At 45.5% G+C, this 115,343-nt stretch carries 107 protein-coding genes, 1 pseudogene, 1 riboswitch and 1 other annotated feature (2 of these 110 only partly in view); of the genes and pseudogenes, 54 read left to right on the top strand and 54 right to left on the bottom strand.

Going from position 1 to position 115,343, the window contains the following annotated elements; translation table 11 throughout:
• The 3 genes in view from OCU35_RS08370 to OCU35_RS08360 are tightly spaced (at most 22 nt apart) and all read right to left on the bottom strand, a layout consistent with a single transcriptional unit that may run on beyond the window.
• A protein-coding gene (locus tag OCU35_RS08370; protein ID WP_065599191.1) for an iron chelate uptake ABC transporter family permease subunit crosses the window boundary here: on the bottom strand, positions 1 to 123 show its start. Its footprint begins 828 nt before the window's first position; the window shows 123 of its 951 coding nt (coding positions 1-123); it begins with the start codon at positions 121 to 123; the stop codon falls past the left edge of the window.
• Complete coding sequence (locus OCU35_RS08365; RefSeq protein WP_065599190.1) at positions 116 to 1,072, bottom strand: ABC transporter permease; 957 nt, start codon at positions 1,070 to 1,072, stop codon at positions 116 to 118. The genes OCU35_RS08370 and OCU35_RS08365 overlap by 8 nt, the downstream gene beginning before the upstream one ends.
• A gap of 22 nt (positions 1,073 to 1,094) precedes the next feature.
• Positions 1,095 to 2,015, bottom strand: coding sequence for a siderophore ABC transporter substrate-binding protein (locus tag OCU35_RS08360; RefSeq protein WP_206170408.1), 921 nt, complete (start codon positions 2,013 to 2,015; stop codon positions 1,095 to 1,097).
• A 105-nt stretch (positions 2,016 to 2,120) separates the two neighbouring features.
• On the opposite strand from OCU35_RS08360, the gene OCU35_RS08355 reads away from it, so the two are divergent.
• Positions 2,121 to 3,059, top strand: coding sequence for a LysR family transcriptional regulator (locus tag OCU35_RS08355; RefSeq protein WP_261825151.1), 939 nt, complete (start codon positions 2,121 to 2,123; stop codon positions 3,057 to 3,059).
• A 146-nt stretch (positions 3,060 to 3,205) separates the two neighbouring features.
• Entirely contained in the window at positions 3,206 to 5,179 is a 1,974-nt protein-coding gene (locus OCU35_RS08350) for a TonB-dependent receptor domain-containing protein (RefSeq protein WP_017029713.1), read from the top strand.
• 81 nt (positions 5,180 to 5,260) lie between these two features.
• Here the strand turns inward: OCU35_RS08350 and OCU35_RS08345 are convergent, their stop codons facing one another.
• From OCU35_RS08345 to OCU35_RS08330, 4 genes are all read right to left on the bottom strand, one after another.
• The gene (locus OCU35_RS08345; RefSeq protein ID WP_102328665.1) at positions 5,261 to 6,313 is read right to left on the bottom strand and encodes a DUF2955 domain-containing protein; all 1,053 of its coding nucleotides are present in this window, start codon (positions 6,311 to 6,313) and stop codon (positions 5,261 to 5,263) included.
• Entirely contained in the window at positions 6,303 to 7,478 is a 1,176-nt protein-coding gene (locus OCU35_RS08340) for an HlyD family secretion protein (protein WP_261825150.1), read from the bottom strand. Before OCU35_RS08340 ends, OCU35_RS08345 begins: the two co-directional genes overlap by 11 nt.
• A gap of 103 nt (positions 7,479 to 7,581) precedes the next feature.
• Positions 7,582 to 8,730: a DUF481 domain-containing protein gene (locus OCU35_RS08335; RefSeq protein WP_261825149.1), complete on the bottom strand. Its 1,149-nt coding sequence runs from the start codon at positions 8,728 to 8,730 to the stop codon at positions 7,582 to 7,584.
• Between the two features lie 97 nt (positions 8,731 to 8,827).
• Positions 8,828 to 9,097, bottom strand: a complete 270-nt coding sequence (locus OCU35_RS08330) for a hypothetical protein (protein ID WP_102472156.1) — start codon at positions 9,095 to 9,097, stop codon at positions 8,828 to 8,830.
• Between the two features lie 220 nt (positions 9,098 to 9,317).
• On the opposite strand from OCU35_RS08330, the gene OCU35_RS08325 reads away from it, so the two are divergent.
• Positions 9,318 to 9,734: a CBS domain-containing protein gene (locus tag OCU35_RS08325; RefSeq protein WP_017029718.1), complete on the top strand. Its 417-nt coding sequence runs from the start codon at positions 9,318 to 9,320 to the stop codon at positions 9,732 to 9,734.
• Between the two features lie 225 nt (positions 9,735 to 9,959).
• Positions 9,960 to 10,730, top strand: a complete 771-nt coding sequence (udp, locus tag OCU35_RS08320) for a uridine phosphorylase (protein WP_017029719.1) — start codon at positions 9,960 to 9,962, stop codon at positions 10,728 to 10,730.
• A 74-nt stretch (positions 10,731 to 10,804) separates the two neighbouring features.
• Here the strand turns inward: udp and OCU35_RS08315 are convergent, their stop codons facing one another.
• Positions 10,805 to 11,965: a Card1-like endonuclease domain-containing protein gene (locus tag OCU35_RS08315; protein ID WP_017029720.1), complete on the bottom strand. Its 1,161-nt coding sequence runs from the start codon at positions 11,963 to 11,965 to the stop codon at positions 10,805 to 10,807.
• 224 nt (positions 11,966 to 12,189) lie between these two features.
• Here OCU35_RS08315 and hinT point away from each other — a divergent pair, with 224 nt between their 5' ends.
• From hinT to OCU35_RS08285, 6 genes are all read left to right on the top strand, one after another.
• Entirely contained in the window at positions 12,190 to 12,540 is a 351-nt protein-coding gene (gene hinT, locus OCU35_RS08310) for a purine nucleoside phosphoramidase (protein ID WP_017029721.1), read from the top strand.
• A gap of 8 nt (positions 12,541 to 12,548) precedes the next feature.
• Positions 12,549 to 13,943: a COG3014 family protein gene (locus OCU35_RS08305; protein ID WP_026012924.1), complete on the top strand. Its 1,395-nt coding sequence runs from the start codon at positions 12,549 to 12,551 to the stop codon at positions 13,941 to 13,943.
• Complete coding sequence (locus tag OCU35_RS08300; RefSeq protein WP_017029723.1) at positions 13,943 to 14,332, top strand: YcfL family protein; 390 nt, start codon at positions 13,943 to 13,945, stop codon at positions 14,330 to 14,332. The genes OCU35_RS08305 and OCU35_RS08300 overlap by 1 nt, the downstream gene beginning before the upstream one ends.
• 9 nt (positions 14,333 to 14,341) lie before the next feature.
• On the top strand, positions 14,342 to 14,932 hold the full coding sequence (lpoB, locus tag OCU35_RS08295) for a penicillin-binding protein activator LpoB (protein WP_017029724.1): 591 nt from the start codon (positions 14,342 to 14,344) through the stop codon (positions 14,930 to 14,932).
• 235 nt (positions 14,933 to 15,167) lie between these two features.
• The gene (gene ycfP / locus OCU35_RS08290; protein ID WP_017029725.1) at positions 15,168 to 15,707 is read left to right on the top strand and encodes an alpha/beta hydrolase YcfP; all 540 of its coding nucleotides are present in this window, start codon (positions 15,168 to 15,170) and stop codon (positions 15,705 to 15,707) included.
• A 377-nt stretch (positions 15,708 to 16,084) separates the two neighbouring features.
• Entirely contained in the window at positions 16,085 to 17,374 is a 1,290-nt protein-coding gene (locus tag OCU35_RS08285; RefSeq protein WP_017029726.1) for an NAD(P)/FAD-dependent oxidoreductase, read from the top strand.
• 97 nt (positions 17,375 to 17,471) lie between these two features.
• On the opposite strand, the gene OCU35_RS08280 is transcribed toward OCU35_RS08285, so the two are convergent.
• Together OCU35_RS08280 and mfd are read right to left on the bottom strand one after the other, a co-directional pair.
• Complete coding sequence (locus OCU35_RS08280; RefSeq protein WP_102322718.1) at positions 17,472 to 18,281, bottom strand: peptidoglycan binding protein CsiV; 810 nt, start codon at positions 18,279 to 18,281, stop codon at positions 17,472 to 17,474.
• A 431-nt stretch (positions 18,282 to 18,712) separates the two neighbouring features.
• On the bottom strand, positions 18,713 to 22,168 hold the full coding sequence (mfd, locus tag OCU35_RS08275; protein ID WP_017030893.1) for a transcription-repair coupling factor: 3,456 nt from the start codon (positions 22,166 to 22,168) through the stop codon (positions 18,713 to 18,715).
• 227 nt (positions 22,169 to 22,395) lie between these two features.
• On the opposite strand from mfd, the gene lolC reads away from it, so the two are divergent.
• The 3 genes from lolC to lolE are packed head-to-tail and all read left to right on the top strand — an operon-like array spanning position 22,396 to position 25,533.
• Complete coding sequence (gene lolC, locus OCU35_RS08270; protein ID WP_026012923.1) at positions 22,396 to 23,604, top strand: lipoprotein-releasing ABC transporter permease subunit LolC; 1,209 nt, start codon at positions 22,396 to 22,398, stop codon at positions 23,602 to 23,604.
• A complete protein-coding gene (gene lolD, locus OCU35_RS08265) occupies positions 23,597 to 24,292 on the top strand; it encodes a lipoprotein-releasing ABC transporter ATP-binding protein LolD (RefSeq protein ID WP_017029731.1) in 696 nt (231 codons plus the stop codon). Before lolC ends, lolD begins: the two co-directional genes overlap by 8 nt.
• The gene (lolE, locus tag OCU35_RS08260) at positions 24,289 to 25,533 is read left to right on the top strand and encodes a lipoprotein-releasing ABC transporter permease subunit LolE (RefSeq protein WP_017030890.1); all 1,245 of its coding nucleotides are present in this window, start codon (positions 24,289 to 24,291) and stop codon (positions 25,531 to 25,533) included. The genes lolD and lolE overlap by 4 nt, the downstream gene beginning before the upstream one ends.
• Before the next feature lie 103 nt (positions 25,534 to 25,636).
• Here the strand turns inward: lolE and OCU35_RS08255 are convergent, their stop codons facing one another.
• A complete protein-coding gene (locus OCU35_RS08255; RefSeq protein WP_017243895.1) occupies positions 25,637 to 26,182 on the bottom strand; it encodes a DUF2062 domain-containing protein in 546 nt (181 codons plus the stop codon).
• A gap of 8 nt (positions 26,183 to 26,190) precedes the next feature.
• On the opposite strand from OCU35_RS08255, the gene OCU35_RS08250 reads away from it, so the two are divergent.
• From OCU35_RS08250 to kdsB, 5 genes are read left to right on the top strand one after another with little or no spacing between them, the layout of a single operon-like run.
• Positions 26,191 to 28,488, top strand: coding sequence for a DNA internalization-related competence protein ComEC/Rec2 (locus tag OCU35_RS08250; RefSeq protein WP_261825148.1), 2,298 nt, complete (start codon positions 26,191 to 26,193; stop codon positions 28,486 to 28,488).
• 32 nt (positions 28,489 to 28,520) lie between these two features.
• Positions 28,521 to 30,269, top strand: a complete 1,749-nt coding sequence (msbA, locus tag OCU35_RS08245; protein WP_017030886.1) for a lipid A ABC transporter ATP-binding protein/permease MsbA — start codon at positions 28,521 to 28,523, stop codon at positions 30,267 to 30,269.
• A 3-nt stretch (positions 30,270 to 30,272) separates the two neighbouring features.
• Positions 30,273 to 31,271 (top strand): tetraacyldisaccharide 4'-kinase, encoded by a 999-nt coding sequence (lpxK, locus tag OCU35_RS08240; RefSeq protein ID WP_261825147.1) that lies wholly within the window; start codon positions 30,273 to 30,275, stop codon positions 31,269 to 31,271.
• On the top strand, positions 31,261 to 31,440 hold the full coding sequence (locus tag OCU35_RS08235; RefSeq protein ID WP_017029737.1) for a Trm112 family protein: 180 nt from the start codon (positions 31,261 to 31,263) through the stop codon (positions 31,438 to 31,440). Before lpxK ends, OCU35_RS08235 begins: the two co-directional genes overlap by 11 nt.
• Before the next feature lies 1 nt (position 31,441).
• Positions 31,442 to 32,188, top strand: coding sequence for a 3-deoxy-manno-octulosonate cytidylyltransferase (gene kdsB, locus OCU35_RS08230; RefSeq protein WP_102329396.1), 747 nt, complete (start codon positions 31,442 to 31,444; stop codon positions 32,186 to 32,188).
• Positions 32,189 to 32,338: 150 nt separating this feature from the next.
• On the opposite strand, the gene OCU35_RS08225 is transcribed toward kdsB, so the two are convergent.
• The 3 genes from OCU35_RS08225 to OCU35_RS08215 all read right to left on the bottom strand — a co-directional run bounded on the left by OCU35_RS08225 (position 32,339) and on the right by OCU35_RS08215 (position 37,282).
• On the bottom strand, positions 32,339 to 33,865 hold the full coding sequence (locus OCU35_RS08225; RefSeq protein WP_017030376.1) for a SpoVR family protein: 1,527 nt from the start codon (positions 33,863 to 33,865) through the stop codon (positions 32,339 to 32,341).
• Positions 33,866 to 33,888: 23 nt separating this feature from the next.
• Complete coding sequence (locus OCU35_RS08220; protein ID WP_017030375.1) at positions 33,889 to 35,160, bottom strand: YeaH/YhbH family protein; 1,272 nt, start codon at positions 35,158 to 35,160, stop codon at positions 33,889 to 33,891.
• Between the two features lie 187 nt (positions 35,161 to 35,347).
• Positions 35,348 to 37,282: a PrkA family serine protein kinase gene (locus OCU35_RS08215; protein WP_261825146.1), complete on the bottom strand. Its 1,935-nt coding sequence runs from the start codon at positions 37,280 to 37,282 to the stop codon at positions 35,348 to 35,350.
• Positions 37,283 to 37,487: 205 nt separating this feature from the next.
• On the opposite strand from OCU35_RS08215, the gene OCU35_RS08210 reads away from it, so the two are divergent.
• Complete coding sequence (locus OCU35_RS08210; protein WP_261825145.1) at positions 37,488 to 38,231, top strand: MipA/OmpV family protein; 744 nt, start codon at positions 37,488 to 37,490, stop codon at positions 38,229 to 38,231.
• A gap of 52 nt (positions 38,232 to 38,283) precedes the next feature.
• Here OCU35_RS08210 and OCU35_RS08205 read toward each other — a convergent pair whose 3' ends face one another.
• The 5 genes from OCU35_RS08205 to OCU35_RS08185 all read right to left on the bottom strand — a co-directional run bounded on the left by OCU35_RS08205 (position 38,284) and on the right by OCU35_RS08185 (position 45,027).
• Positions 38,284 to 38,784: a YfbU family protein gene (locus OCU35_RS08205; RefSeq protein WP_017030372.1), complete on the bottom strand. Its 501-nt coding sequence runs from the start codon at positions 38,782 to 38,784 to the stop codon at positions 38,284 to 38,286.
• 62 nt (positions 38,785 to 38,846) lie between these two features.
• The gene (gene pflA / locus OCU35_RS08200) at positions 38,847 to 39,581 is read right to left on the bottom strand and encodes a pyruvate formate lyase 1-activating protein (protein WP_017030881.1); all 735 of its coding nucleotides are present in this window, start codon (positions 39,579 to 39,581) and stop codon (positions 38,847 to 38,849) included.
• 130 nt (positions 39,582 to 39,711) lie between these two features.
• Positions 39,712 to 40,725, bottom strand: coding sequence for a lipid A deacylase LpxR family protein (locus OCU35_RS08195; protein ID WP_261825144.1), 1,014 nt, complete (start codon positions 40,723 to 40,725; stop codon positions 39,712 to 39,714).
• A 128-nt stretch (positions 40,726 to 40,853) separates the two neighbouring features.
• Positions 40,854 to 43,130, bottom strand: coding sequence for a formate C-acetyltransferase (gene pflB, locus OCU35_RS08190; protein ID WP_065209722.1), 2,277 nt, complete (start codon positions 43,128 to 43,130; stop codon positions 40,854 to 40,856).
• A 355-nt stretch (positions 43,131 to 43,485) separates the two neighbouring features.
• Complete coding sequence (locus OCU35_RS08185) at positions 43,486 to 45,027, bottom strand: DUF3360 family protein (protein WP_017030878.1); 1,542 nt, start codon at positions 45,025 to 45,027, stop codon at positions 43,486 to 43,488.
• 611 nt (positions 45,028 to 45,638) lie between these two features.
• On the opposite strand from OCU35_RS08185, the gene OCU35_RS08180 reads away from it, so the two are divergent.
• From OCU35_RS08180 to OCU35_RS08160, 5 genes are all read left to right on the top strand, one after another.
• Positions 45,639 to 46,409, top strand: a complete 771-nt coding sequence (locus OCU35_RS08180; RefSeq protein ID WP_017030367.1) for an ABC transporter ATP-binding protein — start codon at positions 45,639 to 45,641, stop codon at positions 46,407 to 46,409.
• A 65-nt stretch (positions 46,410 to 46,474) separates the two neighbouring features.
• Positions 46,475 to 47,251: an ABC transporter substrate-binding protein gene (locus OCU35_RS08175; protein ID WP_017030366.1), complete on the top strand. Its 777-nt coding sequence runs from the start codon at positions 46,475 to 46,477 to the stop codon at positions 47,249 to 47,251.
• Between the two features lie 170 nt (positions 47,252 to 47,421).
• Positions 47,422 to 48,162, top strand: coding sequence for an ABC transporter permease (locus OCU35_RS08170; protein ID WP_017030876.1), 741 nt, complete (start codon positions 47,422 to 47,424; stop codon positions 48,160 to 48,162).
• Positions 48,163 to 48,165: 3 nt separating this feature from the next.
• Positions 48,166 to 48,849: an ABC transporter permease gene (locus tag OCU35_RS08165; RefSeq protein ID WP_102555289.1), complete on the top strand. Its 684-nt coding sequence runs from the start codon at positions 48,166 to 48,168 to the stop codon at positions 48,847 to 48,849.
• A 215-nt stretch (positions 48,850 to 49,064) separates the two neighbouring features.
• Positions 49,065 to 49,217, top strand: a complete 153-nt coding sequence (locus tag OCU35_RS08160; RefSeq protein WP_017030874.1) for a hypothetical protein — start codon at positions 49,065 to 49,067, stop codon at positions 49,215 to 49,217.
• A gap of 49 nt (positions 49,218 to 49,266) precedes the next feature.
• Here OCU35_RS08160 and xthA read toward each other — a convergent pair whose 3' ends face one another.
• Genes xthA through dinG form a run of 5 tightly spaced genes read right to left on the bottom strand, consistent with a single transcriptional unit; the run spans position 49,267 to position 53,688 of the window.
• Positions 49,267 to 50,073, bottom strand: coding sequence for an exodeoxyribonuclease III (xthA, locus tag OCU35_RS08155; RefSeq protein WP_261825143.1), 807 nt, complete (start codon positions 50,071 to 50,073; stop codon positions 49,267 to 49,269).
• Positions 50,074 to 50,099: 26 nt separating this feature from the next.
• Positions 50,100 to 50,264 (bottom strand): pleiotropic regulatory protein RsmS, encoded by a 165-nt coding sequence (gene rsmS / locus OCU35_RS08150; RefSeq protein WP_017030361.1) that lies wholly within the window; start codon positions 50,262 to 50,264, stop codon positions 50,100 to 50,102.
• Positions 50,264 to 50,812, bottom strand: a complete 549-nt coding sequence (locus tag OCU35_RS08145; protein ID WP_065598426.1) for a primosomal replication protein — start codon at positions 50,810 to 50,812, stop codon at positions 50,264 to 50,266. The genes rsmS and OCU35_RS08145 overlap by 1 nt, the downstream gene beginning before the upstream one ends.
• Positions 50,813 to 50,821: 9 nt before the next feature.
• The gene (locus OCU35_RS08140) at positions 50,822 to 51,601 is read right to left on the bottom strand and encodes a sulfite exporter TauE/SafE family protein (RefSeq protein WP_026012825.1); all 780 of its coding nucleotides are present in this window, start codon (positions 51,599 to 51,601) and stop codon (positions 50,822 to 50,824) included.
• Positions 51,602 to 51,618: 17 nt separating this feature from the next.
• Positions 51,619 to 53,688 (bottom strand): ATP-dependent DNA helicase DinG, encoded by a 2,070-nt coding sequence (gene dinG / locus OCU35_RS08135; RefSeq protein WP_261825142.1) that lies wholly within the window; start codon positions 53,686 to 53,688, stop codon positions 51,619 to 51,621.
• A 534-nt stretch (positions 53,689 to 54,222) separates the two neighbouring features.
• Here dinG and OCU35_RS08130 point away from each other — a divergent pair.
• Both OCU35_RS08130 and glgA read left to right on the top strand, forming a co-directional pair.
• Complete coding sequence (locus tag OCU35_RS08130) at positions 54,223 to 55,248, top strand: porin (protein ID WP_261825141.1); 1,026 nt, start codon at positions 54,223 to 54,225, stop codon at positions 55,246 to 55,248.
• Positions 55,249 to 55,568: 320 nt separating this feature from the next.
• Positions 55,569 to 57,017: a glycogen synthase GlgA gene (glgA, locus tag OCU35_RS08125; protein WP_102430486.1), complete on the top strand. Its 1,449-nt coding sequence runs from the start codon at positions 55,569 to 55,571 to the stop codon at positions 57,015 to 57,017.
• Positions 57,018 to 57,463: 446 nt separating this feature from the next.
• Here glgA and purB read toward each other — a convergent pair whose 3' ends face one another.
• The 3 genes from purB to mnmA form a co-directional block, all read right to left on the bottom strand.
• Positions 57,464 to 58,834, bottom strand: coding sequence for an adenylosuccinate lyase (gene purB, locus OCU35_RS08120; RefSeq protein ID WP_017030866.1), 1,371 nt, complete (start codon positions 58,832 to 58,834; stop codon positions 57,464 to 57,466).
• Between the two features lie 141 nt (positions 58,835 to 58,975).
• Positions 58,976 to 59,593 (bottom strand): high frequency lysogenization protein HflD, encoded by a 618-nt coding sequence (gene hflD / locus OCU35_RS08115; protein WP_102360223.1) that lies wholly within the window; start codon positions 59,591 to 59,593, stop codon positions 58,976 to 58,978.
• A 17-nt stretch (positions 59,594 to 59,610) separates the two neighbouring features.
• Positions 59,611 to 60,741 (bottom strand): tRNA 2-thiouridine(34) synthase MnmA, encoded by a 1,131-nt coding sequence (gene mnmA, locus OCU35_RS08110; protein WP_065209726.1) that lies wholly within the window; start codon positions 60,739 to 60,741, stop codon positions 59,611 to 59,613.
• Between the two features lie 165 nt (positions 60,742 to 60,906).
• Here mnmA and OCU35_RS08105 point away from each other — a divergent pair, with 165 nt between their 5' ends.
• On the top strand, positions 60,907 to 61,170 hold the full coding sequence (locus OCU35_RS08105) for a hypothetical protein (protein ID WP_017030351.1): 264 nt from the start codon (positions 60,907 to 60,909) through the stop codon (positions 61,168 to 61,170).
• A gap of 45 nt (positions 61,171 to 61,215) precedes the next feature.
• Here the strand turns inward: OCU35_RS08105 and OCU35_RS08100 are convergent, their stop codons facing one another.
• A complete protein-coding gene (locus OCU35_RS08100) occupies positions 61,216 to 61,905 on the bottom strand; it encodes a pseudouridine synthase (protein ID WP_261825140.1) in 690 nt (229 codons plus the stop codon).
• 304 nt (positions 61,906 to 62,209) lie between these two features.
• Between OCU35_RS08100 and OCU35_RS08095 the strand changes: the two genes are divergently transcribed.
• Positions 62,210 to 64,438 (top strand): NADP-dependent isocitrate dehydrogenase, encoded by a 2,229-nt coding sequence (locus OCU35_RS08095; RefSeq protein ID WP_065209728.1) that lies wholly within the window; start codon positions 62,210 to 62,212, stop codon positions 64,436 to 64,438.
• 73 nt (positions 64,439 to 64,511) lie between these two features.
• On the opposite strand, the gene OCU35_RS08090 is transcribed toward OCU35_RS08095, so the two are convergent.
• Positions 64,512 to 65,936: a basic amino acid/polyamine antiporter gene (locus OCU35_RS08090; RefSeq protein ID WP_261825139.1), complete on the bottom strand. Its 1,425-nt coding sequence runs from the start codon at positions 65,934 to 65,936 to the stop codon at positions 64,512 to 64,514.
• A 306-nt stretch (positions 65,937 to 66,242) separates the two neighbouring features.
• Between OCU35_RS08090 and OCU35_RS08085 the strand changes: the two genes are divergently transcribed.
• Both OCU35_RS08085 and OCU35_RS08080 read left to right on the top strand, forming a co-directional pair.
• Positions 66,243 to 66,533 carry a putative quinol monooxygenase gene (locus OCU35_RS08085; RefSeq protein WP_017030347.1) on the top strand — a complete coding sequence of 97 codons (291 nt, stop codon included), beginning with the start codon at positions 66,243 to 66,245 and terminating at the stop codon, positions 66,531 to 66,533.
• 93 nt (positions 66,534 to 66,626) lie between these two features.
• Positions 66,627 to 67,409, top strand: a complete 783-nt coding sequence (locus OCU35_RS08080) for an esterase/lipase family protein (protein WP_017030346.1) — start codon at positions 66,627 to 66,629, stop codon at positions 67,407 to 67,409.
• 115 nt (positions 67,410 to 67,524) lie between these two features.
• Here the strand turns inward: OCU35_RS08080 and OCU35_RS08075 are convergent, their stop codons facing one another.
• Positions 67,525 to 68,181 (bottom strand): NAD(P)H-dependent oxidoreductase, encoded by a 657-nt coding sequence (locus OCU35_RS08075; protein ID WP_017030858.1) that lies wholly within the window; start codon positions 68,179 to 68,181, stop codon positions 67,525 to 67,527.
• 305 nt (positions 68,182 to 68,486) lie between these two features.
• Here OCU35_RS08075 and OCU35_RS08070 point away from each other — a divergent pair, with 305 nt between their 5' ends.
• Positions 68,487 to 68,717 (top strand): glutaredoxin family protein, encoded by a 231-nt coding sequence (locus tag OCU35_RS08070; RefSeq protein ID WP_017030344.1) that lies wholly within the window; start codon positions 68,487 to 68,489, stop codon positions 68,715 to 68,717.
• A 58-nt stretch (positions 68,718 to 68,775) separates the two neighbouring features.
• On the opposite strand, the gene cspD is transcribed toward OCU35_RS08070, so the two are convergent.
• Positions 68,776 to 68,997 carry a cold shock domain-containing protein CspD gene (cspD, locus tag OCU35_RS08065; protein ID WP_017030343.1) on the bottom strand — a complete coding sequence of 74 codons (222 nt, stop codon included), beginning with the start codon at positions 68,995 to 68,997 and terminating at the stop codon, positions 68,776 to 68,778.
• 443 nt (positions 68,998 to 69,440) lie between these two features.
• Here cspD and clpS point away from each other — a divergent pair, with 443 nt between their 5' ends.
• Together clpS and clpA are read left to right on the top strand one after the other, a co-directional pair.
• Entirely contained in the window at positions 69,441 to 69,761 is a 321-nt protein-coding gene (gene clpS / locus OCU35_RS08060) for an ATP-dependent Clp protease adapter ClpS (RefSeq protein ID WP_017030856.1), read from the top strand.
• A gap of 57 nt (positions 69,762 to 69,818) precedes the next feature.
• The gene (clpA, locus tag OCU35_RS08055) at positions 69,819 to 72,083 is read left to right on the top strand and encodes an ATP-dependent Clp protease ATP-binding subunit ClpA (protein WP_017030341.1); all 2,265 of its coding nucleotides are present in this window, start codon (positions 69,819 to 69,821) and stop codon (positions 72,081 to 72,083) included.
• A 152-nt stretch (positions 72,084 to 72,235) separates the two neighbouring features.
• On the opposite strand, the gene infA is transcribed toward clpA, so the two are convergent.
• From infA to aat, 3 genes are all read right to left on the bottom strand, one after another.
• A complete protein-coding gene (gene infA / locus OCU35_RS08050) occupies positions 72,236 to 72,454 on the bottom strand; it encodes a translation initiation factor IF-1 (protein WP_001040192.1) in 219 nt (72 codons plus the stop codon).
• Positions 72,455 to 72,525: 71 nt separating this feature from the next.
• Entirely contained in the window at positions 72,526 to 73,224 is a 699-nt protein-coding gene (locus OCU35_RS08045) for an arginyltransferase (RefSeq protein ID WP_102550326.1), read from the bottom strand.
• 43 nt (positions 73,225 to 73,267) lie between these two features.
• Entirely contained in the window at positions 73,268 to 73,975 is a 708-nt protein-coding gene (gene aat, locus OCU35_RS08040) for a leucyl/phenylalanyl-tRNA--protein transferase (protein ID WP_261825138.1), read from the bottom strand.
• 6 nt (positions 73,976 to 73,981) lie between these two features.
• Between aat and OCU35_RS08035 the strand changes: the two genes are divergently transcribed.
• Together OCU35_RS08035 and aroA are read left to right on the top strand one after the other, a co-directional pair.
• The gene (locus OCU35_RS08035) at positions 73,982 to 74,437 is read left to right on the top strand and encodes an outer membrane lipoprotein (RefSeq protein ID WP_102329406.1); all 456 of its coding nucleotides are present in this window, start codon (positions 73,982 to 73,984) and stop codon (positions 74,435 to 74,437) included.
• A 119-nt stretch (positions 74,438 to 74,556) separates the two neighbouring features.
• The gene (gene aroA, locus OCU35_RS08030; RefSeq protein ID WP_102360226.1) at positions 74,557 to 75,840 is read left to right on the top strand and encodes a 3-phosphoshikimate 1-carboxyvinyltransferase; all 1,284 of its coding nucleotides are present in this window, start codon (positions 74,557 to 74,559) and stop codon (positions 75,838 to 75,840) included.
• 83 nt (positions 75,841 to 75,923) lie between these two features.
• Here the strand turns inward: aroA and OCU35_RS08025 are convergent, their stop codons facing one another.
• On the bottom strand, positions 75,924 to 76,727 hold the full coding sequence (locus OCU35_RS08025) for a glucosaminidase domain-containing protein (protein ID WP_102481024.1): 804 nt from the start codon (positions 76,725 to 76,727) through the stop codon (positions 75,924 to 75,926).
• A gap of 172 nt (positions 76,728 to 76,899) precedes the next feature.
• Positions 76,900 to 77,145 (bottom strand): YciN family protein, encoded by a 246-nt coding sequence (locus OCU35_RS08020; RefSeq protein WP_017030335.1) that lies wholly within the window; start codon positions 77,143 to 77,145, stop codon positions 76,900 to 76,902.
• Between the two features lie 245 nt (positions 77,146 to 77,390).
• Here OCU35_RS08020 and topA point away from each other — a divergent pair, with 245 nt between their 5' ends.
• Positions 77,391 to 80,024 (top strand): type I DNA topoisomerase, encoded by a 2,634-nt coding sequence (topA, locus tag OCU35_RS08015; RefSeq protein ID WP_065209733.1) that lies wholly within the window; start codon positions 77,391 to 77,393, stop codon positions 80,022 to 80,024.
• A gap of 181 nt (positions 80,025 to 80,205) precedes the next feature.
• Positions 80,206 to 81,510 carry an inosine/guanosine kinase gene (locus OCU35_RS08010; protein WP_065209734.1) on the top strand — a complete coding sequence of 435 codons (1,305 nt, stop codon included), beginning with the start codon at positions 80,206 to 80,208 and terminating at the stop codon, positions 81,508 to 81,510.
• Positions 81,511 to 81,807: 297 nt separating this feature from the next.
• On the opposite strand, the gene OCU35_RS08005 is transcribed toward OCU35_RS08010, so the two are convergent.
• Positions 81,808 to 82,230 carry an H-NS family histone-like protein gene (locus OCU35_RS08005; protein ID WP_017030332.1) on the bottom strand — a complete coding sequence of 141 codons (423 nt, stop codon included), beginning with the start codon at positions 82,228 to 82,230 and terminating at the stop codon, positions 81,808 to 81,810.
• A 457-nt stretch (positions 82,231 to 82,687) separates the two neighbouring features.
• Positions 82,688 to 82,872, top strand: a riboswitch (Lysine riboswitch).
• A 90-nt stretch (positions 82,873 to 82,962) separates the two neighbouring features.
• Between OCU35_RS08005 and OCU35_RS08000 the strand changes: the two genes are divergently transcribed.
• From OCU35_RS08000 to hisIE, 9 genes are all read left to right on the top strand, one after another.
• Positions 82,963 to 84,558, top strand: coding sequence for a Na+/H+ antiporter NhaC family protein (locus OCU35_RS08000; RefSeq protein ID WP_026026298.1), 1,596 nt, complete (start codon positions 82,963 to 82,965; stop codon positions 84,556 to 84,558).
• Between the two features lie 216 nt (positions 84,559 to 84,774).
• Positions 84,775 to 84,902 (top strand) — a sequence feature (His leader region).
• Positions 84,903 to 84,947: 45 nt separating this feature from the next.
• Positions 84,948 to 85,844: an ATP phosphoribosyltransferase gene (gene hisG, locus OCU35_RS07995; RefSeq protein WP_102360229.1), complete on the top strand. Its 897-nt coding sequence runs from the start codon at positions 84,948 to 84,950 to the stop codon at positions 85,842 to 85,844.
• Positions 85,845 to 85,847: 3 nt separating this feature from the next.
• Positions 85,848 to 87,143: a histidinol dehydrogenase gene (gene hisD / locus OCU35_RS07990; protein ID WP_065209737.1), complete on the top strand. Its 1,296-nt coding sequence runs from the start codon at positions 85,848 to 85,850 to the stop codon at positions 87,141 to 87,143.
• 12 nt (positions 87,144 to 87,155) lie between these two features.
• The gene (gene hisC / locus OCU35_RS07985) at positions 87,156 to 88,208 is read left to right on the top strand and encodes a histidinol-phosphate transaminase (RefSeq protein WP_065209738.1); all 1,053 of its coding nucleotides are present in this window, start codon (positions 87,156 to 87,158) and stop codon (positions 88,206 to 88,208) included.
• 27 nt (positions 88,209 to 88,235) lie between these two features.
• Positions 88,236 to 89,309: a bifunctional histidinol-phosphatase/imidazoleglycerol-phosphate dehydratase HisB gene (hisB, locus tag OCU35_RS07980; RefSeq protein ID WP_017030327.1), complete on the top strand. Its 1,074-nt coding sequence runs from the start codon at positions 88,236 to 88,238 to the stop codon at positions 89,307 to 89,309.
• A 3-nt stretch (positions 89,310 to 89,312) separates the two neighbouring features.
• A complete protein-coding gene (gene hisH, locus OCU35_RS07975) occupies positions 89,313 to 89,939 on the top strand; it encodes an imidazole glycerol phosphate synthase subunit HisH (RefSeq protein ID WP_026026297.1) in 627 nt (208 codons plus the stop codon).
• Positions 89,940 to 89,971: 32 nt separating this feature from the next.
• The gene (gene hisA, locus OCU35_RS07970) at positions 89,972 to 90,709 is read left to right on the top strand and encodes a 1-(5-phosphoribosyl)-5-[(5-phosphoribosylamino)methylideneamino]imidazole-4-carboxamide isomerase (protein WP_261825137.1); all 738 of its coding nucleotides are present in this window, start codon (positions 89,972 to 89,974) and stop codon (positions 90,707 to 90,709) included.
• Positions 90,710 to 90,746: 37 nt separating this feature from the next.
• Positions 90,747 to 91,520 carry an imidazole glycerol phosphate synthase subunit HisF gene (hisF, locus tag OCU35_RS07965; RefSeq protein ID WP_017030324.1) on the top strand — a complete coding sequence of 258 codons (774 nt, stop codon included), beginning with the start codon at positions 90,747 to 90,749 and terminating at the stop codon, positions 91,518 to 91,520.
• Complete coding sequence (gene hisIE, locus OCU35_RS07960) at positions 91,517 to 92,152, top strand: bifunctional phosphoribosyl-AMP cyclohydrolase/phosphoribosyl-ATP diphosphatase HisIE (protein ID WP_261825136.1); 636 nt, start codon at positions 91,517 to 91,519, stop codon at positions 92,150 to 92,152. The genes hisF and hisIE overlap by 4 nt, the downstream gene beginning before the upstream one ends.
• Positions 92,153 to 92,219: 67 nt before the next feature.
• Here the strand turns inward: hisIE and OCU35_RS07955 are convergent.
• The 6 genes and pseudogenes from OCU35_RS07955 to OCU35_RS07930 form a co-directional block, all read right to left on the bottom strand.
• A pseudogene (locus OCU35_RS07955) lies at positions 92,220 to 93,056 on the bottom strand (IS3 family transposase); the annotation flags it as partial.
• A gap of 2 nt (positions 93,057 to 93,058) precedes the next feature.
• Positions 93,059 to 93,565: a helix-turn-helix domain-containing protein gene (locus tag OCU35_RS07950; protein ID WP_261825135.1), complete on the bottom strand. Its 507-nt coding sequence runs from the start codon at positions 93,563 to 93,565 to the stop codon at positions 93,059 to 93,061.
• 65 nt (positions 93,566 to 93,630) lie between these two features.
• Positions 93,631 to 94,125, bottom strand: a complete 495-nt coding sequence (locus tag OCU35_RS07945) for a YchJ family protein (RefSeq protein WP_102446506.1) — start codon at positions 94,123 to 94,125, stop codon at positions 93,631 to 93,633.
• Positions 94,126 to 94,177: 52 nt separating this feature from the next.
• Positions 94,178 to 94,948, bottom strand: coding sequence for an EAL and HDOD domain-containing protein (locus tag OCU35_RS07940; protein WP_261825134.1), 771 nt, complete (start codon positions 94,946 to 94,948; stop codon positions 94,178 to 94,180).
• A gap of 109 nt (positions 94,949 to 95,057) precedes the next feature.
• Complete coding sequence (lpxH, locus tag OCU35_RS07935) at positions 95,058 to 95,777, bottom strand: UDP-2,3-diacylglucosamine diphosphatase (RefSeq protein WP_261825133.1); 720 nt, start codon at positions 95,775 to 95,777, stop codon at positions 95,058 to 95,060.
• Between the two features lie 63 nt (positions 95,778 to 95,840).
• Positions 95,841 to 96,335 carry a peptidylprolyl isomerase gene (locus OCU35_RS07930; RefSeq protein ID WP_017030838.1) on the bottom strand — a complete coding sequence of 165 codons (495 nt, stop codon included), beginning with the start codon at positions 96,333 to 96,335 and terminating at the stop codon, positions 95,841 to 95,843.
• A 156-nt stretch (positions 96,336 to 96,491) separates the two neighbouring features.
• Between OCU35_RS07930 and cysS the strand changes: the two genes are divergently transcribed.
• The 4 genes from cysS to OCU35_RS07910 all read left to right on the top strand — a co-directional run bounded on the left by cysS (position 96,492) and on the right by OCU35_RS07910 (position 100,672).
• Positions 96,492 to 97,871 (top strand): cysteine--tRNA ligase, encoded by a 1,380-nt coding sequence (cysS, locus tag OCU35_RS07925; RefSeq protein WP_261825132.1) that lies wholly within the window; start codon positions 96,492 to 96,494, stop codon positions 97,869 to 97,871.
• 81 nt (positions 97,872 to 97,952) lie between these two features.
• Complete coding sequence (locus tag OCU35_RS07920; RefSeq protein ID WP_017030836.1) at positions 97,953 to 98,531, top strand: thymidine kinase; 579 nt, start codon at positions 97,953 to 97,955, stop codon at positions 98,529 to 98,531.
• A 279-nt stretch (positions 98,532 to 98,810) separates the two neighbouring features.
• Entirely contained in the window at positions 98,811 to 99,851 is a 1,041-nt protein-coding gene (locus OCU35_RS07915) for an IS110 family RNA-guided transposase (protein WP_261825131.1), read from the top strand.
• Positions 99,852 to 100,003: 152 nt separating this feature from the next.
• Positions 100,004 to 100,672: a transposase gene (locus tag OCU35_RS07910; protein ID WP_261825130.1), complete on the top strand. Its 669-nt coding sequence runs from the start codon at positions 100,004 to 100,006 to the stop codon at positions 100,670 to 100,672.
• 464 nt (positions 100,673 to 101,136) lie between these two features.
• Here the strand turns inward: OCU35_RS07910 and OCU35_RS07905 are convergent, their stop codons facing one another.
• The 4 genes from OCU35_RS07905 to cmoB all read right to left on the bottom strand — a co-directional run bounded on the left by OCU35_RS07905 (position 101,137) and on the right by cmoB (position 105,561).
• On the bottom strand, positions 101,137 to 102,114 hold the full coding sequence (locus OCU35_RS07905) for an alpha-L-glutamate ligase-like protein (protein ID WP_026012684.1): 978 nt from the start codon (positions 102,112 to 102,114) through the stop codon (positions 101,137 to 101,139).
• Positions 102,115 to 102,118: 4 nt separating this feature from the next.
• Positions 102,119 to 103,624, bottom strand: a complete 1,506-nt coding sequence (locus OCU35_RS07900; protein ID WP_102376954.1) for an inactive transglutaminase family protein — start codon at positions 103,622 to 103,624, stop codon at positions 102,119 to 102,121.
• Between the two features lie 32 nt (positions 103,625 to 103,656).
• Positions 103,657 to 104,409, bottom strand: a complete 753-nt coding sequence (locus OCU35_RS07895) for an ATP-dependent zinc protease family protein (protein WP_261825129.1) — start codon at positions 104,407 to 104,409, stop codon at positions 103,657 to 103,659.
• A 177-nt stretch (positions 104,410 to 104,586) separates the two neighbouring features.
• The gene (gene cmoB, locus OCU35_RS07890) at positions 104,587 to 105,561 is read right to left on the bottom strand and encodes a tRNA 5-methoxyuridine(34)/uridine 5-oxyacetic acid(34) synthase CmoB (protein ID WP_261825128.1); all 975 of its coding nucleotides are present in this window, start codon (positions 105,559 to 105,561) and stop codon (positions 104,587 to 104,589) included.
• Between the two features lie 338 nt (positions 105,562 to 105,899).
• Here cmoB and OCU35_RS07885 point away from each other — a divergent pair, with 338 nt between their 5' ends.
• Entirely contained in the window at positions 105,900 to 106,805 is a 906-nt protein-coding gene (locus OCU35_RS07885; RefSeq protein WP_017030312.1) for a manganese-dependent inorganic pyrophosphatase, read from the top strand.
• 86 nt (positions 106,806 to 106,891) lie between these two features.
• Here the strand turns inward: OCU35_RS07885 and OCU35_RS07880 are convergent, their stop codons facing one another.
• The 6 genes from OCU35_RS07880 to pspF all read right to left on the bottom strand — a co-directional run bounded on the left by OCU35_RS07880 (position 106,892) and on the right by pspF (position 113,224).
• On the bottom strand, positions 106,892 to 107,680 hold the full coding sequence (locus OCU35_RS07880) for a peptide ABC transporter ATP-binding protein (RefSeq protein WP_017030311.1): 789 nt from the start codon (positions 107,678 to 107,680) through the stop codon (positions 106,892 to 106,894).
• The gene (locus OCU35_RS07875) at positions 107,677 to 108,678 is read right to left on the bottom strand and encodes a peptide ABC transporter ATP-binding protein (protein ID WP_017030310.1); all 1,002 of its coding nucleotides are present in this window, start codon (positions 108,676 to 108,678) and stop codon (positions 107,677 to 107,679) included. Before OCU35_RS07875 ends, OCU35_RS07880 begins: the two co-directional genes overlap by 4 nt.
• A complete protein-coding gene (locus OCU35_RS07870; protein ID WP_017030309.1) occupies positions 108,678 to 109,565 on the bottom strand; it encodes an ABC transporter permease subunit in 888 nt (295 codons plus the stop codon). Before OCU35_RS07870 ends, OCU35_RS07875 begins: the two co-directional genes overlap by 1 nt.
• On the bottom strand, positions 109,552 to 110,514 hold the full coding sequence (locus OCU35_RS07865; RefSeq protein ID WP_017242859.1) for an ABC transporter permease: 963 nt from the start codon (positions 110,512 to 110,514) through the stop codon (positions 109,552 to 109,554). Before OCU35_RS07865 ends, OCU35_RS07870 begins: the two co-directional genes overlap by 14 nt.
• The gene (locus tag OCU35_RS07860) at positions 110,514 to 112,145 is read right to left on the bottom strand and encodes an ABC transporter substrate-binding protein (protein WP_102446501.1); all 1,632 of its coding nucleotides are present in this window, start codon (positions 112,143 to 112,145) and stop codon (positions 110,514 to 110,516) included. The genes OCU35_RS07865 and OCU35_RS07860 overlap by 1 nt, the downstream gene beginning before the upstream one ends.
• 89 nt (positions 112,146 to 112,234) lie before the next feature.
• Positions 112,235 to 113,224 (bottom strand): phage shock protein operon transcriptional activator, encoded by a 990-nt coding sequence (gene pspF / locus OCU35_RS07855; RefSeq protein ID WP_261825127.1) that lies wholly within the window; start codon positions 113,222 to 113,224, stop codon positions 112,235 to 112,237.
• Between the two features lie 276 nt (positions 113,225 to 113,500).
• Here pspF and pspA point away from each other — a divergent pair, with 276 nt between their 5' ends.
• From pspA to pspC, 3 genes are read left to right on the top strand one after another with little or no spacing between them, the layout of a single operon-like run.
• Positions 113,501 to 114,166 (top strand): phage shock protein PspA, encoded by a 666-nt coding sequence (gene pspA, locus OCU35_RS07850; protein ID WP_017030305.1) that lies wholly within the window; start codon positions 113,501 to 113,503, stop codon positions 114,164 to 114,166.
• A gap of 9 nt (positions 114,167 to 114,175) precedes the next feature.
• Positions 114,176 to 114,406, top strand: a complete 231-nt coding sequence (pspB, locus tag OCU35_RS07845; RefSeq protein ID WP_017030826.1) for an envelope stress response membrane protein PspB — start codon at positions 114,176 to 114,178, stop codon at positions 114,404 to 114,406.
• Positions 114,403 to 114,786 carry an envelope stress response membrane protein PspC gene (pspC, locus tag OCU35_RS07840; protein WP_017030303.1) on the top strand — a complete coding sequence of 128 codons (384 nt, stop codon included), beginning with the start codon at positions 114,403 to 114,405 and terminating at the stop codon, positions 114,784 to 114,786. Before pspB ends, pspC begins: the two co-directional genes overlap by 4 nt.
• A 69-nt stretch (positions 114,787 to 114,855) precedes the next feature.
• Here pspC and OCU35_RS07835 read toward each other — a convergent pair whose 3' ends face one another.
• Positions 114,856 to 115,343: the 3' portion of a hypothetical protein gene (locus OCU35_RS07835; protein WP_017030824.1), read on the bottom strand. 187 nt of this gene lie beyond the right edge of the window; the window shows 488 of its 675 coding nt (coding positions 188-675); its start codon lies off the right edge, out of view; the stop codon is at positions 114,856 to 114,858.

Here is a 115,343-nt window from a genome sequence, read left to right as displayed (position 1 = left end):
CTTAGGTATGCGGCGTGACAGGAAGAATTGATAGTTATCCACTGTCAGTCCTTTGCCAAGAAAGTAACCAATAAACAGTAAAGAGAAGCCTAGGATGAGGGCAAGTTTGGTCGAATCACGCATTGCTCTTATCCTTCAATATCAGGTGGATGAAGACCACACCGCCCAAGATGCTGATCACCATGGAAATAGGGATTTCATAAGGGAATAAGATCACTCGCCCTAACACATCGCAGGCCAGCACTAGCATGATCCCGGTATACGCTGTCCATGGTAGGTTCTTGCGCATATTATCGCCAACAAACATAGACACCAGGTTGGGAACAATCAGTCCAAGGAAGGGGATGACGCCCACAATCATGACTACTGATGAAGAGAGTACGGCCACCAACAGCACGCCGATAAAGACGATTTTTTGATAGTTCAGACCAATGTTTTTCGCAAAGCTTTCGCCAATACTGGTCGCGCTAAATTGACTGGCAAACCCATACGCGAGCAGGGATGCAGGTATGGCTAAGTAGAGAAACTCGTAGTTGCCCTGCAGTACAGAGGCAAAATTCGCCACTGTCCAAGACGACATGCTCTGCACTAGGTCATATTTATAAGCAACAAATGTGGTCAGCGCCGAGATGATGTTGCCGTACATGATGCCGATAAGAGGCACTAGCATGGCATTCTTGAATTTCAGACTCTGCAAGAAGCGGACGAAGACTAGAGTACCGATTACTGAGAAGGTGAAAATAAGCGCAAGGTGCGCCCAGCCGCTGATATCGGAGAAAACCACCAGGCTCAATACATAACCCAATAGTGCACAGTCTATGGTGCCGGTGGTTGAGGGAGCGGCAAAGCGGTTTTGCACGATTTGCTGCATGATGAGACCGGCAATACTTAGGCCTGCCCCTGCAAGGCAAATAGCAATGAGACGTGGAAGTCGGCTCTCAAATAGGATGTGCCAAGCGTGACTGTCTCCCTCAATCAGAGCAGACAAATTCATGCTGGCAACGCCAATAAACAAAGAGGCTGACCCTAATACAATGAAGGCCAGCGCAGACAGATAGTGATGTACTTTCATCTGATTAGTCGTTTAGAACCTACTACAGAACAGATTCAACATCATCAATCATGATGTGTGTTGCTTTATATCCGCCAGCACTTAGGTACCAAGCTGCTGGGTCCATAAAGACCATCTTTTCATGCTTATAGGCAGGAGTGCTATGCACTAGGGCATTATCAAATAGGGCTTGCGCACGGCCGTTACTGGTGCCAATAGCTTGTTCTCTATCGAGAATAATCATTGCGTCAGGTTTCGCTTGAGCAATGTATTCAAAGGAGATGAGATTTCCGTGAGGACCTGTCGGTTTGGTCGATGGCGCGCTTGCTGATTTAAAGCCAAAGTCTTCAAATATGATTGAGAAGCGACTCTGCTCACCATACATGGCCAGATTGTTGCCATTGTTCATCACAGCCAAAGTACGAAGGTTTTCTTTGCTTGCTAGGATATGAACGTTTTGCATTCTTTCATCGGTATTCTTGATAAGCGACTCAGCGATGTCTTGCTTATCAAAAATGTCACCCAAAACACGCCAATGGTGCTGAGTAGTCTTCCAATAGTCTTTGTTATCGATCTGGAACAGGTAGGTCGGTGCAATCTGGCTTAGTTCTTTATACATTGCCGCCTGACGACCTTCGGCAATGATGATGTCCGGCTTAAGCATGTAGATGCTCTCAAAGTTTGGCTCTTTCAGAGAGCCAACCGTTTCATATTCGTTCCCTGCATATTGAGAGATAAAGTGTGGAAGCAGAGGCTTTACAACACCAACAGGCTTAACGCCTAATTCATCCAGAATATCTAGGCTACCATGGCCCAAAACCACCACACGCTTTGGTGTTTGATTAATTTCGATAGTTCCCATTGTGTGGGTGATTTCTTTAGCTTGAATCGCTTGTGGTAAAAGGACTGAGCAAAGAACGGATAAGGAGGTCACTAGATGCTTTATGGTTTTATTTTTTAACATAGTGCTAATATCACAACCTGTTTAATTACAAATGAGAATTAATTTCAATTGACATAAGTTATCAAATGCATAAAATCCGTCAAATATATATTTGGAATAATCACTATGCGCATATTGAATACCGGCCAGTTAGATCTGAACCTGCTGGTGGTACTAAAGCAACTCCTTGAAGAGAAACATGTTTCCAACACGGCACTGTCCTTGGGAATGAGTCAGCCAGCAGTAAGCCGCGCTCTACATAAACTGCGAGTCGTGTTTAACGATGAACTTCTTATTCGTTCAGGTGAAGGCTATCAGATTACTGAGCGAGGCAAGGTGCTGCAATCGGAACTGGATCAGGTACTGCAAGGACTGGAAACCTTGATGCAAGGGGACAGTTTTGATCCCGCCTCTTCAACCAAGACCATCAAGCTATTTGCTCTGGTGCCTCAAGCTACGGCGCTTGTCCCTAAGTTGTTTTCTGAGCTGAGAGAGCGCGCACCCAATATGAATATGGCCGTAGATACCGTACCACAACATCACTTTTCAGGATTAGAAAGTGGTGATGTGCACTTTGTCATGAGTACAGCGCAGCCTGACTATCGCCAGCAAAATCTCTATCGCTTGCCAATCCAAAAACGAGACTTTCGCTTATTGATGAGTGAAACTCATCCTTTGGCCAGTAAAGAAACGTTAGAGGTTGATGATCTATTAACCGCCTCAATGGGGCGCATTTCTTTGTATGGAGATACGCGCTTTAATCTGCAAACTCGATTGAGAGAAAAGGGTTACCTAGGACGAGACGAGCCTCTGAATGTGCCTATTTCTTTAACTAATTTTAACCTTGCTGCCTCTATTGCAGAAAGTAGTGATGTCATCTTCCATCTGCCGACTCCCTACGCTAAGCAAGTTGCCAAGACTGGAAAGCTGATTCTAAAAGAGGTGCCTGAAGATATACGCTCAGACAAAGAGCAGGTCTATGTGTATTGGCACAAACGCTTTCAAAACGATGGTATGTGCACTTGGTTCAGAGAGTTAATCAAAGAAGTGTATAGCGTGAGCTAAAGGGATAGTCTGATTATTGCGCACTATTCATAAGCTGAATACTAACAATTCACCTTATGAATTCGGTTGTGTTTGTTAACTATAGCCACTGTCGAGTATGTTAATGCGAAATATTATCATTACTATTACACAAAACAGTGGTATCCATGTCAACTCGCACCAAAGTCTCTACTGCCATACTCGCCGTTCTTTCTTCTTCGGCTTACGCTAACGAAGCGATTGAAACTGATGAGCAAATGGTTGTTACAGCAACACATACAGAAACATCCGTTATTGAAGCGCCAGCGACCATCTCTGTAATCACAGAAGAAGAGTTGATGGCAGAACCTGGCACAGCCCTTAATGATCTTGTTAAGAATATCGCAGGTGTTGAGAGCCAAGTGGATGGTGGGCGTGCTGGTAGAGAGATGATCTCTATTCGTGGTATGGACTCAAAGTTCACCATGATCCTGATTAATGGTCGAAAAATCAGCTCTTCGAATGCTATTTTCCGTGGGAATGACTTTGACCTATCAACGATTCCAAAAGAAAGCATTCAACGCATCGAAGTGATCCGTGGCCCAATGTCGGCACTGTATGGTTCTGAGGCTCTTGGCGGCGTGATCAACGTGATTACTAAGAAACCGGATAACGAATGGCGTACTCAGTTTAATGCTGACTATGGCTACAGAGACGATGATGATGGCGGTGAGTACTCAACCGGCCTTTACACCTCTGGTGCACTGATTGACGATACCTTATTTATGTCCTTTTCTGTCAGTCAAAGTGCTCGTGATGCTTGGAACCCTTATACAGGGACAGCAACAGGCAGCAACGGTGACTACGACCGCTCTGAGGCTACCGCCCTTGAAGAGCGTGATACGCTGGCAGTGACGGGTGGCCTGTTGTGGTACATCAACCAAGACCATGACCTATCATTTGATTTCACCTATTCTGACGATGACCGCGAGGGCATTATTGAATCAACCTCAGGCTTAACCGAATCAGATCAGCGAGTTAAGCGTGACACCCAAGCAATTACCTACAATGGTGTATGGGATTGGGGTGACAGCTTACTCCGCTATAATCGTGATGCGGTAGTCAGTAAGGATAACTACAACAGCAAGAACACGACTCTAGGCTACTACGATATCGATGAGGTCAATCACTCAGTTGATGGTCACGCGACCACCTACTGGGGCGATCATACGGTGACATCGGGTGCAGACTGGAACTATTCTGAGCTAAACAATCCAGATAGCTTAACCGAAACCGGTACTGCAAGCGTTAACCAATATGCTCTATTTGTGCAGGATCAATGGGCATTTGCTGATGACTATACCTTCACCTATGGTACCCGTGTGGACATGCATGATGACTTTGGCGCACATTGGAGCCCAAGGGCTTACCTAGTGAACAACTTCAGTGACAAGATCACGATTAAGGGTGGTGTGGGCACGGCATTTAATGCACCAACACTGCTACAGTTGTCAGAAGAAAACATCATCAATAGCTGTAAAGGCAGCTGTCAGGTCGTGGGTAACCCAGACTTGGATCCTGAAACCAGTGTCAGCTATGAAGCTTCTGTGGCTTATGTAGAGACCAACTGGCAGATTGAAACAGGCGTATTCCGTAACGAAATCAAGAACCTGATTGATCAAGACCGTGATAATCCAGTAGGCAGCATCAATGGTCAGGATATCTATACCTACAAGAATATTGATGAAGCGGTTATCCAAGGGTTTGAGTTTACGGCAAGCTACGAGATCATCGAATCTGTGAACCTTCGTGGTAACTACACCTTCCTTGATACAGAAGACAAAACCACTAATGAATCCCTAGAAGATCGTCCTGATCATGCAGCGATGGCGCGACTTGGTTGGGCTGTGAATAATGATCTTGATACCTTCGTGCGAGTGAATTACACCGGTGAAACGATTATCTCTAACGACGATAATGTCTCACGCCCTTCCTATGTGACGGCTGATCTAGGTGTGAACTACTCGATTCATCAACAGTTTAGACTGCGTGCAGGCGTGAATAACCTAACGGATGAGCGCTTTGATGAAGTGGAAGTAACTTCTCGCGGTTATGCCATCGACCCAAGAACTTGGTATGTGGGTATGACAGCGGATTTCTAAGCTTTTGCTCTAGTTTCGCTCTCATTAAAAAAGCCAACAACTGTTTTCAGTTGTTGGCTTTTTGCGTTATTGGCTTTGTTTTTAGGCGGTTTTCTTTTTATTGAACACAAAGGCGTCCAACACCCGTAGCGCGACAATAATGTACAGAATCGCTAGCGAGATGAAGAAGATTCGAGAAATCAACGCACTGATAAAGTCGGAGTCTGCTCCCATATTACCGTTGATTAAAACGATGATACAGGTCATCGCTGAGCCGTAATATTTGCCTCTTGGGTTGGATGAGAAGATGTTCATTCCCATAAACAGCGCGATGCCAAACATCAAGATGATGAAGAACTGAAATAGCGGCACTGCCACTAAACCCCAGTAGAACACGAAGGCGATTAAACCACCCAAAATGGTAGAGATAAGAGAGTTTCGCCCTGCTTCTTTACCGGCGCTAAGCTCGGGTTTAAGGGTAAACATTGCCGCAAAAATCATGGTTAGCAGTAAATCGGTGCGAGCAAAGGTGATACAAAATGCCACGATCGGGAAGGCCACTAAGGTGCTTTTTAAAGCAAATTGAGCGGCTACCGGTGAGTAGACATTTTTAAATGGTGCAGGCGAGGGCAGGGTGACCTTATTCGTATCAGGCAAAATAAAATGCAACACAAACACGAACAGCATTGCCGCCCAGGCTGAACCGACAAATCCTAATGAAAACCCAATGGCCAAACCCTCAGACATATAGGTAAGCATAGGTAGGATTAACATCGAGAACATGGTCATTAGAGTGAGCCAGAACGACCCGCCTCGGTTGATATAGTAATAGATGTTGAACAAGGCCAAAAACATTAAGATCAAGAAGATGACAGGGAACTTGATCAATACCACAGAGAAAAATAGGCCAAAACAGAAGCCCTTTACCGTATTCAATAACCCAACACCCAGTTGCTTTGGCGTCATTTGAGGCACAGGCATTGATAACAACAATGTGGCGAAAATAGGGAACAAGAATGCCAATGGCCAGTTGAAGATGTACGCAATCGCAGCAGAGACCGCGACTCCTACTGCAAATCGAAGCTGTCGCACCATGGTTGCATCTTGCAATGCAACCTGGATGCTAAAGCGTGGAGTGTCGCTCTTAGTAGACATAAGAGATCCAGCTCAACAGGCGGATATAGACCTTCGCAATACCATTTAATATAAAGTTATCGCTGGTATAAAACTGTACGTCAGCTTGACCACCTACGCGGCGAAGTCCCTTTGGCAGCTCTTCATCAAAAGAGATCACCACTGGGAAACGTTGCGGATCGCGAAGCCAGCCAGAGCCAGATTTTACAGTAACCAACCCGCCTACAGCATCCGTAGAGCCACTTGCAACAGCAAAGCCGATACTGCGTACTTTTCCTTTGTAGATTTTCCCCGGAGTAATGTCTAAAGAAATGTCCACGGGATCGCCAATCTTCAAATTTGCGAGGTTGTTTTCTTTAAGGTTTGCTTCAATCCAAGAATCGTCGGCATCGATGAAGGTCATTACTGGCGCGCCGGGATTGGCGTAGTAACCCACATCCACCTGCAAGTTAGTGATGCCACCGTTAGTCGGAGCAAGTACGCGGGTTCTACTGAGATCTAATTGTGTCTGTTTGAGTTTCGCTACTGCGGTTCTTACCCTAGGGTTTGCCGCCCCTTCAGGGCCAAGAGACTGTTTGGCTTTATCAAGGTTTGCTTCGGCGCTGCGAACTTGTGCTTTAGCTTGCTTAATTGCAGCTCGCGCTTTATCGCCATCAGATTTGGAGTAAAGCTTGCGCTGCTCTAGCTCGAAGACACGCGCGCTTTGTACATTGACATGTTCTAGGTTAGTTTGAGCCTCAACCAGACCGGCTTGGGCTGTGACTACACTTGCCATCCCTGCGCCAATTTCTTGGCCAGCGATTTCTAACTCAGATTCCGCCAGCTCGACACTGAGCTCATAATCAGCTGGGTCAATACGAAAGAGCTGGGAGCCACGCTCAATGACATCGTCTTGGGCAACATTAACTTCTAGTATCTTGCCTGAAACCTGAGGAATGATAGGGATCACATAGGCTTGAACACGAGCCTCATCAGTCCAAGGAGTATGTCTGTCGGCAAAGAGATACCAAACAAAGATAAGACCAACAACGATAAAGACATTGCGCGTGATTTTCTTCACTGGGTCGTGGGTTTCTTCTGCAGGTGTCTCTGGCGCTTGAGCCGCCTCTTTCTCCACCGTAGGTTGAGCCTCGGCTTCTGGTTGTGTTTTTTCGGCTTCGATTTGATTTTCTTTGTTATCGCTCATTGTTACCTCTGACATCCATTTTCAGGTAAGTATCACGTTATTGAATTGTGAAATATCGTTACATTTTATGTGCTTATCATGCTGTTGTATAGCACTCGCGAGCTTAAAATTCGTATTCGATACCGACGGTGAACACAACATCGGTGGCTTCTGGTTGAATTCCATCTTCATCGGCGATGGGGTCAATGGTGTTGTCGATAACGGTAATCAGCTCCAAGTCAAAGTCGTCGATGAGTTCGATATCAAATCCTGTCTCAATACGTTGGATGAAGCTACCCGATTCTCTATTCACCACCTTACCATCGTAAACAAGGAAGAATTCAATATCAGAGGTGATGTCATATTCAAAATCAAAACCAAAGGCGAGCACAGGAGAGAACACCTTGTCATCCTCACCAGCCTCGACATTCACAAAGCGAGTGTACTGAACGCTTGGGCCGGCATAGACCTCTAAATCCATACCCTTGATGTCGATAACCTCATAGCCGACCGCAACACCCAATGAGGTCTGATGGTCGATGTTTCTAAATTCATCGAGGATGAGGTCGTAGCTGGGCAGGGTGAAATACAGTTTCTTCGAGTAGTAAAGATCGTATTTAGCGGTAAAGCGATGATTGTCTTCTGTGGTTATACTGGTGCCGTTGACTTCCTCGCGAACCTCTTCGTAGACGCCTCTGTAGGTGACGTTAAAGCGCCCAGACGTAATCAGATAACGGACATCACCGGCAATATAATAATCGAAGCTTTCGGTGTTCCCGGATTTAAAGTTTAATCCAGCACTAAGTTCTCCAGTCCATAAGCTTTCACCACTTTTCTCTGATGGTGAAATAGACAGTATGTTCTCTCTTGGATAGGTGACCGAAGGCAGCTCCATGAGATAGACGTTCTCTTCATCAATGACGATATGGCCTTCAATGATGGTGCCATCAAGAAAACGAAGCTGCATGATGTCTTTGGTTCTTAGCTCCTTGATGTCCTTCATCTTTACTTTGTGAACACCCACTTCATCACTATCAAACTCGACTCTTTCGTCGTACATGGCAATGATGTCACCCCCGAGCAGTTCGCCCTTGTGGACGAGTAGCCAATCAAACTTTGTGGGCACAGAGGGTATTTCAATAAACCAAGCAGGAGCAGTCAGTTCCGGCTTTTGGCTAGTTGAGTCTAGCTCTGACTCAGCGAAGCAGGTAAAAGGGAGGGCAATGGCGCAGAAAGCGGCGCTAATTTTCTGTTTGTGAGACGTCATTGTCATAATGAAACCAAATCCTTGTGTTCCATTAAAATTAGACCATTTCTCGTTAAAAAACAGTGAGTTTGTGAAATAGCTTTAAGCAATTATGCGAGGGCGGTTATTTTACTCTCATTAGTTGGTGCTCAGCATGTGAAAACTTAAAAACACGAACTTGTGATGGCTTCATTTTCTCAACAGATTCAAGCATCTCTTGCGTGTAGTCTCTGCGTTTCATCCATTCTAGGTCTTCGTTAAAGTTGTCCTCGCATATGACAAAGGATTCGTCCCTAAAACGGCTTTCTTTAACGTGGACAACCCAAACCCTAGCTTGAAACTCACTGAGTTCTGAAAGCCACTTTTTAGCGGAAGAAAATATTTGGTTGAACATGATATAGAGCCCTAGAAAACAGCGTATAAGAATAACAGATTTCGCTTTTGTAACCACATGGAGATATACGGTACCAAAGTGTCTCTTGTAGCACTCACTTGTCTTCATAGTTTGATGAAAGATAGGGGTTATTGCTGAAATAGGTAAAAACAATTTAGTAAATTCTCAAATTTGGTCGACACTTAACAGGTAGAGTGACGTTGTGTGGAAGGAGTCCAGAATGCAGTCATTAAAAGTTAAAGATTATATGAACCATCAAGCAGTTACATTTACCCCAGGTATGTCATTGTCTGCAGCACTGGAAAAAGTTTTACACTCCGCGCATGTGGGCGGGCCGGTAATTAATGAACAAGAAGAGGTAGTGGGATTCTTATCGGAGCAAGACTTACTCGATAAGTTGATCAAGGTGAGTTATCACTGCCAAGATACGCATATTGTCAGCGACTGTATGTACAAAGACGTGCTTTCAGTCACCCCTGAAACCTCGATCATAGATTTAGCGTCGATGATGCAAGTAGGTAAACCTAAGGTGTACCCAGTGATTGATAATGGAAAACTGGTGGGTATTATTTCACGCAGTGACGTGCTTAAGGCGGTAGGTGCATCTATTGACTTGTGCTTTAAAAACCCAATCTAATCGTTAAAATGTTTTGTGTATTTCAGTTAAGCCTCGATTATTCGAGGCTTTTTTCGTTTTGGAGCGCGAGATTAGGCTTTTGTTATTCTAGAATGTGATAGCAACCGTTTAACCTTGAAACCACTCCAACAAGGTAATTGAAAATCGTGACCATGCTCACAATTGGTCGTGATTATATTGTCTAGAGTAGTCGCTAAATAATGACCACATTAGAAGGGTATTGTGATGACAACTGAACAAAACGTGTTTCACTTGGGTGTAAATAAAACTGATCTGCAGGGCGCAACACTGGCCATTATTCCGGGTGATCCGGACCGTGTGAAGCGTATCGCTGAATGTATGGACAACCCAGTGTTTCTCGCCAGTCATCGGGAATACACTGTCTATCTGGCTGATCTTGCGGGTAAGAAAGTAGTGGTGTGCTCTACGGGTATCGGCGGACCATCCACCTCTATTGCAGTAGAAGAGTTGGCTCAGCTTGGCGTAGATACATTTTTGAGAGTGGGAACAACGGGCGCCATTCAGCCACATGTGAATGTGGGCGATATGATTGTCACCACAGGTTCTGTGCGTCTAGACGGTGCTAGCTTACATTTCGCTCCAATGGAGTTTCCTGCGGTAGCCGATTTCAATATTGCTCTGGCGATGAAGGAAGCGGCACTTAGTGAGAAAGCCACTGTGCATACGGGCGTAACAGCATCGAGTGATACCTTCTACCCAGGTCAAGAACGCTACGACACCTTTAGCGGTCGCGTAGTTAAGCGATTCCAAGGGTCGATGCAAGAATGGCAGGACATGGGGGTGTTAAACTTTGAGATGGAGTCTGCGACCTTACTGACTATGTGTGCAAGTTCAGGACTTCGAGCGGGTTGTGTTGCCGGGGTTATTATCAATCGAACGCAGCAAGAGATCCCTGATCAATCGAAGATGAAAGAGATTGAAGGGCTATCCATTCGCACTGTAGTGGAAGCGGCAAGACGTGTACTTGAGTCTTAATCTGAAGCTTAATTGATTAAAAAAGGCCTGACTTCGGTAGAATATCGAACTCAGGCCTTTTACTTTTTGAGGGATTAGATCAGGTCGGTTCCACCTGCTTTAATTAACCATTCTCGCAAATGGCTTCTCAAATCTTTCAGCTCTTCAGGGCCAATCAAACCCAGCCCTAGATCCATCGCTCGGGTAATGTCGTTATAGCGCAGCGGTCTGAAGCTAACGAGCATTGCTCTCGCTTGTAATCCACCAAGCAGATCACGCAGGGATTCGAGCTTGTAGAGCGTATCGTCACCATCATCACGCATACCCTTGGTCTTACACTCAATGATATGCAGTTTGTTGTTCACAACAGTGGCGACATCCAATTCATTGCGAACCTCTTTTTCGCCAATCTTACGCGTTACTTGAACATTCAAAGAACAGTCTTGGATAGTGGTCAATTCTTGCTGTACAGATTTTACCTGAGTATGCACATAAGACTCTAACCATTCACCGTTAGAGAAGCGTCTTGCTTGCTCGGAACGGAAGGTCAGAACACCGTTACTGTATGCAGCTAGCTCAGAATCCACTAAATCTTGAAGCAGGATATTAAGCTCGCGATAACCTTGCTGCTTTTCAGATAGCGCCACATCAAGCTTTTGCTCTTTGCGACAGGTGGTGGCTAAGAAATTCAGTGTGGCAAGACCGGGGCCAAGCTCCAGAGCGTTACTTGCCCACTTCTCACAGATCTTAAGCAGCGTATCGTCAATCTGGATAGCATCATTAGGATCTGGGAACTCAGATTGAGCACCGAAGATAGTTAGGTAATCAGCAATAGTAATATGGTCTTGTACCTGTGCGTCTTGCAGACCATCAGGGTACAACCAACTTAGGCTGTCGGTGTTGGGCTCAACCACAAAAATAGGCCATCTGTAGCTGCGCACGACTTCATAGACTGAGAGTAAACGGTGGCGAAGTCCGCAGCTTGCGTTAAGTTTGATTTCTTCACCCGTGAGCTTTAAGCGCTCAGCCAACAGGGTGATCTCTTTTTTAATGATGGCAGTGTTGGAGACGTTGGGGATTTCAAAAAACTCACTCTTAATGCCGCGCATACCAAGTACAATGCTCAGTTTATCGAACATAGGTTTTTGAGAGGAATCGCCTATAAAGATCGTATGACGACTTGAGGCTCTATCATCGAGTAAAGGGGTGACCAGTCTGATCGGGTCTTTGTCGATAATACCAATTTGAATTGGCATAAGGGGTCCTTCTTTTAATTGTTATAAGATTCGTCGGAACGAATGCAACCGACATCTTATCTCTATAGATAGCGAGGATGTCTAAAAATTACAATTGCTTACACTAATCTTAGTTTCCAATTTTGAAAAGGTACTCCTTTATTATTTTACGCCTTAGGAAGTTTGCTTTTATCTAGGTAATGATACAATCTTGATAAAACTAAGGAACGGGCTAGAGAAATACCATGGCTGAAGAAACTATTTTTAGTAAAATCATACGTCAAGAGATACAAACCGAGCTGACATACCAAGACGACTTGGTTACCGCTTTTCGCGATATTAATCCGCGAGCGCCTTCGCACATTTTGATTGTGCCAAATCATGTTATCCCAACCGTAAACGACGCGACTGAAGAAGACGAACGTGCATTAGGCCGTATGTTTACTGTTGCAGCCAAAATCGCAAAAGAAGAAGGTATTGCAGAAGATGGCTATCGCCTTATTGTGAACTGCAACTCTTTTGGCGGCCAAGAGGTTTATCATATCCATATGCACCTTGTCGGTGGCAAGCCATTAGGACCAATGTTGGTTAGTTAATGCAGCCAGTGAATAAATCGATACGATTTTGTTTGATTGTAATGAGCAGCGCAGTGATTACTGCCTGCTCTTCTCTTTCTGCCGGTAACTTGTTCAGTCACTACACCGCTCAAAACAAATCAGTTCATCAAGCACTGCAAGCCGGTGACTATGTAACGGCGCAGGAAAAGCTTCCTGATTATCGTGCTGGCGACATTCTGGATAATATGGAAAAAGGGCGCGTTAATTTCTTAGCCTCCACGTATCCTGCCAGTAAAGCATCTTTTGAGTTAAGTGATAGAGCGGTACGTGAATGGCAAGATCAAGCACTGATTTCTGTTAGCGATACGGCAACGAGTGTTGGCGCCTTGGCGGTCAATGACAATATCACCAATTATGAGCCAGCCGACTATGAACTGGGCTTTTTGCACTTATATCTGGGGTTAAATTACATCCAGATTAACAGTCTTGAAGGGGCGTTGGTCGAGATGCGCCGTGCCAATCAAGTGCAAGAGCGTGCGAAGCAGCAAAGAGAGTCTGATCTTAAGTCAGCGGAAGCTGATTTGAAGAAAAGTGGCTTGAGCCCGAACTTGGGGAGCGTATTGTCTCGTTATCCAGATGCGGGTGATAAGCTAAAAGCGGTTCAAAATGGCTATTTGTTGTATCTGTCAGCGTTGCTTTATGAGACGCAAGGCGACCCTAACAGTGCCTATGTCGACTATCGCCGTGCGCTCGCCGTAGCGCCTGATAACAGACAAGTTATAGACGGAGCGCTTAGAGTGGCAACCCTATTGGGTATGCGACAAGACTTAGAGCTTCTCACTAAACAATATGGCCCTTATCAACCCTTACCTAAAGGCGAGGGACGCGTGATCATCCTCGATGAGCGAGGGGTGGTTAAGGCGATGGATGATTGGCGAATCACGATTCCTGTTAGAGATAGTCGTGGCGATGTTGGTTTCTATTCGGTTGCTTTGCCGTATTACAATAATAATGCAGGTCAACGATTTGGTGCGTTACAGCTGGACGGTAAAGGGCTTGTTGGCGACGAATTGGTCGATGTTAATCTCATGGCCAGCAATCAGCTAACAGAGCAGATGCCAAAGATTTTAGTGCGTCAGGTATTACGCACAGTAACAAAAGACCGGTTGCGTAAAGAGACCGCAAGCGGTAATGATGTGGGCAACGCTTTGTTCAACGTTTTTAATACCCTAACCGAACAGCCAGACACTCGCAGTTGGCAATCGCTGCCTGCAGAGGTGTACAGTTCAGGTGCTACACTAGAAGTAGGAACGCACCAGTTAACTGTGGCAGGGAAGAGCCATGAGTTTTCTGTACGAGAAGGTGAGACTACCTTAGTATGGCTATCAAGACAGGGTAGTAACGTGACAATATGGCACAAACAATTGGGAGCGATACAATAATGAAAAAACTGGCGCTACTGTTCGTGGCTCTTGTAGCATTGGCAGGCTGTTCTCAAAACACCGCAGGCTTGAGAGTGGATGGAAAGAGTCAAAAGGTACTCTTTGGCGATAACGTCTTGGGCAGTCGCCTTGTCGTTGATGATATTGCGACGGTAGAAAAAGAAGACCGCACTAGAGGCATAGTGACGGTGAGCAGCACTTATAAGGCTGATTTACGTATCCAATATCGCTTTTATTGGTATGACGACAATGGGCTAGAAGTAAATACCAAGCCTTCTGCTTGGAGACAAGATGTAGTGAGAGGTTTCGAAACTCGAACCTTCTCTGAAGTTTCAATCCATCCGGAAGGGACTCAGTTTAGAGTGCAAATCCGAGAGTCGGACAACTAAGGAAATAAGATGAAAAAAAGTGTAGTTGCGTTATTAGGCCTAGCTGTCATTCTTGGTGGCTGTTCAAACAAGGTAAACTATGGTGACGCGCAAGCTGTAGAAACCACTACGGTTGATTTTGGGTCTACGGATCTGCAAAAGATTGCAGGTGAAATGGTAGATAGCATGCTCAACTCAGGTTCAGTAGCAGCGATTACTAAAGATCAGCGTCCGATTGTGTTTGTAGAGCGTATTAAAAACAAAACCAGTGAACACATTGATACCGAATCTATTACCGATTCTGTCAGCACTAAAATGCTGAACTCGGGTAAGTTCCGCTTCGTGGATATGGACCGTGTTGAGTCTGTGCGTAAGCAGCTTAACTTCCAGAACAATGATGAGCTTGTCGATCAAAGCAGCGCCATACAATTCGGTAAGATGGTGGGTGCGCAGTACATGCTGTACGGCAACCTATCAAGTATTGTAAAAGATGCGGGTAGTGACAAAGATGTGTACTACAAGATGACGATGCGTTTGATGGATCTAGAAACCGGCTTGATAGAGTGGGCTGACGAAACTGAGATTCGTAAACAACAGTCTAAGAGCTTGTTCGGACTGTAATTTAGTCAAAACGTTAGAGGCCAGCAATTTGCTGGCCTTTTTTATTTTTCACGGCTCGGTTTGTGGTTATCAATAATTTCTTCAATACTTGATGTGGCTCAAGAAATGACGGCAACAATTTCTCTTCGATAACTTCTTATTGGCTGAATACGTGTTAGATTTAAATGAGTAGTGACTATTTTCGGCAGACATAATTTCTCAACCACTGGCTGTCAGCATTTACAAGGAAGGCTCCATGATTATCTATCTTCACGGCTTTGATTCAACTAGCCCAGGTAACCACGAGAAGGTACTGCAACTTCAGTTTATCGACGAAGACGTACGTTTTATCAACTACAGTACGTTGCATCCTAAGCATGATATGGCGCACCTTCTAAAAGAAGTACACAAAGCCATTGAGTCATCAAAGGATAAGAATCCGATTATCTGCGGTGTAGGCTTAGGTGGGTATTGGTCAGAGCGTCTTGGCTTCTTGTGCGGTATTAAGCAGGTGATATTTAATCCTAATTTGCATCCTGAGCGCACCATGCAAGGCCGAATTGACCGCCCAGAAGAATACGATGATATTGCGACTAAGTGTGTAGAGCAGTATCGAATCAAAAACAAAGAGCGCTGCATGGTGATACTGTCGAAGCATGATGAGATTCATGACAACACAGTGACGGCTGATGCGCTGGAAGATTACTACCAGATTATTTGGGATGAGCATGAGACACACAAGTTCAAGAAGATCTCTCAGCATCTGCAAACCATTAAAGCATTTAAGAATGCGTAGAGGTAAAAGCCTAGCAAGCCAATGATATTCGAGGACGACGATTATCAATTGCATGAACATATTAAAAAGGCCTGCTTATGCAGGTCTTTTTTTATCCAGTTCGTGTGTAATTCACGCTCTTTCGAGCAAGATAATCTCAATTTCATTACAGTAATTGGGGTTATTTGCAGATTGTTGGTTGCTCACTTAGTCGATTTGGATATAATGCGATTAAAAATAAATTGATTTAGATCAAAAAAAATTGAGAGGCGAGAATAGAATCGCCCCATAAAACTTAACGTGAACAACAGTGTCTACTGATACTCAATCAAATTCTCACAGGTGCGCATAAGCGGGCCTGAAATCAAAAATTATCATTTGTATCAAGGAGTGTTGAAATGACACGAATCATTATTGTAGGCGGCGGCGCTGGTGGATTAGAACTAGCGACCAAAATGGGTCACAAGTTTAGACGCAACGACAGCACCAGCGTGACCTTAGTGGATCGCAAAGCGAGCCACCTTTGGAAGCCGCTTCTGCACGAAGTAGCAACAGGCTCGCTGGACGCAGGCGTGGATGCTTTAAGTTACCGTGCTCATGCCAAAAACCATGGCTTTGACTTCCAGATGGGAAGCCTTTGCGACATCGATCGCGAACGTAAGGTGATCATTCTTGAAGAACTAAAAGATGCCAATGGCGAACTATTGATCCCTAAACGTGAAATTGAGTACGACTATCTTGTCATGGCGATTGGCTCAACCTCAAACGACTTTAATACTCCGGGCGTGCGTGACAACTGTATCTTCCTAGACAGCCCTGAGCAGGCGCACCGTTTCCGTGAAGAGATGAACAATCAGTTCCTTAAGCTTCACGCACAATCAGGACAAGGACAGGTTGATATTGCCATCGTTGGCGCAGGTGCTACCGGCGTTGAGCTTTCAGCTGAGCTGCACAACGCGGTGAAAGAGCTGCGTAACTATGGCTTCGGCGATCTGGATTCAAGTAAGCTAAACGTAAGCCTTGTAGAAGCGGGTGAGCGTATCTTGCCTGCTCTACCTCCACGTATCTCTCAATCGGCTCACCAAGAGCTGACTAAGCTCGGTGTGAACGTTCGTACGGCCACTATGGTGACACTGGCTGATGAATCTGGCCTGACAACCAAAGATGGCGAGAAGATCCCGGCACAGATCATGGTATGGGCTGCTGGTATCAAGGCACCTGACTTTATTAAAGATATCGCAGGCCTAGAAACGAACCGTATTAACCAGCTAGTCGTTAAAGATACGCTGCAAACGACTCGCGATGATAATATCTTCGTTATTGGCGACCTTGCGCAGTGCACGCAAAAAGACGGCAAGTTTGTGCCACCTCGTGCGCAGGCGGCTCACCAGATGTCTAGCCATGCATTCCGCAATATCTTAGCAATGATGAACAACAAGGCGCTTTCGGCTTACGAATACAAAGACCATGGTTCATTGGTATCACTGAGTCGCTTCTCTACCGTAGGTAGCTTGATGGGTAACCTAACCAAGGGTTCTATGATGGTTGAGGGTCGCATTGCTCGCGTAGTGTATATCTCTCTGTATCGTATGCACCAAGTGGCGCTGCACGGCATGTTTAAGACAGGCTTGATGATGTTAGTTGGGCGCATTAACCGAGCGCTACGTCCAAACCTGAAGTTGCACTAATCTTTAGTTAACGCACAAATGCAAAAAAGGGGAGTTGGCTAAGCCAACTCCCCTTTTTTAATCAGCTAGGCTGACCAGTTATTTAGTACGATTGGTATCAATCTTCAACTCTTCGTACCTGAATAATCATGCCCATAAGAGGGTGATCTAGGTAGTGCGTTTCGCTACTGCGCATACGACGCTTTTGTTCCATACGGTAGCTCTTCAAGAACTGCTCTTCCACTTTTTCAGGAGAGACTTCCTGTAGATTACCCGCCTGCACATTGCTGTTTTCGGCTTCGGTATCTGCTAACACAGCAAAGTTTTCGCTGTCCTTAAGCTCATCCGGTGCTTTCTCAGTAAAGGTAACGCTGCGAACACCCGGTTCGCGAAGATCTAATTCTGTTTCTACAAATAGGTAGTGCTGAACATAAACCTGAATCGCGCCGTCTAGTTCATACAGAGGCTGAGCAATGGTTTTCTCTTGGATATCATCGCCCATACCCGCGTCACTGCTTTGAGAGCCAATCTTTGAGCCATCAGCGTTAAAGGTTTTAGAGTAGTCTTTACCTGCCTGGATATGGAACTTAGGCGCGCTTGCTCGACCTTGATCCCCTTGACGCCATGCAGTGTGGAGTAACACCTCAAAGCCTGCGTGTTCTTTCAGCACGTCACGCTCTTTAATCAGCTTGTAGTTATCGTAAGAAAGCATCTGTGCTCCCTTCTTTTTACGATAAGCGTGATTGTTGAACGGTTCTACCCCTTCCATGTTGATCTGAGTTAGCTCATTTGGCCATGATTCAGGGGTTTTTTCAGGGTCGATCGAACGCTTGAATATCAGGACTTCAATGTCAAATTCTCTCTGTTGTGCTTGTGCGAGTGTAGGAATCAGCAGCAGCATCATCAATAGAGGAATAATTTTTTTCATTCTGGCTCCATGGCTTGTCAAAAGGCCGTTTATCTTTATGAATACTATGAGATTATTCTTATCTTCATTTTAGGGCCTGCTGACCTTTTGCGATTAAATTTTGCTCGACCAGAAGGCATTTAATCAAGGCGAGTGGCTTGCCGCCTAGTCATCTAGGCAAAAGTCGCTCAACGATGAGTAAATGCCTTCTGGTCGAGCCCTTCGGGTAGCGTTTGTTGGGCATTTCTACGGTGTTAGTCACTTTTCATGTGGAACCACCACACCTAAAAGCGACTGCCTTGTATAAATACCCAACAACTCGCTACAAAATTAACCTCAAAAGGTCAGCAGGCCCTAAGTTCAATTGTGAGTAAAGTCGTCACGAAAGGGAAGTTTACCCTAGTTTTAGGCAGTATAGCAGATCTCATTTTATTGCTATGACTGCCAAGTCTTTACGCCACTCTATTTTGTGCAAAATCTTCGATTAATTGCTTAACGTAAGAGACGCGATCTCTGCGGTCGACCAAGCTTTGCATAAATTTAATCTTAGTCGGCCCGTCCATAGCAAATTTGTTAGGTTGTGATTGCAATAGCTTAACCAAATACATCGGGTTTATGTCAGCGTCCGGATAGAACTCGATGTAGCCCCCTTTCTCGTGAGCTTCGACTTTGTCTACCTTAATGGCCGCCGCTGCAAGTTTTATCTCAGAGACTTGTAGCAGGTTCTTCGTGGCATCTGGAAGTGGGCCGAAGCGGTCTATGAGTTCGACCTTCATCTCGGTAAGTTGGTTATCGTTAGCCACGCTGGCAATACGTTTATAAAGCGACAGGCGAGTATTTATATCTGGGATATAGTCATCCGGTAATAATGCGGGCAATCGCAGTTCTACCTCGGTTTGCTCACGCAGTAGGTCGTCCAGTGATGGCTCTTTACCTTCTTTCAATGCTTCAACCGCTTGCTCTAGCATCTCCATATACAAGGTGAAGCCAATAGAGTGGATCTGGCCACTTTGCTCATCACCCAACAATTCGCCAGCGCCACGTATTTCAAGGTCGTGCGTAGCAAGGGTGAAGCCTGCGCCCAAGTCCTCAAGAGAGGCAATGGCCTCAAGACGCTTGGCTGCATCCTTAGTGACGGCTTTAGGATGCGGGGTAAGCAAGTAAGCATAGGCTTGGTGGTGCGAGCGACCCACACGTCCGCGTAATTGGTGAAGCTGGGCTAAACCTAGATTGTCTGCACGATTCATGATGATGGTATTGGCCGTTGGTACATCAATACCGGTTTCAATGATGGTGGTACACACCAATAGGTTAAAGCGCTGGTGGTAGAAATCGTTCATTACCGATTCCAGTTCGCGCTCTCGCATCTGACCGTGTGCGGTAGTAATGCGGGCCTCGGGTATTAGCTTTTCAAGGTCTTGCGCTACCTTATGGATGGTGTCCACTTGATTGTGCAAGAAATACACTTGTCCACCGCGCATGATCTCACGCAAAACGGCTTCGCGAACTATGGCGTCGTCACTTTGACGAACAAAGGTTTTGATTGCTAAGCGGCGAGCTGGTGGTGTGGCGATGATAGAGAGGTCGCGCATGCCACTCATTGCCATATTCAGCGTTCGCGGTATTGGGGTCGCGGTCAGCGTTAGGATATCCACATCAGCACGCATCGCCTTCATCTTCTCTTTTTGTCTTACGCCAAATCTGTGCTCTTCATCGACAATTAACAAACCAAGATCGGCAAATTTGATGTCATCTTGCAAGAGTTTGTGAGTGCCAACAATAATATCCACCTTACCTTCAGCTACATCAGCCAGAATTTGTTTCTGCTCTTTGGCACTCTTGAATCGGGATAATACCTCTACACGAACCGGCAGGTTGGCAAAGCGGTCTCGAAAGTTTTCAAAATGCTGCTGAGCGAGCAGGGTAGTTGGCACAAGTACCGCCACTTGCTTGGCATTATCTGTGGACACGAACGCGGCGCGCATGGCGACTTCCGTTTTACCAAAGCCAACATCACCACACACCAATCTGTCCATGGCTTTGGCTTGGCACATATCTGAGAGAACGGCGTTGATAGCTTGAGCTTGGTCATCGGTTTCTTCAAATGGGAAACCCGCCTTAAATTGGGCGTATTGCTCTCTATCTAACTGAAACTTATAGCCCGGTTTAAGTTCACGCTTGGCGTACACATCCAGAAGTTCAGCAGCCACATCGCGCACTCGCTCTGCCGCTTTACGGCGAGCCTTACCCCATGATTCACTGCCAAGTTTGTGCAGTGGCGCGGTATCTTCTGCGCCACCAGAGTAACGGCTAATGAGATTGAGTGAAGAAACCGGAACGTACAGCTTGGATTCGTTCAGGTACTCAAGAGTCACGTATTCGGTTTTGATGCCGCCAGCCTCTAGGGTTTGCAGACCAAGATAGCGACCAATACCATGGTCTAAATGCACAACTGGCTGGCCGGGTTTAAGCTCGGCTAGGTGGCGGATAACCGTATCGCTATTGACCGCTCGTTTATCTTTTTTGCGCCTTTGAATCACGCGATCGCCAAGTAAATCACTCTCACAAATCAGCGCAAAATCAGGGCCTTCATGAATGAAGCCATGCTCTGAGGCGCCAAGGACGAGAGTGAACTTATCATTACCAGAAAGGGCATCTTCAAGACTAGGCACCGCTTTTGGCGCAATCTTGACAGGGCTTAGTAGCTCTAACAAAGCCTCGCGACGGCCTTCAGACTCAACAGAAAAAACTATCTTGCCGGTATAGCCTTCGCTGAACTGACGCAGAGCCGACATTGGCTCTTTGGTTTGCGGAGCTGCGGCAAGCGCCGGTAGCGGCTCTATGTCCAGGTTGAAGCGACCTGCTTTGGTATCAGTGCTCTCTTTATTGAGCTTAACCTGTGGCCATTGCTTAATAGCGGCAAATAGCTCGTCCTTCTTCATCCAAAGCTCTGTGGGTTCCAGCAGTGGACGCAGCGGATCTACACGTCGCTGATCAAAACGATAATCAACATCGGTAAGGAATGTATCTATTGCCGGTTCTATTTCACCTACAGAGAGCAGTAAGGTGTTTTGTGGCAGATAGTCGAACAGGGTTTCTGTGTTCTCAAAAAACAGCGGTTGCCAGTACTCAATCCCTGCGGGCCAAGTGCCCTTTGACACTTGCATATAAACCGACTCGGGCTCGCGTCTTGCATCGAACTTTTGTCTCCAACGAATACGGAAGTCTTCAATGGCCTCTTCATTGGTGGGAAATTCATGGGCAGGTAACAGTCTAATCTCATCGATATCGGCAATAGAGCGCTGATTCTCAGGATCAAAGGTGCGAATGGTGTCGATCTCGTCGTCGAAAAAGTCAACGCGATACGGGTCAGAGCTTCCCATAGGGAACAGGTCTAAGATAGAACCACGACTGGCGTATTCACCGGGACCAAATACTTGGTCAACGTTTCGATAGCCTGACTTTTCAAGTTGCATCCTGAGCTTATCTAGAGAGAAGAGGTCGCCCGCTTTCACCATCAAGGTGTGCTGTAGGAGAAACTCTCTTGGAGACTGCCTCTGCAATAGAGTGCTAATGGGAACAATGATGATGCCATGGTCAAGGGTCGGCAGTTGGTACAGGGTAGAAATGCGGTCGGAAATAATATCTTGGTGAGGAGAAAAACTGTCATAGGGCAGTGTTTCCCAATCCGGGAACAAGGAAACAGGCACAGAGCTAAATTGCTCCAATTCCATCTGCAACTTTAGTGCTGTCTGCGGGTCACTCACGATTAACAGCGTTGGTCCTTGGTGTTGTTTGTTCAACTGAGCTACAGCGATAGCTAATGACGCACCTTGTAGGTTGCCTAGCTGTTTTCTATCGCCAGCGGTGGACGCAATCGGTAGAGCAAAAAGCGAGTGGTTATCCATAAGAGTGTGAGTTTCCAAGATAAATTGATCAGCATGTAATGTATCTGATTATCGTAAACCCAGACGGGTTTATCTATCAATAAGTGGTCAAAACTGGCGGATAGTTGATGTGATTGCTCAATTATTGGCTTTTTGTGGAAGTTTCCAAATAAAAACAGGGGCAAACACTACTCGAAAAGGCGATTAGTGGTTACATTAAGGGCATTGTACTCATTTTTCGGTTGGTTATGTTTCGACCCGTTTCGCTTTATATTGGCCTGCGTTATCTTAGAGGACGTTCGGGAGACCGATTTAGTCGATTTGTTTCCTACATGTCTACCGCAGGCATCACCATAGGTGTGTTGTCTCTCGTCACCGTAATGTCTGTGATGAACGGTTTTGAAAGCCAGCTTAAGGGACGTATTCTTGGAGTACTGCCTCAAGCTATCGTGGGTGATGTGTCCGGAAAAACCCCACTGACCGAACAGCCCCCGCAATTTATTACCTCTCTTCCTCATGTTATCGAAAGCGTTCCGATTGTATCGAGTGAAGCGGTATTACAAAGCCCCGCACAGCTTACTGCCGGTCAATTGATCGGTATTGAGGGAGATGCAGATGAGCCTTTGCGTCAATTTATGCTGTCGGGAAGTGTGGACTCTTTGCAGCAAGGAAAATACCGAATCATCATAGGTCATACCCTGGCGCGTAAGCTAAAGGTAAATCAAGGCGATAAAGTGCGCCTTATGGTTACCAGTGCCAGTCAATATTCTCCCCTTGGGCGCATTCCTAGCCAGAGAAACTTTACCGTATCGGGCATATTTAACACAGGCTCCGATGTGGACGCTCAGCTTATGGTGACCAATATTGAAGATGCCGGTCGCTTATTACGAATGAATAAAGAGCAGGTTTCGGGTTGGAGGCTCTATCTTGATGATCCCTTTGCCGTAAGCACTCTCGCAGCAATGCCACTGGAAGAGGGCTGGGCTTGGCAAGATTGGCGCGCACAACGGGGCGAGCTATTTCAGGCGGTTAAGATGGAGAAAAACATGATGGGCCTTATGCTGGGTCTTATCGTGGGTGTGGCAGCATTTAACATTATCTCTGCGCTGATTATGGTGGTTATGGAGAAGCAATCTGAAGTGGCCATTCTAAAAACACAAGGAATGACCAAGCAACAAGTGATGGCCTTGTTTGTGGTGCAGGGCGCAAGCAGTGGCGTGGTTGGCGCTGTGTTTGGTGGCTTGCTCGGCGTTCTGCTGTCAAATAATTTGAATTTAATACTGCAAGCCATGGGGGCATCCCTTTATGCTTATGGTGGACAACTGCCTGTGTTAATTGAGTACGGTCAAGTACTCCTAGTGGTTGGATTAGCTGTGTGTTTGAGCATAGTGGCAACCCTTTACCCTTCCTACCGAGCTGCATCCGTTAAACCCGCTGAGGCGTTAAGATATGAGTAATTTACTAGAGTGTCAGAACCTAAAGAAAACCTACACCGAGGGCAGCGTTGATACGCAAGTGCTTAGAGGAGTGAGCTTTACGGTGGGACACGGCGAGCTGGTCTCAATTATCGGAAGCTCAGGCTCGGGCAAGAGTACCCTACTGCATATATTGGGCGCATTGGATGATGCGACGGTGGGAGACGTGCAATTTAACGGGCAAGATTTAGGCGCACTCTCAAGTAACCAGCAAGCGAAACTGCGCAACCAACACTTAGGCTTTGTGTATCAATTCCATCATCTATTAGCAGATTTCTCTGCGGTAGAAAACGTGGCAATGCCTCTGTTGATTGGCGGTGAAAAGCCAGCTAAAGCTAAGCAAGCGGCGAGGGAATTGCTAACTCGCGTTGGTTTAGAGCATCGTTTGGAGCATCGTCCGTCAGAACTGTCTGGCGGAGAGCGTCAGCGTGTGGCTATCGCGAGAGCTTTGGTGAATAAACCCTCTTTGGTGTTAGCCGATGAGCCTACAGGTAACCTAGACCACACTACTGCTCTAGGTATCTATGACTTGATGCGAGAGCTGAACCAGAAATCAGGCACAGCCTTTTTAGTGGTGACTCATGATGGTGAACTGGCCTCTAAGATGGACAGACAAATGCATATGCAAGACGGCCTTTTGGTTCAAGTTGAAGAAGAGGTTGCCCAGTGATCAACTCTTTATCACTGTTTATTGGTGGGCGCTTCAGTCGGGCCAAGCAGCGGAACAAGATGGTGTCCTTTATTTCCCTTTCATCCACCTTGGGGATCATGGTGGGGGTTGCGGTGATCATTATCGGCCTATCTGCGATGAACGGCTTTGAAAGAGAGCTAGAGAATAGAGTGTTATCGGTTGTTCCCCATGGCGACTTTTCCGCGGTGAACAAACCAATTCAAGATTGGCCTCAGCTGGTAGAACATATCAACAAGCAACCGCAGGCGGTCGCTGCTGCGCCTTTTGTGAAGTTCACTGCATTGGCGGAGCGTGGTACACATCTTAAAGCAATCCAAGTGAAGGGCGTAAATGCGGCACTGGAAAGTGAAGTATCTAGCCTATCTCAGTTTGTGCAGGGGGATGCTTGGCAAAACTTTGCTCCGGGATCAAATCAGGTGGTGTTGGGCAAAGGCGTTGCTGATCAGCTAGGCGTTGACGTCGGTGATGGCATTTCTCTCATGATCCCTGTGGCATCGAAAAACGGTCGAACACAAGCACCAAAACGTGTTCGCCTAAAAGTCAGTGGCATTTTCTCGCTCGGCGGACAACTGGATCATGCCTTAGCGATGGTTCCACTTGAAGATGCTCAGTCTTATCTTGGCCTTGGTGATACCGTGAGTGGTATTTCAGTGAAGACGACCAGCGTATTTGATGCTCCAGACTTGATGAGAACGCTAGGCAGTAGCCTGCCAGTTTATGTGTATATCAATAGCTGGAAGCAAGAGTTTGGCTACATTCATCGAGATATTCAGATGGTTCGCACCATCATGTATTTGGTTATGGTATTGGTCATTGGGGTTGCTTGCTTCAACATCGTTTCTACCTTGATGATGGCTGTGAAAGATCGCTCTGCGGAAGTGGCTATCTTGCGCACTATGGGGGCTCAAGACTCTTTGATTAAGGCTATTTTCATGTGGCAAGGCGTGTTGTCAGGGGTTATGGGGGCGGTAGCAGGGAGTGTGCTCGGGTTACTGGTGGCGCTAAACCTGACTACACTGATCCAACTGGTTGAGAAGATCATTGGGCACAAGTTCTTATCGGGTGACGTGTATTTTGTAAACTTCCTGCCGTCCGAAGTTAACCCAATGGATGTGTTGATTGTCTCCGGGACAGCAATTCTTTTGAGCTTGGTAGCGACTTGGTTCCCAGCAAGTAAGGCAAGCAAATTGAACCCCGCGACGGTGCTGAGCGCCAAATAGCACTCTTACCAATTGGTATGAATAAAGAATTAAAAAAGCGTTGCTCAGTGAGCAACGCTTTTTTTGTGTCTAGGATTTTTGTGCTGGGGCTTTGTTGTGAGAGTTAGTTTGTGTCTTTCTTGGCAAAAGGGTTTAGCTTGAGTTTCAGTTTTCGCTTTTGCCAGCTGCGCACCACGGAATATCGCCATAGCGCACGAATACCGAAGTAGCCCATTGCAGAGAAGATGACCGCACAGATGGCACAGCCAAGCAGGAACGGTGGTCCGATAGTGGACATCTGAGAGACTAAGTAGTCCCAAGATAATTCAAAATGAAACGCCTGTGCAGGCAGGTGCATTACCCAAGCACCAAGCTTATAGGCCAGATAGAACATAATTGGCATGGTGACAGGGTTACTGATCCATACCAAGGCTACCGAGAGCGGCAGGTTGACGCCAAACATGATTGCAAGCCCTGCTGCCATAATCATTTGGCTAGGAAGGGGAACAAAACACATGAAAAGGCCGACAGCAAAGGCTCCTGATGCGGAGCGTCGATTCAAAACCCACAAGTTTGGGTTGTAGAGAACATTTCCAAATATTCTAAGCGCTTTTTGACGTTTAATCAGTTCATGGTCCGGCATGAAGCGTTGAATAAATTTTCTAGGCATGAGGGAATATGGCTCTCTTACTAGGTAACTGGAATCTTATTTCATTCTCAGCGACGATTGTCGCAGCAATGTATTGGCACACTCTTCCTGATTTGAGGTGGCTTGTTCCGATACTTGCCATAGTGTTGCTCTGTTGCCGATTTAAAGTACTAAGGATAGCACTCGGGGTCTCGTTGGCATCAGTGGTTAGTCTAGTACAGAGTCATGTTTTTGTAAGAGACGTCAACACCTTATTCGATTGCGCTGAGAATATTACCATAAATGTTGAGTTGCACAGCACATTTAGATCAAATCTTTATTTTTCAAATTCGGTAGTTAACCTAGATCAAATTCATGGTTGTGATGCCAACTATTCTGGCTTGCTGTTGCTTAAAGTCCCCTTAGATTTGGCGCAAAATATAGAACTAGGGGAGACGTGGCGTGTAGAGGCTGAGATAAAGCCCATTTACGGCCTGCTCAATGAAGCAGGCTTTGATGCTGAGCGCTTTTATTTTGGGCAGCGAGTTATAGCTCAAGCTAGGGTGCATAAATTACTTCAGCGGATTGAGAAGGCAGACCTAAGAGGCCGCTGGTATAACGAGGTTTACCTGCAAACGGCGCAATTGGAATCTCGACCATTAATCTTAGCTCTGCTGTTTGGGGAACGCTCTCTTATTGAGAATCAGCAATGGAGTCACCTAAAACGAACCGGAATTGCCCACTTGATTGCAATTTCTGGATTACACATAGGGCTCGCCTATATGGTGGGCTGGTGGATAGGGCATATCTTACGCATTGTTATCCCCACTTGGCTTTGGCTACCTGTTTTGTCTGCTGTGGGCATGGCAACCTTTTATGCGTCGCTTGCTGGGTTTAGCTTACCCACCCAACGCGCCTTGGTGATGTGCCTCATTGCCGCTACAGCCCTGTTTCTTGGGATTCGACTAAGTCGCTGGCGAATATTGTGGCTGACCCTGGCAATAGTGCTAACCCTGTCACCCATGTCAGCGGTAACTTCCAGTCTTTGGCTCAGCGTTGGAGCCGTCATTATTATTTTTCTGGCTATTGGGCCAAATCAAAGCTGTGTCGAAAAGCAAAACCCCGAACCGCGAGTTGGCAAAGCAGAAAAGAAACAGAGCAAGATATACATCAAGAAACTGTACACCTGGTTTCGAATTCAGCTCTATCTCAGTTTAGGACTAGCGCCCATATCGGCTTGGTTGTTGGGCGGGGTTGCTTGGCTCTCTATCTTGTTCAATGCCATCGCTATTCCTCTGGTTTCACTGTTTGTGGTTCCGCTATTGCTTGCCGGTATCTTGTTAAATCCCGTATTTGAGTCATTAGGTTTTGGCTTGTTTCAATTGTCCGATATGGGTTTGAGTCTGCTGACAGACCTAATTTCGAAGACACAGGCCTATTCGAACCTATGGTTTCAAGCCTCACAGATGCAAATTTTGGGGTTAGTCTTGTTATTCGCTCTCATCTGCGTAAGAAAGCGCTGGCTGGTCTTCATGCTATGTATTGGTGGAACATGTGTTGCGATGGTTGGGTTAGAAAACAATGATACGAAATGGCGCCTTGATGTACTGGATGTCGGTCATGGTTTAGCCGTGCTGATAGAGTCAGATGAGCGCACCATTCTCTATGATACGGGAGCGGGGTGGGATGAGGGCAGCATAGCGCAGATGGTCGTAGAGCCGATAATTGTGCAGCGCGGTACTGGCATTGATGCTCTTTTTATTAGCCATTGGGACAATGACCATCAAGGTGGCATGAACTACCTTATTGCGCGCTTTTTACCTAGGTATGTTTTTACTCCGCAACAAGACATCAAGACACTACCTTGCATGCAAGGGCAGTTCTGGTGGTGGCAAGGATTGCAGTTTGAAATAGTTTGGCCTCCGAAGACAGTATCTAGAGCCTATAACCCTCACTCGTGCGTCATGCGGATCTCTGATGGAACTCATTCGGTGTTATTGACCGGAGATATTGATGCAATTTCAGAGTATCAATTGGTTGATGCCGTTGCTCAATCTGACGTGATTATCGTGCCTCATCACGGCAGCAGTACCTCTTCAACTCAGGTATTGGTCGATAAAGTTGATGCAAATATCGCCATAGCCTCCACGTCGAAGCAGGGACGTTGGTCGCTTCCCAACAAAAATGTGGTGGATAGATATCGCCAATCTGGGTCTCGATGGCTGAATACGGGTACCGATGGGCAGGTATCTGTACGTTTTTTGAGTGATGAGGTGAAGGTTATGACTCTGCGCAACCCACAAACTGCTGCTTGGTATAGGCAGATTTTGCGGAAGGGAGTAGAATAACTATTAACTGAATAAAAAATAAAGCAATTCTTATGACACAACTTGAAGATGAGTCTACGTGGAAAACCTTTAAACGACTGTGGAAATACATTCGTTTATACAAACTAGGACTCTTCGTTGCAGCGTTCGCCCTGATTATCAATGCGGCTGCAGATACCTACATGATTTCCCTATTAAAGCCACTGCTTGATGAAGGCTTTGGCGATGTAGAATCCAATTTCCTTAAAATCTTACCTATGATCATCCTAGGTATGATTGTGGTGCGTGGTCTCTCCGGATTCGTATCCACCTATTGCTTGAGTTGGGTGTCAGGCAATGTGGTTATGTTGATGCGACGCGCTATCTTTAACCACTTTATGCACATGCCTGTTCCCTTCTTTGATAGAGAGTCTACCGGTGGTTTGCTGTCTCGCATTACCTACGACAGTGAGCAGGTTGCGGCCGCCACCAGTAAAGCCTTAGTTAACCTAGTGAGAGAGGGCGCAAGCATTATCGGCTTGCTTACCTTAATGTTCTGGAACAGCTGGCAGCTTTCTCTAGTACTTCTTGTTGTAGCGCCCGTTGTTGCCTTCGCTATTCGCGTAGTTTCAAAGCGCTTTCGTAAGATCAGTAAGAACATGCAAACGGCAATGGGACAAGTAACGTCTTCCGCCGAGCAGATGCTTAAAGGCCATAAAGTGGTTTTGAGCTATGGTGGTCAAGAAGTTGAAAGTGGTCGCTTTGATCAAGTTAGTAATAAAATGCGCCAACAAACGATGAAAATGGTGACAGCGCAAGCTGCTGCAAACCCCATCGTTCAGTTGATTGCTTCCTTTGCTCTTGTGACAGTGCTGTATTTGGCAAGTTTTGAGCAAGTGAGAGCAGACCTTACTCCGGGTGCATTTACGGTTATCTTCTCTGCTATGTTTGGCATGATGCGACCGCTAAAATCATTGACTAACGTGACCTCTGAGTTCCAGCGCGGTATGGCTGCAGCCCATACCTTGTTCACTTTAATGGATTTAGACACTGAGAAAGATACCGGCGAGAAAGAGATTAAGCGTGCCAAGGGCGTGGTTGAGGTTAAGGATGTGACCTTTACTTATCACGGTAAAGATAGGCCAGCGCTCTCACACATTGATTTTACTATTCCACAAGGTAAGACCGTCGCTCTAGTGGGGCGCTCAGGTTCTGGCAAGAGTACCATTGCCAACTTATTTACTCGTTTTTATGAGGTAGATGGCGGGGAGATTTGCCTTGATGGCGAGAACATTAACGACTACAAGCTGACAAGTTTGCGAGAGCAATTTGGTCTTGTTTCGCAAAATGTTCACCTGTTCAACGATACTATTGCCAACAACATAGCGTATGCCGCTGAGGGTGAATTCACCCGTGAGCAAATAGAGCACGCAGCTAAGTTAGCTCACGCAACTGAATTCACTCAAAATATGCCTGATGGTCTAGATACCATGATAGGTGAAAATGGTGCGAGTTTATCCGGTGGTCAACGTCAAAGGGTTGCTATAGCTCGTGCGCTGCTGCGTGACGCTCCAGTATTGATCCTAGATGAGGCAACCTCCGCGCTTGATACCGAGTCAGAGAGAGCCATTCAGGCCGCACTGGATGAACTACAGAAAGATAAAACAGTACTCGTGATTGCGCACCGTTTGTCCACGATCGAAAATGCAGACGAGATATTGGTGGTGGACGACGGCGAGATTATTGAGCGCGGTACTCATGCTGAATTGATTGCCAAGGGCGAAGCCTATGCGCAGTTGCATAAAATACAGTTCGGTGACTAGTTAGTGATACATCTACTCTGGTTTAGCTCGAGCCCTATGCGATGGTTATTTTGGCCACTTTTGTGGCCTTTAAGTCAGCTTTTTAAGGTGATTAGCCAAGGGCGTAGGCGTGATTATCTGCAAGGAAAGAAGCCTAGCTACCGTGCACCTGTTCCTGTCGTTGTGGTGGGAAACATCACAGCGGGTGGCAACGGCAAAACACCTGTAGTGGTGTGGTTGGTTGAAAGCTTGCAGGCTCAGGGCTTGACTGTCGGTGTGGTTTCCAGAGGGTATGGCGCCAAGGCTCCAAGCTACCCCTTGCTAGTAGGTCAGGATACACCAACCAAACATTGTGGTGATGAGCCAAAGCTTATTGCTCAGCGCACCGGGGCGATTGTGGTAGTTGACCCAGTACGCTCGAATGCGGTTAAGCACCTGCTACAGAATGACGTGGATATTGTGGTTACAGATGATGGACTGCAACACTACGCCCTACAGCGTGATATAGAGTTTATTGTTATCGATGGTAAGCGTCGGTTTGGTAACGAGCACTTGATTCCTCTAGGGCCCCTTAGAGAGAAGATGAGCCGTCTCCAAACGGTGGACTTTCGCATTACCAATGGCGGAGACGCTCAGCCTGACGAAATTGGCATGACGTTGCAACCGTCACTGGCGGTGAATCTTGTAACTGGAGAGAAAAAATCTGTTGATCAGTTGGGAGCACTTACCGCTATAGCCGGTATTGGCCACCCTCCACGGTTCTTTGATACCCTAGAGTCAATGCAGGCCAACGTAATCACGACCAAAGGCTTTGCTGACCATAAGGCGTTGCTAAAGGCGGATATTACGCCGTTAATTGCCGATGGCCATCAGCTAATAATGACAGAAAAAGATGCGGTTAAATGCCGTGACTTTGCAGATGATAATTGGTGGTATCTACCTGTATCAGCACAGATTAGTGATGATAACCGCCATAAAATAATGAATAGAATTCAAGAGGTTTTAAAGGAATATGGATCATAGATTGTTAGAGATCGTTGCATGCCCAGTATGCAAAGGAAAGCTGACTTTTGATAAAGAGAAGCAAGAGCTAGTGTGTAAATTGGATCGTCTTGCTTATCCAATCAAAGAGGGAATTCCTGTACTCCTTGAGCCTGAAGCTCGCTCAATTTCAATGGACGAGGGACGCTAAGATGTCATTTACCGTCATCATTCCTGCTCGATATCAATCAACGCGCTTGCCAGGCAAACCACTGGCGGATATCTGCGGAAAACCAATGATCGAGCACGTGTATCGACAGGCGATTCAGGCCGGTGCTGAACAGGTGATTATTGCCACCGATGACCAGCGTGTCGCGGATGTGGCAGCTGAGTTTGGTGGTACGGTTTGCATGACCTCACCTGACCACGAATCGGGCACTGAGCGCTTAGCGGAAGTCGTGGAAAAAATGGGAATTGCACCGGACCATATTGTGGTGAATGTGCAAGGAGACGAGCCCTTAATTCCACCAGTGGTGATTGCTCAGGTGGCTGATAATCTGGCTGCTTCTACTGCGCCAATGGCGACACTTGGGGTTGCTATTGAGGATGCAGAAGAAGCCTTCAACCCTAATGCGGTGAAGGTGGTGACAGATAACCAAGGCTATGCACTCTACTTTAGCCGTGCAACCATTCCTTGGGACAGGGACCAGTTTGCAGATGATAAATCTCAGCTAAACCAACCCCTAATGCGTCACATTGGTATCTATGCTTATCGCGCTGGCTTTATCAATAAATACATCAATTGGGCACCCTCAGCCCTTGAAAAGATAGAAAGCTTAGAGCAGTTACGAGTGCTTTGGTACGGAGAAAAGATCCATGTCGCTCTAGCCAAACAAACTCCACCACCGGGTGTCGATACGCCAGAAGACTTAGAAGCAGTAAGAGCGTTGTTAAGTTAGGTTGAGTCAGTTGGATATAAAAAAGGAAACAGCAAGCTGTTTCCTTTTTTTGTTTTTAGCGTTGTAATAATTTCTAGGTTCTAGGTTCTAGGTTCTAGGTTCTAGGTTCTAGGTTCTAGGTTCTAGCTATAATCTTGTAGCTTGTAGTTCCTAGATACTCTTCCCATAATCAGTGCGCTTTGGGCAGGAGGCGAGGACGTCTCTGTGACCGGACTCTTTAAGCTCTTCTAGAATGACATCAAAGCCCCACAGTCGATACAGATGCTTGAGAACATCGTCGTAGCTCTTGTCTAGGGGGATGCGTTGATGAGGGATGTGTTGCAAGGTTAAAGAGCGATCACCGCGCACATCGACATTCCATACCTGAATATTGGGCTCCAGGTTGCTTAGGTTGTACTGAGCCGCTAGCTTTTCTCTGATTTCTTTGTAACCCATTTCATCGTGGATGGCATCAATCTCGATATAGTTCTTCCTATCATCGTCTTTGATGGCAAAGAACTTAAATTCGCGGATAAGCTTTGGTGACAAATACTGGCTGATAAAGCTCTCATCCTTGAAGTTCTGCATCGCAAAATGCACCGCTTCTAACCAGTCACTGCCTGCTAAATCCGGGAACCATTCCCTATCTTCGTCGGTGGGTTCTTCACAGATGCGACGGATGTCTTGGAACATGGCAAAGCCCAAGGCATAAGGGTTAATACCACTAAAGTATTGGCTATTGTAGGCTGGCTGGGCAACAACACTGGTATGGCTGTGCAAGAACTCCAACATGAACTTATCGGATACCAACCCTTCGTCATATAGGTGATTGAGAATACTGTAATGCCAGAAGGTCGCCCAACCTTCGTTCATTACTTGGGTTTGCTTCTGCGGATAGAAGTATTGGCTGACCTTACGTACGATGCGCACGATTTCACGCTGCCATGACTCTAACAGGGGCGCGTGCTTCTCAATAAAATACAGGATGTTTTCTTGTGGCTCTGAGGGGAAGCGCTTCTTCTCAATCTCTGCGCTGTCAGCGGACTTTGGAACGGTCCTCCACAGTTCGTTGACCTGTGATTGCAGATACTCCTCGCGCTCTTGCTGCCTTATCGTCTCTTCGGCGATGGAAATCTTCTCAGGGCGCTTATATCTATCAACACCGTAATTCATTAATGCATGACAAGAGTCGAGTAGCTTTTCTACCTCATCAACGCCGTATTTCTCTTCACAGTTACTGATATAGTTTCGAGCAAAAATAAGGTAATCGATGATTGAACTGGCGTCAGTCCAGGTCTTGAACAAGTAGTTGCCCTTGAAAAAAGAGTTGTGACCATAGCTTGCGTGAGCCATAACCAAAGCCTGCATAGTGACAGTGTTTTCTTCCATTAAGTAGGCAATACAGGGATCAGAGTTGATGACGATCTCGTAGGCAAGCCCCATCTGACCATGCTTATAGTTTTGTTCGGTCTGTATGAATTTCTTACCAAACGACCAGTGATGGTAGTTAATCGGCATGCCGATACTGGAATAGGCATCCATCATCTGCTCGGCAGTAATGACCTCAATTTGATTGGGATAGGTATCTAACTTGTAGTGTTTAGCTACACGCTTTATTTGCTGGTGGTACTCTTCCAGCAAATTGAAGGTCCAATCGGGACCGTCAGGCAATGTTTTGGATTTAACTTCTGCTGTCATAGCGCATCCTTACTCGTATTTCCTTAGCTATGTTCCTTCTGGAACAGCTCCCTAAATACAGGGAAGATATCTTCCACCGCTCGGATATTTTTCATGGCAAAATTATCAAACTGGGACTCTAGTTTTTCGTACTCATGCCACAAGGTTTGATGACTTCGACGCGTGATCTCTATGTATGAGTAGTACTGGCAAATGGGCAATAGGGCTTCAGTGAGGAGCTTCTTACACCTTGGAGAGTCATCAGCCCAGTTATCACCATCGGAGGCTTGTGCCGCGTAGATATTCCACTGATTGGTGGGGTAGCGTTCTTTGACAATCTCATCCATCAGTTTCAACGCACTGGAGACAATGGTTCCACCGGTTTCTTGCGAATAGAAAAACTCGTGCTCATCCACCTCTTTAGCTTGAGTATGATGGCGTATAAACACCACTTCTACGTTCTCATAGGTGCGATTAAGGAACATATACAACAGGACATAAAAGCGCTTAGCAATGTCCTTGGTGGCTTGATCCATTGAGCCGGATACATCCATTAAGCAGAACATTACCGCCTGGCTGGATGGAATAGGGCGTTTTTCATAGTTTTTGAAGCGCAGGTCGAAGGTGTCAATAAAGGGCACACGTCTCATTTGAGCGCGGATCTCTTCTATCTCTTCCTTAATGCTTTTCTCTTGCAGTGGTTTTGCTGGCTCGCAACTTTTTAGGGAAGTCAGTTCATCTTCTAACTCACGGAGTTTACGCTTCTTACCTGCAGACATTGCAGTGCGTCGCGCCAGAGATTGTTGTAGCGAGCGAACGACGGCTATGTTGGAAGGAATGCCTGCTGTTTGGTAACCCGCTCGATGAGTTTTCCATTCAGTGATGCGGTTAACTTGGTTTTTCTTAAGGTTTGGAAGCGCGAGATCTTCGAACAGAATGTCTAGATACTCGTCTTTTGATATCTGGAATATAAATTCATCTTGGCCTTCGCCGTCGGGGCTAGCGTCTCCGTCACCAGAGCCCCCTTGACCACCGCCACCTGGAGGGCGTTCTATCTTGTCACCGCGGATAAATTGGTCGTTACCTGGATGAACACGCTCGCGATGCCCACCTTGACCTTGATGAAAGGCAGGTTCAGTAATGTCACTTTTAGGGAGGGTAATATCCTCGCCGTTATCGGTATCCGTAATCGAGCGACGATTTACCGCATCAGAAACGGCTTCTTTAATTTTCTGCTTATGTCGGCGAATAAAGCGCTGTCGGTTAACAGTGCTTTTATTCTTGCCATTGAGCCTTCGGTCAATAAATTGAGCCATGCGCCACCTCAATAAGTCCTACATGGTGATACTCGTATAACCCACTGTTGAGTCGACATTACGAGTCGAGTCATACGCGTATGATCCTTGCGCCACAACCTAAGTTGCATCAATGCCCTCAACTGCTCAGATGCAAGAAAGAGGGCATAGTGTCCAGTGAGTGACAGGGTTAACGTCACTCTGTCTATTAAGAAGACTTACGTACTCGCAAGTACCATTCAGATAGCAAGCGAACTTGCTTCTCTGTGTAGCCTTTTTCCATCATGCGATTAACAAAGTCGTCGTGTTTCTTCTGATCCTCAGTAGAGGTTTTTGCATTAAACGAGATAACAGGGAGTAGCTCTTCCGTATTCGAAAACATTTTCTTCTCGATAACAGTGCGAAGTTTCTCGTAACTTGTCCAAACAGGGTTAGTGCCACCATTGTTGGCGCGAGCCCTTAGAACAAAGTTCACTATTTCGTTTCGGAAGTCTTTCGGGTTACTAATACCCGCTGTTTTCTCAATTTTTTCTAGCTCTCCATTGAGCGATGAGCGGTCAAATAGCTGCCCTGTCTCAGGGTCGCGATACTCTTGGTCTTGAATCCAGAAGTCAGCGTAGGTGACGTAGCGGTCAAAGATGTTTTGTCCATACTCAGAGTAGGACTCTAGGTAAGCCGTTTGGATCTCTTTACCAATAAACTCAACATATCGAGGTACTAAGAAGCCTTTCAAGAACTCAAGATAACGCTCTGCCTGTTCTTGAGGGAACTGCTCTCTTTCCACTTGCTGCTCAATGACATAGAAGAGGTGCACAGGGTTTGCGGCAACCTCAGTCTGGTCAAAGTTAAACACTCGAGACAGGATCTTAAAGGCGAAACGGGTAGAAAGTCCTGCCATCCCCTCATCGACTCCTGCAAAATCTTTGTACTCTTGGTGACTCTTCGCTTTAGGATCCGTGTCTTTTAATGTCTCACCATCATAGACGCGCATTTTACTAAACACAGAAGAGTTCTCTGGATCTTTCAGGCGAGAAAGGATGCTAAATTGTGCCAGCATATCTAGGGTGCTAGGCGCACAAGGCGCATTAGTTAACTCACTGTTTTGCAGGAGTTTCTCGTAGATTTTGACTTCTTCAGAGACTCGCAAGCAGTACGGGACCTTTACGATGTAAACACGGTCAAGGAATGCCTCATTGTTCTTGTTGTTGCGGAATGTGGTCCACTCGGATTCATTGGAGTGAGCCAAAATCATGCCATCAAATGGCAGTGCTGATAGCCCTTCCGTACCGTTAAAGTTGCCTTCCTGAGTTGCGGTTAGCAGTGGATGTAGAACTTTGATAGGTGCCTTGAACATCTCCACAAATTCCATCAAGCCTTGATTGGCTTTACACAGTGCGCCAGAGTAGCTGTAGGCATCTGGGTCATCTTGAGAGAAGTGTTCAAGCTTGCGAATATCGACCTTACCCACAAGAGAAGAGATGTCTTGGTTGTTTTCATCACCGGGTTCGGTTTTCGCCACACCAATTTGGTCTAAAATTGAAGGGCGTAACTTGATGACTTTGAATTTCGATATATCACCACCAAATTCGTGCAGACGTTTTGCTGCCCAAGGTGACATGATGGAACGTAGGTAGCGTTTATCTATGCCATATTCACTACGCAGTATTTCGGCGTCTTCAGGTGGGTCGAATAGGCAGAATGGATGGTCGTTGACTGGGCTGCGTTCCCCATCGGCGGACAACACATAAATAGGTGCTTGTTGCATGAGCGCTTTTAACTTCTCGGCCAGCGATGATTTACCACCACCAACAGGGCCAAGTAGGTACAAAATTTGCTTCTTCTCTTCTAAGCCTTGCGCTGCATGCTTAAGATAAGAGACGATCTGCTCGATGGCATCTTCCATGCCATAAAAGTCTTTAAAGGTCTTATACCTTGCTATGACGCGGTTTGAAAAAATGCGACTTAAGCGAGGATCCAGAGCAGTATCAATCAGTTCCGGTTCGCCAATAGCATGCAAAAGACGCTCAGCAGAGTTTGCATATGCCATTTTGTCTTCACGACACAATGACAAAAACTCCTGAATCGAGAGCTCTTCTTCCTTTGCAGCTTCGTATCTGTGCTGAAAATGTTCAAAAATACTCATAACAAAAATCCCCTTTAAAATGTTACAAGACCCAAGCCAATCGTTACGCTTATCCCAACTTTAATCCTAGACATGAAAAAACAGATTTGCTTGAAATATAATAACTTTTTCATTATTTAGCACTAAACCGACTATCAAAATGCGTGTATTATAAGACCTGCAAATAAGCAACAAAATTACAACATTGACGCAAAAGGATTTGCCTTTGAAATGGATTGGTTTTTCGGCAGCGCTTCTCGCTTTGTCATCTAGCCCTGTAGTAGCAGGGTGGTCTTTGGGTGTTGGTGCCTCATATTCGCCTGCGGTTTATAAGGATACGCCCTCTAATCAGGTTGTGATTCCTGTTATCGGATATGAAGGAGAGCACCTTTATCTGCGCGGTTTTACCGCTGGATATCGAGTTTGGGAACGCCGTTCCCCGCACAATCTCATCTTTCGTCTAGCCTATGACCCTAGAACCCTGCAACCTTCTGACTCCGATGACCCCATCATTCGCCAAGTGGATAAGCGAAAGAGTACTGGGCTAGGGGGTATCAGTTATCAGTATGCCAACCGCTCTATCGGTCAGATACAGCTCACCATTGCTGGCGACATTGCCGGTGTCCATGATGGGTTATACGCAGAAACGGTGTACAGTGTGCCAATTCGCACCAAGCGCTGGATACTGACTCCGTCTATCGGTTACTCGTTGAATTCATCAAAGCTGAACAATCACCTGTACGGTGTTTCTCAAGAAGAGGCAGACAGAATTATCGGATTGGACGAGTTCTCTCCAGATGGAGATGGACAGTTCTTTTTGGGCTTACGAGGATTATTTAAGTTTACTGAGCATATCGTTGGAACAGCAGGGGTGCGCTATACCAATCTTGAAGGGGACTTAGAAGACAGTCCATTGTTGGAAAATACAGATTCGTTTTCTGCAAATATAGGGTTGGTTTACGCCTTTTAGAATCTGACAGCTGACAGCTTTGAGCTATCAGCTATCAGCTATCAGCTAATTACTATGCGTTAAAGATCTGAGTGATCTCAGTAGCACATAGGTGGTATTGACGTGGGCAGTTGCGCCACGTTGTCAGCATGCGGCGGTACTTGTCTAGCATCGGCATTTGGCTGTTGAAGTGGTGATCCGCTTTGTCGAACTGAGGGTAAAGGCCCTCTGATTCAGTTAGGAAGCGCACGTAGTTTACGATGCTTGCTTCAGTTGCGATATCAAACCCTAGGAACATAAGGCGACGCTTGTCCACGTTCGCTTGCTCTGCAGTAGCCAGCATGTTGAACGACTCTTGCATCGCGTGGTACATCTCCATGATGTCGATGACTTCACGACATTCGCTCTCGCTGATTGCCCCAAAGTCTTTGTCTAGCTCACGCATTTGCAGACCGTAGCCACGCTCAACGATTTTTTGTAGACGCTCGTACTTGTCTTTGTTTTCTGGAGAAAGCTTAGACATTAGGTAGTATTGGTTCGAAAGGATCAAACGCTGTGCGTTGGTCATTTCCATAGATAGGTTTCCTTAATGAGATCTAAATGTACGTTAGTGCCACTAATTGGCTAAGTACAAAGTTAGTATTTAACGTTGTCGTTGTATTGACTAAGAATACCGACAATCTTGTCCATTGTTTCTTTCGATGGTGGCTCTGTACCCTCTAGAGGGTAATCGTAACCGAGCGCTTCCCATTTGTGCGCACCGAGCTTGTGGTAGGGTAGTAGCTCTACCTTCTCGATGTTATCCATGTCTTTAATAAATTCGCCAAGCATGTGTGCTGATTCGTCATCATCAGTGTAGCCAGGAACGATTACGTAACGAATCCACGTTGTTTGGCCAATTTTGTGTAAGTAGCGAGCGAAATCTAGAGTACGTTTATTGGATACACCGATAAAATCTTGGTGGATTTCATCTTTCATGTGCTTGAGATCCAGCATAACAAGATCAGTCGCTTCTAACACTTCATCGACTACATCAGTATGCTTGCGGATATAGCCATTGGTATCTAAGCAGGTATGGATGCCTTCAGCTTGCGCTCTGCGGAAAAAGTCACGAACAAACTCAGGTTGAAGCATTGCCTCACCACCTGAACAGGTGACACCGCCGCCAGACGCATTCATAAAGTGGCGATATGAGGTTGCCTCTTTGACCAGTTCATCGACGGTAATTTCTTTACCGTCATGCGTGTCCCATGTATCGCGATTGTGGCAATACATGCAACGCATCAAGCAGCCTTGCAAGAATACGATAAAGCGAATGCCCGGGCCGTCAACAGTACCACAAGACTCAAATGAGTGAATTCTGCCTTTCATAGATTTTCTCTATTCTGATCATTTTGCGAATGTGATAAGTGTATTACAAACAGGGATCATTACCTAGACCAGAGGCCAGATAAAGCCGTGAATATTCATAGATTTTTACGTATTACATTCAAGGCTTAATCTAGAACAAGTAGAACAAGGCAAGTGAACCGTTGGTGTGCACGCCTTTATCATCTTCTTGATAGTCTCGACTTTTACTCGAGATGGACAAACTGGCTCCCCAGCCTCGATAAAAACCGGCTAAACCGACGCTGGCAGTACCTTGTAAATGCTCTACTTCGCTGGCGGTAATACCGTCATCGGGACGGTCGCCATCGATAGTAATGTCGTTGAAGCGCACTCGTCCTTCGACACCAGCAAACATGTACCAACCGGTTTTATTTCGCACGATCAAGCCTGGGTCTATAGTGGATTCATTGCTCACTTTAGCACTACCAAAGCTCTGATTTAGGCCCGTGCCCCAGCGCCACATTACACCGCCTGCTACCTCACTGCGATAGTTACCACCCAACAATCGACTAGGTACGCTAATCTCATGGGTAGTATTGCCACTCGGTTCGGATTGATACAGTTTATCGGTTCTGTGATAGCCAAGGTTTAACACCAATTGATTATCAATTTGGTTGTCCCAGCCTTGAGGATCCTCGGACTTAATGATGCTATGAACAAACTTCTGAGTCTCTTCAGCGTAGGCGTTTGGGCCTACGGTACCGAACATTAGGCTATAGGCACTCACACTTGAAGGCGAGATAGAGTAGAGCGTGGATGAAACGTAAAGGAGACCGGCATAAGGGCGTTCGTCTGGGATCGGATTGGGATCCTCAATATCTTCAGGGGTCCACATTTTCTGCCCAAGCTCGATGCTGTATTTGTGCTTTGTGGTACCCGTAGGATCGAATTTAAAGTGAGAGCCAGGAAGAGAGTCAAAAAAACTGTTGGGCTCAATACTAAATTCGCTGGAATAAACTAAGAATAACCCGTTAGAGTAATCTTTATCTGTGGTGACGATACTGTCGTTGTCTATACCGATATAGAAAGAACTATCGGAGGGCTCGGGCTCGGCAAAAGCGAAGCCTGGCGCACATGCAAAGGAGCACGCTAGTAACAAACGCGCGTTGGTTGAAAAGTGGGACATACTACTCCGTGTTTGATCTAAACATCCTGTCTCGTGGCTATGAAGCTTATTACAATTTTAGGTAATAAAAAACCCCGCCTAGGCGGGGTTTTCGTTATATCTTGCGACTCAGTCTAAAGTTTTAAAACTTATAGAGACTCAGTGAAAGTACGAGCAATAACGTCTTTCTGCTGTTCTGCAGTTAGAGAGTTGAAACGCACAGCGTAACCCGATACACGGATAGTTAGCTGAGGGTACTTCTCTGGGTTCTTAACAGCGTCTTCTAGAGTTTCGCGGTTTAGAACGTTAACGTTAAGGTGTTGACCACCTTCAATGTCAGACTCATGGTGGAAGTAACCATCCATTAGACCAGCAAGGTTAGCGCGTTGGCTGCTTTCTTCTTTACCTAGTGCGTTAGGTACGATAGAGAAAGTGTAAGAGATACCGTCTTGAGCATCAGCAAATGGTAGTTTACCTACTGAAGTTAGAGACGCTACCGCACCTTTTTCATCGCGACCGTGCATTGGGTTAGCACCAGGAGCGAAAGGAGCACCTGCTTGACGACCGTCTGGCGTGTTACCAGTCTTCTTGCCGTAAACCACGTTTGAAGTGATTGTTAGGATAGACTGAGTAGGACGAGCATTACGGTAAGTCTTAAGCTTACGGATCTTGTTCATGAATACAGAAACAATTTCACAAGCGATATCATCTACGCGAGCGTCGTTGTTACCGAATTTCGGATAGTCGCCTTCGATGTTGAAGTCGATAGCGATGCCATCTTCGTCACGAACTGGGCTTACTTTAGCGTACTTAATAGCAGCTAGTGAGTCAGCAGCAACAGATAGACCAGCAATACCACAAGCCATTGTACGAGCAACGTCACGGTCATGAAGAGCCATAAGAGCTGCTTCGTAGCTGTACTTGTCGTGTGAGTAGTGGATTGCGTTTAGTGCAGTCACGTATTGGGTAGCTAGCCAATCCATGAAGTGATCCATCTTGTCCCAAACGTCAGCGTAATCTAGCACTTCGTCAGTGATCTTAGGCATCTTAGGACCCACTTGGATCTTAAGTTTCTCATCCACACCACCGTTGATAACGTAAAGTAGTGTTTTAGCAAGGTTTGCACGAGCACCAAAGAACTGCATTTGCTTACCAACAATCATTGGAGATACACAACAAGCGATTGCGTAGTCGTCAGATTCTAGGTCAGGACGCATTAGGTCATCGTTTTCGTACTGGATAGAAGAAGTATCGATAGATACCTTCGCACAGAAACGCTTAAAGCCGTCAGGTAGTTGCTCAGACCAAAGAACAGTGATGTTCGGCTCTGGGCTTGGACCCATAGTGTATAGGCTGTTTAGGAAACGGAAGTTAGAACGAGTAACTAGCGTACGTCCGTCAAGACCCATACCACCCATTGATTCTGTTGCCCAGATTGGGTCACCAGAGAACAACTCATCGTATTCTGGAGTACGTAGGAAACGAACCATACGTAGCTTCATTACGAAGTGGTCGATCATTTCTTGAGCTTCTACTTCAGTGATTTTGCCAGCAGCAATGTCACGCTCGATGAAGATATCAAGGAAAGATGAAGTACGACCAAGAGACATAGCCGCGCCGTTTTGAGATTTAACCGCTGCTAGGTAACCGAAGTAAGTCCACTGGATAGCTTCTTGAGCAGTTTGAGCTGGCTCAGAGATATCACAGCCGTACTTAGCTGCCATTTCTTTCATTTGACCAAGTGCACGGTACTGCTCTTGCAGTTCTTCACGCAGTTGCATAGTCAATTGTAGGTCTTCACCGCCTTCCAGTTTCTCTTGAGTAGAGTGGAACTGTGCAGCTTTGTTCTTCATTAGGAAGTCAATTCCGTAAAGAGCAACGCGACGGTAATCACCGATGATACGACCACGGCCGTATGCATCTGGAAGACCAGTTAGAACACCAGACTTACGACATTTTAGGATGTCAGGAGTGTAAACATCGAAAACACCAGCGTTGTGAGTTTTACGGTATTCAGAGTAGATTTTGTTAACTTCTGGATCCAGTTCACGATCGTATGCCTTGCACGAACCCGCAACCATACGGATACCACCGTTAGGGATAAGAGCGCGCTTAAGTGGAGCTTCAGTTTGAAGACCAACGATAGTTTCAAGATCTTTGTTGATGTAACCAGCGTCGTGAGACGTGATGGTAGAGATAACAGAAGTATCGAAATCTACAGGAGCGTGGGTGCTGTTCTCTTGCTTGATGCCTTCCATAACTTTAGCCCAAAGCGCGTCAGTCGCTTCAGTACCTTCAGTTACTAGGAAAGACTCATCGCCTTCATATGGCGTGTAGTTCTTTTGAATGAAGTCACGAACGTTTACGTCGTTTTGCCAGTCACCTGCCGCAAAACCTTCCCAAGCTTTAGCAAATTGCTCTGCCATGATGTACCTACCTTATTAGTAGCAAAAACACGTGCCGTCCCACTACTCAAAATTGAGCAGCTAAGTGTCGCAAGCGACACAGCACACTTAAGATTAATAACAATATGGATAAGTTTAGTATCAACCTAATACTTATTCATATTGGTACGAACCAATCAACAAACAAGTCAATCTTCAAAAATAATTATAAGTTTTAAACTAAATTAATAAAAGCATTTTTTTGCAATCTTTGAACTCAGTTTCACTTAGTTGACATTACTCAAAAGTATTACAGATTTTTAGACGACTTTTGCCCAGTAATCAAACTCTAATTTGCAACAAAGGGTAGTGCGTTAGCACTACCCTTGAATATGCATTACAGGAACGCTTTCAAACCGTACTGTGATTCAAGCATACCTACAGCTAGCATTGCTACTAGACATACTACGAATACACCCACAGGGATAATGATTTTATCTGCGAACGATAGACGTGAAGAACGCTCTTTGTCACCGATGAGACCGTTGTTGTCCAAGAACATAGTCAGAGCCCATGCAAGAACTGGGTTAGTCACTACAGCCGCAAAGATACAGATACCTGCTGCTTGTGAGTCTTTAGTTTCTCTAACCATCTGCATACCCGCTTCTAGAAGCGGTAGGAATACACCTACAAGCAGTGCAATACGCATCACTGGAGGCCATACAGCAACATCCATTGGGAAACCAAGGATAGCAACGACAATACACATTGCGCCTAACAAGATTGCGCCGCCTGGAATAGGACGCTTAGCAATTGCAGCTGGGATCATGTACGTGCCCCAAGATGACGTGATGTTACCACCACCTACTGCAGTACCGACAATCTGACGAACCGAACACATGGTCATAGTGTCATCTACGTCCATCAATACTTTTTCAGTCTTTTTAGGGTAGTTCAATTCTTGGAAGATACGGTGACCTAGGAAGTCAGGTGACCACATTGCTACTGCAAGAATTGCAAACGGCAGAGATGCTACAAAGTGAGAAACATTTGGAAGACCCAGTTGCCAACCTTGTTCTGTGCTGCCCCACCAATAAACAGGGTTCAGGTTAGGAATACCCATTTGCGTTTCAAACGTAAGGTCAAAACCTGCACCTAAACCAAGCGCAATAATCAGGCCTGCAATAGCACAAACAGGGATAGCCAACCAGCGCATACCAATCTTAGCTAGGTAAGCGTAGATAGCGATATTAATACCCAGAACGACTAGACCAATGTAACCAAGGCTACCTGCGGCAACGTCAGCAGACTGAAGACCTACAGCCCAAGATTGGATATCACCAATCTGGCTCATGGTTCCGGTAAAGCCGAGGAAGATCAATAGACCGCCGGCGGTACCCTCTGAGGTGAGGTTAACGAGTTTCGAACCACCCTTAAAGAAGCTAAGCAATAAACCGAAGATACCTAGAAGAATAGCTAGCGCTAGAGGGTGAGCACCTGCAAGTGCAATAGAACCGATAAGAGGAATCATTGGACCGTGGTTACCGGCCAAGTTCGCTCTAGGGTTAAAGAAGCCAGAAGCAAGGATACAGAATAGCAGCGCAGGGATAAGCATCTCTACACGAGCGACTTCGATAGCAAACTCTTTGCCTAGGTTAACGTGGTCCCATGCTTGAGTTAGGCCATCAGCCCAAGACATCATTACTGCAGAGTACATTGCAATAATGCCGATAGTACCTGCTAGAGCTGGAACTAAATCTTCTAGTTCAAAGCGGAAATCACGACCAGGAAGGTTCAAACGGAAGCGGCGAGGCTTCATGATTTGTAGTTCGTGATCTAAGTAATCAGAACGGCTTGCGAATTCAGAGGCTGGTTTATGCAGTTCTGAATAGCTTTTTTCTTCAGCTTCAGACTGCTTGTTGTTGACAGCGTCGGACATAAAATCCTCGTTAACTTATAGGTAGAAATAAATCTGGGTTAATTTGACACGTTCGCGTGAATCATTTGCGACGGCATAATTTCTCATACTTATTGAAATGTAGCACGTCGTTTCCGAAATAATCTTAGGCGAAAATTTGAAAAATACTCGTCAAATTTGAATTTGTTGGCCGGAGTGTAACAAGGTCGCAACTTAGAACAATTGATCTTGATCAGTTAAAGAAAATTACTGAAATAAAAGTACATAAAGGGATCTGGGAACATAACCGCGCTAAAAGTGTGGTAATTACACTTACATTCACAAAGTTCAATTTACCTTTGCTTACATTATCAGCGCCCTTGCGCAAAATATGCTCAAAGCCACAAAGTTGTTGCTAATGTGTAAAAATATGTGGTTTTTTCATCAGTTTCATTTACATTTGTAGCCTGATAACGTGCTGTTGTTTGTGCGTTTATTCGCCAATTATAACGTTAATTGTATATATAGGCGGTAAATATGACTAAATATCCTAGAAATTCGCTGTTGTTGAACCATTGCTAATCGTTTGCGCAAATGGTACCTTTCTTTCATCAACATAGCCTGACACTAGGATTACAGGGAGAAACAAGCGCATGACGGATGTACCCGCGCTAAGAATTAATAATCTGCATAAAACCTTTGGACAGAACGAAGTACTGAAAGGCATCTCACTTGATGCACATAAAGGCGACGTCATCTCTATCATTGGCAGCTCAGGCTCAGGTAAAAGTACTTTTCTTCGCTGTATTAACCTTTTAGAGACACCTACAGCTGGTGAAATCTGGGTAAATGGCGAACTTATTGAGATGAAGAATAATCGTCTTGGTGAACCTTTCCCATCAAATGCAAAACAAGTACAACGAATTCGCTCTCGACTCGCTATGGTATTCCAAGGCTTTAACCTTTGGTCACATATGACGGTATTAGAGAACGTGATCGAAGCGCCTGTACATGTTCTTGGTGTGCCAAAAGCACAAGCTATCGAAAATGCGAAACAGATCCTGCAAAAAGTGGGACTGTACGAGCGCAAAGATTACTACCCAGGTCACCTTTCTGGTGGTCAGCAACAGCGTGCAGCAATAGCGCGTGCGTTGGCGGTAGACCCTGAAGTAATGCTATTTGACGAACCTACCTCAGCTCTGGATCCAGAGTTAGTAGGCGAAGTGCTTGGCGTTATGCGTGACCTTGCCGAAGAAGGCCGCACCATGTTGGTTGTGACACACGAAATGGCATTTGCTCGTGATGTGTCGAACCACGTTATGTTCTTGCATCAAGGTTTGGTTGAAGAGCAGGGCGATCCTGCCAAGCTATTCACTAGCCCTGAATCAGAACGCCTACAACAGTTTATTTCATCAATTTACTAAACGAAGTGCTCATAAAGCGCTCACTTAAACACAACAAAAAACACTTAAATCACAGGAGTATGGATATGAAAAAGTGGTTATTGGCTGCGACACTAGCAGCAACAGCACTTTCTGGCGTTGCACAAGCGAAAGAATGGAAACAAGTTCGCTTTGGCATTGAGGGTGCTTACCCTCCATTTAGTAAAACTGAAGCTGATGGTTCACTAAGCGGCTTTGACGTGGATATGGCTAACGCGCTGTGTGAAGAGATGCAGGTTAAGTGTGTACTGGTTGCTCAAGATTGGGACGGTATCATTCCTTCTCTACTAGCACGTAAGTACGATGCGATTATCGCTGCAATGTCTATCACTGAAGAGCGTAAGAAGCGTATCGACTTTACCGGTAAATACGCTCAAATCCCTAACAAGTTTATTGCTAAGAAAGGCGCTGACCTTGAGTTCACTAAAGCGGGTCTAGACGGCGTTAAGATCGGTGTTCAACGTGCAACTACTCACGACAAGTACCTATCTGATAACTACGACGGTCAAGTAGAGATCGTTCGTTACGGTTCTTTTGATGAAGCGTATCTTGACCTTGCAAACGGCCGTATCGCGGCAGTACTGGGTGATGCATCAGCACTAGAAGAAGGTGTTCTTAACTCTGCTGAAGGCGACCAATACGAATTCGTTGGTCCTTCTCTAACGGATCCTCAGTGGTTTGGCGAAGGCATGGGCATCGCGACTCGCAAGCAAGATAAAGAGCTAACTGCAAAACTAGACGCTGCAATCCTTGCTCTACGTGAGAAGGGTGTGTACGACGAGATTGCTGCTAAATACTTCAACTACGACGTATACGGCGAGTAAGCCTCTTAGGTAACAGCTATAGCCCGGTAATAGATCGCTATTTCCGGGCTATTTTTCACAGCCTCATCAGATGTTGTTTGGTGAACGCTTCAACGGTTTGTACTGTTGTAAACAGGCAACTGTCATCAACTAGGACGCCAACATAGCCGTAATAGTGTTGGAAGATAATTATGTTAGATTTACAGGGATATGAAGCCTCGATTCTCAGTGGAGCTTGGCTGACGTTACAGGTAGCTGTGCTATCACTGCTTTTGGCAGTAATACTCGGCATGGTGGGTGCTTTAGCTAAGCTATCTCCTTATCGTGTGGCCCGTGGTATTGCGACCCTTTACACCACCATTATTCGTGGTATCCCAGACTTAGTGCTGATGATGCTGATTTTCTTTGGTGGCCAGATCCTGCTTAATAATAGCTTGTATGGCATCAACGAATGGCTTAATGAGTACTTCACATCAAGCGATCCCAATCATGAGTGGGTTGCTTATGTTCCAGATTATATTGATGTTAGCCCTTATGTGGCGGGCATCCTTACAATAGGCTTTATCTTTGGAGCCTATATGGCGGAAACTTTCCGCGGAGCGATAATGGCGGTCGACGCTGGCGAACTAGAGGCGGGTAAAGCCTACGGTATGAGTCCAGTACTTGCCTTTAGACGCATTCTTTTACCGCAGATGATTCGACATGCACTGCCTGGCTTTGGTAACAACTGGTTGGTACTGCTAAAAACCACCGCGCTCGTTTCCATAATTGGCTTGGAAGATATGGTTCGCGTGAGTGCTATGGCGGCGGGTACGACTAAGGCACCGTTTACCTTCTACATGGCGGTATCGCTGATTTTCTTATTGTTTACTGCGGTATCCACGGGCTTGTTAAAGCTTGTTGAACGCAAATTTAGTATCCAAGCGAGGTAGGACATGGATTTTTCAATTATCCTCGACAGCTTCGACATCTATTTAGAAGGCTTATACACCACGGTATGGCTGGTAGGCTTGGCGCTGATCATCGGTTTGTGTATTGCCATTCCTTTAGCTATTGCGCGCAACAGTAAAAACTGGTTGTTCGTAGGGCCGACTTGGGCATTTATCTATTTCTTCCGCGGCACGCCTTTGTTGGTGCAGCTGTATCTGATTTATTACGGTATGGATCAATTCTACCCAGTAAAAGATACCATGTGGGAGAATGCGTGGTTCTGTGCGTTAGTCGCATTTATCCTCAATACCTCGGCGTACACCTCTGAAATCATTCGTGGCGCAATTAATGGTTTGCCTAAAGGTGAAGTAGAAGCGGCTAAGGCTTATGGCATGAGCCCATTTGCGACCTATCGCAGAATCATTTTGCCAAGTGCACTTCGCCGTGCTTTGCCTGCTTACAGTAATGAAGTGATCTTCATGCTGCATGGCTCGGCCGTTGCAGGTATTGTCACCATACTTGATTTGACCGGTGCAGCGCGTTTGGTGAACTCTCGATACTACGCGCCGTTTGAGTCTTTCCTAACGGCAGGCCTGTTCTATATGAGTTTGACCTTCATTATCTTGTTCGTATTCAAACATGCAGAGAAGCGATTCTTAGCGTATCTAAGACCATTAGAATCGAAATAGAAACACGATAAATCTAAAGCCGACTTGATGAAGATCCAGTCGGCTTTTTTGTGCTTATTATTCATGGTTTATGCATTGAGGGTTATGCGTTGGTGAACGATAAAATTTAATCATCTAGACGATAAATAATCGGATTAGTCCAGATCCTAACAATCTGTTTCAATACCGCCCAAGCAAAGAGTCAGTTCTATTCTATCTGCAAATTAGGTATATAAATGTTTGAAATCGAAGACGTAGTTGTAGCAACCAAGGGTATTGATCTTGGCCAAATGGTAGTCACAGGTTTAAGCGCGGGTGGGCATTATGTCCATGTAACCGTAGACGGTATGACATTGACATACCCAGCGCGTGACCTAAGCAAAGCATAAAATAAAAAAGGTAGCCCAATGGCTACCTTTTTACATTTCAAGTGGGCAACTATTTAAAGGTTGCCCAGATCGGAGCATGATCAGAAGGCTTCTCGATGCCACGCAGTTCGTAATCAACCTCTGATTCAATACACTTCTCAGCAAGAGAAGGCGTTGCCAATACCACATCAATACGTAGGCCTCGATTATCAGGGAAGCCCTTGGAGCGATAATCAAACCACGAAAAGCGGTCATTCACATCAGGCTGCAGTTTGCGGAACGTATCTTCAAAGCCCCAATCCATCAATGTTTTTAGCCACTCACGCTCTTCAGGTTGGAAAGAGCACTTACCCGTCTTAAGCCAGCGCTTACGATTTGGCTCGCCAATGCCTATATCCGCATCGATAGGGCTGATATTGATGTCTCCCATGACGATTAACTGCTCATCGCTGTTGTGATGATCATTTAGGTAGGTCATGAGATCTTTATAGAACTGGCGCTTATAGGGGTACTTAGTCTCGTGGGAGATATTATCGCCCTGCGGGAAGTAGCCATTAAGGATGGTCACCGGCTGGCCTTGTTCGTCTGCTACTGTCACCATGATCATGCGCTTTTGATGATCTTCATTGTCAGTAGGAAAGCCTTTTTGTACTGAGATAGGCTCTTTCTTACAAAGCATCGCCACACCGTAATGAGCCTTTTGACCATGGTGATACACCTTGTATCCCATTGCCTCGACATCTTCGATAGGGAAGGCTTCGTCGTGTACCTTGATTTCCTGCAGTCCGATAACGTCTGGCTGATGCTTATCTATGATGGCTTGCAGTTGGTGAAGTCGGGCACGAAGGCCGTTAATATTGAAACTAATTACTTTCATTATTCAATTCCATTGATTGAGCAGAGCTAGTCTTGTTGTTGTTTTTTACTGATCAGATCGCTCTTGACGATCTCAAGGGCAGAGAGGGCAGTATCGATATCTACCTCATTAGATTCAAACAGGTAGATAAGGTCTACAGCCAGCTTAATGTCATCTGGTGCATTATCTAATGGCGACTTAGGTTCACTCATTATTGATGTTGTTCCCTAAAGGTTATCTGTTTTTCTATCTTGATAATGGCGTCTTTGCAACGTTGCAGGCGCTGCTCTGCGGTGATCAGGGCTTTTTGAGCGTGGCTCTGATTAAAACCCACTGCCGTGTCTAATGCGCGCTGTCTATCTATCACCATCTCCATGAGCTGGCGCTCCCACTCTTTGTGTTTAGCAAGGTCTTGATAGATGGCGTTGATAGGCTTGCGGTAATAGCTCTTGTGTTTAGGCTCATCTTTACGAAAGTAAGCGGTGGAGAGTTCGCGCGTTATAGCGCTTATTTGTGCTAGCAATCGTTCGGATAAATACTCGGCACGCTCAGTCGTGAGTAGTCCGTGCTGTTTCTCACGGCTTATCGCTTCGTAGGTGTTAGTGGCTTCTTTTACGCAAGGCAGCAACACCTTGGCTCGGCAGTTAAACAAACTGCTATCAAACAAGGGCAGGTGATGCTCACCACGTTGCTTGTCCAGCTGTTCTGCGCTGTAGGCCATTTGCGATAGTTTTTCTTTTAGTTGTGCGAATTGACTCATCAAGATCCCTTACAGAGTGACGAACCAAGCGTCATAAGCAAGCTTAGCAGCTAGGATAGTCACCACAGTGACAAATACAGGGCGGATAAACTTAGCGCCAAATCGAATGGCCGAGTGTGCACCAAAATACGCACCCAGCATTAGACAGAAGCCCATCGTCAGACCTAATAGCCAATCGATATGTCCCAATATGGCAAAGGTAATTAATGAGGTGAAATTACTGGTGAAGTTCATTGCCTTCGCAAGACCAGATGCTAGCAGTATATTCAGGCGATAGAGCGCCATACTACTAACGGTCCAAAACGCGCCGGTTCCAGGTCCTGCCACGCCATCATAAAACCCCAGACTAAAGCCTTGCGTCACTTGCGTGATGTTGTGCTTTCTGCCCGGCTCAGGCATCAGGTTCTTATTCGCATCGGGGGTTTTATGGATGATGGTATAAAGAGCAGCCGCCAAAATAACGAGAGGGAGCACCTTTTCTAACCACTCGGTAGAAATAGAATCTACAAACAAGGTGCCACACGTTGCGCCAATCAAAGTGGCAATGAAGGTAGGCAGCCATAATCTAGGCTTAAACAGCTTTTTCTTGTAATAGGTAAAGGCCGCTGTTGAAGAGGCAAAAGAGGCAGCTAACTTATTGGTACCCAAAGCGATATGTGGAGGTAAGCCAATAGAAAGCAAAGCAGGGACAGTAAGCATCCCACCTCCGCCAGCAACCGCATCAATAAAGCCTGCTATAAAGGCAACAATGGCCAATATGAGCAGCATACTTGGTTCTATGTATTCCATTGAGTAATGAATCAGTCCTAATCGATGCGACGTTTAAAGGGTGGTAAAGAGTCTAATAGTGCCTTGCCGTAACGTTTGGTTACGATACGGCGGTCGAAGATGATAACTCTACCAGAATCTTGCTCCTTGCGCAGTAATCTCCCTACTGATTGGATCAGCTTTTTGCTCGCCTCCGGCACCGCAATTTGCATGAACGGATTGCCGCCACGGCTTTCGATGTACTCAGCGTGGGCTTCTTCTACAGGAGAGGTGGGAACCGCAAATGGGATCTTGGTAATGACCAGGTTCTCTAATAGCTCTCCAGGTAAATCAAGGCCCTCAGAAAAGCTGCCGGTACCAAACAAGATGCTGGTTTTTCCTTTCTTTACGGCGGTTTTATGATTTTTTATGATTTCAATACGAGAACTATCGCCCTGAACCTGCAACTGCCAACCCTTTTTGGTGAGTTCTTTTTGCATTGCCTCCGCGACTTGGTTCATTTGCCAGTAAGAGGCAAATAACACGAGATTTGCCTTATCAGGCACCAGCCAATTAATCAGCTCTTCACTGAGGTATTCGGTGAATTGTGGCGCTTGTGGCTCATACTTTGCTTTAGGCACAATCAATTCGGCATTGTTCTGGTAGTCAAAGGGCGAGGCGAGGGCTAAAAACTGCGTTCCTTCCTCTTTATCGTAGCTAACACCACTTTGCTGGCAGAAAAACTGGAACGAATTGAGTGCTCTTAGTGTGGCTGAGGTTAATACCGCGCCAACACACTTGCTCCAAAGCTTCTGATCAAGAGACCAGCCCACCTCCAAAGGTGAAACACTGACGATGAAATCGAGCTCTCGTTCTGGGTTGGTTTCAATCCAACGGGCCAGCGGAGCGCCTTTGTCTCGTGACGGCTCAGCCATTAGCTGCCAAACCTTGGCAAGGTTTTCTAGACGTTGCAAAAAGAAGCCTGCTTCGGCAAGCGCTGGCTCGGCTAAGCGAGGGGATACCTCACCGTCTTTAACGCGTTCACTAATAAGGTCGGTGATCTTAGCCAGAGCTTGTGCGGCCTTATTACAGACGGTTTTTAGCTCTTTACTTTGCTCTACTAGCCAATGGGGCAGTTCGCCATGCTCAAATCTCAATCGATTTTCTTTAAAACCGGCCGGATCTAGCTGACGCGCAACGTTGTTGAGGCTTGGAATGATCTCTGCGATAGAGTTTTGCAGCTCAGTAAGAAAGCGATCGACTCTTTTCGCATCACCAAGAGAGGATATCTTGCTACTGCTTTTGTTTAGGGTTTCTAGCCATGCCGCCGCGCCTTTTAAGCTCGCTGAAGCGGAGGAGTGATCTCGGGCAACCTTAGGGAGATGGTGCGCCTCATCGAATACATAGATGGTATTTTCCGGCTCGGAAAGAATAACCCCACCACCCAAGTCCAAGTCGGCCATAACCAAACTATGGTTGGCAATAACCACATCGGCTTTATCGAGCTCAGAGCGTGCTTTCTGAAAAGGGCAGTCTCTGTGTGCAGGGAGTCCGTTATTGCAGCTGTGCTTATCACTGACAATGCTTTGCCAAACCGCATCTTTTATCGGCTTGGGCCAAGAGTCTCTATCACCATCCCATTTGTTCTCAGACAGCGCCTTGTACATTCTCTCCAACAAATCGATATCTGATTTGTTCGGCTTGGTTTCGAACATGGCTAATTGCGTCTCATCCGCGCCGGATGCCGCCGCGAGCTTCTCAGCGCAGCAATAGCGTTGTCTGCCTTTGGCCAATATAAAAGAGAACTCGAAATCCACTAGGCGACGATAAAGGGGAAGGTCTTTATTAATCAGCTGTTCTTGCAGAGCAACGGTAGCGGTAGAGATCACCACCTTGCGACTACTAAACTTTGCCACTGGAATAGCGGCCATCAAATAGGCTAATGACTTACCAATGCCAGTTCCGGCTTCAGCCACTATGAGGCGATTCGACTTGTGATAATCACCACATAAGGTCTTGGTTATCTCTGCTACAAGGTAATTTTGCGCGCGACGAGGGATAAAGTTATCCAGCTGATCATGCAGGTTTTTATAGCTGTGGCGAATCGCTTCTTGGATTTTTCTATTCATTTCTTTTCAAACAGTTAGATGCTTTGGCCATGATAACACACCTCTAAAGCACAAAGAGTTCCCCTCAAAATGTTATTTATCGAATATTTTTCGTGATCAATATCTCATAAATGTCATTAGGCTACCTAAGCTACTGAAACTTCTATATGAATCCATTGTCGCGCCATCTTGGTAGATAATTTTATAAGTGCTTTTAGATTTTGTTATGTCAATAAATTAAACCCTGAATGTAAAAGTAAAAGCAGTGGTTAATTCTGTAGAATTATTATTTTGCAAAATTGTTAAGTGGTGGTGAATTGGCTGTAAAAACTGTGAGCTATGTATTTGCACTGCTTTAAATAGTTGTTTTTTAAGGTTTTTTATATTTTCATTTGTAATTTTTAGGGTGTTTGACACTGCTTTAGAAAAATTGCAATGTATCACCAACTTCAGGAGAACGTAGATGTAGAAGCATTTTCGCCTGATGATTATAAAAATAAAATTATTTCAAGAGCCGCATAGGGTTCGAGTTAAAAGAAAAGGACGTAAATTAACATGAAAAAGACACTATTAGCGCTAGCAGTAGCATCTGTAGCTGCAACTTCTGTAAACGCAGCAGAAATCTACAAGTCAGACGACGGTTCAGTAGACTTTTACGGTCAACTACGTCAAGAACTTAAATTTCTAGACGGTAACGACCACGACGCAACATTGAGCTCTGGTTCTTCTCGTACAGGTGTTAAGGGTCAATACGCAATCACAGATAGCGTAGATGTAGTAGGCCTTGTTGAGCTAGGCATTCGCGACAACACTGACGTTAACGTACGTCAGCACTATGTTGGTTTCGCTGGTGACTTCGGTACAATCAAATTTGGTAAGCAGTGGACTACTTCGGATGACGTGTACGGCGCTGATTACTCTTACTTCTTCGGTGGTTCAGCACTACGTTACTCAACTCTTAACGGTGCTCAACACGAATCTCAAATCAAATACAATATCGACTTCGATAGCTTCTGGGTTAAAGCAGGTTGGGGTCTAAACGATTCTGATTCTGAAAACGATCTATACGAACTTTTCGTTGGTGGTAATGTTGGTGACCTAGCTCTACACGCAGGTGCTGGTTATACTGGTGAGACAGCAGGTACTGCTACTAACGGTTTTGAGCTAGAAAACACTTACGCTGAATTTACTGCAGAGTACGGTCTTGGTGATCACCTAATTGGTTTCACTTACTACTGGGCTGAACTAGCAAATCAAAATGGTTCAGAGAAAATTGACGAAAGTGGTATCTCTCTAGCTGGTATCTTCCAACTAGCTGAAAAAACAGCACTTTACGGTGGTTACGAATTCACAATGCAAGATGCGAGTGGCTTCGCCTTTGGTAACGGTGATGATGACGGTACTCTTGTCTACGTAGGCGTTGAGCACAAGTTTAATTCTTGGGCACGCGTATACGGTGAATACGGTTACGGTGACGGTACTACTCTAGGTTACAACAACCAAGGTTCTGACTCTCAAATTGATCCAACTTTCGCAGACGGCGAAAGCAACTTCGCAGTTGGTGCACGTTTCTACTGGTAATCACTAGTAAAACATAAGTACTTCAATGCCCAGCCTCAGTGCTGGGCATTTTTATTTTCAAAGCCGCTAAATTCCCATCTAAAAGCAATTTTTATCTTTTTTTATCTACGCGTAACCTCCATTAATACAGCCACTTGAGATTCAATTCACTGCCCCAGAACATTAAACCAAATGCCTATAATGAGCCTGTTGGTTAATGCCGTGAAGCACTAGCGCAATCGTTTGTTTTTTATGTTAAAATCGCCTAGAAATGACGCGAGTCAAATCTATCAAAAACAGAAGCTGTCAACAGCTCTAATGAAAAACAGGATTTCCCCAAAATGTCACAATTAAAAGTTTGGTTTACAGTTTCCGAAGCTGAAGGACTAGTAAAAAGCGGAGGCTTGGCTGACGTTGGTAAGGCGTTGCCTAAAGCACTACAAAACCTTGGCACTAACATTGCGATTGCAATCCCTGGCTATACAAAGTTACCTAACTTTGAACAGAGCCCAGTTGTGCTTTCTACTACGCTAGAGCACTTTCCACATACTCCGTACCAAGTTCGTAAGTTAGAGCTTGATGGCGTACCAGTATACGCATTTGAGTGTGCACAGTATTTCGACCGTCCAGAGCTTTATGCTGAGCGTAACCAAGCGTACGCGGACAACGGTGAGCGCTTTGCGTTCTTCGCTGCAGCAAGCCTAGACGCACTGCCGAAGCTTAACTTCAAGCCTGACGTGGTTCACGCGAATGATTGGCACACCGGCTTAGTGCCTTTCTTGTTGAAGACACGCTTTGCGAACAACGATTTCTATAAAGGCATCAAGAGCGCACTGACTATTCACAATGCATTGTTTAAGGGTATCTACCCATACAATGAAGTGAGCATCATCCCAGAACTAAAGCAAGTTGAAGCAAGCACGGTGAACTACGGTCACGATTGCATCAGCATGCTTCGTGCAGGTATCCAATACGCTGACAAGCTAAATGCCGTGAGCCCGAACTACGCAGAAGAACTGAAGACCCCACTAGGTTCTCATGGCCTAGTGAACGACTTCGTCTCTCGCTCTGCCGATTTTTCTGGCATCGTTAATGGCTGTGATTACAGCGAATGGGATCCAGCAACAGATAAGTACCTAGTGAAGAAGTTCAAGCCGACTAAGGCGAGCTTTAAAGCGGGCAAGTCAGCTAACAAAACAGCGCTTCAACAGGAGTTCAATCTTCCTGTGGCTAAGCTACCTATGTTCGGCATGGTGTGTCGTTTGACTCATCAAAAAGGTTTCCACTACATTCTGCCTATCCTAGATCGCTTCTTGAAGAACGATGTACAACTAGTGATCATCGGTACTGGCGATCCTGATATTGCCGCGCAGCTGCGTGAAGTATCAGAGCAGTACGGCGACAAGTTTGCTTTTGTAGAAGCATATGACAACCGTCTAGCTCACCTTGTGGAAGCAGGCTCAGATTTCTTCCTAATGCCTTCAGAATTTGAAGCATGTGGCTTGAACCAGCTTTACTCTATGGCTTACGGCACACTGCCAATCGTTCGCGATGTAGGTGGCCTGAAGGATACCGTGAATGATTACGATACTGACCCAAGCGTTGGTACCGGCTTCTCATTCCACGACCCAGTCCCAGACGAGCTATTGGTTTGCATGCAGCGCGCGTTGATCTTATACCTTCAACAACCAACAGAGTTCGCTGAAGTGCAACTACGCGCCATGAAGCAAGACTTCGGCTGGGACGTAGCGGCAGAGAAATACCTAGAGATGTTTAGAAGCTCTTTGTAGGTTAAGTAAGCGGTCCAAAGTTGAATTAGACAAATACGTCATCCTAGAATTTACGAAGTAAATATCTAGGAACTTGGGGAGTGCCATAGCCGAGTATCGGCACTCTCTAAGGTCCTGACTTTCGTCAGGATGACATTTATCTGCTTCCACTGTGTGCATGCTAAGAGTTAGCTGGAATGACAATTTCCATTGTGCTAATAGATTTAATATAACGCATTCGTCATCCTAGAAAGTTCGGAGAACTTATCTAGGATCTTGGGGAGTGCAATAAGCTATAGGCACTCTCTAAGGTCCTGAATCGAGTTCAGGATGACATTTGTTTGCTTTAGCTCAGTGCACGCTAAGATCCTGATTTTCATCAGGATGACGGGCATAAAAAAAGCTTGAATCTTACGATTCAAGCTTTTTTATTATCTACTGATAGCTGATAGCTGATAGCTGATAGCTTACAGCTTATCCGTCAACTCAATTGCTTGACCAATATAGTTCGCTGGAGTCATTTCTTTCAGGCGAGCTTTCTCGTCTTCTGGAAGTTCTAGGCCGTCGATGAAGTTACGCATTGCTTCGCCGTCTACGCGTTTGCCGCGTGTTAGCTCTTTTAGCTTCTCGTATGGCTTCTCGATGCCGTAGCGACGCATGACTGTTTGTACTGGCTCTGCTAATACTTCCCAGTTCTTATCTAGTTCAGCAAGTAGCGCTTCACGGTTTACTTCTAGCTTGCTAATACCTTTCAGAGTCGAAGTATAAGCAATGATTGCGTAGCCTACGCCAACACCTAGGTTACGAAGAACCGTAGAGTCAGTTAGGTCGCGCTGCCAGCGAGAGATAGGCAGTTTTTGTGCTAGGTGGCCGAATACAGCGTTAGCAAGACCTAGGTTACCTTCCGAGTTTTCAAAGTCGATTGGGTTAACCTTGTGCGGCATGGTTGAAGAACCAATTTCGCCAGCGATAGTCTTTTGCTTGAAGTGACCCAGTGCGATGTAACCCCAGATATCACGATCGAAATCGATCAAGATAGTGTTGAAACGTGCAACCGCATCAAATAGCTCAGCGATGTAATCGTGTGGTTCGATTTGAGTCGTGTATGGGTTCCAAGTTACGCCAAGAGACTCAGTGATGAACTCTTCTGCGAATTGGTGCCAGTTTACTTCAGGGTAAGCGGATAGGTGAGCGTTATAGTTACCTACTGCGCCGTTCACTTTACCTAGAATCTCAACAGCTTCGATCTGCTTGTATTGACGCTCCATACGGTACGCCACGTTTGCCATTTCTTTACCCATAGTCGATGGGGAAGCTGGCTGGCCGTGTGTACGAGATAGCAGTGGAATGTCACGATATTCAACAGCAAGTGCTTTTAGAGCATCAATGATGTTCTTGATTTCAGGAAGAATCACAGTCTCACGCGCTTCTTTAAGCATTAGTGCGTGAGAGGTGTTGTTGATGTCTTCTGAAGTACATGCAAAGTGGATGAACTCGTTAACCGCGTGAAGCTCTGGTACGCCAGCAACTTTCTCTTTTAGGAAGTACTCAACCGCTTTTACGTCGTGGTTAGTCGTGCGCTCAATGTCCTTGATGCGTTGTGCGTCTTCTTCGCTGAAGTTAGCCGCTACGTTATCAAGAAATTGGTTTGCTTCAGCGCTAAACGCTGGTACTTCTGCGATTGCATCTGTTGCTGCAAGCTTTTGTAGCCAGCGGATTTCAACGATAGTACGGTACTTTAGGAGGCCATACTCACTAAAGATGCTACGTAGTGCAGTGGTTTTGCTACCGTAACGGCCGTCTACTGGTGAAACAGCAGTCAATGCTGACAGTTCCATGTTGTTCTCCCGAGTTGAGTTTCTTAAATTTTGTGAGGTTTATACCAGTAACAAAGGCAATTGTCACTAGTGTTGCGCAAACGATTGCGTTAATTTTCTGTGCGCAAAAAAATTAGCTCGCGACAATGCGCGAGCCAATGTTTAAATTCGAGCTAAAAGTATCTCAGCCTGCTCAATCATTTTCTTGCGGCCAAAGATTAGGTGGCGACGTTTGCCACCCACCTGACGCCACAGTACGGCACTACGAATACCAGAAAGGAGTAGGGCACGAACCTTGCTTTGTACCGAGGTTTGCTGAAGCATTGCTGGGTTGCCAGTGACTTGAATTCGAGGGCCAATTGGGCTCACCACATCAAGATAGACGCTAGCAAGGTTGCTGATCATTTGTTCTTCAAACAGATCAAAGTGCTCAGTTTGGCGCTCAATTTGTTGAATGCGATCGCCCAGTTGCGCCATAGAGTCGCGGCGTTGGCTTAGCTTGCGCTCCAGTGCCATCAAGCTGATCACGTAGCGAGTCAACTCATTGCCTGTCGCTGAGCTATCAATGCCACGGGCTAGACACTCAAGACCCACCTTTAGATCGCGCTCATTGCCAAAAACGCTGACTGTGTCGGCTGGGTTGGTATTGATAATTGCAGCAACTGAGGTTTCAAACGCGGCAGAATTACAATGTCCGTCTTTTGCCACTTGTTGAACTAAAGCGACAGCCTGGCAAATGCCAGCAAAAGCGATGGTACGGTCATAATTGGTATTTGCCACGTAAGAACTCCTTTGTCTTAAGCTTTGATTCGTTTTTCGATAATTCCGCCACCCAAGCATACATCGTCTTTATAGAAGACCGCAGATTGACCAGGGGTAACGGCTACTTGTGGTTCGTCGAAGATCACTTTGATGTTCTCGTCGTCCACAGGAATAATGGTACATGGAATATCGGTTTGGCGATATCTCGTTTTCACAGTGCAAGTCATTGGCTCACGAATAGGGTTGCGTTCGACCCAATGTAACTGAGAGGCAATTAGGCCTTCAGACTTAAGCAATGGATGATCTGCACCTTGAACCGCAATCAATACGTTACGCTTCAGGTCTTTCTCAGCAACGTACCATGGGTCTTCGTTACCACCGCCACCTTTTTGGCCACCAATGTGTAGACCTTTGCGTTGACCAAGGGTGTGGTACATCAAACCCATGTGTTCGCCAATCTCTTGACCTTCAGGGGTTTCAATTTTACCCGGCTGTGCTGGCAAATAGCGAGAAAGAAAATCTGTAAACTTGCGCTCACCGATAAAACAGATGCCAGTTGAGTCTTTTTTCTTCGCGGTGATCAGACCTTGCTCTTCAGCAATGCGGCGAACTTCTGGTTTCTCGATGTCGCCCACAGGGAATAAGCTACGGCCAACTTGTTCATGGCTTAACGTGTACAAGAAGTAGCTTTGATCTTTGTTGCCATCTAGGCCGCGAAGCATGCGTGGCTTTTCGCCTGCCGCAATTTCTTCTGCGCTAGGGAAGGTACGACGAACGTAGTGACCCATTGCAATGTAATCAGCGTCCAGAACTTCGTCAGCAAATTCCAAGAAGGCTTTGAATTTGATTTCTTTGTTACAAAGGATATCTGGGTTTGGCGTACGACCAGCTTTGTACTCCTGAAGGAAGTACTCAAACACGTTGTCCCAATATTCTGCAGCAAAGTTTATCGTGTGCAAATGAATGCCCAGCTTGTCGCAGACCGCTTGCGCATCGGCAAGGTCTTCTGCTGCTGTACAATACTCTTCGTTGTCGTCTTCTTCCCAGTTCTTCATAAACAGGCCTTCAACTTGATAGCCTTGCTGTTGAAGCAGGTACGCAGAGACAGAGGAATCAACCCCACCGGACATGCCGACGATGACTTTCTTTTGGCTGTTGTCAGACATTCAAAATTACCACTAGATAAACACGGTCGCAGATTCTAACAGAAACAAACCCAGTGTGACAGATCCGCGATGTGAATCACACTTTCAAATTGACTGAAAAGTGTAAACATTTTCTGTCATACTATGTGCCAACATTTCGTTGCTCCCACAATAGGGCCTAAGACCATGCAAGACCAACAAGAAGTTCAAGACCAGCTAATTGAAATCGTTGAAAATCAGATCGAATCGGGCAACCCAAAGAAAGTAAAAGAAACGCTGATGCGCCTAATGATGACAGGCAATAGTCGCGACGATGCTATCGCCATGATTGGTTGCGCGGTAGCAATCGAAGTGTTTGATGTAGTGAACAACGGCGCAGAGTTCAACGAAAAGCGTTATGCAGAGCATTTAGACCGTCTTCCAGATTTAGGGTTTATGGAAGGGGAGTGAGGCAGCCTCAAGCTTCAAGCTGTCAGATTAAACAGAGCCTAGAACCTAGGTCCTAGGGTCGGCTTCTTTCCATTCACCGTTTGGTAAATCGCCTAGGCTGTATTTACCTATGGAATAGCGGATTAATCGCAGAGTGGGGTAGCCGATGTTGGCGGTCATGCGGCGCACTTGTCGATTGCGACCTTCTATAATGGTAATCGCAAGCCAAGTGGTTGGAATGGCCGCGCGGAAGCGCACTGGAGGGTTTCTATCCCATACCTCAGGCTCTGACATGATTTCTACCTGTGCGGGTAGGGTCATGCCGTCTTTAAGTTCTACGCCATTGCGCAGCTTCTCCAAATCTTGCTCTGATGGCGCGCCTTCTACTTGTACCCAATAGGTCTTTGGGGATTTTGAATCAGGTTGAGTCAATTTAGCCTGTAAAATACCGTCATTGGTCAGCAGTAATAATCCTTCACTATCTCTATCGAGTCTTCCTGCAGCATACACGTCCTTTACCTTGATGAAGTCGGCAAGAGTTTGCCTGCCGTCACCATCAGTAAACTGGCTCAATACATCAAAAGGTTTGTTGAACAGCAGTACTTTTTGCTCTTCGGCAGAAACACGTTTAACCGTGCGTACTGGCTTTCTTCGATTGGAAGAGCTAGAGCGCTTTTGGCTGAATTTGTTATTGGGCTTCGAAGATGTTTCAGAAGTTCGAGACTTATTTTGAGGTCGGCGGTTGCCGCTAGACATGTTAACTACCTTGCATTTTTGTAAACAAACTGTATGAGTTCATTCTCACGAAACAACATTTGCTTTATGATACGCGCAGCAAACGGGTTAGGCTAATCATAACACGATTGCTAACAGAGCCGATTATTTGATAGGTTAACCAGTATCGCCTTGTATGACTTAAGGCGTTTTAGGCTATTTAAAGCCAAGATTTAGTTAAACCCAAGACACAACATCACGAATCGCACGATGCGAACGCTATAAAATCGACTAACACGAGAGCTGAATACAGCCAGTGAACAAAAATTAAAGATAGGGAAATTTCATGTCTGCACAAAAGCCCACCATTATTTACACCATTACCGATGAAGCTCCAGCGCTGGCAACATACTCATTTTTGCCAATGGTACAAGCATTCACTGCATCGTCTGATATTGCAGTTGAAACTCGCGACATCTCATTAGCGGGTCGTATCATCGCTAACTTCGCTGAGTACTTGAAGCCAGAGCAACGTATTGGTGACGCGTTATCAGAGTTAGGTGATTTGGCGAAAACGCCAGAAGCGAACATTATTAAACTGCCAAACATCTCAGCGTCTATCCCGCAACTTAAAGCAGCAATCAAAGAGCTACAAGCAAAGGGCTTTGATCTTCCTGATTACCCAGAAGAAGCAAAAACTGACGAAGAGAAAGCCATACAATCTATCTATGACAAGATCAAGGGTAGTGCGGTAAACCCAGTATTGCGTGAGGGTAACTCAGATCGCCGTGCTCCTGCTTCAGTAAAGAACTACGCGAAGAAGAACCCACATTCAATGGGTGCTTGGTCTAAAGATTCTCAATCACACGTAGCAAGCATGGACGGCAACGATTTCTTCGGTAGCGAAAAATCGGTCACCATCGATGGTGCGACAGAGGTTCGTATTGAACTGCGTGGTGATGACGGCAGCGTTAACACATTAAAATCAGCCTTCGCACTGCAAGACAAAGAAATCATTGATACTTCTGTGTTGAACAAGAATGCGTTGGTGTCTTTCTTTGAGAAAGAAATTGAATCGGCAAAAGAGCAAGATGTACTGCTTTCTCTGCATATGAAAGCGACCATGATGAAGGTATCAGACCCAGTTATCTTCGGTCATGCAGTTAAGGTTTACTACAAAGACGTATTCGAAAAATACGGGTCTCTATTTGACGAGCTGGGTGTTGATGTAAACAACGGTCTTGGCGATGTTTACGCTAAGATTGAGTCTTTACCTGAAGCGCAGAAACAAGAAATTATTGCCGCGGTTAATGCGGTTTATGAAACGCGCCCAGAGCTTGCAATGGTAGATTCAGACCGTGGCATTACTAACCTTCATGTCCCATCAGACGTTATCGTTGATGCTTCTATGCCTGCAATGATCCGTACCTCTGGTCAAATGTGGGGTCCAGATGGTAAGCCAAAAGATGCGAAGGCGATGATTCCTGATCGTTGCTACGCAGGCGTTTACCAAGCAGTGATTGATTTTTGTAAGCAGCACGGTGCATTTGATCCGACCACTATGGGTAGTGTGCCAAACGTAGGTTTGATGGCGCAAAAAGCGGAAGAGTACGGTTCTCACGACAAGACATTCATCTTAGCTCAGTCGGGTAAAGTCTGTGTTGTTGATGCGAACGAGAAGGTGCTTCTTGAGCAATCGGTTGAAGAAGGCGACATCTTCCGCATGTGTCAGGTAAAAGACGCGCCAATCCAAGATTGGGTGAAGCTGGCGGTTAACCGTTCACGTCTTTCTGGTACTCCAGCGGTATTCTGGTTAGATTCAAATCGTGCACACGATGCAGAGCTTATCAAGAAGGTAGAAGCGTACCTGCCTGAACACAATACTGACGGTTTAGACCTTCGCGTATTGTCTCCAGTAGAAGCGACCTTGTTCACTCTAGAGCGCATCGCTAAGGGTGAAGATACCATCTCTGTAACGGGTAACGTACTGCGTGATTACCTCACTGATTTGTTCCCGATTCTAGAGCTAGGTACTTCAGCTAAGATGCTGTCTATCGTACCTCTAATGAACGGTGGTGGCTTGTTTGAAACAGGTGCTGGTGGCTCTGCTCCTAAGCACGTTCAGCAAGTAGAAAAAGAAAACCACCTACGTTGGGATTCTTTAGGTGAGTTCCTAGCACTGGCTGCATCTCTTGAGCACCTAAGTGAAGTGACAGGCAACGAAAAGGCCCGTGTACTTGCAGAAACGCTTGATGTAGCAACAGGTAAGTTCCTTGACGAGAACAAATCTCCTTCACGTCGCGTGGGTGAACTTGATAACCGTGGCAGTCACTACTTCCTTGCTCGCTACTGGGCAGAAGCATTGGCAAGTCAAAACAAGAATGCTGATTTGGCAGCGCAATTTGCTGCGGTAGCTACATCTCTGGCGTCTAATGAAGAGAGTATTGTTGGCGAGCTTAACAGTGCGCAAGGCGTTGCAGGAGTGTTAGGTGGTTACTACTCACCAGTAGATGCGATTGCCTCTGAGCTAATGCGCCCAAGCGCTACGCTAAATCAGATTATCGACAACGTATAATCCAATATAAAGAGTAAAGCCCGAGCTAAGTGATTAGCTCGGGCTTTTTTATGCGTAGAGATTGGTTTAACGGCTATGCGTGAAGATAACCAGTGAACATCAGATAAACAGAAAGTGCAGCCAGCGCTATCAGTGCTCGCTCTATCCAAGTATCTACTACTGAATACACTTTCTCGCCGGCCTTTATGCGTGAGGCGTGCGTGTATCGGAAGAACGGAATACCTATGGTGTACAAAATAGTCGCCATCAACTGATATTCAAGTCCTGCCGCGGTAATTAGCCAAGCGCAAAACAACGCTGCGCTTGTGGCTAACGCTATGTTCCCGTAATTACGCTTTTCTAAACCAAGAGACTTAGGATCTAGCGAGATCTTAAGAAGGAAAAGACAGCTAAGTAGGTAGCAAGGTAGAACCATTACCGATGCGATGTTAATCGCTGCTAGATAGACGTTCTCAAACATCACGACCAGTAACACACACAGCTGCATGAACAATGTGGAGACATTCAATGCATTGATTGGCGCCTCATTTTTATTGGTGCGACTGAAGAAGCGCGGGAACTCACCCACTTTACCTGCTTCATAGGGCACTTCAGCCACCAACATGGTCCAGGCCACAAGGGCACCGAACACTGAAACCAGCACACAGATGTTGACTAGTACACGTCCGTATGGGCCGATTGCGGCTTCTAACAGAGACGCTGCTGACGGGTTTGCCAATTGTGACAACTCTTGCTGAGGCAAGATCCCAAAGGCCAATATAGAGATCAGGCTGTACATGCTGATAGCGACTAAAAAGCCAATAAGGGTTGCTTTACCGACATCCGACTTCTTTTTCGCCCTGCCAGATAACACCACTGCGCCTTCAATGCCCACAAAGCACCAAAGGGTCACCATCATAGTGCTCTGGATTTGAGTGACCACAGAGCCAAGTTGCTGTTCTTCTCCCCATACATCCAGGGATAAGTTTGCAGGCTCAAAGCTGTACATAATGATCGCAATAATAATGATCAAGCCAATCAGCTTACCTACCGTTGAGATAAGGTTGATGAAGGATGAACTGGCGGTGCCTCGCAGGGCTATGGCGTTCATGCCCCAGAGTAATGCTGAGCACAGGAATACGGTTTCTATGCCGTGTTGTAGCAATATAGGGAAGAATAAGCCTAAGGAGTCATTGATCATAACGGCTAGAGCGACGTTACCCATACAGGTCATTAACCAATAGCCCCAAGCGGAGTGGAAGCCGATGTATTCGCCAAAGCCTGCTTTTGCGTATGAGAAAATACCTGAATTGAGGTTAGGTTTTTGTTCGGCAAGTACTCTAAAGGTTTGCACCAATAGAAGCATACCAATACCTGTGACCAGCCAAGCTAGGGATACTGCTCCAATGGAGGCTTGTTCGGCCATGTTTTGCGGAATACTGAAGATACCGCTACCGATCATTGAGCCAAATACGATGGCGATTAAGCCAACTAAGCCTACGGAATTCTTATTACTCATTGCGTGCTCTAAACTGCTTCAGTGGTCATCAAAAAAGTGCGATGACCAAAATTATGTGAAGTAAACTGATGAGTTGAGTGTTATTTGACCGCCGCTCATCACAAGGGGGAGGGATTATACTGATTGGTATGCTGAATAAGTAGAGTTAATCGTAACGAGAGATTAAAACTATAATTCCATGGATGATCGATGTTCTTTAAGGGAAATAAGGCAGATACTTAGCATTGAGTTTTCGCAGTCTTATTATTGTGCCGATCACTCATTGGAAGACACATTTTTTTACAAAATAGAATCAGGGACTTAAGAATGACAAAGCTAACCATAGTAGCCAATATTGTTGCCAAACAAGACAAAATTGAGCTGGTGAAATCGGAGTTGCAGAACCTTATCGATACAACGCGCGCTGAAGAAGGGTGTGTGAACTACGACCTACATCAAGACAATGATAATCCAGCACATTTTCTGTTCTTTGAGAATTGGGAAACACGCGACCTATGGCGCAAGCACATGGAAAACGATCATCTAGCGGCTTATATTGCGGCAACAGAAGGAGCGGTAGAGTCTTTCGTTGTGCATGAAATGACGCAGGTAGGCTAGCTTGTATGTCGGTTTGATTTTGCACAAAATGGGGTGAGTGTTTGATTCCTGTTTGATATTCTAGTGATAGAAGAAATAGGAGTCATTGAGTCTATGAGAAAGAGCCTGATCACAGTAGTTTTTGGTGTATTAGTTACGGGTTGTAGCCAATCTGAAGCCCCCAAAGAGATCAGCGATTATAACTCCCACAAGAACCAGCAGGTGATCATCGTTCACGGCCTTGCTCGCAGTGCATCTTCAATGGAGGAGATGTCGGAAAGAGTAGAGGAGCATGGCTATCAGGTTTGCGTGGTGGATTACCCAACTGTGGGTAGAGAGCTAGACTACACACTACGTAAAAGCGGTCTGCAGATAGATGAGTGTGTTTATCAGTTTGATCGCGAGCTGTCTCAGGCTAGTGGCAGTAAAATACACTTTGTTGGGCACTCTCTAGGTGGGTTGGTTATTCGAGATTACCTTGCCAAAAAGCCAGCAATGACGTATTCGCAACATCTAGGTGAGGTGGTGTTTTTAGGCACCCCAAATCATGGCAGCGACGTGGCGGATTTTTTCTCTAGCCTTTGGCTGTTGCCACTTGCGGGTGGTACGGCTGCCTCATTAACCACAGATCCGCAAAGCTTGCCTAATTCATTGCCGCAGCCCAATTATCCGTTTGGAGTAATCGCAGGGACAGATACTTACCCGGTTTTAAGGCATGTGTTCGAGAATTCGAACGATGGCCTAGTGTCGGTTGAGTCAGCGCAATTAGAAGGTATGCAAGACTTTATAGCGGTGGACATTAAACACGACAGCTTGAGAAGTGACCCTATGGTGACCGACCTTGTTCTTAACTACCTAAGCAATCGACGCTTTGCGGTAACAGAACCAGCGCAATAAGTGGTTTTACTCATTAGAATGAATAACGGCTGACTCATGATATTGAGTCAGCCGTTTTCGTGTTTAGAGTTAGGCCTCGCTACTAAATAGCTACTAAAAAGGTGCTAAAGAGCGACTAAAGGACCTTGACGACTTTATCTAGGTCTAGGCGAGACTTAGGAAGATTGGCATTGTAATCTTCTTCTTTATGGTGATAACCAATGGCGAGAGCGACATTACATACGTAGCCATCCAACTCTTCAGCAAAGATGTCACCAATCAGTTCACTGTCCACCCCTTCCATTGTTGTTGAGTCGATCCCTAGCCTTGCAAGAACGTGTAGAGCGTTACCTAGAGCCAGATAGGTTTGCGACTTGGTCCATGTCGAGGTATCACCATTTTCGTCGGTATTGAGCTCAACAAAGGCAAATGCGCCAAACGCCGAATCGCGTTGCTCTTTCGGGGTACGACCATCTTCAATACCCTTATCCACGACCTTAGCGTAGTCTTCTTTCGTGTAACGAGGGTTGTGAGCAAATAAGATCACATGAGAAGCAGACTTCACATGAGGTTGGTTAAATTGGTGCTTTATGGCAAACGTATCGTGCATGCGTTGCTTGGCTTCGTCGCTTTCAATGACGATAAATTTCCAAGGCTGTGAGTTAATGGATGACGCGGATAGGCGAAGCGCTTCGTAGATCACGTCTAAATCTTGTTGAGGAATACGCTTAGATGCATCGTAGCGTTTTGCTGTGTAACGATTTTCTAGGTCAGTGATGATTGGATGAGCCATGGCTGAGTCCTTTAATAGTTGGGTGAGGTAGCAAGTGAGCGCGACCAAATAAACTGTGAGTGCTTTGAATAAATCTAGACTATTTGATCGTGCGCCGTGAATAAACCGCAGTTCATGCAAATTACTTTCAAATACTATTCAATAATCCTAATAGTATTGTGAATCCATTTATAGATAGCAGTTATCCTAACTGATTGAATATTATGAATATGCTGTATTTGGTCACAAAAAGCGGGTATGTCAGATATTTGCGATTCTAGCGGTGATCTCGCATAATCGGCACAAATATCATCTAGGTTTAACGCATGAAAAGATTAGTTTTGTATGTAAAGGATAAGTGCCCGCATTGCAAAGATGCTCAGCGCTATCTTGACTCTAAGGGTTATAAATACCGCTTAACCAACGCCAAAATGCAAAGAGGTCGAAAGGAACTAGACGCTATCGGAGCTCGGTCTTTACCTGTACTGAAGATAGGTGACCAAATCATGATTGGTTGGGATCCGAAGAATTTTGAGCGAATGTATAGTAGTAATTAAGCTTGCTGCAGAAACGAAAAAAGAGGCTCTAGAGCCTCTTTTTACTTATACGGTAACGCTATTTTGCTGCATCACTTTCTATTGGTACCACAGCGCTAGCATGGGAACCCTTAGGCCCATCTTCGACTTCGTAGTTGACAGTTTGACCCGCTTTTAATGTCCTATAACCATCCATCTGGATAGTTGAATAGTGAGCGAATACATCGCCTTCTTCTCCTTCTGGGCAAATAAACCCAAACCCTTTGGCGTTGTTAAACCACTTAACTGTACCTGTTGCCATGCTTTACATCCTTATGCATTTATTACTTGTTGTGCGCTGTGTCGCAATAGTCTGAATGATCAAATTACTTCAGTTAAACCAACATCATCAGCCTACTTTGTTTGAATAGAAAATCTCAAATGATGATTTTCTAATCAGACAATAGAATAATGTAGACAAAGAATCATCATCGTCAATACATTTCGTTCGATTATTTAACAGAATAATAACGATTGCTTTGAGATTAAACAACGCGGATCACTCAATATGTGGTGTAAGGTCAAGGTATGAGCAACATGTTGCAATAAACAGCGGGTTTCGTGGCGAAAGTAGGCTAAAAAACGCTCGTCCGATACTGATAGCAATCTTTTATTTGCAGGGATACAATTGCTCTATTAGTCTCTAAAGTAGCTGGAAAAAATTCTGCTACAAGAGTGATTGTTTTTTCTACTAAAGACGTAAAAATGAGTAAATTTTTTGAATGGGTGACTCCAGACTCAGACTTGCTGGAGAAAGAAAAAACCGAGGTAAAACCACCACCTATGTATCACGTTATTCTTAATAACGATGATTACACCCCTATGGATTTCGTTATTGAGATCCTTGAGCGCTTCTTTGGTATGGATGCCGACAAAGCGACTCAGACCATGCTTCAGGTGCATTACCAGGGGAAAGCACGTTGTGGAACGTACACAGCTGAAGTTGCAGAAACAAAGGTTGCACAGGTTACTATGTATTCTGAACAGCAAGAGCATCCTTTATTGTGCACCATGGAAAGAGCATAACCACATCGCTGTCGAACAGGACTAAGTGGTTGTTTTTGAAGTTTTGGGGAGGCCTGTATGCTTAACAAGGAATTAGAAACGAGTTTGAATGGCGCTTTTTCTCAAGCGCGAGATAAGCGGCACGAGTTTATGACGGTAGAGCATCTGCTGTTGGCGCTCCTAGACAACCAATCTGCTCAAGAAGCTCTCAAGGCTTGCGGAGCAAACATTGACACAATTCGTCAAGAGCTTGATACCTTTATCGAGCAAACCACGCCATTAATCGCCGTTGATGATGCGACGCGAGAGACTCAGCCAACCCTGAGCTTCCAGCGAGTACTGCAACGCGCGGTTTTCCATGTGCAATCTTCTGGTCGTAATGAGGTGTCTGGTGCAAACGTACTGGTCGCTATCTTTAGTGAGCAAGAGTCTCACGCCGCCTATCTTCTGAAAAAGAACGATGTGAGTCGTTTAGACATCGTCAACTTCATCTCTCACGGCATCACTAAAACACAAAAAGATGAGCCATCTGAACTGTTTGGCAGTGCTGAGACCACAGAAGAAGTCGCGCAAGAAGACCAGTTAGAGAATTTTGCCACTAACCTGAATATCGTGGCTCGTAATGGTCATATTGATCCGCTTATTGGTCGCGACCAAGAGCTGGAGCGCACTATTCAAGTATTGTGTCGTCGTCGTAAGAACAACCCTCTACTCGTCGGTGAAGCAGGAGTGGGTAAAACCGCGATTGCCGAAGGCCTAGCGTGGAGAATTGTTGAGGGTGACGTGCCAGAGGTTATTGCCAACTCTGTGATTTACTCTCTGGATATTGGTTCACTGCTTGCAGGCACCAAATATCGTGGTGACTTTGAGAAGCGCTTTAAGAACATCCTCAAGCAACTTGAGAAAGAAGATGACGCGATTCTGTTCATTGATGAGATTCATACCATCATTGGTGCAGGTGCAGCATCGGGTGGGCAAGTTGATGCCGCTAACTTGATCAAGCCGCTGTTAAGCAGTGGTAAGTTGCGTTGTATTGGTTCTACGACCTATCAAGAATACAGCACCATCTTTGAAAAAGAGCGCGCGCTGTCTCGCCGCTTCCAGAAGATTGATGTGGTTGAGCCTTCTCTAGATGACACCACTAAGATCCTAATGGGTCTTAAATCGAAATACGAAGAGCACCATGAGGTTCGCTATACCAATAAAGCCCTTCGTGCTGCGGTAGAGCTTTCTGCTAAATACATTAACGAGCGTCATTTGCCTGATAAAGCCATCGACGTGATTGATGAAGCGGGTGCGAAGAGCCGCTTAGTGCCGAGCAGTCGTCGTAAGAAGACGGTAGGGGTGGGCGATATCGAAGCTATGGTGGCTAAGATGGCGCGTATTCCAGAGAAGTCGGTCTCTTCTTCAGATAAAGACATTCTTCAGAATCTAGATAAGAAAATGAAGATGTTGGTGTTTGGACAAGATGAGGCTATCGATGTACTGAGCGAGTCTATCAAGTTGTCTCGCGCTGGTTTAGGCGCAGAGAATAAACCTGTGGGTTCTTTCTTGTTTGCGGGCCCTACTGGGGTGGGTAAAACAGAGGTGACAGCACAGCTTGCTAAACTGATGGGTATTGAACTGCTTCGCTTTGATATGTCTGAGTATGGTGAGCGTCACTCTATCAGCCGATTGATTGGTGCGCCTCCAGGTTACGTTGGATATGACCAAGGTGGTTTGTTAACGGATGCCGTTATCAAGCAGCCTCACTCTGTAGTTCTTCTTGATGAGATAGAGAAAGCACACCCTGATATCTTTAACTTGCTTCTGCAAGTGATGGACAACGGTACGCTAACGGACAATAACGGCCGTAAAGCCGACTTCCGTAATATCATCTTAGTCATGACCACTAACGCGGGTGTGGTGGAGACTGAGAAGCAATCAATAGGCCTGATCCAACAAGATCACGCACCTGATGCGATGGCTATTATTAAGCGTGTATTTACTCCGGAGTTCCGTAACCGCTTAGACAACATCATTTGGTTCAATAGCCTAGATGAAGAAGTTATCCACCAAGTTGTCGATAAGTTCATTGTTGAGCTTCAGGCGCAGCTTGATACACGTGGTGTGTCTCTTGAAGTGGCCGATAGCGCTCGTAAATGGCTAGCTGTGAAAGGCTATGATAAGTCGATGGGTGCAAGACCTATGTCTCGAGCAATTCAAGAGAACCTGAAGAAGCCACTGGCTAATGAGTTGTTATTTGGCGTGCTGGTGAATGGCGGTACTGTGACCGTTGATCTTAAGAATGACGAGTTACAATTCCACTATGCGAATACAGAGGAAGAAGCGGTTCATCATTAATGGATTCATAATTAGTGAGCAGAGCGTTGGGTTCTGAAGGGGCCCAACGCTAAGCGCACAGAGATGACTTAGATTGGATGGGATTATTAATCTTCAGCCAACAAAAAACGGAGCCTAAGGCTCCGTTTTTTTATGCATAGTTAATAGAGATATTAACGAGCACGGAAGACGATGCGGCCTTTACTTAGGTCGTATGGAGTCATCTCTACAGTCACTTTATCGCCAGTTAGGATACGGATGTAGTTTTTGCGCATCTTACCAGAGATATGTGCAGTCACAACGTGACCGTTTTCTAGTTCTACACGGAACATAGTGTTTGGCAGAGTGTCCAGGACAGTGCCTTGCATCTCAATTACGTCTTCTTTAGCCATTTAATCCTCGAATCAGAATAAGGGTAATCTTGGTAACTCAATTTAGTTACCTATTCACATTGGGCGATATTCTACCCTTGCCACCGGTGATTTACTAGCTTTTGATGCGAATCAAATCGGACTTTATAGTTCATGGCTGGGCATTCATCAATCTGATAGCCCAGATAGAGCCACTTTTTACCTTGTGAACGGGTGTATTGGATCTGATAGAGCACAGACAGTGTACCCAATGAAATAGGGTGGTCCGGGTCATAAAAGGTATAAAAGGCACTGTTTGCACTATTCACTTGATCAGTCACCGCGACCGACACCAATTGATCTTGATAATAAATCTGCAAAAAGGTGGTTGGAATCGTATTTGAGCGAATAAATTTGGCAAAGTCATCGCGTTTTGGAGGGTACATACTGCCCTCAAAGTGTCGAGCTTCGATATACTTCTCGTAAACTTCAAACCAATCTGGGTTAATTTGCGTGGTCACTTCCCAGGTATATTGCTTGCCTTTGTTAAGCAAACGCTTTTGGCTTTTTGATGGTTTGCAGTGCTCAACGTCTATTCGAATGGCGATACACTTACTGCACCCTTCACAATGGGGGCGATAAATCGTGTCTCCACTGCGCCTGAACCCATTTGCTAACAACAACTCATAGCCTTGCAAGCTTTGCAGTTCATTATCCAGTGCAATCGCGACACGCTCTTGCTTGTCCTTCAAATAGCTGCATTGATGGCTTTGGGTGAAACCCACTCGAATTTGTTGTAACTCTGGATTCATTTACGGATAGATTCCTTTTCGGTGTTAGCTGACGAGATAAACGCTATAAAGTGAACAGTTGCTGACTGTCGTAGCAACCTGCATTCATCGATGTATCTCTGCTCTCTAAAAGATAGTCTTGAAAGGTGGTTCTTGGTATCTCAATTGCGCCTAAAGAGGCCAAATGTGGGTTCATGATCTGACAATCAATCAGTTTCCCACCATGGTTGATGAAGTGTTGGCAAAAATACCATAACGCTACTTTTGACGCGTTGGGTTTAACACTGACCATAGACTCTCCGCAAAATACCTGACCCACAGAGACGCCGTACAGGCCGCCTATGAGCTCATCACCATCCCATACTTCTACTGAGTGGCATGAGCCTGCTCGAGCAAAGGCTTTATAAGCTACAAGCATTTGCTCTGTTATCCAGGTTTCTTCATCAGGGCGAGTGTCAGCACACAACTGGATAAGGGCTTCAGTGGCGTGATTTAGAGTCACGGTATAAGCGTGCTTTCGTTGAAACTTGATTAAACTTTTTGCAGGCTTGAAAGTGTCAGGTATAAATACCGCTCTTGGCGATGGACTCCACCACAAAATGGGTTCACCATAGCTATACCAAGGAAATATCCCTTGCCTATAGGCGCTTTGTAGTCTGCCTACAGAGAGATCCCCCCCAAATGCCAACAGCCCATTAGGTTCAGCCAATGCTAAACTTGGGTCAGGGAACTGGGTATTACTGAGACTGAGTTCTGGAAGATATAAGGTCATTATAAAATGAGAATACTGATTACATTTTTACTACTGTTTCCATTATTAGCACAAGCTGCTTATCAAAGAAATACAGCGCGTCCAGTTAATGAGGTGGTTTATGGTCAAGTGGATACCGTTCGCTATATTTCTCAGCAACAAATTATCGAATCTGAGGCCAAGGGATGGCAAACCTTATTGGGCGCTGTTGTTGGTGGCGTGATTGGTAATCAATTTGGTGGGGGTACAGGCAAAGAAGTAGCAACCGCGATTGGGGCAGTTGCGGGGGCGGGTGTTGTACAACATTATGGTAATCAGCAGTACCGCGTCGAACACAAGCTGGTGGAGATACTGATCAAGACCGATGACAATCGATTGATTGATGTAATTCAGGATATCGATAGAAACATGCTTTTCTCTGCGGGCGACACCGTTCGTATCCTTTATTTTGATAATGGTGTGCGAGTAGATTTGCATCAATAAAACAAAATTCTCAGATTTAGTGTCAATTGAGTCTGTTTTTCTTTGCGCAATTTCGATAGTCTGAAATTATCTTCAATATCACGACTTAGCATCAAATTGCTTTCAAGGAAAAGACGTCAATGGAAAGCTTAACCCTACAACCTATCTCTAAGGTCAGCGGCCAAGTTAACTTGCCGGGCTCTAAGAGCGTATCCAACCGTGCACTATTGCTTGCAGCCCTTGCAAATGGCACAACTCGTTTAACTAACCTTCTCGACAGTGACGATATTCGTCATATGCTGAATGCCCTTGAGCAACTAGGTGTAAAATACAGCCTATCTCAAGATAAAACAGTCTGTGAGGTTGAAGGTCTAGGTGGCGTATTCAATGCATCTGAAGCACTAGAACTGTTTCTAGGCAATGCGGGTACGGCAATGCGCCCATTGGCTGCGGCACTTTGTGCTAGCCAAGGTGAGTTCGTACTGACGGGTGAGCCGCGTATGAAAGAGCGCCCAATCGGTCACTTGGTTGATGCTCTGCGTGAGGCAGGTGCTGAGGTGACGTATCTTGAAAACGATGGCTTCCCACCGCTTAAGATCCAAGGTACAGGGCTAACCTCTGGTGAGGTATCTATTGACGGCTCTATTTCTAGCCAGTTTCTAACGGCATTTCTAATGACTGCACCTTTAGCTGATGGTGATATCACTATCAATATTGAAGGCGACCTAGTCTCTAAGCCTTACATCGATATTACTTTGCATATCATGCAACAGTTCGGCGTTAGCGTTGAAAACTACGATTATCAAAAATTCATTGTACGCTCTGGTCAAAGCTATGTAGCACCAGGGGATTTCTTAGTAGAAGGCGATGCATCGTCCGCATCATACTTCTTAGCGGCCGCTGCCGTTGGCGGTGGTGAAATCAAGGTGACAGGCATTGGCAAAGACAGTATCCAAGGCGATATTCAATTTGCAGATGCACTGCAGGCTATGGGCGCTGAAATCGAATGGGGCAGTGATTACATCATTGCTCGTAAAGGCGAATTGAAAGCCGTTGATATGGACTTCAACCATATCCCAGACGCAGCAATGACCATTGCAACAGCAGCGCTGTTTGCAGAGGGCACAACAGCCATTCGCAACGTCTACAACTGGCGTGTGAAAGAAACAGACCGTTTAGCGGCAATGGCCACTGAGCTGCGTAAAGTGGGTGCGACGGTTGAAGAGGGTGAAGACTACATTATTATCACTCCGCCACAGCAGTTGATTCATGCAGCCATTGATACCTATGACGATCACCGTATGGCGATGTGTTTCTCGTTAGTGGCATTGAGCGATACACCTGTGACAATCAACGACCCTAAGTGTACGTCAAAAACCTTCCCTGACTACTTTGATAAGCTCCAAGGTCTAGTGGTCGCTTAGGTCGACATAAAATTCCCTCGAAAGAAAACGAGTAGAATAAAAAACGGGCTCCCACTGGGAGCCCGTTTACTATGTAATCAGCCTTAGTTGGCTGGTGGCGCCTGCTCAAGGAGTGCCTTGTTGTGACGCAACATCGTTAGAATATCATTGATGTAGTCATCAGAGCGCTCTGAGTAGCTGCCTAGACCATGAATCAGCTGTTCAGCGGTTGGCGTCTTATGTTGTGCGCGAATATTCGCACGGAGCTCTCTAAAGCTGCTGTACGCTTGGTTGGTGTTTAGGTTATCGACGTAGGCAGATACTGAATCACCAACGGAGTTGAACTTAGCCACTTCGTGGGTCATACCTTCTTTACGTTGGTTTGGCACAACGCCACAGCCTTGGGTAAAGCACCATTGACCAAAGAAGTTATTGGCTTCTTTAGCAAAGCGGGAGGTTCCCCAGCCACTTTCATTGGCCGCTTGGATCAAAACCAGCTGTTCTGGAATCACGTCTACATGAACAAGTAGGGCATCGACTTCATTCAGGCTGAAATCTTTCACTTCGACGCGATACTGACTGGCAATTTGAGTCAATGTGTTCTGCTCTGCTTCAGACAATACTTGGCCACCAACTAACTCGCTTTGTAGCGTCACTAACGTTTGGCGTTGCTGCTGAACAAAGGCATTTTTCTTTTCAATGTACGGCTTAATGAAGGCAAAAAATGCACTTTTCTTCTGATTTACGTCGCTGATTGCGGCAAAATCGGGTACCGATACTTTTTCAAATTGTAGAGAATTTTGGTTATTACCCATACCTAGATGGTAATAGGTGGAAGCCATCAAAATGATAGCCATGCTACCAATAATAATTGCGCCATTTGTTGGTATAAATCTGCGTAAACTCACCGTAATTCCTTGTCTCAATCGATTGAAAAATGTGAAGTGGGTCATTATATGTGAGAGCGAAGCGCTTGGATACAGGCGCAACATTATGTTGCGTGTTTTATATGGCACATGGTGGAAAGGCGTCGATATAGAGGCAATAAAAAGAGGCCCTTAGAGGAGCCCTTTTTAATAATTAACGAACTGTAAATTCTTTTGAAAGGTGGTGCGCTAAGTATTTGAACATGTTGAAAACAGCGGTAGTGTTAGGGGTTGGCAAACCGTTGCCATCAAGGAAGTATTCACCCTTGAATATCAACACCTCATCCTTTTCAACAACCGAGGTCGCGCGCATTCCCTCTATATAGTCGTCGTGTTCTTGGATGATGTTATTTGCAATCATCAGCAACTCAAGTTCTGAGATAGGCTTCTTATCACTCATCTTGTTACCTATAGTTCAATTAAATTCTGGCGCTAAGTGTACCGCTAATAACAGGCAAAACAAAAGCAGATTCATGTAAATCCATCTATGGTCTATCCTGACTAGACTGGCTATTAAGCGCACAATTAGCACTAAAAGAGTAAAAATGGGTTGATTTTGAAAAAATCTCGCTCAATAGTAAAAAAAGAATCAAAAGTAGAGTTCGCACGTTTGCGGGCCAAAAACATAGGACAGAACGTTCAGTTATGGGTAAGTCTCTCGTTATAGTGGAGTCACCAGCTAAGGCAAAAACGATCAATAAATACCTTGGCAAAGACTTCATTGTTAAATCTAGTGTTGGTCACGTACGTGATCTACCTACTGCGGGTCAATCCAGCGGTAAAAAGGCTACGCCTGTATCCACCAAAGGAATGAGCGTAGAAGAAAAAGCACGCATTAAGAAAGAAAAAGATAAGAAAGCTCTGATCAAAAAGATGGGTATCGACCCATACCATGGTTGGGAAGCTAACTATCAAATCCTTCCTGGTAAAGAGAAGGTAGTTTCTGAACTGCAAAAACTCGCTAAAGACGCTGACTACGTTTATCTCGCAACCGATTTGGACCGCGAAGGAGAGGCTATCGCATGGCACCTTCGTGAGATCATCGGCGGCGATGAACAGCGATACAAGCGTGTAGTGTTTAACGAAATTACTAAAAATGCTATCCAGCAAGCGTTCGAAACTCCGGGCGAGTTGAACATGGATGGTGTTAATGCTCAGCAAGCGCGTCGCTTTATGGACCGCGTTGTGGGCTTTATGGTTTCACCGTTACTTTGGAAAAAGGTGGCTCGTGGTCTGTCTGCGGGTCGTGTTCAATCCGTTGCTACCAAGCTTGTGGTTGAGCGTGAACGCGAGATCAAGGCATTCACTCCTGAAGAATACTGGGACGTTCATGCGAATACGCTAACTAACAAGAGCGATGACTTCCGTTTGATGGTCGCTCAACGTGACGGACAAGCGTTCAAGCCGAGAAATGAAGCAGACACTAAAACCGCTTTAAACGTTTTAGAAAAAGCAGAGTACGAGGTTTGTAAGCGAGAAGACCGCCCAACGAAGAGCAAACCTTCGGCGCCTTACATCACATCGACGCTGCAGCAAGCGGCAAGTACGCGTTTGGGTTACGGCGTTAAGAAAACCATGATGCTGGCTCAACGTCTGTATGAAGCGGGTTACATTACCTATATGCGTACCGACTCCACTAACTTGAGTAGTGAAGCGGTAGAAAACTTACGCAGCTACATCGGTAGCGAATACGGTGATAAGTACCTACCTGCGAAGCCTATTACTTACGGAAGTAAAGAGGGCGCGCAAGAGGCGCACGAAGCGATCCGTCCTTCGAGCGTAGAAGTGAAGGTTGACGACCTAGCGGGCGTTGATGCTGATGCTCATAAGCTGTATGCACTGATTTGGAATCAGTTTGTGGCGTGTCAAATGACACCGGCACAATATGACTCGACAACCATCAGTGTTAAAGCGGCTGAATTTACCCTAAAAGCGAAAGGTCGAATCCTTAAGTTTGATGGTTGGACTCGCGTCCAGCGCCCTATGGGTAAGAACGAAGATCAGCTCCTTCCTGAGGTTAAACTGGGCGATAAGCTTTCACTGAAAGAGCTAGAACCCAAGCAACACTTTACTAAGCCACCGGCGCGCTTTACTGAAGCAGCCTTGGTTAAAGAGCTTGAGAAGCGCGGTATTGGTCGTCCATCAACGTACGCATCTATCATCTCGACCATTCAAGATCGTGGATACGTGAAAGTTGAACAGCGTCGCTTCTATGCTGAGAAAATGGGTGAGATTGTTTCAGATCGCTTGAACAATAGTTTCCTTGACCTGATGAACTACGACTTTACTGCCCGTATGGAGCAGAAACTCGATCAGATTGCAGAGGGCGATGCGACTTGGACTCAGGTTCTAGATAGCTTCTTCACTGATTTCTCATCTGAGTTAGAGAAAGCTGAGCTGGATGCAGACGAAGGCGGTATGGAACAAAACCATATCGTAATGACAGATATTGAATGTCCGACGTGTTCTCGCCCTATGGGTATCAGAACTGCGTCAACGGGTGTTTTCTTAGGGTGTTCGGGCTATGCGTTGCCACCGAAGGAGCGTTGCAAAACGACCATTAACCTCGGTGATGAAGATGGAATCATCAACGTTCTTGAAGAAGACCCAGAAACGGCTGCGCTACGTGCTAAACGTCGCTGTCCTATCTGTGAAACAGCGATGGATGCTTATCTAATTGATGATAAGCGTAAGCTTCATGTGTGTGGTAACAATCCAAACTGTGAAGGCTACGAGATCGAAAACGGTGAGTTTAAGGTCAAGGGCTATGATGGTCCTGTTGTTGAGTGTGATAAATGTGGCTCTGATATGGTGTTGAAAAACGGCCGTTTTGGTAAGTACATGGATTGCACCAGCGAAACCTGTAAGAACACCCGTAAGATTTTGCGTAATGGCGAAGTTGCGCCACCAAAAGAAGATCCAGTGCACTTCCCTGAACTACCTTGTACTCAGTCGGATGCGTATTTTGTACTTCGTGATGGTGCTTCAGGTCTATTCATGGCAGCAAGTAACTTCCCTAAATCTCGTGAAACTCGAGCGCCGTTAGTGGAAGAACTGTCTCGCTTTAAGGATCGCTTATCGCCTAAATTCCAGTATTTGGCGGATGCACCTGTAGAGGATCCAGACGGTAGGCCAACAGTGGTTCGCTTTAGCCGTAAGAGCAAAGAGAACTATGTTCGTTCTGAAATCGATGGTAAGCCTTCTGGTTGGACTGGCTTATACATTGACGGTAAGTGGGAAATTACTGACAAGCGCAAAAAACCAAAAGCGAAGAGCTAGCGGTTTGTAGCCTGAATGACAAGAGCCAGTGCCGATGATTCGTGCGCTGGCTTTTTTGTTTAAAATTTAACCGAAAGAGTAATTTAATTCTGAGTTAAACGTTTGCGTTTTCATAGTGTGTTGAAGGTCACATTTCTAGCGTCTACAATTTGCAGATCTATTCCCCTAACATAGAACTCGAATGAAATTTCCAGGCCAACGCAAATCTAAGCACTACTTTCCAGTCAATACCTCTGATCCATTAGTTCCGAAAACACAATCTGATGACGGTGCTCATAGCACCTATGTTGTGGGAATTGATCAGACGTTAGTAGATATAGAAGCTACGGTGTCCGATGACTTCATTAGCAAGTTTAATCTTAGTAAGGGGCATTCGTTAGTCATTGACGACCAAACCGCAGAGTCTCTGTATAACGAACTTAAACAGCAGCAATTGATCACTAACGAATATGCGGGTGGCACCATTGGTAACACCTTGCACAACTATTCAGTATTAGCAGATGATAAGTCTATCTTGCTTGGCGTAATGAGTGCTGAAATTAAAATTGGTAGTTATGGCTTTCGCTATTTGTGTAACACTTCTAGCCGAATGGATCTTAACTACCTACAAGGTGTGAATGGCGCTATTGGCCGCTGCTTTACTCTTATCTCGGATGGGGGAGAGCGTACCTTTGCCATTAGCGAAGGCCAGATGAACCAACTTCGCGCTGAGAGTATTCCAGAGTCTATTTTCCCTGACGCAGCCGCTCTTGTGTTGACCTCATACCTAGTTCGTTGCAAAGAGGGTGACCCTATGCCTGAAGCAACGATGAAGGCAGTAGAGTACGCGAAAAAGCACGACGTACCTGTTGTATTAACCCTAGGCACAAAATTTGTTATTCAGGATGATCCGCAATTCTGGATTGATTTTATTTCAGAGAACGTTTCTGTTGTGGCAATGAACGAAGAAGAGGCGGAGGCGCTGACAGGCCTGAGCGACCCTTTGTTAGCTGCTGATAAAGTATTGGACTGGGCTGACTTAGTTCTGTGTACTGCGGGCCCTGTGGGACTATTTATGGCAGGCTACACTGAGGAGAGTGCTAAGCGCGAAACCTCACTGCCGCTTCTACCAGGAGAAATCGCTGAATTTAACCGCTATGAATTCAGTCGTCCTGCTTTAAAATCGGCGTGTACGACTCCATTTAAAGTCTACTCTCACATCGCACCATATATGGGTGGTCCAGAGAAGATTAAGAACACCAATGGAGCAGGGGATGCGGCTTTGTCTGCTTTGTTACATGATTTGTCAGCGAATAGATTCCATAAGCAAAATATTCCTAACTCAAGTAAACATGAGCACGAATATTTGACTTACTCTTCTTTTTCTCAGGTTTGTAAATATTCTAATCGCGCCAGTTATGAAGTTTTAGCGCAGCATTCACCTCGTTTATCTCGTGGATTACCAGAGCGAGAAGATAGCCTAGAAGAGGCGTACTGGGAAAGGTAATATTCTGTAATTAAATTAAGGCTCCGATAGGGGCCTTTTTACATAGAGCTGACAATTAACGTTTATTTGTGCTTTAGAGGGGTTGGGATTAAAAATACCTAGTGGTACTGGGTAGTACAAGAGATTACAAACTTATCGGTATTGCAGTCGATATAGCTCTGTTCAATGATTTAATATCATTCCTTTATCTATTGTTATTTTTTTGTGCTCAAGATTGCATATATTGGTTAATTGAAGGCATAAAAAAGCTCCCTAGTAGGGAGCTTAATTCAATCTAATGCAAATCTAGTATTTAAATTATGCTTTGATTAGGAAAGAGTCTAGAGACTTACCTTCATCAAGTTGTTTTTGGATTGCAGAAGGCGTACGGCCTTGACCAGTCCAAGTTTTAGTTGCACCACTTTCATTTACGTATTCGTATTTAGCAGGACGTGGAGCGCGTTTAGATTTTGCTTTACCCGCTTTAGCTGTAGAATCACCAGCAACTGCTGCTACTAGATCTTCAATATCAATGCCTTCTTTAAGAAGTTGTTGAGCATATTCTGCTAGTTTCTTTTCTTTTTCTTCACGTGCTGCACGTTCTTCAGCTTCGTTTTCACGACGTTCTTCTACAACAGTCGTTAATTTATCTAAAGCTTCTTCTAGTTGTTCAAAAGTTAGTTCACGAGAGAAAGCGCGAAGACTACGGATATTTAAAAGTGTTTTAGTGATTTCAGACATTTTTTGATCCCATCAGATTTATACAGCAAACAAATGTTGCCTAAGTAAAGTGCACAGCTGTGCCACAGAATAAGTCAATTATATAAGAGCTTTTCAAATAGTTAAATATAAAATAAATAAAATTTCAAAAATAATAAGAAACAAAAGATTCGAAAATAAAAGGAATTTTTAAACTTACATAAATTAATCGGTACTATTCAAAGTAAAGTTTCTTAACTTTAATCTCTTTATAGAGCTTTAACTCTATTTATTGGGTGGCAATACTGATTAGCTAACTACCTGATCTTCAAGGCTAAATCTATATGGGTGAGATTTTGAAGCTGGACTACTCATGCTTGGATACTGCTTCCGAATGAAGTGTTGCCACTTTATGTTGCATTTTCTATTTAACTCAGTAGAATGCGTCGCTCCTAGATCATCTAGTAGCATATTACATTTTGTAAGTTGCGTAACTAGGGGATGAGGTAGAGGCGCAGATACTATCAGTAGCTAACAATAGAGTGATGTCGTTGTAATTGTTAGTGAAAGGAGTAACTGCCGAAATGAGTAATCCAATCAAGGTTGCTTGTTGGGGTTATTTCCGAAAGGAATAACACTGCCATAGTCTATTGTGTTGTTAAACTATGGAGCGCTACTGTGGGGTAACCTGTCGCCTGATGGGTTGCTTATTCAACATCATGTCGAATGCCTATCTACAGTAGATCTCTTACCAAATTTGGTATTAAGAAGATCATGAATTTAATGGATTTTGCTACATCGCCTGTTTCTTTATTGCCCCCATTATTGGCTTTAGGGCTGGCTATTATTACTCGTCGCGTACTGCTTTCTTTGGGTACCGGTATCGTCCTTGGCGGTTTCCTTTTAGCTGATTACTCCGTAACTGGAGCAGCGGGTTACATTTTTGACACCGTTTATGGCGTATTCATTGAAGACGGCAGTATCAACTCATGGAATATGAGTATTGTTGGGTTTCTATTATTACTAGGCATGATGACAGCATTGCTGACATTGTCTGGTGGTACTCGCGCATTTGCTGAGTGGGCTCAGTCTCGCGTGAAAAGCAAGCGTGGCTCTAAGCTACTTGCTGCTTTCCTAGGTGTGTTCATCTTTATTGATGATTACTTCAACAGCCTTGCTGTTGGCGCGGTTGCTCGTCCTGTGACAGACCGTTTCTACGTTTCAAGAGCAAAACTTGCCTACATTCTTGATTCGACGGCTGCGCCTATGTGTGTGCTGATGCCGGCTTCAAGCTGGGGTGCATACATAATGACGATCATTGGTGGCATCCTTGTTAGCCACAACATGACCGAATATTCTGCACTGGGCGCTTACGTTCGTCTTATCCCAATGAACTTCTATGCCGTGTTTGCACTGCTTATGGTATTCGCTGTAGCCTGGTTTAAGATTGATGTCGGTGCGATGCGTCGTCATGAGATTGAAGCATCTCAAGGTCGCGGCTTTGAAAAAGACGAAGAAGCAGAAGGCTCTCACTTAATTGATGAAGAGCTGGATATTGAGCAAAGCTCTCGCGGTTCAGTTACAGACCTTATTCTTCCAATCGTTACTTTGATCGTAGCGACAGTGGCGGCAATGATGTATACCGGCGGCCTGGCTCTGGCTGAAGATGGTATTGCCTTTAACGTGCTAGGCGCGTTTGAGAACACCGATGTAGGTACTTCTCTTATCTATGGTGGTCTTGTTGGTATTGTCGTGGCACTTGCAACCGTATTGCGTCAGGGTTTACCTGCAGTTCAAATTAGCCGCGCATTGTGGATTGGTGCGAAATCTATGTTTGGCGCAATTCTCATCCTAGTTTTTGCATGGTCTATTGGTAGCGTAATTGGTGACATGAAGACAGGTTCTTACCTATCGTCAATGGCACAACAAGCGAACATCAATGCAGGCTGGTTGCCAGTTATCCTATTCTTACTAGCGGGTGTGATGGCATTCTCTACCGGTACTTCTTGGGGTACATTCGGTATTATGCTTCCAATCGCCGGTGACATGGCAGGAGCAACCGACCTTGCGCTAATGCTTCCTATGTTGGGTGCAGTACTGGCGGGTTCAGTATTTGGTGACCACTGTTCACCTATCTCAGACACCACCATCCTGTCATCTACGGGTGCACGTTGTAATCACATCGACCACGTTTCGACTCAGTTGCCGTATGCGCTCTCTGTAGCGCTTATTTCTTGCGTGGGCTTTATCACCCTAGGTATGACGACCTCAGTGGCGATTTCGTTTGCAGCATCAAGTGTGGCTTTCGTGGTGGTATGCTTTGTACTTTCAACGCTGTCTCGCTCTAAGATGGCTTGCCAAAAGGCATAGTGCGTCTAAGTACCGAGTGAAATGATGATTAAAAAGGAAGCTCTGCTTCCTTTTTTTGTAAACGGTATTTTACGTTTCGGTCGAACCCTAAGTAAATTTACCCTGAAATCGAATTTTTCATAACTAAACGGTTGCAAAGTTTGATCTGCTTAGTTAGTGTGTTTGTAAGCCAATTGAATGAGCCTTTAAGAACATGCGCCGACAAGATATGAACCTTCATCATCACCATCACCCACACTAGTCTTTCGGGCGAGTTGCGCGTATCCGGGAGACAATGCTCTCGGAGGTTGAATCAAGAATTCAGATTTAAACCCTTGGGAGCCTAGCCCCAAGGGTTTTTTCATTTTTACACGATTTACAAATTAGAATATCAGCACAGGGAATCTGCAATGCAAACACAACGTCTAAGAATTGCTATTCAAAAGAAAGGTCGACTTAGCAAAGAATGTCAGGAATTACTCAAGAAGAGTGGCGTTAAATTCAACATCATGGGAGAGCGTCTAGTCGCTCATTCGTTAAACACACCGATCGATCTTCTGTTGGTGCGCGATGACGATATCCCGGGTCTTATCATGGATGGTGTTGTTGATTTAGGTTTCATTGGTGAGAATGAATTAGAAGAGGTTCGACTTGATCGCAAAGCGCAAGGACAACCAAGCACCTTCAAGACACTGCGTCGCCTAGACTTTGGCGGTTGCCGCTTATCTATCGCTGTGGATAAAGAGATGGAATACGCAGGTCCTCAAGACCTAGCCGGGAAACGCATTGCAACAAGCTACCCACACTTGCTTAAGGCGTACATGGACACGCAAGGCATCGAATTTAGCACCTGTATGCTAACCGGTTCTGTAGAAGTGGCTCCTCGTGCGGGTCTTGCCGACGGCATTGCTGACTTAGTGTCAACTGGCGCGACGCTAGAAGCGAATGGCCTAAAAGAAGCCGAAGTTATCTTCCGTTCAAAAGCGACACTGATTCAACGTGACGGCGAGTTTGACCAAGAGAAATTAGACCTTATCGATAAACTGCTTACTCGCATGCAGGGCGTGCAGCAAGCTAAAGAATCAAAATACATCATGCTTCACGCGCCTCTTGACCGCTTAGAAGAAGTCACCGCGCTACTTCCAGGTGCTGAAGACCCAACAGTACTGCCACTATCTAACGATAAGTCTAAAGCCGCTATCCACCTAGTAAGCTCAGAAAATCTGTTTTGGGAAACCATGGAGCAGCTGAAAGAGTTGGGTGCAAGCTCAATCCTAGTGCTACCTATTGAGAAAATGATGGAGTAGGTGATGAGAACGGTTACTTGGGAATCATTAAGTAAAGAGCAGCAAAGCGCTGTTCTGCAGCGCCCAGCCATTGCTGAGGGTGCAAACATTACCGCCGCAGTCTCTGCGGTAGTCGACAGCGTTAAAAAAGACGGTGATAAGGCACTGCTGGAGCTTACAGAGAAGTTTGATGGTATTCGCCCAGACAGTATCCGCGTCTCTAATGCCGACATCGATGCCGCCTCTGAGCGTCTGTCTGAAGAGATGAAGGCTGCGCTTAACCAAGCGTACCAAAACATCGCAAAGTTTCACCAAGCGCAGAAACCAACGCCAATAAAGGTAGAAACTCAGCCGGGTGTGGTATGCGAGCAAGTAACGCGTCCTATTAATACGGTCGGTTTGTATATTCCCGGTGGTAGCGCACCATTACCATCAACGGTATTGATGCTTGGCGTGCCAGCGCAAATTGCAGGCTGCAACAAGGTTGTATTGTGCTCACCTCCGCCGATCGCCGATGAAATCCTGTATGTGGCTAAGCTGTGTAATATCGACGAAGTGTATAACCTAGGTGGTGGACAAGCGATTGCGGCTATGGCCTATGGCACGGACACGGTAGCCAAGGTTGACAAGATCTTCGGACCAGGCAACGCGTATGTTACAGAAGCTAAGCGTCAAGTGAGCAATGATTTTCGCGGTGCAGGCATTGATATGCCAGCAGGTCCTTCAGAGGTGCTAGTCATTGCCGATGAAACTGCAGACGCTGACTTTATTGCCGCAGATCTATTGAGCCAAGCAGAGCACGGCCCGGACTCTCAAGTTGTTCTTGTGACGCCTTCAGTGCTGATTGCTGACCAAGTGACCGACGCAGTTCAGCGCCAGCTGCAGTTACTGTCTCGCAAAGATATCGCTCAGCAAGCTCTAGCTTCTAGCTTAATCATCATTGCTGAATCAGTGACTCAAGCCATCGCTATCTCGAACTACTACGGCCCTGAACACTTAATTGTTCAGACTAAGAACCCACGTGAGTTAGTGCCACTTCTTGATAATGCTGGCTCTATCTTCTTAGGTGACTGGTCTCCAGAGTCTGTGGGTGATTATGCATCGGGCACCAACCACGTACTGCCAACATATGGCTATACGCGCACGTACTCTAGCCTTGGGTTAGCAGACTTTAGTAAACGAATGACAGTACAAGAGCTGAGCGCAGATGGCTTAAGACTATTAGCACCAACGGTTGTGACTATGGCCGACGCGGAAGGTCTTGATGCCCACAAACGCGCTGTGACTATACGCGTAGAAAAACTGTTATCGGCTGAGTAGGAGAGATTGAACATGGAAAAGTTAGCTCGTAAACAAGTTCAGGCTCTTACTCCGTATCTCTCGGCTCGCCGCATTGGTGGTTCGGGGGATGTATGGCTAAACGCCAATGAATCACCGTTTGATAATGCCTACACACTTGAGGCTTCTCGCCTAAATCGCTATAGCGAATGTCAGCCTCCACAGTTGATTGAAGCTTATGCCGCTTATGCTGGCGTTACACCACAACAAGTGTTGACCTCGCGCGGTGCCGATGAAGGCATCGAACTGCTTATCCGTGCGTTTTGTGAGCCGGGCGAAGACGCAATTCTATACTGTCCACCTACCTATGGCATGTATGCCATTAGCGCCGAGACGATTGGGGTTGAGCGTAAGACAGTGCCTCTCACACAAGAGTGGCAGTTGAACTTGGAATCCATCGAGCAAAACCTCGATGCGGTGAAACTGGTCTTTGTTTGCTCCCCGAACAACCCAACGGGGAACTTAATCAATCGTGAAGATATTGTCTCTCTACTTGAGATGACAAAAGATAAAGCGATTGTGGTGATGGACGAAGCCTATATCGATTTCTGCCCAGAAGCGTCTACGGTTGATCTTCTGAGCCAATATCCAAACCTTGCCATCTTGCGCACCATGTCTAAAGCCTTTGCGCTTGCGGGTCTGCGTTGTGGGTTTACCTTGGCAAATGAGGCGCTGATTCAGGTGCTACTTAAGGTGATTGCGCCTTACCCAGTGCCAGTGCCAGTGGCGGATATTGCTTCATCTGCCTTGTCCAAAGAAGGGCTTGAGCGTGCAATGACGCAGATTTCAATCCTAAATGATAACCGAGCATTCTTAGAGGGTGAGTTACAGGCCCTCCCTGATGTGACGGTATTTGCCGGATTTGGTAATTACTTGTTGGTGCGCTTTAGCGATGGCGATGCGTTATTTAAAGCCGCTTGGGATGCAGGTATTATCTTGCGTAACTCCCCAATTAAAGACTGTGTGCGTATCAGCATTGGCAGTCGTGAAGAATGTGAAAAGACGCTGAATTTTATTAAGCAACAATTGGCTCAATTTGCTGCGTAGGACGCCGAATTAGAAAAAGGAATAATAATGAGCAACTCCCAAAAGATTTTATTTATCGACCGTGACGGCACCTTAATTGTTGAGCCACCGGTAGATTTTCAAGTAGACCGCCTAGACAAACTCAAGTTTGAACCTTTGGTGATCCCAAGCCTATTAACCCTACAAGATGCGGGATACCGCCTTGTTATGGTGACCAACCAAGACGGCTTAGGCACAGATAGCTACCCGCAGGCTGACTTTGATGCGCCTCACGACTTGATGATGCACCTTTTTGAATCTCAAGGCGTACGCTTTGATGATGTGCTTATCTGTCCGCACTTTGAAGAAGACAACTGCTCTTGCCGCAAGCCAAAGCTAGGTATGGTGAAAGAGTACCTGCAATCAGGCAAGGTAGACTTTAAAACATCGGCTGTGATTGGCGATCGAATGACAGACCTTCAACTCGCCGAAAATATGGCGATACAGGGTATCCAGTACAATCCTGAAACGCTAAATTGGCCTGCTATCGTCAAGATGTTGACCACTAACCCTCGCATTGCTGAGGTCGTACGTACCACCAAGGAGACGGACATTCGTGTTGCGGTAAACCTTGATGAAGCGGGCGGCAACAAGATTGAGACCGGCCTTGGATTTTTCGACCACATGCTGGATCAAATTGCCACACACGGCGGCTTCCAGCTCAAGCTATCTGTTGATGGTGACCTGCACATCGACGATCACCACACCGTAGAAGATACGGCACTGGCCCTAGGCCAAGCTATCAAAGAAGCTTTGGGTGATAAGCGTGGTATCGGTCGCTTCGGCTTTAGCCTGCCAATGGATGAGTGTTTGGCGCAGTGTAGCCTAGACCTTTCTGGTCGTGCTTACCTAAAGTTTGATGCCAAATTTAGCCGCGAAGAGGTTGGCGGTTTCTCAACGGAGATGGTTGTTCACTTCTTCCGCTCTCTTGCTGATGGCATGGCGTGTACGCTGCACCTGTCGTCAACGGGTGATAACGATCACCACATCATCGAGAGCTTGTTTAAAGCATTTGGCCGTACTTTGCGCCAAGCGATCAAGGTTGAAGGTACTGAGCTACCAAGCAGCAAAGGGATGTTGTAAGAGATGAGTGTGGAAAATCAATCGCAAACTGTTGTGATCATTGATACCGGCTGTGCAAACGTATCTTCAGTACGCTTTGCTATCGAACGCTTAGGCTTTGATGTGTCAGTATCAAAAGATCCAGATGTAGTGCTAGGGGCTGACAAGCTGTTTTTGCCTGGCGTTGGCACCGCTAGTGAGGCAATGCAAAACCTTAAACAGCGCAATCTGATTGAGCTGGTTAAGCAGGTAGAAAAGCCGATGCTAGGCATCTGCTTAGGTATGCAGCTTCTTGGGAAACTGTCTGAAGAAAAAGGCCAAAAAGCCGATGAGATTGTACCCTGCCTTGGCCTTTGTGAAGGAGAAGTGCGCAAGCTAGACAGTAAAGACTTTCCTCTGCCTCACATGGGCTGGAACACAGTGTCGGCGACAGAAGGCCACCCTTTGTTTAAGGGGATTGAGTCAGGAGAGTACTTTTACTTTGTGCACAGCTTTGCGATGCCAGTAGGGGACTACACCATTGCCAGCTGTGACTACGGCAGTCGCTTTAGCGCAGCAATTCAGAGTGGCAACTACTATGGTGTTCAGTTTCACCCAGAGCGCTCTTCAAAGGCTGGCTCACAATTGATTAAAAACTTTTTAGAGCTGTAAGGCTTTAAATCTTTCGACTTTAGGGACTAGAAGTGATTATTCCAGCATTAGATTTAATTGAAGGTCAGGTAGTCAGGTTATACCAAGGTGACTACGGACAAGTAACAGAGTACAAGGTAGACCCGGCAGAGCAGTTCAACCTCTATCATCAAGCGGGTGCTAACTGGCTACACTTGGTTGACCTAACGGGCGCAAAAGATACCAGTGCACGTCAGCTTGATCTTATCGGTCGACTTCTGAAAAGCACCCCAGCTAAGATTCAAATCGGTGGCGGTGTTCGTACAGAGCAAGACGTCATTGATTTGCTCGATGCCGGCGCAGAGCGAGTGGTTGTAGGTTCAACCGCCGTTAAGCAACCAGAGCTGGTCAAAGGCTGGATGGAAAAATACGGCCCTGAACATATTGTCCTAGCGCTGGATGTCAACATAGACAAAGAAGGCAATCGCAAGGTTGCGGTATCAGGATGGCAAGAAGACTCAGGCGTGACGATTGAAGCGCTTATTGAAGACTTTTTAACCGTTGGCTTAAAGCATGTACTTTGTACTGATATTTCAAAAGACGGCACTTTGACGGGCTCCAATGTAGAGCTGTATGTCGACCTGTGTAAGCAGTATCCACAAGTACACTTTCAATCCTCTGGTGGTATCGGAAGCCTGGCGGATATCGAAGCACTAAAGGATACCGGTGTGCGCGGTGTCATTGTGGGACGCGCCTTGCTTGATGGCAAGTTTACCGCAGAACAAGCATTTGCGAGCTGGAAAACAGCCTAGTCATTGAGTTTAAGCTTTTAAAAGGATTACAGGTATTATGTTAGCAAAGCGAATAATTCCTTGTTTAGATGTCCGCGATGGACAAGTTGTAAAGGGTGTTCAGTTTAGAAACCATGAAATCATTGGTGATATTGTTCCCTTGGCTCAGCGTTATGCCGAAGAGGGCGCTGATGAGTTGGTGTTCTATGATATTACCGCCTCTAGTGATGGCCGTGTAGTAGACAAGAGCTGGGTTGCTCGTGTTGCTGAGGTGATTGATATTCCATTTTGTGTTGCTGGTGGCATAAAGTCCGCTGAAGACGCCTCTCGTATTTTAGAGTTTGGCGCTGATAAGGTATCCATCAATTCTCCAGCCTTGGCTGATCCAGGATTGATTACTCACTTAGCGGACAAATTCGGCGTGCAGTGTATTGTTGTTGGTATTGATTCGTACTTTGATAAAGAGACGGGTAAGTATCAGGTGTACCAATTCACTGGAGACGAAGCGAGAACCAAAGCGACTCAATGGGAAACCAAAGATTGGGTGCAAGAGGTGCAAAAGCGTGGCGCGGGTGAAATTGTGTTGAACATGATGAACCAAGACGGTGTTCGCAATGGCTACGATGTTACTCAGCTGAACATGGTGCGTGAGGTATGTAAGGTACCTTTGATTGCATCAGGTGGCGCAGGCGCTATGGAACACTTTGCAGAAGCCTTCAATAAAACCAATGTGGATGGTGCGTTAGCCGCTTCAGTATTCCACAAGCAAATCATCAATATTGGTGAATTAAAACAATACCTTAAGACCCAAGCAGTAGAGGTGAGAATATGAGTTTTGCAGCAGCTGAAGTAACGACATTAGCTGAAAGAATTGACTGGGATAAGGTTGATGGCTTGGTGCCTGCCATTGTTCAGGACTTCACTTCTAGCCAAGTATTGATGATGGGTTACATGAACCCAGAGGCATTGCAGAAAACTGGCGAAACTGGAAATGTGACCTTTTTCTCACGCACTAAGCAGCGTCTGTGGACTAAGGGTGAAACCTCTGGCAACGTACTGCAGCTTAAAAACATCGCGCTAGATTGCGACAACGACACCCTGCTGGTGAAGGTAGCGCCAATTGGTCCTACTTGCCACACTGGCACAACAACCTGCTGGGATGCAGACTCTCAAGAAGAATCGCAAATGGTGTGGCTTCATCAGCTCGAGACTTTATTGGCCGAGCGCAAATCAGCCGATCCTGATTCTTCCTACACCGCTAGTTTATATGCCCGTGGCACCAAGCGTATTTCGCAGAAAGTGGGCGAAGAAGGCGTTGAAGTCGCGCTTGCGGCGACGTCGGGCGATAAGGCGGAACTAGTGTGTGAGTCTGCGGACCTGATTTATCACTTGATTGTGCTACTTCAAGACCAAGGCTTATCGCTAAATGACGTGGTGAGCAAGCTTAAAGAGCGTCATAAATAATAATTAGCCAATTCAATTTAAAAGGCCATCTCAAAATGAAGTGACCCCTTAAAGTTGGACATTTCTGTTAAGCGGCTTTTAAGGCCTGATTTCGATATTCCGTCGGAGTCAGGCCTTTTAGTTTCACTTTGATGCGCTTTGTATTGTAATACTCGATGTATTCGTCAATATGTGCGATTAAGTCATCGGCATCTTCAAAGTGTTGATTATGGTACATTTCTGTTTTCAGTAAGGCAAAGAAGTTCTCTGCTACTGCGTTATCTAAGCAGTTTCCTTTTCGTGACATACTTTGAGTTAATCCCTGCTCAGCGAGAGTTTTCTGATACTTCCTATGCCTATATTGCCACCCTTGATCGCTATGCACTATTGGCTTAGCGTCTTTGGCTAAGGTTGCAACCGCCTCTGTCAGCATGTCAGTGACCAGAGGTAAGCACGCATTTTTCGCAACTTTGTAAGCCACAACTTCCTGCGTAAACAGATCAACGATTGGTGATAGGTACACCTTCTGCTGTTGAACTTTAAACTCAGTGACATCAGTTACCCACTTTTCATCAGGCTTCGTTGCACTGAAGTCCCGTTTAAGTACATTTGGAGCGGTTTTTCCAGTTTCTCCTTTGTAAGAGCGGTACCGCTTAGGTCTGACCGTTGATTTCAAGCCTAGTAATCCCATCAGGCGTTGAACTGTCTTATGGTTAAGCCTGACGTCGTATTTCCTTAACTCTAAATGAATACGACGATATCCATATCTCCCTTTATGGTCATGATATATTTTCTCAATCAACTGTTTTTCATCTTGATAGCTTTCGGCAGCGTTGTTCGACTGTGCATGATAATAGAAGCTACTTCTTGCTAATTTAAGGGCATGCAAGAGATGTTGTTGTGGATATTGATTTTTAAGAGCTAGAACTACTTTCGTTTTTTCTTTGTTCGACGATGCTTCTCCTGTTCCAGCTCCTCTAACTTTTTTAGGACAGCATTCTCAGCTCGCAAGTACGCTAACTCCTCTTTGATCTCTTCCAGTGTTTTCTCATCATCGCTCTTGTTTTGAATAAAAGGATGCTTACTCATTGCGGGTCGTCCTCTGCTACGTTCAAGCCCCTGGAAACCATATCTTTCATACTGTTTCAGCCAAACAGCGAGTGTGCCAGAGGAAGAAAAATTTAAAACCGCACTAGTGTGACTGATAGACCAACCATTCGTCCACATATGAGTCAAAGCTTGGAGCTTAGTTTGCGCATTCTTTGCAAAACCATGAGGGATAAATGCCTGAGAGCCATGGATATCGAATACTTGTGCCCAGTAACGTATTTGGCGTGATGGTATAGAATGAAGACGAGAAAGCTCCTGAGAACTTTCGCCTTGTAGATATTGTTTAGCTATTGAGCATTTCAATGCTCGGTTGTATTTGGACATAAAAAGACCCCCAATAATTGGTGTCCAACTATTGGGGGTCAGTTCAAAAGAGATGGCCTTTTCATTTAACTACCGCAGCACTTTTTATATTTCTTGCCACTACCGCAGACACAAGGGTCATTACGGCCAATTTCTCTCTTCTTCACTGGAAGAGGGTAGTCATACATCTCACCATCAATATAAAACCACTGGCCGTCTTCTTTAACGAAACGTGATTTCTCTGTGAAACTGTATTGGCGTTTATCTTCGATAAAATAGGCATTAAAGGTGACGTAACCTTCATTGTCATCTTTACCAAGCTCTGTACTCACTACCTCTAGTTTTTTCCAATCACCATGAACGGATTCAGCAATGGCGTCGGCTTCCGCTGCAGCGTTGCAACTAGGATGGTAGGTGTGCACCACAAAATCCACGAGTCTTAATTCGTGCGCACAATAGCGAGCGCGCATTAGTTGCTCAGGCGTAAAGGCATTGCTTGGGTCGGTATGGATAGGCTGGCAGCAGTCTTGATAAGCCTTTTGGCTATGACAACGGCAAAGGGAAGTGGCTAATTCGCTCATTAAGGCTTCATAATTGTGTTATTTGTACCAATTATAACACCGATAATTGAGATTATTTATTGCTGATTGACGAACGCTTATCCGCAAAGGAAATAAATTGATGTTGTGGATTTTGCAGTGCTTCATTGGCTGCAATAGTATTCGGCAATTCATAGAACGTCTCTGAGCTCAGGGCTTTTTGGTTCAATTCTTGATACACCTGCCTATACCATAGTGGGTACGACTCATTTATTACGTGTTTTTCAAACATCTCGGGCATGGCAAGATAATAGCCCTGAAATAGATCAAAACCGGCATTCAGAGCTTGTAAATACTGGTGTTCATGCTCAATCTTTTCTGCAATAAATTGAATATTGAGGTGTTTGTTAGCCTGAATAAAAAGGTGAGAATCGAAAAGAGAGTACTGCTTTATATCAATTTTGATAATAGAGACAAATGGAATAACCGATTCCCACTCTGGAGACGGAATAAAGTCATCCAATGCAATTTGATAACCCTTTGCGTGTAGATCTTTAATGGCTTCGATTAACTCAGCGCTGGGAGAATCGCCCTCTAATACCTCAACAACGATATTCTCGGGGGGCAGGCATAGGGGTAGACCATTTATTATACAATCATGGCTAAAGTTAATATAACCGGTGACACTATTAAGCAGTAAGCGTGAATGATCTAATAAAAGATCAACCATTATGGAACGTGTTGCATAATTAGCGTTAAATTTTGGATAACGATTTAAATGGCTTTGTCGATACAGCAACTCATAAGCTACTGTATTGCCATTACGGTCGGAGATCGATTGTCGGGCAATAAATGAACTATACACAAATAATTTCGGCTATCACAAGAATGTCACAATAGATAATAGACACTAATTATGAATTGAAAATGACTTTTGACCAAAAATGCCTATTTGGTAGTATTAATAATTCAATTTATAGAGGTTGATTGAATAAATTAAGGCCACCCTTGGTGACTTCAAGGCTTGAAGCTTCAGTAAACCAGTCCCCAAGAACGATGCGTTTCTTATTGCCATCGGCATCCAATTTGTGGATATCTTGGCGGTGAGTATGGCCGTGAATAAGCCATTGCGCATTGTGACGTTGCATAGCATCAATAACCGCCTGCTGATTCACATCCATAATCTCATAGGATTTGGATTGCTTGTCATCATTGGCATTATTCTGCACTTTCTTAACCAGTTTACGACGAAAGGATAGGGGAACTCGGTTGTAAATCCACTGCAACCATTTAAGGTGCATCTTCTTACGGAATTCTTGGTATTTAACATCATCAGTGCATAGGGTATCGCCATGCATGATTAAGGTTGGAGTGCCATACAGGTCGATTAAGGTTTCATCGCCTAACAGCTTTGCCCCGCTTTTACGCTCAAATCTCTTGCCCACTAAGAAGTCGCGGTTGCCTTGTACAAAAAAGCATGGAGTTCCAGAGTCTACAAGGGTTCTTATCTCATTGGTTACTGTGTTGTTTAGCGGAGAATCATCATCGTCTCCAACCCAGAACTCAAAAAGATCCCCAAGAATATAGACCGCGTCTGAATTCGGTGCTTCTTCACGCATAAAGCGTACGAAAGCGTCCGTCATATCGCTGCGATTGGGAGTAAGGTGTAGATCTGAGATAAAGAGAGTGCGCATTGGGAGAGGGTTCCATTGGAGAGAATAAACCGCCCAAGCCGAGCTTGGACGGTTTGAAAGCTATTACTCAGCGATAGTAGTGCCAGTAATAATAACTTCTTCTAGAGGAACATCTTGGTGCATACCCATGCTGCCAGTGCTCACGCCTTTGATTTTGTTGACTACATCCATGCCTTCAGTCACTTTACCGAATACACAGTAACCCCAGCCATTCATGTCTTCTGATTTGAAGTCCAAGAAAGTGTTGTTGTTAATGTTGATAAAGAACTGTGAGCTAGCAGAATGCGGTTCCATAGTACGCGCCATTGCGATAGTACCAACAGCGTTGCTTAGACCGTTGTTTGCTTCGTTCTTGATAGTGTCGCGAGTTGGTTTTTCACGCAAGCCAGAAGTCATACCGCCGCCTTGGATCATAAAACCATCGATAACACGGTGGAAAAGAGTGTTGTCGTAAAAACCATCTTTACAATACTGAGCGAAGTTTGCCGCTGTCGCAGGTGCTGCTTCGTGGTTCAGTTCTAGAGTGATGTCACCGTGATTGGTGTGAAGGGTGATCATAAGAGCGTCCTTAACGTTTATTTAGTAGATAAATCGAATCAAATTCTAACCAAACTCTCAGCACAATCAACTGCTATCCGAGTTTTATGTTACTTAACGGGTTATGTGTTGGTATACTAACCGCATTATTGCCACCAAGAAGTAAAAGCTGAAGAAATGCTCAAGATATACAATACACTGACGCGTCAAAAAGAAGAATTCAAACCTATCACTGCTGGTAAAATAGGCATGTATGTCTGTGGAGTGACCATCTATGACTTGTGTCATATTGGACATGGTCGCACTTTTGTTTCTTTTGACGTAGTGTCTCGTTACCTTAGGTATCTTGGTTACGACTTGAACTTTGTACGCAACATTACCGATATTGATGACAAAATCATCAAGCGTGCGGCAGAAAATGGTGAAAGCTGTGAGTCTTTGACTGAGCGCCTTATTGCTGAAATGCATGCTGATTTTGATGCACTCAACATGAAACGCCCTAACGTTGAGCCTCGCGCAACTGAATTCATTGATGAGATCATAGCTCTTGTTGAGAAGCTTATCGAGCGTGGTTTTGCTTATGTTGCAAGTAATGGCGACGTGATGTTTGAAGTCAGCAAGTTTGACGAATACGGTCGACTGTCAAAGCAAGACTTAGAGCAGCTTCAAGCTGGTGCTCGTGTCGATGTAGAAACAGCAAAACGCAGCCCTCTGGACTTTGTTCTTTGGAAGATGTCAAAACCTGGTGAACCAACATGGGAATCTCCATGGGGCGCTGGTCGTCCGGGTTGGCACATTGAATGTTCTGCAATGAACTCATCGATTCTAGGCAACCACTTTGATATTCACGGTGGTGGTTCGGATCTACAATTCCCTCACCACGAAAATGAGATTGCACAATCTTGCTGTGCCCACGGCACCCAGTATGTAAATACTTGGATGCACAGCGGTATGGTTATGGTTGATCAAGAGAAAATGTCTAAGTCTCTGGGCAACTTCTTCACTATCCGTGACGTGTTAGGTCATTACGACTCGGAGACGGTTCGTTACTTCCTCATGTCGGGCCACTACCGTAGCCAGCTAAACTACAGTGAAGATAACCTGAATCAAGCTCGAGCGTCTCTTGAGCGTCTGTACACGGCACTTCGTGGTCTAGACGCTACCGCGACACCGGCAGGTGGTGAAGACTACGTGTCTCGCTTTACCGCAGCAATGAATGATGACTTTAACACCCCAGAAGCTTACGCTGTGCTATTTGATATGGCGCGTGAAGTGAACCGTCTGAAGGGTGCTGAGCTAGAAAAAGCAAGTCAACTGGGCGCGCTAATGCGTGAACTAGCGGATGTGATTGGTATTCTTTACCAAGACCCTGAAGCCTTCTTGCAAGGTGATCAAGAAGACGACGAAGTGGCTGAGATTGAAGCTCTGATTAAGCTTCGCAATGACTCTCGTGCTTCTAAAGATTGGGCAAATGCCGATCTTGCTCGCGACAAGCTCAATGAACTGGGTATTATCTTAGAAGATGGTCCTCAAGGTACCACTTGGCGTCGCAAGTAACTCTTTACCTTTGAATAATAAGGGCTGATATTTATCGGCCCTTTTCTTTATGTAACCTAGAACGATAATAAAGGCTTTAACGTGGCTCAGATGTACTTCTATTACTCAGCGATGAATGCGGGTAAATCCACCACACTTCTACAATCCTCTTTTAACTATCAAGAAAGAGGGATGAATCCACTTATTTTTACCGCAGCACTTGATGATCGCTATGGTGAAGGGAAGGTAACTTCTCGAATTGGCCTTCAGGCTGATGCGCACCTTTTTCATAAAGAGACTGACTTGTTTAAGAAGATGAGCGAGCTCAATGAAGAAACGAAGCACCACTGTGTACTAGTGGATGAATGCCAGTTCTTATCAAAAGAGCAGGTATACCAACTGACGGAAATCGTCGATAAGTTGCACATCCCAGTATTGTGCTACGGCTTGCGTACCGACTTCTTGGGCGAGTTATTTGAAGGCAGCCTTCACTTGTTAGCGTGGGCGGACAAGCTAGTTGAGCTAAAAACCATCTGCCACTGCGGTCGCAAAGCCAACATGGTGATCCGCACCGATGAGCATGGTAACCCTATCGCAGAAGGGGACCAGGTGGCGATTGGCGGCAACGATAAATATGTGTCGGTGTGTCGTGTACATTATAAAGAAGCGTTGGGAAGGTAGGAATAAGGTTAAGAGCGGTCCTGTGTTCTTGGTCCTAGGAGGCTAGAACCCAGAATCAATCTTTTGTGCACAAATCCAACTTCGAAGTATTTGTCATGCTCGAGGTGTTTTATCGAGCATCTGACCGTGTTGCCTGCCTTGTAAAGTAATCACCAGCACTCTGGTCGGGCATCTGGTGACTAAAAGGTCCCCGATAAAAAAACTCGATGTATGGACTCCCTCCCTCGGGAGGCAAGCTAAAATTTAAGGTGTCAAAGCCAAAACTTTAGGAGTCCACACATGAATAAGCCTACAACTATCGCCATTGATTTAGCAAAAGATTCTTTTCAAGTTTGTAAATTAGTTGGCAACAACATTGCAATGGAGCGTACTTTTAGTCGACAAGCTTTCATTAAATGGTTGAATAAGCAACCTAAGGCTACAGTTGTCATGGAGGCATGTGGCTCTGCTCATCATTGGGGGCGTTACTGTATTCATTTAGGGCATAAAGTAAAAATTATTGCTCCAAAACATGTATCTCCCTTCCGTAGTAAGCAAAAGACCGATAAAAATGATGCCTTAGCTATTGCGATCGCTTCATCACAGCCTCGCGTTTATCCCATTCCTGTAAAAAGCATTGATGCACAAGCTTTACAGTCCATCGAGCGCATACGCCAACACCTTAATGATTCTGCAGTTGCAACCAGTAACATGCTTCGTGGCTTATTGGCAGAATTTGGGATTGCCATTAAACCAGGAATTAAAAACTTCCAAGAAGCTATACCCGAAATACTGGAAGATGCTGAGAATGGTTTACCCGATATATTGAGAAGTCATATTCATCAAGGCTACCGCCTCTATGTAAGGTTGCGAGCGGAAAAGCAGGCTGTTGAGAAAGAGCTTGTTGAAGCCATAACTCACCACCCTTATTGCAAGAATCTAATGAAACTCGAAGGCGTAGGCCCAATCAATGCACTAGGTATCTTTTTAGCGATAGGCTCCGGTGGTGGCAATTTCAAAAATGGTCGCGACGCTTCAGCTTGCATCGGGTTAACGCCGAAACAATTTAGTACAGGTGGTGTCACTAAAATGTTCGGTATTAGTAGGACCGTTGCAAATAAGCGCCTTAGAGCCAACTTGATTCAGGGAGCTTTAGCGGCGTCTAGGGTAGTTCAAAACAGAGAGCCTAGGAATGGCAAGGAAGCTTGGCTTAAAGCTCTCATAGAGCGAGCAGGATTAAGGAAAGCAGCCGTGGCTTTAGCGAATAAAACGATTCGCACCTCTTGGGCAATGCTGAAGAATGGAACTACCTATCAAGCAAGTCCAATGATGGCAAATTGAAAATAAAGCCAGTTAAAGTTAGAGACTTAGAGACTTAGAGACTTAGAGATTTAATTACAACCCTGACAAAGAACAAAAACAGGTAAGACCGACCTTAATAAACCAGCTCGTCCCCGAGGCCAAAAAGGCCGAGAACTCGTAGTGGAGTTAAGGTGCGAATACATCTAGGGGCAGAGTTCGCTACTCTTAAAAAGCCCGAATATACGCTAGTATCCTACTTTGTTTTTATTCTTAAAAAGGTTGTAATTGATCGGGAGTCCATATACGAAATACTGGAAGATGCTGAGAATGGTTTACCCGATATATTGAGAAGTCATATTCATCAAGGCTACCGCCTCTATGTAAGGTTGCGAGCGGAAAAGCAGGCTGTTGAGAAAGAGCTTGTTGAAGCCATAACTCACCACCCTTATTGCAAGAATCTAATGAAACTCGAAGGCGTAGGCCCAATCAATGCACTAGGTATCTTTTTAGCGATAGGCTCCGGTGGTGGCAATTTCAAAAATGGTCGCGACGCTTCAGCTTGCATCGGGTTAACGCCGAAACAATTTAGTACAGGTGGTGTCACTAAAATGTTCGGTATTAGTAGGACCGTTGCAAATAAGCGCCTTAGAGCCAACTTGATTCAGGGAGCTTTAGCGGCGTCTAGGGTAGTTCAAAACAGAGAGCCTAGGAATGGCAAGGAAGCTTGGCTTAAAGCTCTCATAGAGCGAGCAGGATTAAGGAAAGCAGCCGTGGCTTTAGCGAATAAAACGATTCGCACCTCTTGGGCAATGCTGAAGAATGGAACTACCTATCAAGCAAGTCCAATGATGGCAAATTGAAAATAAAGCCAGTTAAAGTTAGAGACTTAGAGACTTAGAGACTTAGAGATTTAATTACAACCCTGACAAAGAACAAAAACAGGTAAGACCGACCTTAATAAACCAGCTCGTCCCCGAGGCCAAAAAGGCCGAGAACTCGTAGTGGAGTTAAGGTGCGAATACATCTAGGGGCAGAGTTCGCTACTCTTAAAAAGCCCGAATATACGCTAGTATCCTACTTTGTTTTTATTCTTAAAAAGGTTGTAATTGATCGGGAGTCCATATACGGGGACGACGATAACTAGTCAGACAAGCACTAAAATATTGCTCTAATAATCTAAAACCCATGTCTACTTTTACGGGGTCATATCAAGCTAGAAGCTAGAAGCTAGAAGCTAGAACCTAGGACCGTTTTTTATCCTGACACAAAAAAGCCCTCATCACTTTTACAGTCATGAGGGCTTTGTTATTTCTACCGATAGAGACTACTTTTTCACGTTATCCAAATGCGCGGCAAATTGCTTAGCGGCGTAGGCTACGCGCTCTGCGGGTCTTGGATACTCAGCGGTTTCACCGAGGTTTTCAACATGTTTCAACCTAGGAAGTAGGCCTGTGCCGTTAGCGATCTGAATCGCTAAACCCGGGCGGGCGTTAAGCTCTAACACCATAGGGCCTTCTTCACTATCAAGTACCATGTCGGTACCCATGTAACCTAGGCCTGTCATTTCCCAAGCGCTTGAGGCCAAGACCAGTAAACGCTCCCAGTGAGGAACCTGCAATTGCATTAGGTCTTTACCTGTATCAGGGTGGTGGGTTACGGGTAAATCGTATTGAACAGCGCGCACGGCTTTGCCCGTCGCTATATCAATGCCCACGCCCACAGCACCTTGGTGCAAGTTTGCCTTTCCGTCAGAGTTAGACGTTGATAGACGCATCATCGCCATAACAGGGTAGCCTTTGAATACGATGATACGTACATCGGGCACACCCTCGTAGCTGTAACCTTCGAAGCAGCTGTCGAACTTAATCAAGTTCTCTACAACGGCAACGTCGTTCTTACCACCCAAGGAAAACAGACCCGCCAGTGTGTTACTGATATGGCGTTCAACATCTTGCTCGTTAACGGTATCGCCAGACGGCTTGGTATAAACGCCGTCTTTGTGCGAGATGATGACCAAGATTCCTTTACCACCACTACCTTGAGCGGGTTTGATACAGAATCCAGGCCATTCCTTGACCATTTTATGGATACGCTTTACTTCAGCTTGTTGACCAATGACGCCAATGAGCGCTGGTGTTGTTGCGCCGTGAAGCTCTGCAATCTTTTTGGTCTTTAGCTTGTCATCCACAAGAGGGAATTTACTACGGTCATTGTACTTACCAATGTAACTGTGGTTACGTTGGTTCATGCCCATAATTCCCTTTGAGCGAATCTTAAATGGCGAAGTAAACTGACTCAACATAGGCTTAGTCCTCCGCCAGTGGCTTGAAGCGACGTAGCTCGGTTAAGCGGTATCCAGTGTAGTTACCTAGCATTAGAATCAGTGCCAAGATAATTAGCTGCATGCCGATAAAGTTGAAGGTCAGGTGTTGGATGTACATGTTAGTCATTGCCAAGTAAACCAGTACAGCCGTTAGTAGTGAACCACCACCTTGCAGAACTACTTCTTTCGCGCCTTCCTCTTCCCAAAGAATCGACATACGTTCGATAGTCCAAGATAGGATGATCATAGGGAAGAATGTGATAGATAGACCTTCTACCAAGCCGATATTAAAGGCAACGATAGTGAAGACTGAAATAATTAAGATTACGGTGATGATTACCGCGGATATCCTGGCCACCAGTAGCAAGTTGAGCTTGGAGAGATAACTACGTATCACCAAACCTGTACCGACTATGAGTAGGAAACCGACGATACCTGTCACTAGCTGTGTTTGCACAAAGGCAACCGCAATAAGCACGGGCATGAAGGTACCAGAAGTCTTAAGACCGATGATAATTCGCAAGAACACCACGATGAGCGCACCGATAGGAATCAGCATGATGGTTTTAAACATCGATTGCTCTTCTAGAGGTAGGCTGTGAATCGAGAAGTTCAGTAGGTCATCTGCATTTACCTTGCTTGCGGTTGCAGCGCGAGGCGTAATGTCCTGAGCGATCATAGAGAACAGCACCTGACTGTTTCTACCACCGGTAACGTCAAGAAGTGACACGTTCGACTCATCCCAGATAAGCGTGTTTTCACTCTTACCTTGAGTACCTGTCTCAGCGTCAAACAACAACCATTCCTTGCCGTCCCATACCTGGACCATAGGATTGATTGATTGACGGCGACGACCATCTTCCAACTGAATAACACCTACAGTTTTGCTCGGTACTTCAGCGTAAGCGAGTAGGGCGGAAAGCGCTTCTTGCTTGGTAAACTGATTGAGCAGTAGTGCAGCGTTTTGGCTGTTGCTATCGTTCAGTTTGCGAATGATCTCGCGAGTTAACGTTTCATCGTTAGCACTTCGCTTGGTCGCTTCTTCCACAATGGCTTGAGCCGCAGCTTCTTGAGGACCATCAAAGGTTGGCGCTTCAATGCCACCTTCAGGTGGAACTGATTCTACCTTGGCCTGCGGGTCGACAAGGAATTGAGCCTTGTAGTAGATAGTTTGTGGTCCCTCGGCATAGCGGATAGTCCATTCCGCTCGTCGACCAATATCAGAATTTACATAAGCTACGCCATAACCCGGCGATGATGCAGATTCGTCAATTAGTGTGTAGCCGTTTTGAGTCCCTGGTGCTGCAAGAGAAACCGTCACCGGTTCACCTTGTGCAACAAGCTCAACGCGAGCTTCAATATCCCAAAGCTCTCGGCTTTCACCCGGTGTCCAAGGTACCCCGTAGGAGTCATGGCGCAGTATAGATAATGCGGCGCCAGCAACTATGAGCAGGGCAATAAAAATATAAAAAGGCACTCGTGAAGTCATAACAATCCTTATTATTGAGGCGACCTAATTTGTCACTGCTGTTTTTCTGTTTGAATAAATTCTTTACTTACATCTACTAGGGCAATGTCCTTGATGAACTCTCTGCCTAATAGTACCGGGTGGGTCATGTGAGAGCGGTCAGCCAGAGTGAACTGTGCTTTTTCTCTTACGTCACCTAAGTTAATCCACAGTTCAATAACTGCACGTCGATGCGTTTTAGTTGTATTAGATTGACGAACCTTCGCATAACGAATGAGCGGAGCTTCAATCCATGTTGGTTCAGCATCTTCGGCTTTATCAGTGGATAAGTTAAATTTAACCCATGTGTTGCCGTTTCGTTCAAATTCTTGAATATTAATTGCATTCAGTGACGATGTTGCGGCACCTGTATCAATTCTTGCTTCAAACGTTTGATTTATCTGTTCAAATTTGACTGTTTCAATTGAACCTAAAACAACCAAATCACCATTGGACACAGGTGCCTTTGGCTTAGGTTGTTCTTCTTCTTGCTTAGGAGCAAGTAACACTCGAGCATTTTGCTTGGCTAGGTTATCAACTCGATTCGACATGATAGCTAGCTGGCCTTCTAAACTCTCAATATAGTCATTTTGATTATCAATTGAAAGCTGTAGGTTACTGATCTGATTAGATAAATTATCTTCAGACGATTTGACTGCTTGCATAGATTCCGTTCTATATAGTCTCGTTTCTTCCTGTGTTGCTTGAGACGTAGCACATCCGGATAAAAGTACCGCTCCGGATAAGGCGACAATATGCTTGAGCATCTTAGACCTATTATTATTTGTACTTAGCTCGAGAATCCGATTCAACTAGTCAGATTCGTAATGCTAAGTGTAGAACACATATGCTATATTTTTGGTAGTTCAATAAAAAAACATTGATAATTTTCAATGTTTTAACTGATATTCATTTAGTGAACAAACTTACATCAGTGAATCCAATTAACCTGGATTTTTTGCAACCAGTATGGCTCTGCGCGGAGCAGGGTAGCCTTCGACAGTTTTACTTGGGTCTTCTGGATCAAGGTACTCAGGTAGTGAGTTGTGTTTCATCCATTCCGTTGTTCTTTGTTCGCCTACCGAAGTCGTGTTTTCGTCGACAATTCTCACATCAACCAATCCGCATTTTTCCATCCACACCTTAAGCGCTTTGGCTGAAGGGAAGAAGTACACATTGCGCATCTGAGCGTAACGATCAGCAGGTACTAGCACCGCATTCTCATCACCTTCAATCACTAAGGTTTCTAAGATCAACTCGCCACCGGGCAGAAGTTGATTTTTCAACTGTAGGATATGATCAAGAGGAGAACGTCTGTGATAGAGCACGCCCATACTGAAGACTGTATCGAAGGCTTTAAGTTCAGGTAGTTGTTCAATTCCAAGTGGAAGAAGGTGAATTCGCTGGTCATTGTTCATCAACTTACGCACAGCTTCAAACTGCACTAGGAAAAGATGTGATGGATCTATCCCTACGCACATTCTTGCACCCGCTCCCAGCATTCGCCACATGTGGTAACCATTACCACAGCCTACATCCAACACAGAACGGTTTTTCAAAGGGGAGATGTGCGGAAGTAAACGATCCCACTTCCAGTCTGATCGCCATTCGGTATCAATGTGGATGTCGTGCAGGGTAAATGGACCTTTACGCCACGGGTGGAACGTTTTTAGCAGGCTTTCTAGTTTCTTTTTTTCACCGTCAATGAGGGGGTGAGAGTTAGAAACACTGACCTCGTACTGCAATTCGATGTTATCCGGCGTGAGCGCAGGTATCTTATTGAGAGCTCGTAACCAGCGGTCAAAATCACCGTGCTCGGCGCTTTGCCAGTCAGCAAGCTGTTTAGGTAGGGTCTCTAGCCACGGCTGTAAGCGCGTGTCTTGAGCAATTAATTGATAAAAATTGGCAAAATTAAACATGCTATTCAACTTGTTACTGAACATTGATTTGAGCGAGCGAAACGATACACTGCATCAATTAAAATTGATAGTTTTTATCCTGAATTCGTGTCAAATCTAGGTTAAATGACGGTTGTTTGTGCCCTTGTTAACAGCCATTGAAAATTGCTTAGGACAGATGTTGGATAAAGCCCCTTAAACAAGCAAGGTTTTCACATAGCACTAACGGACTCTCAAGCCAGGCAGATAACGGTTTAAACCCAAGTAGATAACTAGAAACTTGAAACTGATTGGGTATAATGTCCGCACTATAACGTCTAATAGTAGACGTAACATTGGATAACATTATAGGAACAGTGATGATTTTAGTTGTTGGTCATAAAAACCCAGATAGCGATAGTATTTGTTCAGCTTTAGCTGCTACTGAACTTCTTAAGGCTCGTGGCCTAGACGCTAAGCCAATTCGTCAAGGAGAAATTAACCGCGAGACTCAGCACATTCTTAATGTAGCAGGTCTAGAGCAACCAGAATTTCGCGATTCAGTTGCGGGTGAAAAAGTTTGGCTAGTTGACTACAGTGACCTAGCTCAAGCACCTGATGACGTGAACGAAGCAGAAATCGTAGGTATCGTTGATCACCACCGTTTGGGTGATGTGATGACAATTAACCCACTTGAAGCGTGGATCTGGCCTGTAGGCTGTTCTTGTACAGTTCTTTTCAACATGTTCAAGATTGAGGGTGCAGAGATTGCTCCAGCAATCGCTAAGCTAATGATGTCAGCTATCCTATCTGACACAGTAGGTTTCGCTTCTCCAACATGTACTCAAAAAGATAAAGATGCAGTACAAGAGCTAGCTCAAATTGCGGGTGTTGACGACATTGATGCATTCATTAAAGCACTTCTGATTGCTAAGACAGACATCGAAGGCCTATCGCCAGCACAACTGGTAGAAAAAGACCTTAAAGCATACCCATTCAATGGTCGTGATGTTGTTGTGGGTCAGATTGAGCTTGCAACCCTTGAGCAAGTTGATGGTCAAATCGAAGCGCTTGAGCAAGACCTTGTGCGTCGCTGTGACGAACAAGGCCTAGCGTTTGCAGCTGTTATGCTAACAGACATCACTTCAGCAACCACTCGTCTTCTTTACAAAGGTGAGTGGGCTGAGAAGCTAGACAAGCACGCGGATAATGGCGTTCTTATGATGGAAAATACGCTAAGCCGTAAGAAACAAGGCTGGCCTTGGCTACAAGCTGAGCTAGTATAAGCTACGCGTTATAGCAAAATAGTAAGGGCAGGGTGAGTGATCATCCTGCCCTTTTTTTATTGTGGGTTCTAAGTCAACGCTCAATGTTACTTAGAGTAATTTGGCGCCTTATAAAAGTGGTTATCAACTAGCTTCTGGGTAATGGCGTGTTGGGGATCAGATAATACCTTTTGCGTATCACCCGCTTCCACCACTTCACCGTGAGACATCACCATTACTTTATCTGAGATGTGCTTAACGATACCAATTTGCTGAGATACATAGATAAACGACAAGCCCATTTCATCTTGCAGTTCTAGCAAGAGGTTAATGATCTGCGATCTCATTGCCATATCTAGACCATTTAGCGCTTCATCAGCAATGATGATCGAAGGCTGAAGTATTAGAGCCCTTGCAATACAGACCCTCTGTTTTTGTCCAGCAGCCAACATTTGCGGGTAGAAATACGCATGCTCAGGCAGCAAACCCACACGTCTTAGCGTTTCAATTACGCGTCGCTTGCGTGCCTCTGGTGGCATGGCGGTGTTTCTTTTTAGCGGACCTTCTAGGATTCGACCAATCTGAATGCGTGGATTCAAGGAGGAGTTGGGGTCTTGGAAGATCACGCGTATTAATTTACAACGAGTTGCATAGTCTTTGTGTTCTAGCTTTTCGCCGTTAACAAAGATCTCTCCTGAACTTGGCTCTATTACTCCCGCTAGCATCTTAGCTAACGTAGACTTGCCAGAAGAGTTTTGTCCTATTAATGCCAATGTCTGACCGGGTTCTAGAGTAAAACTGACTGGCTTTACCGCATCAAAGTACTGCTTTCTAAATAGCCCATAGCGGTTGACGAAGGTTTTACTTAGGTCCTTAACCTCTAGTAACGAGCTCATTCACTCACCTTAGCTTTGGTGTTGAGAGGGAAATGACAATTGTACTTATGGCCTTTTTCTTTTTTAGAGTAGGGCGCCTTTACGCATTTGTGTTGTGCATAGGGACAACGCGGCCCTAATCGACAACCGATCGGCAAGTGCTGAAGCGGCGGGATGCTTCCCGGCAGAGATTGCAATTTCTGTTTATGCGGAAGCCAACCACTAAAGTCAGGCAGGGCTTCAAGAAGTGCTTGAGTGTAGGGGTGTTTTGGCGCCGCCATCAACTTATCTGTTGGCGCAGACTCAACACTTTGCCCGCAATACATTACGGTGATCTTCTTAGCCCATTGAGTAATGGCTGCAAGGTCGTGTCCGATAAGCAAAATTGTGGTGTTGTTTACCTGATTCATTCTACTCAGTAGTCGCAAAATTTGCGTCTGCGTTATGGGGTCAAGGTCGTTGGTAGGCTCATCAGCAATCAAGATCTTTGGCTTGGCGGCAATCGCCATCGCAATCATTACCTTCTGGCACTCACCGTCAGTGAGTTCATAGGGATAGCTTCGCATAATGCGGGTGTGCTCTTTAATACCCACTTTATGCAGCAGTGCAATGGAGGTTTTCTTACGCCAGCCCCAACGTTGCCACCATTTGCCTTCAAAAGTTCTAGAGGGGATAGACTCGGCAAGTTGGCGACCTACGCGCTCACTGGGATCCAAGCAGGTGGAGGGCTCTTGGAAAATCATCGCAATCTCTCGCGCGATAACCTTTCGTCGCTCTTTTGGCTTGAGCGCCAAAAGGTCAACGTCACCGAGGCGCATTCGGTCTGCGGTGATCTTCCAGTTTTCTTTTTCCAGCCCAACAATGGCCTTTGCAAGCAGGCTCTTACCTGAGCCCGATTCGCCTACTAACCCTCGGATTTCGCCTTCATTGATGGTTAAGCTCATGCGGTCAACTGCTTTAACCATTCCCTGAGGGGTATCAATCTCTATAGTGACGTGTCTAAAATCCAATACAGGCATTACTCAACTCCTGCATTAAGGGCGTCACGAACCCCTTCACCAACGAGGTTAATGGTGATTACGCTATACATGATGGCAAGTCCCGGAAGGACCACTGTCCACGGAGCCAGATAGATAAGTTCAACGGAATCTCCCAAGATAGCTCCCCATTCTGGACTTGGTGCTTGAGCGCCAAGGCCAAGAAAACCGAGAGCGGTAATGTCGAGTAGCGCGATGGTTAAAGCAAAGGTAAATTCTGCCGCAATAGGCGCTAGTACGTTCGGTAATATGGAGACAGTGAGTAGGTACCACTTGTCAGCGCCATCAAGTTTGGCTGACATGATGTAGTCTTTCTCAACCTCCGCATGAATGGTTTGGTAGACACTGCGAATAAATCGAGGGATCAAGGCAAGGCAAATGGCCATCATTATCGATGTCATACCCGTGCCTAGAAACGCCACAAAGATAAGCGCAAGTAGCAACGAAGGAATCGACATTACCGTATCGAGCAGGTGATTCAGAATACTCGATAGTAAGCCCTTAGTCATACCCGCTAGCGCGCCAATAATACAACCAATAAACGCGGCAATTAAGGTAATGAAAATGGCTGAACCAATGGTGATCTGCGAGCCACTTAGCAGGCGCGACAGTATGTCACGGCCTAAGTCGTCTGTTCCCAAGAAATAATCGATACTGCCTTCTTTAGCCCACGAGGGTGGCTGCAGCAGTACTGAAGATTGTGCAAGGGGATCATGCGGTGCAATCAACTGAGAAATCAGGGTGATAAATAGAATCACACCGAGATTCCATAGCCCAAACATCGCTAGGTTGTTGCTACGAAAATGGCGCCAAAAGCGTTCGCGTTGAGTGGGTATACTCTCTTCGAGGTAGACACTAGTATTTAGCATACCATTCCTTCCTTGCTAATGGATTAATCAGCGTACCGACCAACTCTGACAGGATCTGCGTTGCCAATACAAAAGTAGCCACCACCATGACTCCCGCTTGAATAGAAACGTAATCACGGTTGCTCACTGCATCAAGCAGCCAACGCCCAATTCCCGGCCAGTTAAAGATAGACTCGGTAATGATGGCGAATGTAAGCATACTCGAGAGTTGTACGCCGATAAGTGGGATGATTGGCGGAATAGCGTTACGTAACACGTGCTCAAAAATGATCTCAACCTTTGAAAGGCCTTTAATTTTGGCTACGCGAATGTAGTTTTTACCAATCACATCCGCCACGGAAGCGCGCATCAGTCTTATGAAGTGTGTGGTAGGCGCGAGTGCCAATACTAAAGCTGGCAAGATCAGGTGCATCACAACACTAGTAAAGGCTTCTTCTCGGTTAGGGCTATCACTGAGCCATGCGTCTATCATCGCAAAGCCTGTGATATGTGGGATATCGTACAGCAGGTTGTAGCGACCTGAGATAGGCAACCACTCCAGACGCAGAGAGAATAGCATCACCAATAACAAGGCAACCCAAAACAGCGGGGCAGAGTATCCCGCCATAGAAAAGAACGAGATCAATCGATCTGCCCATTTGTTCTGGCGCATTCCTGCAAGCGTACCTAAGGGAAGGCCGATGCACAGCGCGAGAATAAAGGCAAAGAAACACAGCTCAAGTGTTGCGGTAAATACCACCTTAACTTCGTCAAAAACGGGAGTACCTTGAGCGGTTGAGCCAAAGTCTAACTGGCTAATTTCATGAAGGTACAGTGTCCATCCCTGCCAAAAGTCAGAAATAGCCCAAGGTGAAGTTGGGTCTAAACGAAGGATGCTGTAACCCACTAGGGTTAAGATCATCAGGGTAATGACGAATAGATTGAAACGTCGAATGGCGTATATAAACACTACTTGCTCCTCTCAACGTTTTCAAAGCTCAGAGTATTAAATGGACTCGCATCAAATCCTTTTAGAGACTTGTGCTTAGCCTGAAACTGCATGCCATGAGCGATAGGGATAATAGGCACTTCTTCGTTTAGCAAATTTTGTGCTTGGCGATATAAGTTAAAGCGATGACGCTTTTGCGTGGTTTCTTTCGCGATATCAATCAAGGCATCAAAGTCTGGATTACACCAAGAAGCAATGTTCAGGCCCGCTCTGTCTGCTCCGCAAGAGAGCAATGGACGAAAGAAGTTATCTGGATCACTGGTATCAGCATTCCAGCCCGTTAAAATCATGTCGGCTTCTGCAACGCTTTGGAAGGTTGAGCGCGATAAGCGTTCGTCAAGAAAGATGTTGAGCTTTACACCAATATCGGCAAAGTTTGACTGCAGAAGTTCTGCGACTTTTCTCGGGCTTGGGTTATAGGCTGTGGGCTCTAGCGCAACCCACAAAGACAACTCCAGTCCCGTGCCATAACCCGCCTCACGAATCAGCGCCCTCGCATAATTGCGATCGTAGCGTACCTGGCTGGAGTTTTTTTGATAAGCCCATGATTCGGGTGGCAATATTGAATAGGCCGATGTGCCATATCCGTAGTAGACCGAGTCGATAATTGCGTCACGATTAATGGCTAGGTTTAGCGCCTTTCGCACTCGGGCATCGTTAAGGGCAGGGTTTAGCGTGCGAAGCGCTATAAAGGCTACGTTCATGCTTGGGTATGCCTGCAACACCAAGTCGGGATGCGCTTGAATGGTTGGGATCTGGCTGGAACGAGGCGAGAATAAAACGTCACACTCACTGCGCAAAAGCTTTGCTAAGGTGCCTGTACCACGGGAGGTAATGTCGAGTACAACTTGCTCCATTTTAGCTGGAGTTCCCCAAAAGTCGGGGTTGCGACGCAGACGTATATAATCATTGACGCTAAATTGGTCTAGATAAAACGGCCCTGTGCCTACAGGAAGCTGATCAAGGTTTTGCTTCTGATCCTTTGCCAGTAACTGATTGGCATATTCAGATGAATGTATGCTCGAGTAAGTCGTGGAAAGGTTGGTTAAGAACGTATTGTCTGGCTTAAAAAGCTCAAACTGAACCGTATGCTCATCAACAGCCTTAACCTCTTTTAAGATGCGCTTGAAGCCAATCGCCTCAAACCAAGGGTAAGTACCACCACTGACATAGTGGAACGGATGGCTGCTATCGATAATTCGCTCAAAGGTAAATACCACGTCTTGTGCGCTGAGCTTACGGGTTGGAGTAAACCAGTCAGTGGTTTGAAAAGAGACGTCAGGTCGCAGGTTAAACTGATAAATAGTGCCTGATTCATCCACAGTCCAACTGGAGGCTAGCATAGGTTCTAGCTCCAAGTCTTTATTGGATAAATGCACTAAGGTATTAAAGATCTGAGGACCCAAGGCTTCTGCAGCAATGTCGTTGTCGACTAATTGAGGGTTAAAAGAACTGGGTGTTCCTTGACCACAAAATATGAATCCATCTTGTTTGATCTGATCGGAGACTTCGATATCACCACAACCGGATACAATGAGGGTGCACATACCCACGAATCCGAGTTGAAGCGTTCTCCAGATATTCGCCTTCATAGACTAAGGCACCACTAATTGTTTCTTTAGAATGATCTGCATAATCTAACACTTATTGCCTTTAAGCTCCATTGGGTTAATCATTGATCCTAAACCATTTTATACTTTCTAAGCATTCCTCTAAATTGGTGATAACTCAATCCTAGCAGACCTGCGGCTTTCTTCTGATTATGTTGTGCTTCTTGTAAGGCCTTATTGAGCAATTCAATATCCTGATCATGCTGCCACTTTTTATAATCAAGGGGTAAAGAGGCGATGGTCACTTCAGCTTTCTGTTCTACGGATACTTTGCCGGTCGGTTCAGTGGTGACATTAGGTTTAGCAAAGGGGTCAAATACCAGTTCTTGGATAGGTGTGTCCGGCTCGGGGTTAAGATAGATGGCTCGTTCGACGACGTTCTTGAGTTCCCTGATATTACCAGGCCAAGTATAGTCCAATAACTGTTGCTGACATTGAGCGCTAAAGCCATTGAATAGCGGCAGTCCCAGTTCTTGGCACATGCGCAAAGCAAAGTGCTCGGCCAGAAGTGGAATATCTTCCAGTCGCTCTTTCAAGCTGGGTAGTAACACCACATCGAAGGCCAGCCTGTCTAATAGATCTGCGCGGAATTTTTGTTGCTCCGCAAGCTCGGGAAGGTCAGCATTGGTGGCACAAATGAGCCTGACATCGGATTGCAGGATGCGACTGCCCCCAACTCGTTCATACTCCCCGTATTCGATAACCCTCAATAACTTCTCTTGCACTGAGAGTGGCGTTGTCGCTAATTCGTCCAAAAATAAACTGCCACTCTCGGCACGCTCAAAGCGGCCTTGGTGTTTGCCTGTTGCCCCAGAAAATGACCCTGCTTCATGACCAAACAGCTCTGAATCAACCACACCTTCACTGAGCGCGGCACAATTTAGACTGATTAGTGGCTTGTCCCACCGCCTAGATAGGTAATGCAGTCGCTGAGCAATTAACTCCTTACCTGTTCCACGGTCGCCAATAATCAACACAGGCCGCTCAATAGGTGCAAGCCTAGAGACTTTATCTAATACAGCAAAAAATGGGCTAGATTGACCGATCAGTGTCTGTTGCATGATATCCCTGTTGGTATTTTTAACCGATTAGTGGTTAATAATTTACTATTCACAGTTAAAGTCAAACGTTTTGCATGTTGGAGATCAAGTGCATATCGCTTACCTTTAATTAAAAGAACAGCGAAGTTCTTCATAACCTATTGTTTATCATAGTTATTGTAACTATCAATTATCAGCGTGAAGCTAACTGTTCAAGTTTGGCATGCAATTTGGATAGTAGCAGGTAGTAGGCGCGAAACACGTCGCCACAAACAATACCGATAAAGGAGAGATAAGATGGGTATTTTTTCTCGTTTTGCTGACATAGTGAACTCAAATATTAACTCGTTGTTGGATAAGGCAGAAGATCCAGAAAAAATGATCCGCCTTATTATCCAAGAAATGGAAGATACCTTAGTCGAGGTACGCACAAGCTCAGCCAAAGCACTAGCAGAGCGAAAAGAGCTTCAGCGCAGAGTGGCGCAGGTGGAAGAGCAGGTTGAAGATTGGCAACAAAAAGCCTCATTGGCACTAAGTCGTGGTAGAGAAGAGCTTGCACGTGCAGCGCTAATAGAAAAACAGCGCATCACTAAAGTGATGAAATCTTTGCATACTGAGCAGACCTTGGTTGAAGAAACCATCACTAAGTTGAGTGATGAGGTAGGCAAACTTGAGACCAAGATTAATGAAACTCGAGCTCGCCAATCTGCTCTAGCAATGCGTCAAAATGCAGCTAAAAGTCGTAAGGATGTTCAGCAACACCTGCACAACAGCCGTACTAAAGATACGCTGGCTAAGTTTGAGCAATACGAACAAAAGATAGATCGATTAGAGGCTGATGCAGACAGTTATCAAGTCGGTAAAGAGCCGAGCCTTGATGATCAGTTTGCCGAGTTGCAAGCCGATGATGAAATAGAGCAAGAGCTGCAAAAAATGAAGAATTCGATTAATAAAGACCAATAAGGGGGCGAAATGTCTACAGCATTGATCACGGTACCATTGAGTGTTTTCTTAATCTTTGTTGCCCCGTTATGGTTGATTTTGCATTACAGAAGCAAGCGTAAGCTAGGGCAGGGCTTGTCTGGCGATGAAAGGGAGCAACTCCAACAACTGTCATCGAAAGCGGTGCAGATGAAGCAACGCATCGAAACCCTAGAGAAGATCTTGGATGCGGAGTCACCGAGTTGGAGGTCTAATCAATGAGAGGATTATATCGAGACACCCACAATGGGAAGCTGACAGGTGTGTGTGCAGGTATTGCCGCGCGCTTCGGTATTGAAGTCTGGGTAGTACGAATCTTGTTTGTATCGGCAGCTCTACTTGGCGGCGGCTTTGTTATGGTATTAGCGTATTTCGCCGCAAGCTTAATGCTTGAGAAGCAATCACCGCAAATCTTTCAAACTAGGCAGCAGCAATTTGACCATCAAATGAAGCAAAAGCCGTGGCAGTCAGGTAAGGCACCCAAAGAATTGCTTACCGTGATGGAACAAGATTTCGAAGAAATGGAAACAAGTCTTAGAAAGATGGAGGCGTATGTGACCTCAGATACCAGAAAGACCAATGCCGCTTTTAGAAATTTGTAGTCTTTTTTGAAACAAAAAAACGCCAATCATAATCTATGATTGGCGTTTTTTATTGAAGCTTAAAAGTAATTACTTTTTCGCTAGAGAGAATGCGTCAACGCGGATCTCAGAGGCTTTGCCAATATCGCCAGTGATTGCAGAAGCGTCATCGACTTTTAGTTTTGCAAAGATCGTTGCAGACGTGTTGCCACCAGAGTTAAATTCAACCGCAACTTGACGGAAAGACTTTCTGTCTGCGTGAGGAGCGTTGTTCATGCTCGCTACGTGGAATTCTTGTTCTGCTAGTTCTTGACCTGCAGCATCGGTAGCGCCAACAACAACAGACGTTGGTGATGCTCCACCTTTTTTGTCTTCAACGTAAAGAGATAGCACGTAATCTGTGTTTGGTGCTAAGCCATTTACTTGTTGGCTTAGACCTGGCATTGCAGAAAAGTCATCAGATGCACTGATAAAGCGAATACGCACAGAGCCTTCATCTTCAAACGCTGATACCTTCGAGCTACCTACGTCGCCAAGGCCATTGTTTTTGTCTGCGTGTTTCTTCCAAACATCACTTT

Origin of the sequence: Vibrio breoganii (genome assembly GCF_024346795.1) — a bacterium.
GTDB classification, from domain to species: domain Bacteria; phylum Pseudomonadota; class Gammaproteobacteria; order Enterobacterales; family Vibrionaceae; genus Vibrio; species Vibrio breoganii.
Note: the sequence above shows the minus strand (reverse complement) of the source record. Positions and strands in the feature narration are given on the sequence as shown.

Excerpts from the sequence above, each read along its gene's own strand:
- OCU35_RS08365 (WP_065599190.1), bottom strand. The coding sequence starts at position 1,072 with ATGAAAGTACATCACTATCTGTCTGCGCTGGCCTTCATTGTATTAGGG.
- OCU35_RS08360 (WP_206170408.1), bottom strand. The coding sequence starts at position 2,015 with ATGTTAAAAAATAAAACCATAAAGCATCTAGTGACCTCCTTATCCGTT.
- OCU35_RS08355 (WP_261825151.1), top strand. The coding sequence starts at position 2,121 with ATGCGCATATTGAATACCGGCCAGTTAGATCTGAACCTGCTGGTGGTA.
- OCU35_RS08350 (WP_017029713.1), top strand. The coding sequence starts at position 3,206 with ATGTCAACTCGCACCAAAGTCTCTACTGCCATACTCGCCGTTCTTTCT.
- OCU35_RS08345 (WP_102328665.1), bottom strand. The coding sequence starts at position 6,313 with ATGTCTACTAAGAGCGACACTCCACGCTTTAGCATCCAGGTTGCATTG.
- OCU35_RS08340 (WP_261825150.1), bottom strand. The coding sequence starts at position 7,478 with ATGAGCGATAACAAAGAAAATCAAATCGAAGCCGAAAAAACACAACCA.
- OCU35_RS08335 (WP_261825149.1), bottom strand. The coding sequence starts at position 8,730 with ATGACAATGACGTCTCACAAACAGAAAATTAGCGCCGCTTTCTGCGCC.
- OCU35_RS08330 (WP_102472156.1), bottom strand. The coding sequence starts at position 9,097 with ATGTTCAACCAAATATTTTCTTCCGCTAAAAAGTGGCTTTCAGAACTC.
- OCU35_RS08325 (WP_017029718.1), top strand. The coding sequence starts at position 9,318 with ATGCAGTCATTAAAAGTTAAAGATTATATGAACCATCAAGCAGTTACA.
- udp (WP_017029719.1), top strand. The coding sequence starts at position 9,960 with ATGACAACTGAACAAAACGTGTTTCACTTGGGTGTAAATAAAACTGAT.
- OCU35_RS08315 (WP_017029720.1), bottom strand. The coding sequence starts at position 11,965 with ATGCCAATTCAAATTGGTATTATCGACAAAGACCCGATCAGACTGGTC.
- hinT (WP_017029721.1), top strand. The coding sequence starts at position 12,190 with ATGGCTGAAGAAACTATTTTTAGTAAAATCATACGTCAAGAGATACAA.
- OCU35_RS08300 (WP_017029723.1), top strand. The coding sequence starts at position 13,943 with ATGAAAAAACTGGCGCTACTGTTCGTGGCTCTTGTAGCATTGGCAGGC.
- lpoB (WP_017029724.1), top strand. The coding sequence starts at position 14,342 with ATGAAAAAAAGTGTAGTTGCGTTATTAGGCCTAGCTGTCATTCTTGGT.
- ycfP (WP_017029725.1), top strand. The coding sequence starts at position 15,168 with ATGATTATCTATCTTCACGGCTTTGATTCAACTAGCCCAGGTAACCAC.
- OCU35_RS08285 (WP_017029726.1), top strand. The coding sequence starts at position 16,085 with ATGACACGAATCATTATTGTAGGCGGCGGCGCTGGTGGATTAGAACTA.
- OCU35_RS08280 (WP_102322718.1), bottom strand. The coding sequence starts at position 18,281 with ATGAAAAAAATTATTCCTCTATTGATGATGCTGCTGCTGATTCCTACA.
- mfd (WP_017030893.1), bottom strand. The coding sequence starts at position 22,168 with ATGGATAACCACTCGCTTTTTGCTCTACCGATTGCGTCCACCGCTGGC.
- lolC (WP_026012923.1), top strand. The coding sequence starts at position 22,396 with ATGTTTCGACCCGTTTCGCTTTATATTGGCCTGCGTTATCTTAGAGGA.
- lolD (WP_017029731.1), top strand. The coding sequence starts at position 23,597 with ATGAGTAATTTACTAGAGTGTCAGAACCTAAAGAAAACCTACACCGAG.
- OCU35_RS08255 (WP_017243895.1), bottom strand. The coding sequence starts at position 26,182 with ATGCCTAGAAAATTTATTCAACGCTTCATGCCGGACCATGAACTGATT.
- OCU35_RS08250 (WP_261825148.1), top strand. The coding sequence starts at position 26,191 with ATGGCTCTCTTACTAGGTAACTGGAATCTTATTTCATTCTCAGCGACG.
- msbA (WP_017030886.1), top strand. The coding sequence starts at position 28,521 with ATGACACAACTTGAAGATGAGTCTACGTGGAAAACCTTTAAACGACTG.
- OCU35_RS08235 (WP_017029737.1), top strand. The coding sequence starts at position 31,261 with ATGGATCATAGATTGTTAGAGATCGTTGCATGCCCAGTATGCAAAGGA.
- kdsB (WP_102329396.1), top strand. The coding sequence starts at position 31,442 with ATGTCATTTACCGTCATCATTCCTGCTCGATATCAATCAACGCGCTTG.
- OCU35_RS08225 (WP_017030376.1), bottom strand. The coding sequence starts at position 33,865 with ATGACAGCAGAAGTTAAATCCAAAACATTGCCTGACGGTCCCGATTGG.
- OCU35_RS08220 (WP_017030375.1), bottom strand. The coding sequence starts at position 35,160 with ATGGCTCAATTTATTGACCGAAGGCTCAATGGCAAGAATAAAAGCACT.
- OCU35_RS08215 (WP_261825146.1), bottom strand. The coding sequence starts at position 37,282 with ATGAGTATTTTTGAACATTTTCAGCACAGATACGAAGCTGCAAAGGAA.
- OCU35_RS08205 (WP_017030372.1), bottom strand. The coding sequence starts at position 38,784 with ATGGAAATGACCAACGCACAGCGTTTGATCCTTTCGAACCAATACTAC.
- pflA (WP_017030881.1), bottom strand. The coding sequence starts at position 39,581 with ATGAAAGGCAGAATTCACTCATTTGAGTCTTGTGGTACTGTTGACGGC.
- OCU35_RS08195 (WP_261825144.1), bottom strand. The coding sequence starts at position 40,725 with ATGTCCCACTTTTCAACCAACGCGCGTTTGTTACTAGCGTGCTCCTTT.
- pflB (WP_065209722.1), bottom strand. The coding sequence starts at position 43,130 with ATGGCAGAGCAATTTGCTAAAGCTTGGGAAGGTTTTGCGGCAGGTGAC.
- OCU35_RS08185 (WP_017030878.1), bottom strand. The coding sequence starts at position 45,027 with ATGTCCGACGCTGTCAACAACAAGCAGTCTGAAGCTGAAGAAAAAAGC.
- OCU35_RS08180 (WP_017030367.1), top strand. The coding sequence starts at position 45,639 with ATGACGGATGTACCCGCGCTAAGAATTAATAATCTGCATAAAACCTTT.
- OCU35_RS08175 (WP_017030366.1), top strand. The coding sequence starts at position 46,475 with ATGAAAAAGTGGTTATTGGCTGCGACACTAGCAGCAACAGCACTTTCT.
- OCU35_RS08170 (WP_017030876.1), top strand. The coding sequence starts at position 47,422 with ATGTTAGATTTACAGGGATATGAAGCCTCGATTCTCAGTGGAGCTTGG.
- OCU35_RS08165 (WP_102555289.1), top strand. The coding sequence starts at position 48,166 with ATGGATTTTTCAATTATCCTCGACAGCTTCGACATCTATTTAGAAGGC.
- OCU35_RS08160 (WP_017030874.1), top strand. The coding sequence starts at position 49,065 with ATGTTTGAAATCGAAGACGTAGTTGTAGCAACCAAGGGTATTGATCTT.
- xthA (WP_261825143.1), bottom strand. The coding sequence starts at position 50,073 with ATGAAAGTAATTAGTTTCAATATTAACGGCCTTCGTGCCCGACTTCAC.
- rsmS (WP_017030361.1), bottom strand. The coding sequence starts at position 50,264 with ATGAGTGAACCTAAGTCGCCATTAGATAATGCACCAGATGACATTAAG.
- OCU35_RS08145 (WP_065598426.1), bottom strand. The coding sequence starts at position 50,812 with ATGAGTCAATTCGCACAACTAAAAGAAAAACTATCGCAAATGGCCTAC.
- OCU35_RS08140 (WP_026012825.1), bottom strand. The coding sequence starts at position 51,601 with ATGGAATACATAGAACCAAGTATGCTGCTCATATTGGCCATTGTTGCC.
- dinG (WP_261825142.1), bottom strand. The coding sequence starts at position 53,688 with ATGAATAGAAAAATCCAAGAAGCGATTCGCCACAGCTATAAAAACCTG.
- OCU35_RS08130 (WP_261825141.1), top strand. The coding sequence starts at position 54,223 with ATGAAAAAGACACTATTAGCGCTAGCAGTAGCATCTGTAGCTGCAACT.
- glgA (WP_102430486.1), top strand. The coding sequence starts at position 55,569 with ATGTCACAATTAAAAGTTTGGTTTACAGTTTCCGAAGCTGAAGGACTA.
- purB (WP_017030866.1), bottom strand. The coding sequence starts at position 58,834 with ATGGAACTGTCAGCATTGACTGCTGTTTCACCAGTAGACGGCCGTTAC.
- mnmA (WP_065209726.1), bottom strand. The coding sequence starts at position 60,741 with ATGTCTGACAACAGCCAAAAGAAAGTCATCGTCGGCATGTCCGGTGGG.
- OCU35_RS08105 (WP_017030351.1), top strand. The coding sequence starts at position 60,907 with ATGCAAGACCAACAAGAAGTTCAAGACCAGCTAATTGAAATCGTTGAA.
- OCU35_RS08100 (WP_261825140.1), bottom strand. The coding sequence starts at position 61,905 with ATGTCTAGCGGCAACCGCCGACCTCAAAATAAGTCTCGAACTTCTGAA.
- OCU35_RS08095 (WP_065209728.1), top strand. The coding sequence starts at position 62,210 with ATGTCTGCACAAAAGCCCACCATTATTTACACCATTACCGATGAAGCT.
- OCU35_RS08090 (WP_261825139.1), bottom strand. The coding sequence starts at position 65,936 with ATGAGTAATAAGAATTCCGTAGGCTTAGTTGGCTTAATCGCCATCGTA.
- OCU35_RS08085 (WP_017030347.1), top strand. The coding sequence starts at position 66,243 with ATGACAAAGCTAACCATAGTAGCCAATATTGTTGCCAAACAAGACAAA.
- OCU35_RS08080 (WP_017030346.1), top strand. The coding sequence starts at position 66,627 with ATGAGAAAGAGCCTGATCACAGTAGTTTTTGGTGTATTAGTTACGGGT.
- OCU35_RS08075 (WP_017030858.1), bottom strand. The coding sequence starts at position 68,181 with ATGGCTCATCCAATCATCACTGACCTAGAAAATCGTTACACAGCAAAA.
- OCU35_RS08070 (WP_017030344.1), top strand. The coding sequence starts at position 68,487 with ATGAAAAGATTAGTTTTGTATGTAAAGGATAAGTGCCCGCATTGCAAA.
- cspD (WP_017030343.1), bottom strand. The coding sequence starts at position 68,997 with ATGGCAACAGGTACAGTTAAGTGGTTTAACAACGCCAAAGGGTTTGGG.
- clpS (WP_017030856.1), top strand. The coding sequence starts at position 69,441 with ATGAGTAAATTTTTTGAATGGGTGACTCCAGACTCAGACTTGCTGGAG.
- clpA (WP_017030341.1), top strand. The coding sequence starts at position 69,819 with ATGCTTAACAAGGAATTAGAAACGAGTTTGAATGGCGCTTTTTCTCAA.
- infA (WP_001040192.1), bottom strand. The coding sequence starts at position 72,454 with ATGGCTAAAGAAGACGTAATTGAGATGCAAGGCACTGTCCTGGACACT.
- OCU35_RS08045 (WP_102550326.1), bottom strand. The coding sequence starts at position 73,224 with ATGAATCCAGAGTTACAACAAATTCGAGTGGGTTTCACCCAAAGCCAT.
- aat (WP_261825138.1), bottom strand. The coding sequence starts at position 73,975 with ATGACCTTATATCTTCCAGAACTCAGTCTCAGTAATACCCAGTTCCCT.
- OCU35_RS08035 (WP_102329406.1), top strand. The coding sequence starts at position 73,982 with ATGAGAATACTGATTACATTTTTACTACTGTTTCCATTATTAGCACAA.
- aroA (WP_102360226.1), top strand. The coding sequence starts at position 74,557 with ATGGAAAGCTTAACCCTACAACCTATCTCTAAGGTCAGCGGCCAAGTT.
- OCU35_RS08020 (WP_017030335.1), bottom strand. The coding sequence starts at position 77,145 with ATGAGTGATAAGAAGCCTATCTCAGAACTTGAGTTGCTGATGATTGCA.
- topA (WP_065209733.1), top strand. The coding sequence starts at position 77,391 with ATGGGTAAGTCTCTCGTTATAGTGGAGTCACCAGCTAAGGCAAAAACG.
- OCU35_RS08010 (WP_065209734.1), top strand. The coding sequence starts at position 80,206 with ATGAAATTTCCAGGCCAACGCAAATCTAAGCACTACTTTCCAGTCAAT.
- OCU35_RS08005 (WP_017030332.1), bottom strand. The coding sequence starts at position 82,230 with ATGTCTGAAATCACTAAAACACTTTTAAATATCCGTAGTCTTCGCGCT.
- OCU35_RS08000 (WP_026026298.1), top strand. The coding sequence starts at position 82,963 with ATGAATTTAATGGATTTTGCTACATCGCCTGTTTCTTTATTGCCCCCA.
- hisG (WP_102360229.1), top strand. The coding sequence starts at position 84,948 with ATGCAAACACAACGTCTAAGAATTGCTATTCAAAAGAAAGGTCGACTT.
- hisD (WP_065209737.1), top strand. The coding sequence starts at position 85,848 with ATGAGAACGGTTACTTGGGAATCATTAAGTAAAGAGCAGCAAAGCGCT.
- hisC (WP_065209738.1), top strand. The coding sequence starts at position 87,156 with ATGGAAAAGTTAGCTCGTAAACAAGTTCAGGCTCTTACTCCGTATCTC.
- hisB (WP_017030327.1), top strand. The coding sequence starts at position 88,236 with ATGAGCAACTCCCAAAAGATTTTATTTATCGACCGTGACGGCACCTTA.
- hisH (WP_026026297.1), top strand. The coding sequence starts at position 89,313 with ATGAGTGTGGAAAATCAATCGCAAACTGTTGTGATCATTGATACCGGC.
- hisF (WP_017030324.1), top strand. The coding sequence starts at position 90,747 with ATGTTAGCAAAGCGAATAATTCCTTGTTTAGATGTCCGCGATGGACAA.
- hisIE (WP_261825136.1), top strand. The coding sequence starts at position 91,517 with ATGAGTTTTGCAGCAGCTGAAGTAACGACATTAGCTGAAAGAATTGAC.
- OCU35_RS07950 (WP_261825135.1), bottom strand. The coding sequence starts at position 93,565 with ATGTCCAAATACAACCGAGCATTGAAATGCTCAATAGCTAAACAATAT.
- OCU35_RS07945 (WP_102446506.1), bottom strand. The coding sequence starts at position 94,125 with ATGAGCGAATTAGCCACTTCCCTTTGCCGTTGTCATAGCCAAAAGGCT.
- lpxH (WP_261825133.1), bottom strand. The coding sequence starts at position 95,777 with ATGCGCACTCTCTTTATCTCAGATCTACACCTTACTCCCAATCGCAGC.
- OCU35_RS07930 (WP_017030838.1), bottom strand. The coding sequence starts at position 96,335 with ATGATCACCCTTCACACCAATCACGGTGACATCACTCTAGAACTGAAC.
- cysS (WP_261825132.1), top strand. The coding sequence starts at position 96,492 with ATGCTCAAGATATACAATACACTGACGCGTCAAAAAGAAGAATTCAAA.
- OCU35_RS07915 (WP_261825131.1), top strand. The coding sequence starts at position 98,811 with ATGAATAAGCCTACAACTATCGCCATTGATTTAGCAAAAGATTCTTTT.
- OCU35_RS07905 (WP_026012684.1), bottom strand. The coding sequence starts at position 102,114 with ATGTTGAGTCAGTTTACTTCGCCATTTAAGATTCGCTCAAAGGGAATT.
- OCU35_RS07900 (WP_102376954.1), bottom strand. The coding sequence starts at position 103,624 with ATGACTTCACGAGTGCCTTTTTATATTTTTATTGCCCTGCTCATAGTT.
- OCU35_RS07895 (WP_261825129.1), bottom strand. The coding sequence starts at position 104,409 with ATGCTCAAGCATATTGTCGCCTTATCCGGAGCGGTACTTTTATCCGGA.
- cmoB (WP_261825128.1), bottom strand. The coding sequence starts at position 105,561 with ATGTTTAATTTTGCCAATTTTTATCAATTAATTGCTCAAGACACGCGC.
- OCU35_RS07885 (WP_017030312.1), top strand. The coding sequence starts at position 105,900 with ATGATTTTAGTTGTTGGTCATAAAAACCCAGATAGCGATAGTATTTGT.
- OCU35_RS07880 (WP_017030311.1), bottom strand. The coding sequence starts at position 107,680 with ATGAGCTCGTTACTAGAGGTTAAGGACCTAAGTAAAACCTTCGTCAAC.
- OCU35_RS07875 (WP_017030310.1), bottom strand. The coding sequence starts at position 108,678 with ATGCCTGTATTGGATTTTAGACACGTCACTATAGAGATTGATACCCCT.
- OCU35_RS07870 (WP_017030309.1), bottom strand. The coding sequence starts at position 109,565 with ATGCTAAATACTAGTGTCTACCTCGAAGAGAGTATACCCACTCAACGC.
- OCU35_RS07860 (WP_102446501.1), bottom strand. The coding sequence starts at position 112,145 with ATGAAGGCGAATATCTGGAGAACGCTTCAACTCGGATTCGTGGGTATG.
- pspF (WP_261825127.1), bottom strand. The coding sequence starts at position 113,224 with ATGCAACAGACACTGATCGGTCAATCTAGCCCATTTTTTGCTGTATTA.
- pspA (WP_017030305.1), top strand. The coding sequence starts at position 113,501 with ATGGGTATTTTTTCTCGTTTTGCTGACATAGTGAACTCAAATATTAAC.
- pspB (WP_017030826.1), top strand. The coding sequence starts at position 114,176 with ATGTCTACAGCATTGATCACGGTACCATTGAGTGTTTTCTTAATCTTT.
- pspC (WP_017030303.1), top strand. The coding sequence starts at position 114,403 with ATGAGAGGATTATATCGAGACACCCACAATGGGAAGCTGACAGGTGTG.